Source organism: Candidatus Solirubrobacter pratensis (assembly GCF_000425945.1).
Taxonomy (GTDB): Bacteria; Actinomycetota; Thermoleophilia; order Solirubrobacterales; family Solirubrobacteraceae; genus Solirubrobacter; species Solirubrobacter pratensis.
On sequence record NZ_KE384482.1, the window covers coordinates 1 to 112574 of the forward strand.

Here is a 112574-nt window from a genome sequence, read left to right on the forward strand (position 1 = left end):
GGCTCGTTTCGCAGGGAGAGATCGCCCAGGGGGCGATTCTCCCGCGCAGCTGGCGCCCGTTGCGAATCTCGCCCTGCGGGCTCGTTTCGCAGGGATCGGCGTCAGTTCGGCAGCGACGAGCCGGCGAAGGCGAAGAACCAGATCCCGAACGCGACGATCGCGATCGCGACGGACGCGATCATCACGCGGTCGAGCACCCCGCCGCGGCGCGTGGACCCGCGTTCGGCCCGCATCGAGCGCATCCACGCGGGCGGGCGGCGCGTGTCGTCGGCGCGGCCGGTCAGGCGCGAGTGGGCGCGGTCGAGCATCCCGAGGCACCTTCCGACGATCGCCATCCCGATCGGGAGGCCGACCAGGACGAGCACGTACGGCCCGGCGCTCGGGTTCGAGGAGCCCGCGAGGCGCGAGGCCAGGTAGATCAGGCCGAGCGGGACGCCGATCCACATCACGACCGAGCCGAGCGCCATCAGCAGCACGAGCAGCAGCGCCGCCGGCGACCACGGAGAACGCAGCATCCGCTGCATGTTCCCGGATCCCGCTGCGACAATCGCCGGTATGTACCGCGAGCTCCCGCCGCCGCAGGATCTCGCGCCGCTGCTCGCCTGCGTCTGGACGAGCGTCGCCAGGGGCGGGCGGATCCTGCCCGACGGATGCGCGGACGTCGTCTGGGACGGAACTGAGCTCGTGGTCGCGGGGCCCGCGACGGTCGCGCTCGACTCGCCGCCGCGCGGGACGCCCGTGTTCGGCGTGCGCTTCCGGCTCGGCGCCGCGGGCACCGGGCTCGGGCTGCCGGCGGAGGAGCTCGCCGATCTGCGGGTCCCGGTCGCGGAGATCTGGCGCGACGGCGAGGCGATCGAGGAGGCCGCGGCGACGGATGGGCTGCCGGGGCTGATCGGCGCGATCCGCGCCCGGGCGGCCGGGCCGGCGGACCCGCTGACGCGCGCCGCGGCGGTCGGTCTCGCGGCGCCGGGCGCGCGCGTGGCGGACCTGGGCGCGCAGCTCGGCATCAGCGAGCGCCAGCTGCGCCGGCGCTTCGCCGACGCGGTCGGGTTCGGCCCGAAGACGCTCGCCCGCATCCTGCGCTTCCAGCGGTTCCTGCTGCTCGCGCGGGGAGATGACGACGGCGCGGCCGCAGATCCCGCGCGGGTGGACCCGCCAGGCCATCCCGCGCCGGCGGCGGGTCCCGCGTGGCGCGACGACCTCGCCGGCCTCGCCTTCGCCGCCGGCTACGCCGACCAGGCGCACCTCACGCGCGAGTGCCGGCGGCTCGCCGGCCGGACTCCCGCGGAGCTCGTCACGCTGGGCGTTCAGCCGGCCGGAGAGCGCCTGCCCTGGCGAGGGTGAGCGCGGCGACGCCGGACAGGGCGATCAGCCCCGCGCCGGAGAGCATGAAGCCGGTCCGCACGCCCACGTGGGCGATCAGGAACGCGGCGATCACCGGCGCCAGCGCGACGGCGCCCGCGATCCCGCCCTCCCACAGGCCGAACACCTTCGCCAGGTGCCGGTCCGGAATCCGGCGCTGAACCAGCGCGACGAGCGGGATGTCGGTCAGCGCCGACGAGAACCCCGTCACCGCGAGCAGCGCCCCGGCGGCCGCCGGCGTGGTCGTCAGCCCCAGCGGGAACCGGAAGGCGCCGAGCACGGCCCAGGCCAGCACGGCGGTCAGCGCCAGGTTGCGCAGCCTCAGCCGCGCGACCGCGAAGGCCCCGAAGACTTCGGCGACGCCCGCGATCCCGAGCAAGAGGCCGTACTCGCCGCCCTGCCCGTCGAGCCGTTCGCCCACCAGCGCGACGACGCCGACGGTCAGGAACCCGGAGGCGGCGACGAGCGCGAGCACGAACGTCCCGATCACGACCATCACGTCGGGCGCCTCCCGCAGGACCGCGAAGCCGGCCGCGAGATCCTCGCGCAGCCCGACCCGCTCGGCCGCCACATGCGGCACGCGCATCCGCGCGAGCGTCGCGGCGGAGGCGAGGAACGTCGCCGCGTCGAGCGCCAGCACGACCGGCATCGAGGCGAACGCGAGCAGCGGCGCGAGCAGCAGCGGCCCGACGAAGTACGCCGAGCGGAACGCCACCTGCAGCAGGCCGTTGGCCTCCACGAGCCGCTCGGCCGGCACGATCCGCGGGACGAGGGCGTTGCGGGCGGGCGCGAACGGCGCGCCGACCAGCGACAGCAGGGCGGCGCCCACGGTCAGGACCGTCAGGCTCAACGCGCCCGCGAGCAGCAGCGGCGGCGCGAGCGCCACGAGCGCGAAGCGGCCGAGATCGGTGGCGATCATCAGCCGGCGGCGGTCGTAGCGGTCGGCGTAGGAGGCGCCGACGACCGTGAAGAGGAACGTCGGCAGGTTGGCGGCGACGATCACGAACGCGACCGACCCCGGGTCGTGCGAGAGCGACCACGCGATCCACGAGACCGCGGCCGTGTAGAGGCCGTCGCCGAGCCTGGAGATGCCCTGGCCGGCGAAGAGGAGCAGGAAGTCGCGATTGCGCAGCACGGCCGCGCAGCATGCGCGTCCGGCGGGCCCGGATCAACTGATTTCGCAAAGAGCGAATCAGGCGTCGCGGAGGAACCCGTCAAGGCTCGGCGCGACCGCCTCGAGCTGCTCCTCCACGAGCCGGTAGAGCACGTAATAGCCCTCGCGCCGGCGCTCGAGCAGCCCGGCGTCGGCGAGCGCGCGCAGGTGCTTGGAAAGCGCCGCCTCCGAGACGCCCACGAGCGGCGCGAGCTCCTGCGTCGAGCGCGGCCGCTCGGCGATCAGCCGCAGGGCGCGCAGCCGCGTGTCGTCCGCCAGCGCCCGCAGGACGCCGACCAGCTGCGCCGGCGGGATCCGCGGCCGCGCCTCGCGCGTGATCGAGCTCGCGGGGAACACGAGCCCGAACGGCCACGGGGCGTCGCAGCTGACGCGCACGTGCGGCCAGACGTAGGCGCTCGGCGCGAGCACGAGCGTCTCCCCCGGCCCGACCGTCACCTCGTGGTCGTGGTCGCGCTCGAGCCAGAAGCGCCCGTCGGCGGGATCACTGCGGACCTCCGGGAAGAGCCCGCGCAGCAGCCCGTACACGCCGTTGGCCGCGATCTGGCGCCCGGCCTCGGCGACGCTCGCGGCGAGGTCCGGCTCGATCCGCTCCCATTCCTGCGCGAACGCCTCCTCCCAGTAGGCCTCGAGCAGCGCCAGGAAGCGCGCGTGCAGCGCCGCGGGATCGTCCAGGATCGCCGCCGGCACGCGCAGGGGATCGAGCGGCCCGTCGCCGACGAACGGGATCGCGTACTCCCGCTGCACCAGCGCCGGATCGAGCGGCCGCAGCCGCTCGAGCTCGTCGGCGAACCCGAGCAGCTCGCCCGCGGGCGACGGGAAGAAGACTCGGGGAAGTACGCGCGATAGACGAACGCGAGCGCGTCGATCTCGCGCTTGAGGGCGGCCGGCAGGCGCTGCATCGCCCGCACCCACCCGTGCTGCAGCGGATGGTGCTTGGGCTCGAGGCTGAGCACCGCCTCCAGCGAGGGCGAGTACGAGAACGCGACCCGCTCGGCGGCCGACGCGGGCAGGCGGAACGCGATCGTCACGTCCGATTCATTCAATCGCGCGGGGCGGCCGGGCCGTACGGTCCCGGGTGATGAACGAGACGATCTCCCGCGCGGCCGGCGCGATCTGGTCCAGCGCCCGCGTGCTCGAGCAGCGCCGCTTCGAGCACCGCTACCTCGGCGGCGGCGCCGACGCCGTGCTCGCCGCGCTCGCTCCCTACCGCACGGCGGACGGCGGCTACGGCTACGCGCTCGAGCCCGACGGCCGCGGGCCGGTCAGCCAGCCGCCGCACATCTGGGCCGCGCTGGAGGTGCTGGAGGAGCTCGACGCCGTCGCCCCCGCGCTCTGCGACCACCTCGAGACGCTGACCGCCCCGGACGGCGGGCTCCCGCTGGCGCTCCCTTCGCTCGAGCCGTATCCGCGCGCGCCGTGGTGGGGGATCGAGCCGGGCGGCTCGCTGATCGCGACCGCCCACGTCCTCGCGCGCCTGAACGGTGTGCGGCACCCGTGGGTCGAGCGCGCGACCGCGTTCTGCCGGGCGAAGATCGACGCGATGGACCGGACGCATCCGTACGAGGCCGAGGCGGCGATCGCGTTCCTCGATTCGGTGGGTGACGCCGCCGGCGCCGCGCGCGTCGGCGAGCTGGTCCGCGAGCAGGGCCTGATCGGCCACGCACCCGAGGGCTATGCCGCCGGCGAGGTGCATCACGCCTACGACTTCGCGCCGCGGCCGGACAGCTTCGCCCGCGCGTGGTTCAGCGACGCCGAGATCGACGCCGCGCTCGACCTGCTCGCCGCCGAGCAGGGCGAGGACGGCGGCTGGCATCCGAAGTGGCTGATCTGGACGCCCGCGATCGGCAGCGAGTGGATCGGCGTGCTGACCCTGCGGGCGCTGAAGATCCTCGAGTCGTACGGGCGTCTCGACTGAGCCCGTACCGCGAATTCAGCCCGCGACCCGCTCCATGATCTCGGCATCCACGTCGAAGTTCGCGTGCACCGTGTCGGTGTCGTCGAGCTCCTCGAGCGTGTCGATCAGCTTCATCACCTTCACGGCGCCGTCCTCGTCGAGCGGGACGGTCGTCTTCGGGCGCTGCATGACCGACGCCTCATGGACCTCGATCCCCGCCTCGACCAGCGCGGCGCGCACGGCGGCGAGGTCGGAGGGCTCGGTCAGCACCTCGAAGACGTCGTCGTCGGCCACGATGTCCTCCGCGCCCGCCTCGATCGCCGGCATGAGATCGTCCTCGGAGTACTGCTCGCCGTCGACGACCACGACGCCCTTCTTGTCGAAGAGATAGGCGACGGAGCCGGGCTCGCCGAGGTTGCCGCCGGCCTTGTTGAAGGCGTGGCGGATCTCGGACCCGGTGCGGTTGCGGTTGTCGGTCAGGGCCTCGACGAGGATCGCGACGCCGCCCGGGCCGTAGCCCTCGTACATCACGGCCTCGAGCGCGTCCGCGTCGGCGCCTTCGCCGGTGCCCTTCGCGATCGCGCGCTCGATGTTGTCCTTCGGCATCGAGGCGTCGCGCGCCTTCTGCACGGCCAGTGACAGCGCGGGATTGCCGTCGATGTCGCCCCCGCCCTCCTTGGCGGCGACGGTGATCGCTCGGGCGAGCTTGGTGAACAGCTTGCCGCGGCGCGAATCGACGATCGCCTTCTTGTGCTTGATCCCCGCCCATTTCGAGTGTCCGGCCATGGCCTAGCAGTCTAGGCGTTCGGCTACCGCCCGGAGATAGGCCGTCCGGTGGGCGCTCTCGTCGTGGATGCTGTGCCCCGCGCCGGTGATGCGGCGCACCTCGACCTGCGGGTGGGTGATCGCCAGGCGCTCCTGGTGTGCGGTCGGGAAGCCGGCGCCGAGGGCCTCGTCGGCGGCGATGACGAGGACCGGCGCCTCCACCGGCGCTTCGACATCTGTCAAAGCGAGGGCGGTGCCGTCGACGAGCGGGGAGATCACGCCGGGATCGAGGTGCAGCAGCGCGTAGGCCCGGGCGGCGATCGCGTCCTCGGCCGAGACGTCGGCGGTCGCGCGCGACGGGTCGGGGCCGTAAGGCTGTGCGGCGAGGTGGGCGGTGGCCTCGGCGTGGCCGGTGCCGTCCGCCTGCCAGCCGGCGGCGGTCGCGCGCAGGGCGACGAAGTGCGGCACGGCGGGGTTGCGCGCGTGCTCGTCGGGCTCGCCCATGTAGAGCGGCGGGTCCTCGAGCACGACCGAGGTCACCAGTCCGGGGTGGCGCTGCGCGATCGTCCACGCCACGACGCCGCCGAGCGAGTGCCCGACGACCGGCGCCGGGCCGACCTCCCGCAGCAGGGCGACGACGTCGTCCACGTAGTCGCCCAGCACGTAGGCGCCCGGGGCTCGCGGCGAGCGGCCGTGACCGCGGAGGTCGGGACGGATGACGGCCCGCCCCAGGTCCGGCAGCCAGCCGTAGGTGCGGCTGCTGCCGGCCGCGCCGTGGAGGAAGACGACGGGATCGCCGTCGCCGGAGCGTTCTGCGTGGAGCGTGGGCACGGCGAGAGGTTAGGACGGAGGCGGTCGGGGGGACCCTATCCTGCCCCGCGATGCCCGTGACTGAGCTCTCCAGGATCTTCAAGGCCTACGACGTTCGCGGCCTCTACGGCGACGAGATCGACGGCGACACGGCTGAGGCGATCGGCCGCGGACTCGCGCGCGTGCTGGCGCGCCTGGGCGGCAAGCCGGCGAGCGAGCTGCGGGTCGGCCTGGGCCGCGACATGCGCCTGTCCGCGCCCGAGCTGGCCGCGCGGTACCGCGACGGGCTCGTGGCCGAGGGCGCGCACGTCCTCGACGCGGGGATGGTCGGCACCGAGATGCTCTACTGGCTGGTCGGCTCGCGTGGCCTCGACGGCGGGCTGATGTGCACCGCGTCACACAACCCGAAGGCCTACACGGGCGCCAAGATGGTCGAGCGCGGGGCCGTCGCGCTGTCCGGCGACCGCGGGCTGCAGGACATCCGCAAGCTGATCGAGGACGGCCTGCCCGAGATCGGGTCCCACGCACCCCGCGGCTCCGTCGAAGCGGTCGACCTGTACGCCGACTTCCAGGCGACCGCGCTCGCGATGATCGACCCGGACGCCATCCGCCCGCTCACGGTGGTGCTCGACGGCGGCAACGGCATGGCAGGGCCGATGGTCGGCCCGATCCTCGAGCAGCTCCCGAACCTGACGCTGGTGCCGACCTACTGGCAGCCCGACGGCGAGTTCCCCGATCATGAGCCGAACCCGCTGCTGCCGGAGAACCGCGAGTTCATCATCGCCAAGGTGCGCGAGACCGGCGCCGACCTCGGGATCGCCTGGGACGGCGACGCCGACCGCTGCTTCTTCATCGATGGCGACGGCGAGTTCGTCGCCGGCGACTTCCTCACCGCGCTGCTCGCCGCCTCGGTGCTCGAGAAGGTGCCGGGCGCCGACATCCTCTACGACGTCCGCGCCTCTCGCGCCGTGCCGGACACCGTGGCGCGGCACGGCGGGCGCGCGGTCGTCAACCGCGTCGGCCACGCATTCTTCAAGACGCGCATGCGCGACGAGGGCGGCGAGTTCGGCGGCGAGGTCTCCGGCCACTACTACTTCAAGGCCTTCTACAACGCCGACTCCGGCACGATCCCCGCGCTGCTGATCCTCGAGCTGCTGTCCAAGCAGGAGAGGACGCTCTCTGAGCTGCTCGGCGAGCTGCGCTCGACGTACTTCATCTCGGGCGAGATCAACTCCGAGGTCGCCGACCCGCAGGCCAAGATCGAGGAGATCCGCGCGCGCTACGCCGACGCCGAGATCACCGGGCTCGACGGCATCTCCGTGGACTACGAGGACTGGCACTTCAACGTGCGCCCGTCCAACACCGAGCCGCTGCTGCGCCTGAACCTCGAGAGCCTCGTCTCCCAGGCCGACATGGAACGCCGCCGCGACGAGGTCCTGGACCTGATCCGCTCATGATCCACACCCTCCCGGTCCCGACGCCGTTCGCGGTCGGGCGGGTGAACTGCTACCTGATCGACGACGACCCGCTGACGCTGGTCGACACGGGGCCGAACTCCGGCAAGGCGCTGGTCGAGCTGTCGGACATGCTGCGCGAGCGCGGGCGCCGGATCGAGGACCTCGAGCGGATCGTCATCACGCACCAGCACAGCGACCACCTCGGGCTCGTCGGCGTCCTGGCCGACCGCTCGGGCGCCGAGGTCGCGGTGCTCGACCACCTCGCGCCGCTCGTGGAGCGCTTCGGCGAGCACGCGGACGCCAACGACGAGCTCGCGGTCGCGCTGATGCTGCGCCACGGGATCCCGCGCGACGTCGTGACCGCGCTGGCCGCGGTGTCTCGCGCCTACCGCGGCTGGGGCGGGAGCGCGAACGTCGCGTCGCTGCTGCGCGACGGCGAGGAGCTCGGGTTCGCCGGCCGCACGCTGCAGGTCCTCCACCGCCCAGGGCACTCCCCGTCGGACACGCTGCTGTACGACGCGGCGAGCGGCGAGCTGATCGGCGGCGATCACCTGATCAAGCACATCTCGTCCAACCCGCTGATCTCGCGCCCGCTCGGCGGGCGATCGGGCGAGCCGGGCGACGGGCGACCGCGGGCGCTGGTGATGTACATGGAGTCACTGCGCGAGACGCGCGCGATGCCGGTCTCGCGCGTCCTGCCCGGCCACGGCGAGGCGTTCGGCGACCACGCGGCGCTGATCGACGAGCGCTTCTCGATGCACGAGCGGCGCGCCCGCCGGATCGGCAGGCTGATCGCCGAGCAGCCGCGCACAGCGCACGAGCTCGCGCAGGCGATCTGGGGCAACGTCGCGGTCACCCAGGCCTACCTCACGCTCAGCGAGGTGCTCGGGCACGTGGACCTGCTGCTCGAGCGGGGCGAGGTCGTCGAGGTCGACCGCGGCGGCGTAGTGGTATTGAGTTCAGCCTGACGTCGGACGAAGTCGAGATCATCCTGATCGCGCTGCTCGTCTCGGTTGCGGTGCTCTCAGCCGCCGCACGGACGATCAACGTGCCGTATCCGATCGTGCTGGTGCTCGGCGGCGTGCTGCTCGGGCTCGTCCCCGGGCTGCCGGACGCGCAGCTGGACCCGGACCTGGTCCTGGTCGTCTTCCTCCCGCCGCTGCTGTACCTCGGCGCGTTCTTCGCGAACCTGCGCGACCTGCGCGAGGACCTGCGGGCGATCTCGCTGCTCTCGATCGGGCTCGTGCTGGCGACGATGGTCGTGGTCGCGGCGATCGCGCACGAATTCATCGACGCCCTCTCGTGGCCGGCGTGCTTCGCGCTCGGGGCGATCGTCGGCCCGACCGACCCGGTGGCGGCGACGGCGATCGCCCGCCGGCTCGGCGTGCCGCGGCGGATGGTCTCGGTCCTGGAAGGCGAGTCGCTCGTCAACGACGCCACCGCGCTGGTGGCGTACAGGATCGCCGTCGCGGCGGCCGCCGGCGCCGGGTTCTCGTTGCTCGACGCGGGCTGGGACTTCGTCTGGAAGGCGGCAGGAGGGATCGCCGTCGGCCTCGCGGTCGGCTATGTGATCGCCGAGATCCGGCGGCGGCTGGACGACCCGCTGGTGGAGAACACGATCAGCCTGCTGACCGCGTACGCCGCCTACGTCCCGGCCGAGCACATCGGCGTGTCCGCGGTGCTCGCGGCGGTGACGGTCGGCTGCTACGTCGGCTGGCGGGCGCCGGAGATCGCGTCGCCGGCGACGCGGCTGCAGGGCTTCGGCATGTGGGAGCTGCTGCAGTTCCTGCTCAACGCGTTCCTGTTCGTGCTCGTCGGGCTGCAGCTGCCGAACATCGTGGGCGCGCTCGACGCCTTCGCGGCCGGCACGCTGCTGGCATACGGCGCGGCGGTGAGCGCGGCCGTGATCGTGACGCGGCTCGTGTGGCAGCACACGATCGTGTACGTGATCCGGGCTATCGACCGGCGCGAGAGCGTCCGCGCGCGCCGGTCCACCTGGCAGGCGCGCACGGTCATCGGCTGGGCGGGCATGCGCGGGGCGGTGTCGCTCGCCGCGGCGCTCGCGCTCCCGAGCGGCTTCGAGCAGCGCGACCTGCTGATCTTCCTCACCTTCGCGGTGATCTTCACCACGCTCGTGCTCCAAGGGCTGACGCTGCCGTGGCTGATCGGCGCGCTCGCCGTCCACGACGACGGGCGCGAGGAGCGCGAGGAGCTCAAAGGGCGGCTGATGGCGGCCAAGGCCGCCCTGGCCCGGATCGACGAGCTCGAAGGAGAGACGTGGACCCGCGACGACACGATCGAGCGCATGCGCAACGCGTACCGCTACCGCAAGCGCCGCTTCGCCGCGCGGGCCGGCATGGCCGACGACGACGGCTACGAGGACCGCTCGGCGCAGTACCAGACGCTCGTCCGCGAGGTCCTCGAGGCGCAGCGGCGCGAGATCGTCCGCCTGCGCAACGCCGGCGACATCTCCAACGACGTGATGCACCGGCTCGAGCGCGAGCTCGACCTCGAGGACGAGCGGCTCGAGATCTAGTTCGCCGGAAGACGGCGTGCGCTCGCGTCGCTAGGAGAAGTCGGCCGCGTCGATCAGGTTGTGGCGCAGCGCCGCGATCATCGTGTTCGCCGAGGCGACCATCTGCTCGCGGTCGATCTTCTGCAGGGCACGGTGCATCACGTCGGCGCGGCGGTCGAGCTCGACGTCGAAGCGATCGGCGATGGCGTTCGGAACGGTGGCCTCGCGCCAGGTGTCGCACTCGGCGCAGCGCAGGAGCATCCACCAGCTCTCCTTGCTGACCGGCTCCCACTCGACCGGATACACGAAGTCCCGGTCGCAGTTCGGGCAGTGCTCGAGGTCCGTCTCGGCGTTCGGCCGCCGGCCGGACAGGGCTCGGGAAAGCCAGTTCTGGGGGCGGCGGGCGGGCATGTGAGGAGTATCGACAGCGAAGTCGGGGTACTTCAACGGTGCCAGCCTGTCTGGAGAGGTACGGTCGTCCGTACTCGGACTACGCACTGTCCCGACGTACGGCCGTCGAGACGCCCGGCAAAGCTAGCCCGGAAGCCACTCCAGCAGGGCGCGCGCCGCGTCGCCGCCGAGCCGAACCGCGTAGTTCGTCCCGCGGTCCTCGGGGAAGATCTGCGTCGTGTTCGCCAGCACGAGCCCGCGCACGGGCGTCTTGAGCGCCGGGATCTTGGCGCGGTAGCCGACCGTGACGATCGGCTGCGCCGCGGGCTCGCGATGCAGCCACAGGCGCTTGACCCAGTCGCGCGAGAACGCCGGGTTGACCGCGCGCAGCCCGGGCGTATAGCGCTCCAGGACCTCCTCGGCGTCCAGCCCGAGCAACTCGTGGTCGCGCGGCAGGTAGTTGGCCACGTAGAGGAAGCGCCGCCCGCCGTAGCGCTCGGCGCCCATCAGGTTCGTGTGCTCGATCAGGCCGACGAACGGCAGCGCGTCGTCGCCGATGTTCGTCCAGTAGTACGGCGAGAAGCGGCGGTCGAGCTCGATCAGCAGGCAGAGCGCCGTGAAGTACTCGATCCCGCGCAGCTGCGCGCGGTAGGCGTCCGGCAGCAGGCCGGGCGCCACGAGCCCGTCCATCACGTCGTTCGGGAGCGTGGACAGCACGGCGTCGTAGCGCTCGTCGGGCAGCGTCTCGAACGCGCGGGGATCGAGCCCGGCGCGGAACGATCCCGGAGCCCCCGGCGTGACGACGAACCCCGGCGCCAGCCGCGCGGCAGGGCGATCGATCAGCACGCGGCCGCCGCCGGCCTCGATCCGGCGGGCCAGCTCGGCGAACAGCGGCTCCCACGACCGCTTCGGGTAGCCGAGTTTCTCCTCGGAGGCGTCGTCGCCCCGCCGCAGCCGGAACTTGTTCTGCAGCCACACCATCGCGATCTCGTCCGCGCGCTCGCCGAACTTGCCGCGCAGCAGCGGCCCCCACAGCGCGCGCCAGGCGGCCTTGCCCATCCAGCGCTCGATCCAGGCGCGCGCGGTGACGTTCTCGAACGGCCCCGGGTCGCCGGGGCCGCGCTGGATGCCGAGCACGACCGCGCCGAGGCGGACCCGCGACAGCGGCGGCAGCGGCTTGAAGCGCAGCAGGTCCAGCGGCGTGACGAACGGCCACTGCCGGCCCTGCGCGAAGTACGCGACGCTGGAGGACAGCCACTCCAGCTCGTCCGGCATACCGAGCTCGTCGTAGAGCGCCGCGATGTGGCGGTCGGTCGAGAAGAGGTGGTGGTAGTAGCGCTCGAGCAGGTGGCCCTCGCCGACATCGAGCGTCGCGGCCTGGCCGCCCAGCCCTGGCCAGCGCTCGTAGACGTCGACCGCGTGGCCCGCCTGCGTGAGCCGGTACGCCGCGACCAGGCCGGCCACGCCGGCCCCGAGCACCGCGACCCTCACGACTCGTCGCGCTCGTCGAGGTTGATGCGCCGGCCGACGACGTACAGCGGCCGGTGCTTGACCTCGTCATAGATCCGGCCCACGTACTCGCCGATGATCCCGACCGTGATCAGCTGGATCCCGCCCAGCAGCAGGATGATCAGGATCGTCGACGGGACGCCGCGCTCGTAGATCTGCGTGTAGCGGGCGATGATCGTCAGCGGGATGCCCAGGAAGGCGAGGAACGAGAACGCGAAGCCCAGGAAGGTCGCCCACTGCAGCGGCGCGCTCGAGAACGAGGTGATCGCGTCGAACGAGAACCGCAGCATCTTGCGCAGCGGGTACTTCGTCACGCCGGCGCTGCGCTCCTCGCGCACGAACGGGACGGCGGTCTGCGTGAAGCCGACCCACACCGTCATGCCGCGCAGGAACCGGTTGCGCTCGGGCATCGAGAGGAGCGCGTCGAGGGCGCGCCGGTCCATCAGCCGGAAGTCGCCGGACTCGACCGCCAGGTCCATGCTGGTCAGGCGGCGGAAGGCGCGGTAGAACCAGCGCGCGGTCGTCTTCTTGAAGACCGTCTCGCCGAGCCGCTGCTCGCGCACGGCGTAGACGACGTCGACGCCCTCGCGCCAGCGCTCGAGCATGGTCGGGATCAGCTCCGGCGGATCTTGCAGGTCGCCGTCGAGCATCACCACGGCGTCGCCGCGCGCGTGCTCGAGCCCCGCCGTCAGCGCCGGCTGATGGCCGAAGTTGCGCGACAGCGCGACGACCTTCACGCGCGGGTCCGCGGCGGCCGCGGCGGCCATCGCGGCGGCGGTGCCGTCCTTGGAGCCGTCGTCGACGAGGACCACTTCGAACGGCACGCCCTCCAGCGCTGCGCGGACGCGCGCGAGGAAGGGCTCGACGGTGGCCTCCTCCTCGTACATGGGCGCGACCACGCTCAGCAGACGTTCTTCCCGTGCCATGGATCGCGCAGGCTACCGGTACGGTCGTAGAGTCTTGAACATGGTCGACGGTACGGCGCTGGAGCGCGAGTTGTTCGACGTCGGGAAGCGGCTGGCGGGCGCTCTGCCCACCACGCGCAACCCGCTGAAGGCGATCGACGACAAGGCGATGGACCTGGCCTCGTCGGACGCGGAGCTCAAGGCCGCGCTGTTTCGCTTCGTCGACGTCGTCCCGGCGACGCGCAACCTCGACGACCTGGCCCGCCACCTGACCGGCTTCCTGGGCGAGATCACCGAGCCGCCGCCGTCCGTGGGCGTCGCGATGCGGATGGGGAACTCGAAGGCCGGCCGCCGGGCGCTCGGGCTCGCGGCGGCCGCCGGCGTCAAGCACATGGCGCAGCGCTTCATCGTCGGCGAGTCGCCGAAGGCGGCGCTCGGCGACCTCAAGGACCTGTGGAAGGACGGCGTCGCCTCCTCCGTGGACCTGCTCGGCGAGGCGACCGTGACCCAGGCCGAGGCGCAGCGCTACGCGGAGCGCTGCGTGGACGCGCTGGACACGATCGCCGGCGCGGCGCGCTCGTGGCCGGAGCGCCCGCAGCTCGAGCGCGACAGCGTCGGCCCGCTCCCGCGCGCGAACCTGTCCGTGAAGGTGTCCGCCCTCACGCCGCTCCTGCGCCCCGACGCGCCCGAGCGCGGCAAGCGCGACGCCGCCGACCGGCTGCGCCCGCTCCTGCGGCGCGCGAAGGAGGCCGGCGCCCATCTGCACATCGACATGGAGTCGATGGACTCGCGCGACGCGGTGCTCGAGCTGATCCTCGAGCTGCTGGGCGAGGCCGAGTTCCGCGACGGCCCGTCGGCCGGGCTGGTGCTGCAGGGCTACCTGCGCGACTCGCCGCAGACGCTCGACACGATCCTCGGCTGGCTCGCGACGTCCGGGCGGACGCCGTCGCTGACGATCCGGCTCGTCAAGGGCGCCTACTGGGACCACGAGCTCGTCCAGGCCGCGCAGCACGGCTGGAGCGCGCCGGTGTTCGACGTCAAGGCCGACACCGACGCCAACTTCGAGCTGCTCACGCGCCGGCTGCTCGACGCGCGGCCGGCCGTCCGCGTCGCGATCGCCTCGCACAACCTGCGCTCTGTCTCGCATGCGATCGCCTACAACCGGCTCGCGGGCGGCGATGACTCCGACCTCGAGCTGCAGGTGCTGCGCGGGCTCGGCGACCCGCTGCAGGCCGCGATCGCCGCGCAGGGGCTGCGCGTGCGCACCTACTGCCCGGTCGGCGACCTCGTCGCCGGCATGGCGTACCTCGTGCGGCGGCTGCTGGAGAACACGAGCAACGAGTCGTTCCTGCACGAGCAGGCCCGGGGAGTACCGCTCGAGGTGCTGCTCGCACCGCCGGCAGGCACGGTCCATCACAGGGTGGGTGCCGCATGAAGCCCTTCGCCAACGAGCCCATCCTCGAACTGCGCCGCGCCCCCGTGCGCGCTCAGCTCGCGGGCGCGCTGCGGGAGTTCGACGCCCAGGGCACGCTCCAGGTGCCGGTGTGGGTGGGCGAGGACATGCGGCATGGATCGGAGCTCATCTCGACCGATCCCGGCGCCCCGGACCGCGTCGTCGCCGAGGCGGCGGTCGCGACGGAGGCCGACGTCGACGCCGCGCTGCAGGCCGCGCAGCGCGGGTTCACGACCTGGGGCCGGACCCCAGCCGCCGCGCGCGCCGAGGTCCTCGTCAAGGCCGCCGGGTGGCTGCGGGAGCGGCGCCTGGCGGTCACCGCGCTGGAGGTCCGCGAGGCGGCCAAGCCGTGGCGCGAGGCCGACGGTGACGTCTGCGAGGCGATCGACTTCCTCGAGTACTACGCCCGTGCCGCGATCGCGCTGGACGAGCAGCCCGACCTCGGCTTCGACCTGCTGCAGCCTCCGGGCGAGCGCAACCGGCTGCGCTGGGCGCCGCGCGGCGTGGTCGCCGTCATCTCGCCCTGGAACTTCCCGGCGGCGATCCCGCTGGGCATGGTCAGCGCCGGCCTCGCGACCGGCAACGCCGTAATCCTCAAGCCGGCCGAGCAGACGCCCGCGACGGCGTTCATGGTCGTCAAGGCGCTGCGCGAGTCCGGGCTCCCGGCGGACGCGCTGTCCTTCCTTCCCGGCGAAGGGCCCGTCGGCGCGCGGCTGGTCGAGGACCCGCGCGTCCACACGATCGCGTTCACCGGCTCCAACCAGGTCGGGCTCGAGATCTTCCGGCGCGCCGCCGACACCAAGCCCGGCCAGAGCCACCTCAAGCGCGTCGTCGCCGAGATGGGCGGCAAGAACTGCGTGATCGTCGACTCAGACGCCGACCTCGACGACGTCGTCCCCGCGCTGATCAAGTCGGCCTTCAACTACGCGGGCCAGAAGTGCTCCGCCGCCGCCCGCGTGCTCGCGCACGAGGCGATCCACGACTCGCTGGTGGAGCGCATGGCCGGCGCCGTGGAGGTGCTCGACGTCGGCCAGGCGAGCGACCCGGAGGTCGACCTCGGCCCGGTGATCGAGCGCGAGGCGCAGGAGCGCGTCGGCCGCTACCACGCCGAGGCCGAGCGCCACGGCAGGATCGCGGCGGTCGCGCGCGATGTGCCCAACCGCGGCTGGTTCGCGACGCCGACGCTCGCGACCGAGCTGCCGGAGGACTCCCCCGTCCTGACCGACGAGATCTTCGGCCCGCTGCTCGCGGTCGAGCGCGTGCGCTCGGTCGAGGAGGCGTGCGACCGCGTCGACGCGTCGCCGTTCGCGCTCACCGGCGGCCTGTTCTCGCGCAACCCCGGCACGGTCGAGTACGTCGCCGAGCGCACGCCGGTCGGCAACCTCTACGTCAACCGCGAGATCACGGGTGCGATGGTGGGGCGCCAGCCGTTCGGCGGCAACCGCCTCAGCGGCACCGGGACCAAGGCCGGCGGTCCCGGCTACCTGCTGCAGTTCGTCGAGCCGCGCGTCCTGACGGAGAACACGGTCCGCCACGGGCTCGTGGTCTAGAAGCTCTCCGCCCGCGTCTGCGCTCCGCCGTCGTCGCGGTAGCGCACGTCCACGCGCGCGCCCGCGAAGTCGAGCACGGCGAAGCCGAAGCGGTACCAGACGCCGTCGTGCTCGTCGAAGGTGCCCGTCTCCTCCCAGATGCCAGGCGGCGGGACGGCGCCCGTCCGCGCGGACGCCGGGATCGGGACGCCGCCGTGACCGATGCAGCGCATCACCGGGACGCCCTGCGTGTCGGCGAAGCCCATGCAGCGGTGCTCGTGGCCCCACAGCCACGCGCTGATGCGGCGCGCCTGCAGCAGCGGTGCGAGCTTGGCCGGGAGGACGGTGCCGAGGTCGCCGTGGTCGTAGGCGGAGACGAGCTGGTGATGGCTGAGCAGCATCAGCTTGCGGTCGGACTCGGCAGCCCAGCGCTGCAAGATCGCCGCCTGCGGGTCGTGCAGCTCGCCCGTCTGCCCCAGGCTGAGCACGTCCGGCGCCCACGAGGTGTCGAGCCCGGCGATGTCCCAGTGGCCGGTCTTGAGCCGGAAGAAGCTCGTCCCCTTGCCGTCGGGCGAGCGCTGGCGCGCGAAGCGCTCGTCGTCGCGCAGCATCGTGTCGAAGAAGCCGAATCCGCCCGAGTACATGTCGTGGTTGCCGTTCAGCGCCCACGAGGTCACGCCGGCGCGCGCCTGCTCGACCGTGACCGGCCAGCAGCGGGGAGCCAGCACCCGGTGCTTGTACTCGGCCGGATCGCCGGAGTAGTAGACGTCGCCGAGGTGGACGACGTGCGCCTCGCGGCCGTGGGCGAGCGCATCCGCGACCTCCTCGGCCATCAGGCGCGCCACCTCGAGCGCCCGCGGGAGGCCGGAGCCCCAGTCGCCGACCACGACGACCCGCGCGTCGTCGGCGATCGTGTGCTCGGCGGGAACCGGATTGAACGGGTGGTTGCCCTTGGCGAGGCGGTCGAGCATCGCGGCGCCGACGCCGGTGACCCAGTGGTCGTCATGCGGACCGAAGCGCTCGGGGTGCAGGATCGACTCGATCGTCGCGACGATGTGCGCGAACGGCCCGCCGTGCTTCTTCTCCCCCACCACGCCGGCCTTGCGCGCCTCGTCCTCGAGCGACGTCTGCAGCAGGCTGATCGTGGGGTCATGGCTGACGAACGGGTGCTCGGGCGCCTGCGCGTCGGTCGTCCGCGGCATCGCGTCGAGCACGTCGCGCCCGATCGTCTGCGCCGCCGGGCCCGCGTGCTCGTCCAGCGTCCCGTCGGCCACCTTGCCGCGCAGGGCCGTGAGATAGCGCTGGATCTCGCCCTCGTCGGTGAAGTCGGCGATCATCGGGCTAGAACTCGATCACGCTGCGGATGCCGTCCTGGGCATGCATCAGCGCGAAGCCGCGGTTGACCTCGCCGAGCGTGATGCGGTGCGAGATGAACGGGTCGACGTCGATCTCGCCGTCGAGGTAGCGCTGGACGAGCAGCGGCACCTGGTCGCGCCCCTTGACGCCGCCGAAGCTCGAGCCGCACACGCGCCGGCCGGTGATCAGCAAGCGCGGCACGATCTCGAGCGTCTCGCCCTTGCCGGCGACGCCCGCGATCGTGCACAGGCCCCAGCCCATGCGCGCGGACTCGACGGCCTGGCGCATGACGTGCACGAGCCCGGTCGCCTCGAACGTGTAGTCGGCGCCGAAGCCCCCGGTCTCATCGAGGATCCGCTGCACGACGTCCTCGCCGCCGGTCCAGGTGTCGGTCGCTCCCTGACCGCGCGCGAGGTCGAGCCGGTCCTGGGAGAGATCGACGCAGATGATCCGCTCAGCGCCCTGCAGCCGCGCGCCGGCGACGGCGCCGAGCCCGACCATCCCGGCGCCGAACACGACGCACGTGCTCCCAGGCTCGACCTTGGCGGTGTACATCGCGGCCCCGAGGCCGGTCGAGAGGCCGCAGGCGAAGAGGGCGGCACGGTCCAGCGGCGCCTCCTCGGGCACCTTGGCGAGCGCGATCTCCGGCATCACCGTGTACTCCGCGAACGTGCTGGTGCCCATGAAGTGCCGGATCGGCTCGCCGGCGCGGCTCAGACGCGCGGTCCCGTCGGGCAGGTAGCCGTTGTTCTGCTGCTCGCGGATCGCCATGCAGAGGTTCGTGCGCGGACTCAGGCAGTGCACGCATTCGCGGCACTGCGGCGAGAAGAGCGTCACCACATGATCGCCCGGCTTGACGTCCCTGACGCCTTCGCCGACCTTCTCGACCACGCCCGCGCCCTCGTGCCCCAGCACGGCCGGCGCATAGCCGGACGGGTCGGCGCCTGAGGCGGTGTACATGTCGGTGTGGCACACGCCGCACGCGACGAGGCGCACGAGCACCTCGCCGGCCTTGGGCTCTGCCAGGTCGATCTCCTGGACCGCCAGCGGCGCCCCGAACTCCTCAAGAACGGCAGCCCTCATTCGCATGGGGGCGCAGGCTATCCGGGCGCAGGCCGGTTGGCTCGGGAAGGCGTCAGCCCCCATGCCGCCGCGAGCACCCGCCGCCAGTTGCCGTGCGCGATCCGGGCGAGCTCGGCCTCGCTGTAGCCGTCGCGGCGGAGGGTCTCGATCAGCGCCGGGAGCTGCGCGGCGGTGCGGACGCCGTCGGGCATCGTCGCGCCGTCCCAGTCCGAGCCGAGGGCGACGTGCTCGGTGCCGACGAGCTCGGCGACATGGCGGACGTGCTCGGCGATGCGCGACAGCGGCGTGTCCGCGTCGCGGGCGCTGTCGGGCCGGACCATCGAGACCTCGAAGTTGATCCCGACGAGGCCGCCGGAGGACGCGATCGCGCGGATCTGGGCGTCGGTGAGGTTGCGGCTGGCGGGCACGAGCGCGTGGGCGCAGGAGTGGGAGGCGATCAGCGGGCCGTCGAGCTCGTGGGCGACGTCCCAGAAGCCGCCCTCGGTCAGGTGCGAGAGGTCGACCGCGATGCCCAGCTCGGCGCAGCGGCGCACGAGCCGGCGGCCCGCGGGCGTGAGGCCGGGCCCCGTGTCCGGCGAGGACGGGAACTTGAAGCGGACGCCGGAGCCGAAGCGGTTCGGCCGGCTCCAGACCGGCCCGAGCGAGCGCAGGCCGGCGGCGTACCAGAGCTCGAGCGCCTCGAGGTCCTCCCCGAGCGCCTCGGCGCCCTCCATGTGCAGGATCAGGCCGAGCGGGCCGCCGTCCGCCAGCGCCGCGTCGAGGTCCTCGACGTCGCGCACGAGCCGGGCGCCGCCGGCGCGGACGAGCTCGAACGCCAGCGCGGCGATCGCGGCCGCCGCCGGTGCCGCTCGGGCCCAGGGCAGCTCGGGGATGGGCGGGACCTCCCACGCGCCGTCTCCGCCCCCGACCTCCCAGTCCATGGGGCTGGGCGAGAAGACGGCGAACAGACCGGCCGCGAGATCGCCCGCGCGGGCCGCGGCCACGGTCACCGCCCCGTCGCCGTCCAGCAGCGACTTCAGGCCGCCGTCCTCCCACGCGCGCAGCAGCGCGTCGTTGTGCCCGTCGATGACCCGCACCGCGGCGTATGCTGGCAAACCGTGGCGGACTGGGTCTTCTTCGACCTCAACGGGACGCTGGTGGACCCCGGAGTCCTGATCGAGCCGCGCGAGCTCGCGCTCGACGCCCTCGACCACGCGAACGTGCTCGCGATGATCACCACGCTCGGCGGGCGCGACGCGCCGTTCCGGGACCTGCTCGAGGCGGCGCTGCGGCGGCTGCTGCAGCGCGACGGACGCGACCCCGGCGAGGCGGCCGAGGCGCTCGAGCGGCTGCCGCGGATGCCGGCCTTCCCCGAGGCCCAGGCCGCCCTGCGGGCGCTGCGCGACGCCGGGTTCCGGCTCGCCGTGCTCACCCAGTCCGCGGTGGAGTCCGCCGAGGCGGTGCTCGCCGGGGCCGGGCTGGAGCTCGATCGCGTGCTCTCCGCCAGCCCGTTCAAGCCGGATCCGCGCGCCTACGAGCCGGCGCGCGGCGGCTGGTTCGTCGCCGCGCACTGGTGGGACGTCGCCGGCGCCGCCGGCGCGGGCCTCGAGACGGCGTGGGTGAGCCGCGACGACCGCGTCTACCCGCGCGTGGTCCCGCAGCCGCGGATCAGCGCACCGGACCTGCTCAGCGCCGCCGAAGCGATAGTGAGCGCCGGGCCGGCGGCCGGCGGAAGCCCTCCTGGTTGAGCGCGGCGTTGACGGCGACGAGCCCGAGCTCGGCGCCGAGGTTGACCGTGCTGACCATGTTGACGCCCCGCTTGAGCCGCTTCGAGCGCTCTGTCGCCGACGGGGCGGCGTGGTCGCCGTCGCTCAGCGGCACGGCGCCACCCGGCGCGCTGCGCGCGAACCGCATCCCCAGCGCCGCGGTCACGATCCCCGTCGCCGCGACGATCCCGACCAGCGCGTCCTTGGCCCGCGCGAGCCGCCGCTCGGCGTCCGACAGGCGCGGGTCGCGCGCCTCCTCGGCCCGCGCGCCGGCCCAGCCGCTCGCGACCGCGGCCAGCGAGAGCGTGTTGATCGTGCCGTAGCGGCGCCAGGCGGCGTTGACGACGCGCCCGCGCTCACGTTCGTCGGAGATCTCCGTCACGCTCGGATGCAGCGCGAGCCGGCCGTAGAGGTTGCCGCCGAGCAGCCCTGCCAGGCCGATGTCGTGCGCGGCGCGGCCCACCTTGCTGAGCGGCACGGGAGGAGCGGGAAGCGAGGCCATGCCCCGAGCCTTCCCAGGCGGCGCGATCGGGAAGCTCAGAGGTGCGCCTGGTCGTTCCAGGTGACCAGCGCCCAGCCGTCGAACGGGATGCCCTCGATCCGGTAGTCGCGGCGCCGCTCGAACAGCGTGATGCCCGTGTTGGCGTGCGAGAAGCGGTAGAGCGCCGGCAGGTGGGCGGGCGAGAAGTCCTCGCGGAACATGGCGGCGCCGAGGAAGAAGTGCAGGAAGCCCCAGTGCGAGACGCACAGGACGCGTTCGCGTTCGACGCGCGTCTGGAGGCGCTCCTGCACGCGGGCGACGCGCGCGACGATCGCGCTGAAGGACTCCGCGCCGGCCTCGGCGTGGTCGGGCGCGGCGGCCGGCATCCAGGAGACGTGGCCGGTGCCCTCGTACCGTGGGGACGCGGCGCGATAGGCGTCCGACTGGCGGACCTCGTGCAGATCGGCGTCGGTCTCGTACGGCAGCCCCAGCACCTCGCCGATCGCCTGCGCGGTCTCCTGCGCGCGGCCGAACGGGCTCGCCAGGATCGCCTCGATGCCCTCGCCCTGCAGCCTCCTCCCCACGCCGCGCGCCTGCTCCCAGCCACGCTCCGAGAGCCGGTCGGCGTCCTCCGGCTCGGGCTGCATGCTGCGGTCGGCGACGTTGGCCACGGATTCGCCGTGGCGCGTGAAGTAGACGATCACGCCGTGACGCGGGCGCTGACGTCGCGCAGGAACAGCTCGTGGACGCGATCCTCGCCCGCGATCTCCGGGTGGAAGGAGATCACGAGCATGTTGTCCTGGCGCGCGGCGACGGGATGGCCGTCGACGGCGGCGAGGATCTCGACCGCGTCGCCGTGCTCGGCCAGCCACGGCGCGCGGATGAAGACGGCGCGGACCGGCGGGCCCTCGATCCCCGGGATCTCCAGGTCCTCCTCGAAGGAGCGGATCTGGCGGCCGAACGCGTTGCGCGCGCACAGCGTGTCCATCAGCCCCAGGTGCGCGCGGTCGAGCATGATCATCCCGGCGCAGGTGCCGAGCACCGGGACGCCCGCGCGCACCAGGTCGCGCAGCGGCTCCGCGAGCCCCTCGCGCTCGATCCCCAGCGTCATCGTGGTCGACTCGCCGCCGGGCATCACCAGCCCGTCGAGGCCGGCGAGATCGGCGGGCACGCGAACCTCGCGCACCTCGGCGCCGAGCGCGCGCAGCAGCTTCGCGTGGGCCTCGAAGTCGCCCTGGAGGGCGAGGACGCCGACCCGCAAGCGGCTACCAGCCCCGGTTGGCGAGCAGCTGGCCGTCTTCGAGCTTGCGCGTCTCGAGCGACTGCATCGCGGTGCCGAGGCCCTCGGAGGCGCGGGCGACGCGCTCCGGGTCCTGGTAGTGCGTGGTCGCCTCGACGATCGCGGCGGCGCGCGCGGCCGGATCCTCGGACTTGAAGATGCCCGAGCCGACGAACACGCCCTCGGCGCCCAGCTGCATGACCAGCGAGGCGTCGGCGGGGGTCGCGATGCCGCCGGCGCAGAAGAGCACGACGGGAAGCTTCTGGTCGGCCGCGACGCGGCGCACGAGGTCCAGCGGCGACTGCAGCTCCTTGGCGGCGGTGGCGAGCTCGGAGTCGTCGAGCGTGCCGAGGCGGCGGATCTCCGAGCGGATCGAGCGCAGGTGGCGCACGGCCTCGACGATGTCGCCGGTGCCCGCCTCGCCCTTGGAGCGGATCATCGCCGCGCCCTCGCCGATGCGGCGCAGCGCCTCGCCGAGGTTGGTCGCGCCGCACACGAACGGGACCTTGAAGCCCCACTTGTCGATGTGGTTGGCCTCGTCGGCGGGCGTGAGGACCTCGGACTCGTCGACGTAGTCGATCTCGAGCGCCTCGAGCACCTGGGCCTCGGCGAAGTGGCCGATTCGGGCCTTCGCCATGACCGGGATCGTCACGGCCTCCTGGATGCCCTTGACGAGGATCGGATCCGACATGCGTGCTACGCCGCCGTCGCGCCGGATGTCGGCCGGGACGCGCTCGAGGGCCATCACGGCCGCCGCGCCGGCGTCCTCGGCGATCTTCGCCTGCTCGGCGTTGACCACGTCCATGATCACGCCGCCCTTGAGCATCTCGGCCAGACCGGCCTTCACACGGAACGTCGCCTCGTCTCTCATCGCCCTGGATGTTAGCTGCGCACCGGCTGTACGCTTTGTAACGTGAGCACCGACCGCACTGACCTCATCGGCCCCGACGAGACGGCGTTCACGCTGGATCTCACGCCGGCGCAGCTGAAGATCACGCATGCGGCGCTGAAGGCGTTCCTGAACGACTTCGGACACAACGAGCGCTCGGTCCACGCCGTGCTCCACCAGATCCTCGCGAAACTGCCGGACGAGGCCTCGATCCGCGCGATCGACCTCGAGCTCGGGCGCTAGCCGGAGCGTCCAGAGGCCGATCCTCAGCGCTGCCTCCTGCGCGCCGGCGCGCGCCCCGGCGGCTGCACAGGCTCCGGCCCGGGCACGGGCGGCGTCCAGTGGCGCGTCTGCGGCGCGCCCTCCGCGAGCCGCACGCGCTCGTCGCCGTGGAAGATGTCGACCGGCTCGCCCTCGAGCAGCTCGTAGGTCACCTGCGGGTGGCGGACCTCGACGCGCAGCCGCCGCCCCCGCCACATGAAGCGGAAGCACAGCCGCGCCAGCGCGGCCGGCAGGCGTGGGCGGAACATCATCCCGCGGCGGGAGTCGCGCGCCCCGCCGAAGCCGACGACGGCCGCGATCCACGCCCCCGCCAGCGACGCCATGTGCAGGCCGTCGCGCGTGTTGTGCTCGAGGTCGGCGAGGTCCATCAGCGCCGCCTCGCCGAAGTAGTCGTAGGCGAGCTCGAGGTGCCCGACCTCGGCCGCCACCACCGCCTGCACGCACGCCGACAGCGACGAGTCGCGCACCGTGATCGCCTCGTAGTAGGCGAAGTCGCGCGCCTTCTGGTCCGCGGTGAAGCGGTCCCCGCGCGACATCAGCGCCATCACGAGATCGGGCTGCTTGACGACCTGCTGCTGGTAGAGCTGGAAGTACGGCATGTGCAGCAGCAGCGGGTACTCGAAGGTGCTGAAGTCGGGGACGGCGTGGTTGAGGAAGTCGGCGTCCTGCGGATGCACGCCCAGGCGCTCGTCGTAGGGCACGTGCATCGCGGCGGCGGCGTCGCGCCAGGCGGCGATCTCCTCGTCGTCGACGCCGAGCGCGGCCGCCTCCGCCGCGTGCCGCGACGCCAGCTCGGCCGCGTTGCGCAGGTTCCGCTCGGCCATCAGGTTCGTGTAGACGTTGTCGTCGACGAGCGCCGAGTACTCGTCGGGCCCCGTCACGCCGTCGATGTGGAAGACGCCGGCGGCGTCGTGGTGGCCGAGCGACCGCCACAGCCGCGCGGTCTCGACCAGCAGCTCGAGGCCCGCGCCGCGGCCGAACTCCTCGTCGCCGGTCGCGCGCAGGTAGCGCAGCACGGCGTCGGCGATGTCGGCGTTGATGTGGAACGCCGCCGTGCCCGCCGGCCAGTAGGCCGAGCACTCCTGCCCGCGGATCGTGCGCCACGGGAACGCCGAGCCCTCCAGCCCGAGCTGCTTCCCGCGCTCGCATGCGAGGCGGAGCGTCGAGTGGCGCCAGCGCAGCGCGTCCGCGGCCGCATGCGGCGCGGTGTAGGTGAGCACGGGCAGCACGAAGGACTCGGTGTCCCAGAACACGTGCCCGTCGTAGCCGGGGCCGGTGAGTCCCTTGGCCGGGATCGCCCGCTGCTCGGCGCGAGCGCCGGCCTGCAGCGTATGGAAGAGCCCGAAGCGGACCGCCTGCTGGAGCTCGCCGTCGCCGTCGATCTCGACGTCGGCGCGCTCCCAGAAGTCGTCCAGGTACTCGTGCTGGCGGCTGACGAGCTGGTCCCAGCCCGCGCGGTTGGCGGAGGCCAGCGCGGCGTCGACCTGGTCGCGCACCGACGGCAGCGAGCGCCGGCTCGACCAGCCGTAGGCCAGGTACTTCGTCAGCGTCAGCGAGCCGTCGGGCGGCAGCTCGCAGCTGACGAGCACGCGCGCGAGATCGGGGGCGATGTCGGAGACGGTGACGGTGCGGTCCGGGCCGTCGATCAGGTGGTCCATCCCGGCCGCCATCCGCAGCCCGCTCTGGCGCGTCCGGTGCACGAGCACGGCGCGGGCGTGGTGCAGCTCCTGCTCCTCGGCCATCAACGGCGCGGCGAGCACCTCGGCGGCGCGCGGGTCGGCGCTGCGCGGAGGTCCCGGCTCGTTGGCCGTCAGCGCCGACTGCGCGACCACGCGCAGCGGCGCGCCGTCATGGCCGCGCACCTCGTAGCGGATCGCCGCCACCGAGCGCTGCACGAACGAGACCAGCCGGATCGAGCGCACCTCGACCTCGCGGCCCGACGGCGAGCGCCAGCAGACCTGCCGCGTCAACAGCCCCGTGCGCAGGTCCAGCGTGCGCGTGTGGTGGAGCACCTCGCCGTAGCGGATGTCGAGCGGCTCGTCGTCGACGAGCAACCGGATCAGCTTGCCGTTGGTGACGTTGACGACGGTCTGGCCGTCCTCCGGGTAGCCGTAGCCCGCTTCGGCGTACGGCAGCGGGCGCGTCTCGTAGAACGCGTTCAGGTACGTCCCCGGCAGCCCGCTGGGCTCGCCCTCGTCGAGGTTGCCGCGCAGCCCGATGTGGCCGTTGGAGAGCGCGAACACCGACTCCGACTGCGCCAGCACCTCGAGGTGGACGCCCTCCTCCGTGATCGCCCACGGCTCGACCGAGAACGCCGGGTGCGTGATCACAGCAGCTCCTCCAGGTCCTCGACGACGACGTCGGCGCCGTGATCGCGGAGCTTGTCGCGCTGCCCGACGCGGTCGACGCCGACCACCTGGCCGAAGTCGCCCGCGCGGCCGGCCTCGACGCCGGCGAGGGCGTCCTCGAAGACCGCCGCCTGGGCGCGCGGCACGCCGAGCCGCCGCGCGCCTTCCAGGAACGTGTCCGGGTGCGGCTTGCCTGCGAGGTGCTGTGCGTCGGCGACAAGCCCGTCCACGCGCACCTCGAGCAGGTGGTCGATGCCGGCCGCCTTGAGCACGTCCTCGCAGTTGTGACTGGAGGAGACGACGGCCCGCCGCAGGCCCGCATCGCGCGCCGCCTCGAGGTAGCGGACCGAGCCGGGGTACGCCTCGACGCCGTCGGTCCTGATCAGCTCGAGGACGAGGGCGTTCTTGATGTTCCCGAGCCGCGCGATCTCGTCCTCGGCGGGATGCAGGCCGCGCGACGCGAGGAAGTCGCGGACGCCGGCGTCGCGCGGCTTGCCGTCGACATAGGTGTCGTAGTCGTCGTGCTCGTCGAACGGGCGCTCGTCGCCGTGCTCGCGCAGGTAGGCGTCGAACATCTGCTTCCACGCGCGCGCATGAACGGTGGCCGTCTTGGTCAGCACGCCGTCCAGGTCGAACAAGCAAGCCGTGATGCCGTCGGGGAGTCCGAGCATGGTCTCCTTGTACAGGTGCGCGTGACCGCGCGCACCGCTACTTCAGCTTGAAGGCGCGGATGCGGTCGTCGTATTGGGCCGCGTCGCGCGCGTATAGCCCGTAGGCGAGTGCCTGCAGGATCGAGAGCAGGCCTGTATGCGAGCGCACGAACGCCGGCGAGTTCGACGAGTAGTAGAGCGTGCGCTCCGCGAGCTTGGAGACGTCCGACAGCGTCGCGTCCACGATCGCCAGCGTGCCGGCCTTGCGGTGACGGGCGATCTTCATCGCGCGCACGACGAGCGGATGCGGGCGGCCGGCGGACAGCCCGATCACGAGCGTGCGCTCGTCGATCCGGCCGAGCCGGCTCAGCGCCTCCTGCGACGGCGACGCCGCGATCTCGGCGCGCACGTCGAGCAGCATCAGCAGATGGCGCAGGTAGGACGCGAAGAACGCCATCTGGTCGGTGCCGGCGATCAGGATCCGCTCGGCGACGGCGATCGCCTCGATCGCGCCGTCGACCTCCGAGCGCGAGACCCGCCGGGCCGTGTCCTCGACGTTGACGTGGTCGGCCGCGACGGCCTGCTCGAACGCCGACTGGTCGAGGCTGAACAAGGGCGCCGCGGTGTCGGGCGCCGGCCCGCTCGCGCGGTGGTGGTGGCGGTACTCGTCGCGCGCCGCCTCCTGCAGCTCAGGGAACCCCTCGAAGCCGAGCGCCTGGCTGAAGCGCACCACCGTCGAGGACGACGTGCTCGCGCGGCGAGCCAGCTCCTCGGCCGTGTGGAAGGCGACCTCGTCGAGGTGGTCGACGACGTACTGGGCGACGTCCTTCTGAGAGCGTGAGAACTCGTCGAAGCGTGCGGAGATGTACGCGGAAAGTGTCTGGTGGCCGCGGGCGGCCGGGGGCATGATGGCGGTCCTCGGCATGGCGGACCCGTCTTTCGACGGCCCCTCCCTAACCTCCTCCCCATCTATGCAACGGCTTGAGACGAGACTCGACGGGCTGGTACTGCTGGAGCCCAAGGTGCACGGCGACGCGCGTGGCTTCTTCGTGGAGACGTTTCGCGCGGACGTCGCCGCTCAGTACGGGATCCCTGTCGAATACGTTCAAGACAACCACTCCCGCTCGCGCAGGGGCACGCTGCGCGGGATCCACTTCCAGACGCATCCGGGGCAGGGCAAGCTCGTGCGCGTCGCCCGCGGCGTCGTCTGGGACGTGGTCGTGGACCTGCGGCGCTCCTCGCCGACGTTCGGGCAGTGGGAAGGCGTCCGGCTCGACGACGAGAGCGGGCGCATGCTGTGGATCCCGGTCGGGTTCGGGCACGGCTTCCTCGTGCTCTCCGAGGTCGCCGACTTCGTCTACAAGTGCACCAACTACTACGACCCGGCGACCGAGGCGGGCATCCGCTTCGACGATCCCGACGTGGGGATCGAATGGCCGGCCGACGTCGAGCTCCTGTACTCCGAGCGCGACCGCACCGCGCCCACGCTGTCGGACATGGCGGACTCGCTGCCGTTTTGAGAGGGCGCTTCGCCCCCAGCCCGACCGGCACGCTGCACCTCGGCAACCTGAGGACGGCGGTGCTCGCGTGGCTGTTCGCGCGCTCGGCGGGGTCGGAGTTCCTGATGCGGATCGAGGACCTCGACGCGGGCCGCGTGCGCTCGCGGTTCGTCGGCGCGCAGCTCGAGGACCTCGCGGCGATCGGGCTCGACTGGGATGGCGACGCCATCGCGCAGTCCGAGCGCGGCGCGCTGTACGCGGACGCGCTCGGGCGGCTCGACACCTACGAGTGCTTCTGCACGCGGGCCGAGATCCGCGAGGCCGCGTCGGCGGCGCACGGGCCGGTGGGGATGTACCCCGGGACCTGTCGCTCGCTCACCGTCGCGCAGCGCGCGCAGCTGCGGGCGGCGGGCCGCGTCCCGGCGCTGCGCGTGCGGACGGACGGCGAGGTGGTCGGCTTCGAGGATCGCGTCGCCGGCTTCTTCGAGGGCGCCGTCGACGACTTCGTCGTGCGTCGCAACGACGGGGCGCACGCCTACAACCTCGCGGTCGTGGTCGACGACGCGGCGCAGGGCGTCGAGGAGGTGGTGCGCGGCGCGGACCTGCTCGACTCGACCCCGCGCCAGCTCTGGCTGGCCCGCGCGCTCGGCGTGCCGGATCCGTCCTACGCGCACGTCCCGCTCGTGCTCGGCCCCGACGGCCGCCGGCTGGCCAAGCGCCATGGCGACGTCACGCTGCGCGAGGTCGCGCCGGCGGACGCGGTGGCGTGGATGGCGCGCTCGCTCGGGCTGCCGCCGGCGACGACGGCGCGCGAGCTGCTGCCCGCGTTCGATCCGCAGGCGCTGCCGCGCGAGCCGGCCGTGTACGTGGACTCCGCGGCGTGAGCGCGCTGGTTGGCCGCGAGGATGAGCGGTCAGGGGATGCGGGTCTTCCTCGCCGCGGCTGACGGGGCTGCGCTCGAGCATCTCGGCGAGATCCCGCGTGTGCACCCCGAGGCGCTGCGCGGCGCGCTCGCCGGCTCGACGTGATCGGCCGCGCGGTCACGCTGCGCGACCGCGAGCCGGCCGAGGCCGCGCGCATCGTCTCGCTCGGCGAGGGCGAGCTGGAGTCCCGCCACCCGCTCCTGCGCTCCGCCGCCGACCACGTCCGCGCCGGCCGGCGCGAGGAGGCCGGGGCGCTGGTACGCGAGCTCGCCGACGCGGCCGGCGCGACCGGCTCCGGCTGGGCGCGCGCGGCCGTCGCGCCGCGCGTCCGTGGGCGCAGCGCGCGCGGGCCGAGCTGCGCGCGACCGGCGAATACCACCTTGGCCAGATCTACCGGAAGCTGGACGTCCGCGGGCGGGCGCAGCTCGCGCGGCTGGTGGCGATGGAGCTGTCCGAGGGAGAGCGCGATCCGGCGGTGCCGGCCGACGCGCTCTCCTGGCAGGACTGCCCTGCTTGACGTACAAATAGGACCGCGCGATGCGAGATGTGCTCTACCTCGAACGGGTCGACCAGGCGGACGCGCTCTTCAAGCCGCGCCGCATCGAGGTGCTGCGGCGGCTCGTCGAGCCGAACACCTGCACCCAGATCGGGAAGGACCTCGGCGACTCCCCGCAGAAGGTCTATTACCACGTCAAGCGGCTTCAGTCCGCGGGGCTGGTGGAGCTCGTGGACGAGCGGCGCATCCGCGGGATCACCGAAGGCATCTACCAGGCGGCCGCGCACTCCTACTGGGTCTCGCCCGCGCTCGTCGGCCGGATCGGGCCGCCGCGCTCGGACAACCAGTACGGGCTCGGGTACCTGCTCAACCTGACCGAAGGTCTGCAGGCGGACCTCGCCGGACTCGCCGCACAGGAGGGCTCGCCGCCGACGCTCGGGATCTCGGGCGAGGTCCGGCTGCGCGGCGACCAGGGCGCCGCGTTCGTCGCCGATCTGCAGGCGGCGTTCGAGGGCGTGCTCGACCGCTACGGCGGCGACGAGGGCACCCGGTTCCGGCTCGCGCTGGCCTGCTACCCCAACGCGAACGGGGCCTGAGCTCAGTCGAGCCGCTCGCCGAGGCGCGCGACCTCGTCGCGCGTCGCGTCGACGGCCTCGCGCGCCTCGCCCAGCACCTTCTGCATCGCCTCGGCCTCCACACGGGCGTCCTCGGCCTCGGCGAGCGCGGCCTGGAGCCGGTGCTCCGCGCGGCGGACGTCCTTCTCCGCCGCCGCCAGCGCGCGCTCGCGCACCTTCAACGCGCCGCGCGCCTCGCGAAGCTCGCGCTCCAGCGCCTCGCGCTCGCGCTTGGCCGCCTCGTGCTCGGCCCGCTCGCGCTCCTTCGCCTCCGCGGCCTCGCGCTCGGCCGCCTCGTCGCGCGGCTTCGCCTTGCGCGTGGCGCGCACGGGCTCGCGGCCTTCGGCGCGCTTCGCCGGCCTGGCGGCCGCCTTGGCCTTCGCCCGGCGCGGCGCGGCGGCGACGTCGGCCTGGTCCGGCGGCGGCCAGGCGCCGCCCGCCTCCGCCTCCAGCGCCAGGCGGCCCTCGGCGAGGGCGTCGCTGAGCTCCTCGTTGCCGGCGGCCGCGAGCAGCGTCGTGCGCAGGCGGTCGCTCATCGCGCGCGAGAGCTTGCGGCCGGCGGGCTGCAGCGGCTGGGCGGCGGCCATGAACGCCTCGACCGCGGCCCGCTGGGCGCGCGTCGCCTCGCGCAGGCTCGAGGCGTCGCCGGCCAGCGCCGCCTCCTGCGCCTCGCGCAGCGCCGTGCCGGAGGCGAGGAAGGCGTCGAGGATCTCCGGCTCGGTCCGGGCGACCTGGTTGGCCGCCCACGCCGCGGGCGTCGGCTTCGGGAGCTTGGCGAGAGCGTCGGCGGTGTCGCGGTCGCCGGCGCGGCGGAGCGCCTTGGCGGCGGCGTCGCGCTCGGAGACGAAGTCCTCGAGCGGGAGGCCGTACAGCCGGTCGGCCTCGTCAGCCATCGCGGCCGACCGCGGTCAGGGTGGGCCCGTGCCCGAGCCTCCACGCGCGCGGCATCGCGGGCGTCGTGAACGGCGCGGCGACGTCGTCCGCGCAGACGGCGATCAGGCCCCCGGTGCCGGGGCGCAGCGCCAGCCCGGCGAGCGCGACCTCGCACGCCTCGGCGAGCGGCAGGCCGGCGTGGCGCATCAGCGCGTCGACCTCGTGCGCGAGCGCCGTGCGGATGATCGCCTCGCCGTCGCCGGTGCAGGACACCGCCGCGGTGGCGTCGTCGGCCCAGGTCCCCGCGGCCACCAGCGGCGAATCCCCGACACGCCCGGGATGCTTGCGCGCGCTGCCGCCCGTGGAGGTGGCGGCGGCGAGGCCGCCGCGGGCGTCGCGGGCGACGGCGCCGACCGTCCCGCCGCGCGAGGAGTCGCCGTTCTCGAACGCGCGCCGGCGCGCCTCGGTGCGGAACCACGACTCGGGCGCGGTCTCGAGCCCGGCGGTGCGCGCGAACAGGCTCGCCGACTCGCCCACGAGCATCAGGTGCCGGCCGTCCTCCATCACGGCGCGCGCGGCGCGGACCGGATTCCGGATGCCGCGCAGGGCGGCGACCGAGCCTGCCGCGCGGTCGGCGCCGCGCATCAGCGAGGCGTCGAGCAGGACGCCGCCGCGCTCGTCGAGCGCCGCGCCGCGGCCGGCGTTGAAGATCGGATCGTCCTCCAGCACGACGACCGCGGCCTCGACGGCCGCGAGCGCGTCCCCGCCGGCCGCCAGGATCGCGTGCCCCGCCTCCACCGCGGCCTCCATCCCGGCGCGCGCGGCGTCGTGCGCGTCCGCCGGCCACTCGCCCGCGCCGCCGTGCACCACGATCGCGACGTCCGTCATCCCGAGCACCCTAGTGACACGACCTGCCAGTGGAAGTCCTGCGCGAGCACGCGGTGGCCGTGGGCGAGCGCGGGCTCGAGCGCATTGCCGTAGAACGAGCGGGCGCGGATGACGACGCCCGGGCTCGACGGGCGCGCACCGAGGTCGCGCATGGGGACGTCGAGCTCCCACGCCACGAACGAGCGCGCGCCGACGCCCGAGCGCAGGGCGCCGCAGCGGACGATCGCCTCGCGGCCGCCCGCCGCCGCGACCACGTCGTGGAACGAGGCCGCCGCCTTCGGGCGGTCCGTGAGCTGATCGGCCTGGCCGCGCAGCGTCCCGAGCGAGGCGGCGACGACGGCGGCGAGCAGCACGGCGGCGCCGAGCGGGGCGCCGCCGGGCGCCGTCCGGCGCGCGAGCGACACCGCGCCGACGCCCGCCAGCGCGCAGGCGATCGCCGCCGCCGCGACGAGGTAGCGCGGGTTGCCGGCGTAGCCGGCCTGCGTCATGAGGGCCACGATCGCGACCCAGCCGGCGGCGCCGGCGGCGAGGAAGCGGATGGTGCGGCCGGCGGTGCGTGCGTCGCCGCCGCGACCGGTCGCCGCGCGCGGCCCCAGGATCGTCGCGAGCGCGGCCGCCACGAGCGCGGGCCAGGTGACCATGTCGACCGTGTCGCGCAGCAGCGCCAGCGCGGGCACCGACTCGAGCCCCGCGCTGCCCGGGCTCGGCGTGCCGCGCGCGGCCTTCGAGGCGCCGAGCGCGCCGCCGGCGCCGATCGCGTCGGGGCCGAACCAGAGCAGCGGCACCAGCACGCCGCAGCCGAGCAGGACCGGGCGGGCGGCGGGGTCGCGGAACCACAGCCACAGGCCGTAGAGGCCGAGGAACGGCCACACCTCCGGTCGCAGCAGCCCGGCCGCCGTGCCGAGGACGACCGCGGTGCGCGTGCGGCCCTCCAGGTGCGCGACGAGCGCCCAGACGACCGACGCGGCGAGCAGCCCCTCGGAGTTCCCGAGCGCGGTGTTGAACAGCCACCACGGCGAGAGCGCCATCGTCGCGGCGGCGGCGAAGCCGGCCCAGCGACCCGCGAGCCGCTCGGCGAGCGCCCACGCGCCGGCCAGCGCGAGCAGCCCCCCGGCCCGCGCGACGATCATCCACAGCGCCGGTGCGGCGCCGGGGAGCAGCGCGAACGGGGTCGTGAGCACGACCGGCAGCGGCTTCCACGACGGCCCGGGGCTCGTGTCGAGCGCGAGCCGCAGCGTGTCGCGCCCCCAGACCAGCCACGCCGACGGGTCGAACGCCAGCGCCCAAGGAAGCAGCAGCGAGAGCGCCGCCAGCGCCAGCGCCGCGAGAACGAGCAGCGGCGCGGTGCGGGGCGTCGAGACCGGTGGCGAGCTCGAGGGCGCCGCGATCGTCACGCGAGTGCCGAGAGCAGGAGCACGAGCGCGATCCCGAGAACGGCGACGAGCAGCGCGGCGCCGATCCGCACGGCCCAGAGGCCGAACGGGCTCGGCGGGACCGGCGGGACCCGGCGGCTGGACGCGACCCGGGCGGCGTCGACGCGGCGCCGCGTGCCCTCGGGCGTGCGGACGGCGCGATCGAGCGGCTCCTCCATCGTCGCGATCCCGTTCGCCACGGCGGCGGACTCGGAGCGACGGCGGCGCGCCGTCTCGGACCGCAGCTCCTCGATCTCGCGGCGCAGTTCGCGCGTCGTGCTGCGCTCACGCTCCAGGTCGCGGCCGATGCGCTCGAGCATCCGGCGCCTCGCCTCGTCCTCCTCGCCGTCGCGCGAGATCAGCTCCTCGCGCAGGCGCGCCACCTCGGCGCGCTCGGCGGCCAGCAATCGCTCGGCGTCCTCGCGCGTGGTCTCGAGCTCGGCGCGCAGGCGCTCGGTCTCCTCCGCCTCCGCGACCATCGTCTTCTGCGCCTCCTCGCGCGCGGTCGCCAGGCGCGAGTGGACCTCGGTCGTCGTCGCGCGCTCCGCGTCCAGGCGCTGCTCGGCGTCGGCGCGCGCCTCGGCGAGCGAGGTCTCGGCGGCGGAGAGGCGCTCCTTCAACGCGGCGATCTCGCGCCGCGCCTGCGTCAGCTCGTCCATCAGCTGGCGGCGCGCGGAGTCCGACTGCGAGGCGCGATCCTGCAGCTCGCGGATGACCTCCCCGAGGTCGGCCTTGGCGCGCTCCTCGTCGGCGCCCCGGGCGCGCAGCTGCTCCAGCTCGCCGGCGAGGCGGTCGCGCTCGTCGCGGACGCCGCGCAGCCCCTCCAGCTCGTCCTCGAGCCGCTCATGCGACGCGCGCAGGCTTCCGTGGGCCAGACGCAGGCCGGCGAGCTCGCTGTCGTCGCCGGACCGCTCGCGCAGCGCGGCGGCGTCGGCCTGCGCGGCGGCCAGCTCCGCTCGCAGGGTCTCGATCTCGTCGGCGTCGGACGGCGACTCGCGCAGCGCGGCGAGCTCGGCGCGCGCGCTCTCCGCGTCCGCCCGCGCGGCGGCGAGCTCGGCGCGGAGCGCTTCGGCCTCCGACGGCGTCACGCGCAGCGCGTTGAGCTCCACGGTGGCCGAGGCGGCCTCGCGCAGCTCGGTCAGCTCGGCGCGCATGGCGTCGACCTCGTCGGGATCTGGTGCGGCGGCCAGCTCGGCCCGAGCCGCCGCCAGCGCCGCGGCGTCCGGCGAGGCGTCGCGCAGCGCCGACAGCTCCGCGCGCGCGGCGGCCAGCTCGGTCCGGGCCGACTCGGCCTCGGCGCGCGCGACCGCGAGGTCGCGAGCGGCGGCGACGGTCGGGGTCTCGCTCGTCCCCGGCCGCCGGCGCCGGCGCCGCGGCGGGGGCAGGTCGACGACGAGGCTGCGGCCGATCTCGAGCTCCGCGCCCTTCACGGCCGCGGGATCTCCGTCGTAGGCGAACTCCGCACGCCAGGGCTCGTCCGCGGCCGGCGGCGAGCCGCCGGCGAGCGCCGGAAGGCGCCGGCCCGCGACCCTCAGCACCACGCGGCCGACGCGGCGCCCGCGCAGGCCGCTCCAGCGGCCGATCACCTCGAGCCGGCCGTCCTCGACCCAGCCGAAGCGCTCCAGGTCGAACGAGACCTCGCGCACGGGCGCCATCACGACCCCGACGGCGTCTCAGGCGGACGCAGCAGCGAGTCGCTCGAGCGCGGGACCGGCGCGCCGGCCTCCGTCGGCGGACCCTGGTGATCGACGGGCGCGACGCGCACGCGGCGGTCGCGGCCCTCGACGGCCACCGCGAACGAGACCCTCCCGAGGCTCAGGATCGTCCCGGCCACCATCGCGACCGCGGACGCCAGCGCCAGCCACGCCCCGGTACCGAGCGACTCGCCCCCGGCACCCGGCGGCGGGTCCAGCAGCTCGGCGGCGACCAGCACGAGCGCGGCGCCGGCGATCCAGGGGACGACGCGTTTCTCCAGGTACTCCAGCTCGGGCGCCAGCAATCCCACCGCGCCCACGAGCGCGGCAACCGCCAAGGCGGCGAGCACGATGTCCGTCAGCTCGAAGGCGTTCCATGCCGTGAGTGGGCCGTACCAGTCCAGGAACAGCGCCACCAGCAGCAGTACCGCTCCAATCGCCAGCAGGATCGGCCCGATGTCGAATCTGCGTGTCAACCGGGTCTCCTCTCGTGTCTGACAGGCCTGACCCAGGCCTGCAAATGGGGGAATCCCAGACACAGGATGCCAAGCCCACCCGAGGGAACGCGCTGAGTCCGTGCGCGAACCATCGCGCCGGGAGCGCGTTCCGGCGCTGACCATTGCGTTTTTCGCTCCCGGAACGCGGGCAGACGAAGAAGTGAGCGTCCATTCAGGCGCTCTCCTCTCCTCCCTCCCCCCGCCGGGCGGGCGTGCCATTCCCTCAACACCCGGAGCACGCCCGCCCGGCGTCCCACCTACCCGGCCGCGACGAGCGCGGCGGCCGACTCGCGCAGGTGCTCGCGCAGGACCGCAGGCCCTTCGCTCTCGAGTCCCGCGACCAGCGCGGCGTGGCCGGCGGCCATCCGCTCCCGTGACCACAGCGGCTCGAGCTGGTTCAGGAACAGCCGCAGCTCGCCGCTGAGCGCCATGTGCGCGGCCTCGATGCGCGGACTCTCGGCCGCCGCCACGATCGCGTGATGGAGCGCCGCGTGCGCTTCGTTCACCGGTCCCCACGCGAACGGCTCCGCCGCGCACGCGGCCTGGAGCGTCGCGAGCGCCGCGTGCACCGGCGGCGGCATCCGGCCATGGCGCTCGAGCGACAGCCTCGCGGCTTCGGTCTCCAGCGCGGTCCGTAGCTCGTACAGGGCGGTGATCTCCTCCGGCGACAGCTTGGCCACCCGCGCGCCGCGGTTCGGCTCCACGCGGATCAGCCCCTCGGCCGCCAGCGCGCGCAGCGCGGCGCGCAGCGAGTGCCGCGCGACGCCGTAGTACGCGCACAGCTCCTGCTCGACCAGCCGGGCGCCGGCCGCACGGCGGCCGTCGAGGATCTCCTGGCGGAGCGCGTCGGTGAGGGAGTCGACTACTGCCATGCGGGAGCGGGACGGCGCGCAGGCGCTGCCAGCGCCAGCATGCCGGCGAGCACGAGCCCCGCGCCGCAGGCGGCCGGGAGCGTGAGCCGCTCGCTCAGCACCACCACGCCGAGCAGTACCGCGGTCAGGGGCTCGGCGAGCGTGAGCGTCGCGGTCTCGGCGGCGGTCAGCCGCCTGAGGCCGTGGGCGAACAGCAGGTAGGCGAGCGCGGTGGGCACGATCCCGAGGAAGACTGCCAGGCCGATCCCGTCGGCCCGCGTGAGCCAGCCCGCCCCGGTGACGGCGAGGACGGGCGCCAGCGCGACGGCGCCGAGCCCGAAGGCGACCGCCATCACGGTCTCGGGCGCGTTGCCGGCGCCGAGCATCCGCTTGGCGGCGAGCGTGTACGCCGCGTAGGCGGCGCCGGCGACGAGCGCGAGCGCGACGCCGAGCGGCGAGATCGACGCGTCTGCACCGCCGGCGAGCGCGAGCATCGCGACGCCGGCGGACGCCAGCGCGGTCGCGAGCGCCCACGCGCGCGAGGGGACGCGGCGCTCCAGCGCCCACTCGAACGCGCCCGCCAGCGTGGGCGCGGAGCCGAGCGCGACGATCGTCCCCACCGCGACGCCGGTGTCGCGCACGGCCGCGAAGAACGCCAGCTGGTACACGGCGACGCCGGCCGCCGCGACGAGCGCGGGCCGGCCCTGGACGCGCGTCAGCGCGCGGACGCCGTGCAGCAGGATCGCGACGAGCACGAGCAGCGCGCCGCCGACGAGGATGCGGGCGGCACCGACACCGGCTGGAGCAAGTCCGTCCGGCCCGAGCGCCTGGGCGGTCCCGGTGGTGCCGAAGCAGACGGCGGCGAGCAGGACCTGGACGCGCGACATGGCCGCGATTGTTACACAATCTCAGTGATTGTTCAACAATCGCCGGACCCCGGCGGCGAGCACCGCGTCGAGCGCGCGATCCGGCAGCACGCGCGCCAGTGCCGCCTGGACCCGCGCCTCGCGGCCGATGACGTACCGCGCGCGCGGGCGGCGCGCATGCAGCGCCCGGACGATCAGCGCGGCCGCCGTCTCGGCCGGCACGCCTTCGGTCCCGAGCTTCCGGGCCTGGGCGCGCATGCCCGTGACGAGCGCGCCATAGCGCGCGTGCGCGTCGGGCGGCATCCCAGCCCAGAGCGAGTCCGCGGTGGCGATCCCGCGGTCCCAGATCGGGGTCGCGATCGCGCCCGGCTCGATCAGGATCACCTTGACCTCGCGCTGCTCGCGCCGCAGCGAGTCGCTGAGGGCCTCCAGCGCGTACTTCGACGCCGCATACGGGCCGTAGAGCGGGAGCGCCATCCGGCCGCCGATCGAGGACACGTTCACGACGCGCCCGCGAGCGGCGCGCAGCTGCGCGAACACGGCCTGGGTGATCGCGAGCTGGCCGATCACGTTCACCTCGAGCTGGCGCCGCAGCTCGTCCAGCGGCAGGTGCTCGAGCGGGCTCGTGACCGCTATCCCGGCGTTGTTGACGAGCGCGTCGAGCCGCGGGAGCGCGCGCAGCGCGGCGACCTGCTCCCGGTTCGTGACGTCGAGCTGCACGGGCGTCGTCCCCGGCGGCGCGTCCTCGAGCCGGCGGACCCCGGCGAGCACGGTGTGGGTGGGCGCGAGCGCGAGCGCGGTCGCCCGGCCGATGCCGGTCGAGGCGCCCGTGACCAGCACGGTCGGCATGGGCGCGAGCCTATCCGCCCGCTTGAATGTGCGGATGCTGTTCGCCGAGCTCGCCGCCGCCACGGAGGACGTCCGCGCCGAGCCCGGGCGCAAGGCGAAGGTCGAGCGCCTTGCGCTCGCGCTGCGCGGGCTCGCGCCGGAGGAGCGGCGGGCGGGCGCCGGCTACCTGGCGGGCGCGCCGCGCCAGCGGGTCCTCGGCGTCGGGTGGGCGGCGCTGCAAGAGCCGCCGCCACCCGCACCGGCGGCGTCGCTCACGGTCGCCGACGTCGACGCGGCGCTGGACCGCCTCGCGGCGATCTCCGGCGCGGGCTCGCAGGCGGCGCGGCGGGCGGAGCTGGCCGGGCTGCTCTCGCGCGCGACGGCGAGCGAGCAGGCGTTCCTCACCGCCGTCGTGCTCGGCGACCTGCGCCAGGGCGCGCTGGCGGGCGTCCTGGGCGATGCGGTCGCGCGCGCGGCCGAGGTCCCGCTCAAGGACGTGCGGCGGGCGCTGATGCTGCGCGGCGACCTCGGCGTGGTCGCCGAGACGGCGCTGCGCGAGGGCGCCGCCGGGCTCGCCGGGTTCCGGCTCGAGGTCGGCCGCCCGCTGCAGCCGATGCTCGCCTCCACCGCCCAGGACGTCGCGGCCGCGCTCGAGAAGACCGGGCCGGCGGCGGTCGAGTGGAAGCTCGACGGCGCGCGCATCCAGGTCCACCGCGACGGCGGCGACGTCGCGATCTTCACGCGGACGCTGGACGAGGTCACGCCGCGGCTGCCGGAGGTGGTCGAGGCGGCGCTGGCGCTGCCGGTGCGCTCGATCGTGCTCGACGGCGAGGCGATCGCGCTGCGCGAGGACGGCCGGCCGCATCCGTTCCAGGTCACCGGCAGCCGGTTCGGCACCCGCGCGCCCAACCACGCGATCCCGCTGACGCCGATGTTCTTCGACGTCCTGCACCTCGACGGCGAGGACCTGCTCGACCGCCCGGCGTCGGAGCGTTCCGACGCGCTGGCGGTTGTCCCGCAGCGGGTGCCGCGCGGCTCCGACGGCGAGGCCGTGCTGGCCGCCGCGCTGGCCATGGGCCACGAGGGCGTGGTGGTCAAGGCGCTCGGCGCGCCCTACGAGGCGGGCCGGCGCGGCTCCGCCTGGGTGAAGGTCAAGCCCGTGCACACGCTCGACCTCGTCGTGCTCGCCGCGGAGTGGGGCCACGGGCGCCGGCAGGGCCGGCTCTCGAACCTCCACCTCGGCGCCCGCGGGCCGGACGGCTGGGTGATGCTCGGCAAGACGTTCAAGGGCCTGACCGACGCGATGCTCGCGTGGCAGACGGAGAAGCTGCTGGAGCTGGAGGAGCGGCGCGAGCGCCACGTCGTGTACGTGCGGCCCGAGTTGGTCGTCGAGATCGCGTTCGACGGGGTCCAGACCAGCCCGCGCTACCCGGGCGGCGTGGCGCTGCGGTTCGCGCGCGTGCTGCGCCACCGGCCGGACAAGCCGGCGGCGCAGGCCGACACGCTCGAGGCGGTATTGGCTACGAGGAGCTGACCGCGGCGACGACGACGATCAGGCCGATCGCCAGCACGATGCCGGCGATGCCGCAGATCACGCCGGCCTTCGCCTGCCCGGTGTTCGTGTAGCCGAGCTTGCGGGCATCGGTGCGGGCCATCGTGCCGATCACGATCGCGAGCACGCCGAGCGTGATCGCGACGGGCCAGAAGAAGAACGTCGGGATGCTGATGATGCCGAGCACGAGCGAGGCCACCGCGCGCCCGGTCCGCCGCTCGGTGTCGGCGACGGGCGAGGTGTGACGATCGATCGGTGAGGCGGTGGCCGGCGTCTCGCGCACGGGTGCTTCGGGCTGGGCGGCCATGGTGGTCCCTTCCGTTGGGTTGGGTGGGTCAGGCGGTCTGAGGCGCCCGCTCGCGCGCGAACGGCGTGAGCAGGAGCAGGACGGCCGCGACGGCGCCGAGGACGCCGAGCGGCACCTGCCAGCTCCCTCCGAGCAGGACGCCGGCCGCGATCGCGTTGTTGATCGCGTGCAGGCAGATGCTCGGCAGCAGCGAGCCGGTGAACCAGAACAACAGGCACGCGCCGAAGCCGAAGAACGTCAGCGCGGGCAGGAACACGACTGGGTACACGAGGAAGTGCGCGGCCCCGAACAGCAGGCCGGTGAGGATCGCGCCGGTCCACGGGCCTCGCCAGCGCGTGAGCGCCGGGAAGAGGTAGCCGCGGAAGGCGATCTCCTCGCCGATCGGGGCGGCGACCGCGATCGCGAAGAAGATCGCGAGGGCGGTGGCGGTCGACGGGGCGCCGGGGGAGCCGGCGTCGTGGCGGCTGACGCCACCGTCCGCTCCGAGCGCGGCGAGCAGCAGCGCCCACAGGCCCTCGAGCGCGACGACGCCGAAGTAGATCGCGAGCATCCACCCGAGCGCGGGTCCGAAGCGCGTCCGGCGGATGCCGAGCGTGGCCGCGGAGAGCCGCTCGGCGCCGCGGCGGGCGAAGACGAGCACGATGCCGATCATCACCGCATCGGCCAGCACGAGCGAGATCGCGGTGACGCCGTCGACCGTGCCGCCCTCGCCTCCGGCGACGAGCTGGAAGACGAAGACGACGGCCTGGCTGACGACGAGCGCGATCACGACCGCGACGAGCGCCGCCTTTGGGCGCCAGCTCGCATAGCGGCGGCGCGTTCGATGTGGTGGCGCGGCGATCGGAGCAGTCCGGCTTGCCGGAGCGGTCATGGAGCGTGGGTACCCGATGAGCGTGCGGCGGATGCCGCTTTCCGCGCGATCAGAGCAAAAGCTGGAGGATCACGACCAGGACGACCACCAGGACGACGATCCAGACGAGCCCGATGATGCGCGCGGACCAGACGCGGTCGTGCTGCGGCGGGACGGCGCGCGAGGGGAGCACGGCGCCGGGGACCGGGCGCGGCGCTGACGCGAGCTCCTGGCGCGCGGCGTCCGCCTTGCGCTCCGCGGTGGCCGCGCGGTCGCCGGCCACGATGGCCTCCTGCTCCGCGGTGGCGGCGCGATCGCGGGCGGAGGCGAGCGCGACCTCGGCGGCGTCCGCGCGGCGGCGGATATCGCCGAGCGCGGCGTCGCGCGCGGCCTCGGCGGCCTCTGCGCGGCGGCGGAGGTCCGCGATCTCCTCGCGCGCGGCGGCGAGCTCGCGCTCCGTCGCTGAGGCGCGCTCGCGGGTCTCGGCGAGCTCGCGCTCGGGCGCCTCGGCGCGGCGGCGGAGATCCGCGTTCTCCTCGCGGGCGGCGGCGAGGTCGCCCTCGACGCGCACGAGCTCGTTGACGCGCTCGACGGCCGAGTCGTGGTGCTCGGCCAGCCCGGCGATGCGGGACTCGGCGTCGGCCAGCGCGGCGGCGAGGCGCTCGCGCTCGGCGCGCTCCTCGGCCAGCGCGGCCGCGATGCGCTCGCGCTCGGCGAACGCCGGGGCGGGCTCGCGCGGAGGCTCGGGGACGGGCGGCGGCGCGCGCCGCACGGGCGGCGGCGCGGGCGGCGGAGGGGCGGGCGAGCGCTCGGCGGGCGGCGCGGGCGAGGGCTCGGCCGCGGCCGGCCCGGGCGAAGGCTCGGCCGCGGGCGGCGCCGGCGAAGGCTCGGCCGTGGGCGGCGCGGATGAAGGCTCGGCCGCGGGCGGCGCGGGCGAGGGCTCGGCCGCGGCCGGCGCCGGCGAAGGCTCGGCCGTGGGCGGCGCCGACGTGGGCTCGGCGGCAGGCGGCGCGGGCGAAGGCTCGGCCGCGGGCGGCGGCGCCTCTGCCCGCCGCGCCGCCCGCTTGCGCGCGCGCGGGTGCAGGATCGCTCCCGCGGCATCCTCTCCCGGCGCCGGCAGGTCGAGCACGATGTCCGGCGCGACCTCGAGGCGGACGGCGGTGATCTGGTCGCGCTCGCCGCGCCACGCGAACGCCGCGGTCCATGCGCCCTCGCCGTCCGCCGGCCACGGCTTGTGGTCGAGCACCGCGACCAGGCGCTTCCGCCGGCCCTCGACGCGCAGATTCATGACCGGGCGTACGAAGCGCCGCCCGCGCACGCCGAACCAGCGGCCGCTGACCTCCAGCCGATCGTCCGGGGTCCACCCGAAGCGCTCGAGCTCGAATCCGAGCTCGCTCGAAACGTCCGTCGTCCGCGTCATCCGCAGGACCAGGATGGTAGGGCCGCTGCTTTAGTCATCGCCGCGATGGCGCGGGTCACGGTCGATCTCGGGCTCCTGAGGGAGAACCGCAGCCTGCGCCTGCTGATCCTCGGCGAGCTCTTCTCCGGGCTCGGCGCGCAGGCTGCGCTGGTCGCGATCCCGTTCCAGGTCTACCTGCTCACGCACTCGGCTGCGCTCGTCGGCCTGCTCGGCGTCGTCGAGCTGATCCCGATCGTCGTCGGCTCGCTGCTCGGCGGAGCGGTCGCCGACCGCGTCGACGACCGCCGCCGCCTGATGCTCACCGGCCAGGCGGTCGTGATGCTCTCCGCCGTCGCGCTCGCGGCCGGAGCGATCCACGGCAAGCCCCCGGTCTGGCTGATCTTCATCCTCGCCGCAACGGTCGCGACCGGCTCGACGATCGACAACATCACGCGCTCGGCCGTCCTCCCCGCGCTCGCCGGCAACCGCTTCCGCGCCGCGCTCTCGCTCAGCTACGGGCTGCACCAGACGGCAGCCGTCGTCGGGCCGGGCCTCGGCGGGCTGGTGATCGCCTGGCAGGGCGTCTCCGCCGCCTTCGTCGCGGATGCGATCGGCTTCATCCTGATGATCGTCGTCACGCTCGCGCTGCCGAAGCTGCCGCCCGCGCCCGTCGACGAGGAGCATCCGCCGATCCTGCGCTCGATCGGCGAAGGGCTGCGGTTCGTCCGGGGCAACCAGGCACTGATGGGCTCCTTCGCGATCGACCTCGTCGCGATGACGTTCGGCATGCCGCGCGCGCTGTTCGCCGTGTTGGCCCTGACCGTCTACGACGCGGGAGCGAGCGGCACCGGCCTGCTCTATGCCGCGGTGTCGGCGGGGGCGACCGTCGCCGCGCTCACGACGGGGTGGGTCGAGCACGCCCGCTGGCTCGGCCGGATCGTGATCGGGTGCGTGCTCGCCTGGGGCGCGGCGATCACGGCGGCCGGCCTGATGCCCACGCTGTGGCTCGCGGCGATCTGCCTCGCGATCGCCGGCGGCGCCGACAGCGTCAGCGCCGTGTGCCGCTCGATCATCAACCAGACCATCACGCCGGAGGCGCTGCGCGGCCGCATGTCGGCGACCTTCACGCTCGTGGTCACCAGCGGCCCGCGGCTGGGCGACCTCGAATCCGGCATCGCCGCCTCCCTCACCACCGCCGGCGTGGCGGTGGTGAGCGGCGGGCTCGCCTGCATCGCAGGCGTGTTCGTCGTGATGGCCGCGTTCCCGGCGCTCGCCGCGTTCGACGGGCGCCGGGAGCCGGTCGCGGCCGCTACGGGCTCGTCGTCGACAGCGTGAACGTCAGCGTCGCCGAGTAGCTGCCGGTGCGCAGCCCCTCGGTGGCGCCGATGTGCTGCTTGAAGCCGACGGTCACCGGATCGTTGGTCACCGGCGCGGTCCACGAGGACTTCGACAGCGCCACCTGCAGCGGCGACGCGAGCGAGAACGCGCCGTTGCGCAGGTGGTCGTCGCCGGAGACGCTCAGCGTCGCGTCGGCCGCCGTCGAGATCACGTTCGCCGTGGTCTGCGCCGTGTAGTCCCCGTCCACGCCCGGCTTGAACGCGCCGAACGACGCCGCCGGGCCGAGCGTGAGCGCGAGCGTGGCCGGAACCGTCCCGCCCGCGCCGCCGTCGGCCGACGTCGACGTCAGCGCCACCGCGGCGAGCTTCGCGATCGCGCCCTGCACGTCGCCGGTGTACAGCAGGTGCTCGGCATCGGCCGTCAGCGCCGACGCCGCCGCCGTGATGCCGTCGCGCAGCATCGCCGCCTGGGCGAGGTCACGCGCGACCGACACGACGAGGTCGTTGGCCTCGAAGCCGGCGGCGCCCGCAGAGCGCAGCCGCGCGAGCACGTCCGCGCCGTGCTTGACGGAGCCGCCGGCGTTCCAGTCGTCCGCCGCCAGCACGCCGTCGAGCCCGGTGGCGCCGAGCGACTGCGCCTTCACCAGCCGGGCGCGGGCCGAGTCGGTCCGCAGGCCCCAGCCGTACGGGAACTGCGGGTCATACGACGCGTCGCCGACGTTGATCGGCAGCTGCGCCATCGTCTTGGCCCAGGTCAGGGGCAGCCGGCCCGTGAACGGCTTGTCGCCGAACAGCGTGTCCGCCACGCCTTCGCCCTCCGAGCCCGGCAGCCACGAGGCGACCAGGGCGTTGCCCGCGAGCAGCTTGGCGTCGACCATCGGCCGGCCGGAGACGACCAGCACGGCGCACTTCATCGCGCCGCACACGCGGTCGATCGCCGTCCGGTCCGCCGCCGACAGCGACAGGTCCGCGCGGCCGTTGCCGATGTCGCCCACGCCCTCCGCGTACGGCGTCTCGCCGACGACCACGACGCCCACGTCGTAGCCGCTCGTCGGCGCCGACGCGATCTTGGAGTACGTGATCGACGCGCCGGGCGCGACCTGCTTCATGCCGGCCAGGATCGACGTGGCGCCCTGGACGACGTTGCCCGAGCCGCCCTGCCACGAGATCGTCCAGCCGCCGGACTGGTTGCCCGTGTCGTCGGCGTTGGAGCCGGCGACGTAGACCTTCGCGGTCTTGGACAGCGGCAGTACGCCGTCGTTGGAGAGCAGCACCTGCGACTCCGACGCCGCCTGCCGCGCCGGGGCGCGGTGCGCGTCGGTCCCGAAGTTCGCCCGGTCGGCCGAGTCGGGGAACGGATGCTCGAACAGGCCGAGCCTGAACTTCTCGCGCAGGATCCGCGTCACGGCGTCGTCGATGCGCGACATCGGCACCGAGCTCGAGTTGACCGCGTTGGTCAGCGAGGTCTCGAACTGCTGGTACTCGTACGGGACCATGACCATGTCCATGCCGGCGTTGATGGACGTCGTGACGTCCGAGTCGTAGCCGCCGGGGATCTGGTCGATCGCCTGCCAGTCGGAGATCAGGAAGCCGTCGAAGCCCTGCTGATCCTTCAGCCAGTCGGTCATGAGCGACTTGTTCGCGCTCATCTTGACCGGGTTGCCGAGCCCGTCGTCGGTGTAGTCGACGCTCGAGTACGACGGCATGATCGAGCCGATGTGATGGTCCTTCACGGCCGGGACGTACGGCGCCAGCGCGAGCCGCTGGAAGTCGGCCTGCGAGACCTGGTCGACGCCCTGGTCGAGCTTGTAGGAGCCGGTCGCCGACGAGCCGTAGGCCGTCAGGCCGTCGCCCGCGAAGTGCTTCGCGGTCGCCAGCGTGCCGTTGTCCTGGAAGCCGTCGATGACGTCCTCGTTGGCGGCCACGAGCGCCGGGTCCTCGCCGAAGCTCTCATACGTCCGCCCCCAGCGCTCGTCGCGCCCGACGCAGATGCACGGCGCGAACGCCCACTGGACGCCCGTCGCCTTCATCTCCGCCGCCGAGACGGCGCCCTCCTGACGGCCGAGCGCCGGGTCGTGCGCGGCCCCCATGCCGATGTTGTGGGGGAAGATGGTCGCGCCCAGCACGTTGTTGTGCCCGTGCACCACGTCGGCGCCGTAGATCAGCGGGATCTGCAGGCGCGTCGTCATCGCCGTCGTCTGGAAGCCGTTGATCATGTCCTGCCAGCCGGCGGGCGTGTTCGGCGTCGGCGTCGAGCCGCCGCCGCTCAGGATCGAGCCGAGGTTGTACGTCGCGATGTCGCCCGGCGCGTCGAGCGCCAGCCGCTCCGCCTGCGTCATCTGGCCGACCTTCTCGGCCGTCGTCATGCGCCCGAGCAGGTCCTTGACGCGGTCCTCCACGCTGCGCGAGCTGTCCAGGTACGGCAGCCCGTGCGCGTCGATGACGATCACGGACGGCGTGTCTGCGCCTGCGAGCGTCAGCTTGATGCGCTTGGCCTCCGAGGCGCCGTCCGGGCTCAGCAGCGTGACGGGGAACGTCTTCGTCGTTCCTGACGCGGTGCCCGCCGGGAACGACAGCGTGCCGGACGCCGCCGTGTAGTCGGTGCCGGCCTTGGCCGTGTCGTCGCCGGTCGCGTAGGCGAGGAGCTGGGCATCCGCCAGCGGCTTGCCGTCGACGGTCTTCATCGTCACGCCGACGTTGACGGTGTCGCCCGGCTTGGCCAGGTAGGCCGCCTTGTCGGTGGCGAACGACATGTCCGGCACGCCGGAGTTGACGCCGTAGACCTGCACGTCGTCCCAGTCGAAGGAGCCGTGGTCGGCGGCGGGCGGCGTGACCGCGTAGCCCCACATCTTGTTGAGGTCGAGCACGTGGTTGATGCCGCCGACCGGCTGGTAGTCGGTCCGGTAGGTGAACTTCGAGAACGGGATCGAGACGAGCTTCCAGCCCTGCGAGTCGTCCAGGAACGACGTCGTCCACAGCTCCGACGCGCCCGGCCCGCTGCCGCCGTCCTTGATCTCGAAGCTGATCGTCGCCGGCGACGCCGACGTGCGGCGGCCGTAGAACCAGAACCGGATCCCCTTGAAGGCGCTCCAGTCCTGCGCGTCGGAGAGGTCCTGCTGGAAGCCGCCGTACTGCCCGGACGGTGTGTCGTAGTCGACCTTCAGCGCGTGGTTGTCGGTCACGCCGTCACGCGCCAGCGGCTCGATCGCGAGCGTCGGCGGCGTGTTGTTGCCGTTGAAGACGCCGAAGCCGCGGTCCGCCACCGACGCCGCACCCTCGAGCGTCTCGACGTTGCGGACCTGCTGGTAGACCTGCACGTCGTCGATCAGGTACGAGTTCGTCCCCGTCGTCAGGTTCATCGCGAAGCCCCACATCTTCGTGAGGTCGAGCTTGCCGTCGGTGGGCGCGCCGCCGGGCTGGAAGTCGGTCCGCTTGGCGAACGACGAGAACGGGACGTGGACGAACTTCCACGCCGTCGAGTCGTCGAGCACGTGCGAGTTGAACAGCTCGGCGTGCTCGCCGTCGGCGCCGCCGTCCTTGATCTCGAACTCGAGGTTGTGGCCCGTGCCGGTGCCCTTGAACCAGAACGAGAAGCCGTCGTAGCCGCTCCAGTCCTGCGCCGCCGGCAGGTTGTCGGAGAAGCCGCCGTAGCCGCCCGAGGCGATCGTCGAGACGACCTGCATCGCCTGCGTGCCGGAGCTGCCGGGCCGCGGGCTCGAGCTCGCGGTCAGCTTGGGCGTGTCCGCCGCCTTGTCGGAGAACGTGAAGAGGCCGCTGTTGTTCGGCGCCTGCGGCGCGGCGAGGACGTGCAGCGTCCCCTCGAAGCCGTCGACGGTCGACGTCGCGCCGTCGAACTGCGCCTCGTCGTCGTCGAGGATCGTCACCGTCGCCTTCGTCCGCGGGCCGATCGTGACGTTGGAGTCCGAGAAGCCCACGTCGAAGGTCTCGTTGGGCTCGTCGAGCCCGTCGTCGGTCGATTTGACGGTGATCGTCTTCTCCGTCTCGCCCGGCGCGAACGTGAGCGTGCCCGAGGCCGCCTCATAGTCCTTGCCGGCCGTCGCCGTGCCGTCGGCGGTCGCGTACTTGACCGTCACCGGATCGGTCGCGGCGCGGTTGAGCCGCACCGGGATCGAGACCGTGCCGTCCTTCTCGAGCATCGAGTAGCTCGAGGCGGCGGGCGACACGGCCGTGGCGAGGAACTCGCCGTTGACGGCGATCTCGTAGAGCGAGTAGCCGTACTGCAGGGCGCGCGCGGTACCGGTCAGCTTGACGTAGCGGCCGGTGGCGCTCAGGCCCGGATAGTCGTCCGTGCCGCCGTCGGAGCTGCTCGTCGCGGCCACCTGGGTCCAGGTCGAGCGATCGTCGGAGACCTCGATCTTGTACGCCTTGCCGTAGGAGGCCTCCCACAGCAGCGAGATGTCGCTGATCGACGCGCGCGCGCCGAGGTCCAACTCGAGCGTCTGCGGGTCCGAGAACGCGCTCGACCAGCGCGTCGTCGCATCGCCGTCGATGGCGTTGGAGCCGGGATACTGCGCGCTCTCGGAGGAGCTGGCGGTCGCCACGGCGCCGCGCGCCAGGTTCGTCGGCGGCGCTTGGGCACGCGACAGCGAGGGCACCGCGATCGCGAGCGCGATCGCGGCCGGCACGAACAACTTCCTTGTCATTGGATCACCACGGGCGAGATGGACACGGGCTGGTGCTGCGTGTAGTCGAGCTGCGCCGCATCGCCGATCACGTCCACGGCCTTCGGGACCGTGCCGGGATCGACGGTGCAATGCGCGTCGGCGCTCGGCGCCGGGCAGACGCCGAACTGATAGTCCTGCGGGGTCGGCTGGAAGCCGCGGGCCTGGTCGGAGCTGAACCCGTCCTGGCCCGCCAGCACGACCGCGAACCCCCACCCGGGACCGGGGGTCCCGAGGCTGGCCTTGGTCACGCTGAACGTGATGTAGCGGGAGATGTCGTTGGCGCCGATCGTCACCTGCCCGAGCGTGGCGCCGGAGGCGTCGACGTACTGCTGGCCGAAGCCCTGGACCTCGATGCGCTTGGTCCATGGCGTGGCCAGGACGTAGTTGCGCGTCGGGAACGCCGCGGCCGTCGAGGCCGGCGACGCTCCGGGGGCGCTGACGTAGACGTCGACCAGCTGTGCCCCCAGCGGGCTGCCGAAGGTCGGCGACAGGTCGCGCGTGCGGACGCGGAAGATGATCCGGTCGCCCGCGTCGTAGACCTCGAAGCGCTGCAGGTCATACGCGCCGGCGTGGAAGTCGCCGGCCCTCGGGTACGCGTAGTTGCCGGGACCGTGGTCGTCGCCGTCGGGATCGTCGGCGGCGAACACGAGGGTGCCGGGCGCGAGGTCATAGACGACCGTGCGCACGGCGCGGGCCGTCGCGCCGCCCGGCGCGGTGGCGACGACGTTGAGCACGGTCGTCCCGCCGGTCAGCGGCACGTCGACGCTGAAGCTCCCGGACGTCGCCTTCACGCGGCGCGTGATCGCGGTGTGGTCGTCCTGGTTGACGGCGCCGACGACGACCGTGTTGCCGGGCGCCGTGGTGCCGGTCACGGTCGTGCCGCCGCTCGCCGGCGAGCGGTCGGCGGGCGCGGTGACGGTCAGCGCCGTCTGCTTCTGGCTGTGCTTGACGTAGCGGTCGGTCGTGTAGTCCGGCCGGTCGAGGACCTTGCCGGCCGAGACGTCGAGCATCAGCCGCACGAACTGGCCGGCCGACCACGTCAGCGCGGCCGCCGAGCCGGCGGGCTTGCCGTTCTCGAAGCCGATCGAGGCGGTCGTCGGGTCGGTGCCGAACAGCGAGCGCGCGATGTCGGGGGCGTCCCACGCCTGCTCGGGGATCAGGCCCACACCCGAGGCCATCGCGCGCATCGCCTGCAGCCGCTTCACGGCGGCGGCGGTGTCGCCGTTGTCGAGCTCCCACTGGCCGCGCTCGCCCGCCAGCACCGGCCAGACGTGGCCCGTGCCTTGGTTGGACGGCGCCCACGGGTGGCCGTCGGCGCTGCCGTCGCCGTAGCCGTCGCCGTTGTAGCGCAGGAAGCCGTCGCCGCTGTCGGTCGTCTTCTTGATCGTCGCGTCCACGACCGCGAGCGAGCGGACGATGTCGGCGTCGTCCTTCGGCAGCAGCCCGAGCCGCGCGAACTCCAGGAAGCCCTGGTCGATGACCTCGCGCTGGTCGAGCGTCGGGCCGCCGTTGCCGACGTTGTAGGTGATCGCGGCGTTCGGGTCGCCGGTCTTGGAGAGGCGGATGAAGTACGGGTCCGGGCTCTTGGGGCCGTTCGTCGTGAGCGTCCAGGCCTTCAGGTTGCGCTGGAACTCGTCGGCGACGCCGCGCCAGAGCGCCGCGGAGTCGGCATCGCCGTTGATGTCGGCGATCCGCGCGGCCGCCAGCAGGCCCGCGATCTCGGCCGAGATCGTCGACGGCGAGTAGCCGCTCTGCTCCTCCCAGCGCTCCGGCCCGAACGCCGGGCCGTGCGTGGCGACGAAGTTCGCCGCGGGCTTGATGTGGTCGGCGTAGTAGCTCTTGGACGTCAGCCCGACGGCGAGCGCCATCACGAGCGGGTAGGCGCACTCGTCGAGCTGCGTGTTGAAGGAGTCCGGCGCCGGCTTGCCGTTGGTGAGGCTGTTGCGCGGCATCGAGCCGTCCGGCAGTTGCTGGCGCTCGAACAGGAATCGCGTCATGTCACGCGCGGTCGCGCGGTCGCCCGCGTAGAAGGCGGCGGTCCACGCCTCATAGAGGTCGCGCGCGAACACCTCGCGGTAGGAGCCGAAGTACGTGTTGGCGGGGTCGCCGGCGGAGATCGCCTGGCCCCACGGCGACGCCCACGCGGCGGCGGTCGCGCCAGGGAAGGTCTTGTCCTCGGCGCCCTTGACGTAGTCGGCGCTGAGGTAGTACTCGTCGAGCAGCGCGTCCCAGTCGCGCGGCGAGATCCCGTGCGGGCGATCGGGCCGCTGAAGGCGCGCGTTGTACGCGTGCCAGCCGCGGTCGTAGCCGGCCTGCGTGAGCCACTGCGGCTCACGCAGCGAGCCGCGCGTGGCGCTCAGCGCGGCGTCCTGGGTCGAGCCGAAGCCGAGCGCGACGGTGAACGCGCCGTCGCGGCCGAGGTCGACCTGCCCGGTCTGCACGAGATTGCCCTTGCTCGCGTCGGCGTAGGTGCTCGTGAGCGCGTGCGACGCTTTGAGCTGGGTGAGCCCGTCGCTGGGCGAGCCGGCGAAGCCGTTGGAGACCTGGGTGAAGCCGGCGTCGAGCGCCGAGAAGACCGGCTGGGCGTAGTCGCGATTGGCCGCGTTGGTGGCGGTGACCGTGTCCGAGCCGACGAGCACGTGGCCGGCGACGGTGCCGCTGTCGGCGCCCCCATTGCCGTCGCCGCCGCCCCCGTTGCCGTTCAGCGTCGGGTCGAAGCGGACGTAGAGCTTGTAGTCGCGCGTCGTGCCGCGCAGCGCCTCGAACTTCGAGCGCAGCAGCACCGTCGGACGGTCGGGATCGGTCAGGTAGTCGGTGACGATCCGGTAGCGGCCGCTCTTGGCGGTCGCGGTGACGCGACAGGACAGCGAGCGGTCGTCGGGCTGGGAGACCGTGTAGGTCATGTCCCGCGTCTGCAGGTCGGTGAACGACGTGCCGTCGGTCACGACGTACTGCAGCGTCTCGTTGTTCGTCGTGTCGTTGGTCGGGTAGTAGACGTCGCTGAGGACGCCGTCGGCGACCGTGAACCAGACCTTGGAGCGCGTGTTCTGCGCCGTCCCGACGCAGTCCTTGCGGGCCAGGTCGAAGTGCGAGAGCGCTCCGGGACCGCCCGGCGCGGTCTGCGCGAGCGCGCTCGGGACCCAACACGTGAGCGCGGCTGCCGCGATCGCGGCGCCCGCAAGCAGACGACCCTTCATCCCTCTCTCCTCTCCCCCTTGCTACTGGCGACGCGACGCTACCAGGACGGGAGAAAGTACGCCAGTTTGTGAGTGCGTTTTGACGAAGCTCGTTCGTTATGAGGAGACGCGAAGGGCGATGATGCGATCGTCGCCGGGACGCGGCGAGCCGCGGCCGTCCCGATTCGAGGTCGCCACCCAGAGCGTTCCGTCAGGCGCCGCGACCACGGTGCGGATGCGTCCGTAGCGCCCCGCGAGCAGCTTCGTGGGCTTCCCGACGCCCGTGCCGTGCAGTGGGATCCGCCAGACGCACTGGCCTTGGAGCGCCCCGACGTAGAGCGTCGAGCCGACGATCGCGGCACCGCTCGGGGAGGCCTGCGACGTCGGCCAGGTGACGAGCGGGTTGGTGAACGTGGCGCCCTGCGTGCTCCCCTTGCCCTCGACGACGGGCCAGCCGTAGTTGCGGCCCTTGCGGATCAGGTTGACCTCGTCGAACGTGTTCTGGCCGAACTCGCTCGCCCACAGCCGTCCCGAGCGGTCCCAGGCGAGGCCCTGGACGTTGCGGTGGCCCCAGCTCCAGACGAGCGAGCCGGGGAACGGGTTGCCGGGCGGGACGCTGCCGTCCGGGTTCATGCGCAGGATCTTGCCGTTCAGAGCGCCGCGGTCCTGGGCGAGCGCGCTGTCGCCGGTCTCCCCCACGCCCGCGTAGAGCTTGCCGTCGGGCCCGAAGGCGATCCTGCCCCCGTTGTGGATCGCGCCGAACTTCAGGCCCGTGAGGATCGGGTCCAGGCTGCCGCCGAGCTTGAAGCGGGCGATCCGGTTGTCCGAGCTTGTCGTGAAGTACGCGTAGACGAGCTTGTCGGTCGCGTAGGCGGGCGAGACGGCGAGGCCGAGCAGGCCGCCCTCGCCGGCGTTGACGTTCACGCCCGGGACGCGCATCGCGAGCCGCGGCTTGCCGCCGCCCTTGGGGATCCGCAGGATCTTCCCGGTCGTGCGCTCGGCCACGAGGGCGTCCCCATCCGGCAGGAACGCGATGCCCCACGGCACGTGCAGGCCGGTGGCGATCGTGCGCCGCGCGGGGGCGCGCGCGGACGTCGCCGCCGGGGTCGCGTCGGCGCTCGCGTGCGGCGATGGCGTGGCCGTCGCCGCCGGAGAGCTCGACCCGCCGCACGCGGCCAGCACCACGGCGAGCGTGAGCAGGAGGCTTCGGCGCATCACCCCAGGATGACCGGAACGGTCTCGCTCGTCACCAGTCCCCGCCGCCGTGTCAGTTCGCTCACGATCGCAAACGACCGCTCAACATGCTCGGGCGTGTCGACGATCACCGTCACGGCCGGCACGCCGCGCCGCAGCTGCAGGATGCGGTCGCCGTGCGGCTCGTGGTCGCCGTGGAAGCCGAACGCGCCGCGCAGCGTCGTCGCGCCGGCGGTCTGCGCGCCGCGCAGGCGCCGCACGAGCTCGTCGTGGGCGGCATGGTCGGAGCTGTGCAGCATCAGCTTGTGCCACTCGCCCGCGCGCGGCTCGGGCTCGGCGAGCGCGACGCCGTCGCGCCGGCACACGCGGATCCGCTCGAGCGTGATCGGCGCGTCCGGGAGCGACTCCAGCGCGCGCGCCACCGCGGCGCCCGCGCCGACCGCGATCACCATCACCGGCACGCCGCCGTTGGGGCCGAAGAAGCCCGCGCGACGGCGCTCGCCGTCCACCGTGCCGTCGACGCCGAGGAGCGCCGTGGCGCCGTCCAGCCCGCAGTCGCGCAGCCGCACGCACAGCTCGCGGTAGCCCTCGCCGCGGCCCAGGTAGACGGTCAGCTTGGCCGGCTCCCGCGGCCGCGCCAGCGCCCGCTCCAGCGTGACCAGGCCGCTCTGCTGCAGCGCGCGCACCTCGGTGGCCAGCGCGTCGATGCGCTCCGGCGCGTCGATCGCGACGGAGACGAGCGGGAGGTCCTCCGACGGCGTCAGCAGGTCGGCGCTGCGCAGCCGGTGGCGCGCGCCGAAGCCCGCGGAGCCGCGCAGCAGCACGCTCGCCTTCACGCCGTGGCGCCCGTACAGGTCCAGCAGCGCGTCCGAGAGCAGGCGCCCGCCGGCGCGCTCGCGCTCGCCGAAGTAGGTCGTCAGCTTCATCACAGCGCGCCGCCGATCGCCCGCCCGAGCGCGGCGGTGGCGAGGCCGAGCGCGGCGCTGAGGACGAGGTTGAGGATTGCGGCGCGCGAGCGCCCCTCCTCAGCCGCGCGCTGGGACTCGAACATCCACGTCGAGAACGTCGTGTACGCGCCGAGCGCCGCCGTGCCGGCGAGCAGGTAGGCGTCGCCGGTGACGTCGGCGCCGGCGAGCAGCCCGAGCAGGAACGCGCCCGAGAGGTTCACGGCGAGCGTGCCGTTCGGGAACGCGCCCGACGCGATCGCGCCGTCGAGCAGGAAGCGCGCGCAGGCGCCGGCACCGCCGAGCAGCGCGACCCCGATCCAGACGATCATCGCCGGACCAGCCCCGTGGCCACCTGCACGCCGAGGTAGCCGAACAGCACCGACACGCCGAGGTAGGCGGCCGCGGCGCCGTAGCGATCGGCGTCGAGCAGGTCCAGCAGCTCCAGTTGCAGCGTCGAGAACGTCGTCAGCGCGCCGCAGAAGCCGGTCCCGAGCAACGGGCGGCGATAGGGCGAGGGCGGCAGCCGCTCCTGCAGGCGCGTGGCGAAGACGCCGAGCGCGAACGCCCCGGCGACGTTGATCAGCAGCGTCGTCCACGGCCACGCGCCGGGATCCGCTCCGAACGCCCGCTCGAGGCCGGCGCGCGCGAGCGCTCCGACGCAGCCGCCGGCGAAGATCGCCGCCAGCTCCCGCGGGTCGGGCCTCGGCATCAGCCGCCGGGCGGCGCGATGTGCCCCGGGAGCTTGACGACGGTGACGAAGAACTCGTCGATCTGGCGCACGACCTCGATGAAGCGGCTGAAGTCCACCGGCTTGGTCACGTAGGCGTTCGCGTGCAGGTCGTAGCTGCGCAGGATGTCCTCCTCCGCCTTGGACGTCGTCAGCACGACCACGGGGATCGACCGCAGCGCGGTGTCTGACTTGACCTCTGCGAGCACCTCCCGGCCGTCCTTGCGGGGCAGGTTGAGGTCGAGCAGGATCAGGTCCGGGCGCACCTGGGAGGTGCGCAGGAAGTCCATCGCCTCGACGCCGTCGCCGACCACGTGCAGCGTGTTGCGGACCTTGTTGTGCTCGAACGCCTCCTGGATGAGCACCACGTCTCCCGGGTCGTCCTCGACGAGCAGGACGGTGATCGGCTGTGTGTCTGGCGACGTCATGGGTCCTCCGGTCGGGCGCGCAGAGTGAAGCAGAACGCGGAGCCGGACCGGTGCTCGGCGTCCAGCCACATGCGCCCGCCGTGGTACTCGACGATCTTCCGGCACATCGCGAGTCCGATGCCGGTGCCCTCGTAGGTCGCGCGCGAGTGCAGCCGCTGGAAGATCACGAAGATGCGGTCGGCGTACTCGGGATCGATGCCGATCCCGTTGTCCTCGCAGCGGAACGCCCACCATTCGCCGTCGCGCGTCGCGCCGACGCGCACCTCGGGCGGCGCCTCGCCGCGGAACTTGATCGCGTTGCCGATGAGGTTCTGGAACACGATCCGCAGCAGGCCGGCATCGCCGTGCACGGTCGGCAGCGGACCCGCCTCGATCGTCGCGCCGCTCTCCTCGATCGCCGTGGCGAGGTCGGCCCGCACGCGCTCGACCAGCTCCTTGCAGTCGACGTCGCCGTGCGGCTGCTCGAGCCGCCCGACGCGCGAGAACGCCAGCAGGTCGTTGATCAGCGTCTGCATCCGCCGCGCGCCGTCCACGGCGAAGGCGATGTACTGGTCCGCCCGCTCGTCCAGGCGGCCGCCGTAGCGCTGCTGCAGCAGCTGCGAGAAGCTCGCGACCTTGCGCAGCGGCTCCTGGAGGTCGTGCGAGGCGACGTAGGCGAACTGCTCGAGCTCCTGGTTGGAGCGCTGCAGGTCCTGCTCGACGACGCGCAGCGCGTCCAGCTCCGCGACGATCCGCCCGCGCATGGCGTCGACGTCCTGGCCGAGCTCGACGACCTCGCGCGCTCCGGAGCCGGCGACCGGCTCGGAGAAGCTGCCGGAGGCGACGCCGCGCACGCGCGCGGCGAGCCGCAGCAGCGGCTGGACCAGCACGTTGCGCAGGATCAGCGCGGCGGCGATCACGGTCAGCAGGATCACGATGCCGGTGCCGATCACCCAGCGCTGGACCGTCGCCGCGCTGTCGTCGAGCCGCGCGCGCGCCGCCAGCCGCGCGGAGTCGAGCGGTGTGGTGAAGGCCGTGAACGCGACGCGGAAGGCGTCGAAGCGGCGCTTGCCCGCCGCGATCGACTCGGGCCGGCGCGCGAGCACCGCCCCGGCGGCGAGCTGCCGCTTGGCCGGCTCCGCGTACCGCGTCTGCCAGTCGCGGGCGCGCGCGAGGACCTCCTCGAGCCGCCCGCGCAGCGGGCGCAGCGCCTCGCTTCCGGCCAGCGCCCGCAGCCGCCGCGCCGCGTCCGCCGCCTCGGCGCGGCCGCGGTCGTACGGAGCGAGGAACTGCGGCTGCGCGGCGAGCGCGTAGCCGCGGATGCCCGTCTCCTGATCGACCACCGCGCCCTTGAGGTCGGCCGCCGCGATCGCGCCCGGGTCCAGCCTGTCGGCGAGCTGGACGCGCGCGTTCGCGAGCCGCCCGAGCGCCACCACGCTCGCGATCGTGCCGACCACGGCGACAATCACCAGCAGGCCCACGCTGAGCGCGAACCACTGGCCTGCCCTCACCGGCGCTGCACCACGAACGCGGCGACGTCGTCCAGCAGCGGGCCGCCGTTGAGCTCCTCGGCGCCCTCGACGAGCGCCGCCGCGAGCGCCGCCGGATCCTCCGCGCCTGTCTCCAGCGCGCCGCGCACCATGGCACTCAGCCCCTCGTCGCCGAGCCGTTCCGGACCGACGCCGGTGCGGCCCTCGATCAGCCCGTCGGTGTAGAGCAGGAGCGACCAGCGCTCGGGCAGTGGATGCTCGCGCACGCGCCACGTGGAGTCCTCGACGACGCCGAGCGGCGGGTCGGCGGGCGTCCCGTCGAGGGAGCGGACCCCGTCCTCGCAGACGAGCAGGGGTGCCGGGTGGCCTGCGAGCCGGACCGAAAGCTTCGAGCGGTCCGGCGCGACGGTCGCCATGCAGAGCGTCGTGAAGACCCACGGCGAGTGGCGCTCGTAGTCGTGGACGACCTGCAGCGTCTCCAGCAGGTCGGCCGGGTCGCGCCCGCCGAGCACGAGCGTGCGCCAGGCGATGCGCAGGCAGACGCCGAGCGCCGCCTCGTCCGGGCCGTGGCCGGACACGTCGCCGATCACCGCGTGCACGGCGCCCGAGGAGTCCTGCACGGCGTCGTAGAAGTCGCCGCCCAGCAGCGCCCGCCGGCGGCCGGGACGGTAGAGCGCCGACAGCAGCAGCTGCGGGTCGGTGACCAGCGGCGCCGGCAGCAGCCCGCGCTCCAGGCGCGCGTTCTCGTCCGCCTGCACGCGCGCGACCTCGAGCTGCTGGCGCGCCTCGTCGGCGCGCCGGCGCTCGACGGCGTAGCGCACCGCCCGCAGCAGCCCGGAGCCGTCGACCTGGCCCTTGACGAGGTAGTCCTGCGCGCCGGCGCCCACCGCCTCGGTCCCGCGCAGCTCGTCGTCGAGCCCGGTCAGGACGAGCACGGCGACGTCGGGTGACGCCTGCTTGAGGCGGTGCAGCGCGGTCAGGCCCTGCGCGTCGGGCAAATCGAGGTCCAGCAGCACGCAGTCGACGTTCTCGAGCACCGCGCCGAGCGCGCCCGCCAGCGTCTCGGCGCGCACGATGTCCACCCAGGCGCCGGTGATCGCAAGGAGCTCCTGGACGAGCAGCGCGTCCCCGTCGTCGTCCTCGACCAGGATGATCCGCAACGGCGACGACGAGGCTCCGGCGGCGAGGGGAGCGGTGTTGGCGGTGTCAGGCGTACTCAAGGGTCGGGCAACCCTACCCCCGCGCCTCCGGGCGCAATCCGCGGTTTAGCCGCCGCCCCGGTGGGTAGGGTGCAGGACGCCGGCAGGGGCAGATTGCCGCATGCCTCCCATCCCTCCATTCACGATCGACCGAGTCGGCCAGCCCGGCGGACCGATCATGCTCGTCCTGTCAGGCGACCTCGACGTCCTGAGCGCCCCGATCCTGCGGGCGCGATTGCTGGATCTGCTGGCGCTGCGGCTCCCGCTCACGCTCGAGCTGCGCGGGCTGGACTTCATGGACTCCAGCGGGCTCGCGGCGCTGCTGGAGCTGCGCTCGCGCGCCCGCCAGGTCGGCTGGAGCGTGACGATCCGCGGCGCCCGTGGCCGCGTGCGCGAGCTGCTGGAGCGGACCGGGACGCTCGCGCTCGTCGAGGCGCCGGGCGGCGACCTCGATCACGCGAGCTAGCGCGCCGGTACGCCGCCGCGCAGCAGCGCGATCGTGCTCGCGGCGTCCATCGGGCGCGCGAAGAAGAAGCCCTGGCCGAGGTCGCAGCCGAGCTCGCGCAGGCGCTCCCACTGGCCCGCGTGCTCGACGCCCTCGGCGACGACGGTCAGGTCGAGCGTCGAGCCGAGCGCGACGACGGCGGTCGCGAGCCCGGAGGCCTGCGGCGACGCGCCGGCGCGCAGGAACGAGCGGTCCATCTTGAGGATGTCGACCGGCAGCCGGCTCAGGTAGCTCAGCGACGAGTAGCCGGTGCCGAAGTCGTCCATCGCGAGCCGCAGCCCGAGCGCCTTGAGCTCGTAGAGGCGCTCCACGACCATGTCGGGGTCGGTCATCATCACCGACTCGGTGATCTCGAGCGTCAGGCGCGCCGGATCGAGGCCCGAGTCCTTCAGCGCCGCCTGCACGTCCTGCACGATCCCCGCATCCTGCAGCTGCTTGACGGAGAGGTTGATCGCCATCGTCAGCGGCGCGCCGGCCTCGGCCTGGATCTGGACCGCACGGCGGCAGCCCTCGCGCAGCACCCAGCGGCCGATCTCGACGATCAGCCCCATCTCCTCGGCGAGCGGGATGAAGAGGTCCGGGCCGACCATGCCGCGGCGCGGGTGGTTCCAGCGCAGCAGCGCCTCGAGCCCTGAGACCTCGCCGTCGGCCAGCCGCACGACCGGCTGGTAGTAGAGCTCGAGCTGCTCGGCGGCGACGGCCTGCTGGAGGTCCGAGCGCAGCTCCAGGCGCGCGAGCACGCCCTCGTGCATGTCGGGCTCGAACAGCCGGTAGCCGCCGCGGCCGTCGCGCTTGGCGATGTGCATCGCGGCGTCGGCATCGCGCAGCAGCTCGTCGGCGTCGCCGCCCTCGGCGACGGAGATGCCCAGGCTCGCGCGCACCAGGATCTCCTTGCCGTCGATCGCCAGCGGCTCGGCGAGCGCGGCCAGCAGGCGCTCGGCGCCGTCGGCGGCCTCCTGCGCACCTGCCACGTCCTCCAGCAGGACCGCGAACTCGTCGCCGCCGAAGCGCGCCGCGGTGTCGCTCGCGCGGACGGTCGTGGCGAGCCGCTTGGCGACCTCGGTCAGCACGGCGTCACCGGCCGCATGGCCGAGGCCGTCGTTGATGGTCTTGAAGTCGTCGAGGTCGATCGAGAGCACCGCCAGCGCGCCGTGCTCGCGTCGCGCGCGGGCGACGGCGTGGCGCACCCGCTCGCCGAACAGCGCGCGGTTGGCGAGCCCGGTGAGCGGATCGTGGAACGCCTGGTGCTCGAGCTGGCGCTCGAACGCGCGCCGCTCGGACACGTCGCGGCCGTTGAGCACGACGCCGCGGACGCGCTCGTCCTCGAGCAGGTTGGTGAGCTGGACCTCGAACTCGTGCGGCGTGCCGTCGCGGTGGGTGAGCACGGTCTCGACGATCGCGGTCTCACCGGGGCGGGCGCTGTCGAGCAGCCGCGTCCCCGCGGGCAGGAGCCGCTCGACCGTCGTCTCGGCCGGCGCGTATCCCAGCACTCGCTCGATCGAGGGGCTCTGGTAGATGACGTCGCCGTCCGCGCCGAGCACCGCGATCAGGTCGCTGGAGTGCTGGACCAGCGCGCTCAGACGGCCCTCGCCGGCCCGCCGGTGGATCTCCTCGGTCAGCGCCGCGCTCTCCAGCGCAAGGCCGATCTGAGCCCCCAGGCCGTGCAGCGCGCGCCGCACCGGCGGCTGCTCGACCGCCGTGCCGGCGACGATCAGGAACGACTCGAGCTCGTCGCGCATGCCGAGCGAGCGCACGAGCGCGCGCCGGCGCCCCTCGGGCAGGCGCAGCGCCAGGCAGGTCGCCTCGCCGAGCGCGACGGCGTCCTGCTGCGCCGCCGCGCGCAACTCCGCGAGCACCGCGGCCGCGAGCGACCAGCGCGTTCCGGCGTTGTAGGCCACGCCGCCGCCGGCGCCGCCGCGGGCGAGCAGCGTGCTCGCGTCCTCGCCGGCGAGACGGCGCGCCGCCTCCTCCCCGGCCATGCCGATCTCCTGCCGCGTGGTGGCGGCCACCAGCGCCGAGCCGGCGCCGCCGAGCGTGCGCTCGCGGTCGGCCGAGCGCTGCTGCTGCAGCACCAGGCCGCTCATGCGGGCGACGACGAAGCCGAACAGCACGACCGACGCGAAGATCACGACGACGAGGTCGGGGTTGCCGCCGCCGAGCTCATAGCCGAGCTCGAGCACCGGCGCGATCAGCGTCGCCGCGGTCAGCAGCGCCAGCCTGAGCGAGGTGAGGCGCGACTCGTGCCCCGTCACCGGCTCCTGCAGCCCGCGCATCGAGGGATGCAGCGCCGCCGCGCCGAACAGCAGGTAGAAGGCGACCCAGCCGACGTCGTAGACGGGCTGGTGGTCGTAGGTGCCGTGGAGGATCGCGATGCCGTAGAGGAAGTCGGTGACCAGCAGCGCGACGATGCTCGCCGCGAGCAGGTAGAAGGCGGCCTGGCGGCGCCCGGCGTCGACGGCGAGGCGGATCGCGGCGGCCAGCAGCAGCACGTCGCCGAACGGATAGGCGACCGACGTCGCCTTCGCGACGAGCCCGAGCGAATCGTCGCGCAGGTAGGGGGCGATCAGCGCGACCCACGACAGCAGCGACAGGCCGAGCGTCATGATCACCGAGTCGATCACGCCGGCGCGGTCGGACTCCGGGTTGCGGCGTCGGACGAGCGCCACCAGGCCGGCCATCAGGACCGGGTAGACGCCGATGTAGGCGGCGTCGCCGAGCGACGGGAACGGGACCTCGCGGCCGAGCAGCTTCGGGTAGCTGTACGTGTAGAGATCCCCGAGCCAGAACAGCGCCATGCCGGCGGCGAAGCACCACCACGGCGCGCGGGTGGCCGGCCGGTGGATGCGGACGCCGGCGAGGATCGCGACCACCGGGGCCAGCCCGAGCAGGTTGAACAGCGGGCCGCTCCCCGCGAGCCCCGGCGCCCAGACGTACGCGGCGGTGAGGATCGCGCCGACCAGCAGGAAGGAGGACCAAGGGGCCGGGCGACGCATTAGCCGGGAGGATCGTCCCGGCGGGCGCGATCTTTAGGGAAGCTCGACCGCTGGGAGTCCGTCGATCGAGCGCAGGTTGTGCTCAGTCTGGTACTCGACGAAGGCCCCCGGACCGTGCGCGCGCAGCCGCTTGCCGCTCGAGAGGTCCGAATGCGGGCGCTCGCCCTCGTAGCGCAGCAGCGGCACGCCGTACCCGCACGAGTCGGCCACGCGCGTGACGTCGACGCGGATGATCGCCCGCTCGGACTCGGGGTGCTCGGGCCGGTGGAAGCCGTCCAGCAGTCCCGCGAAGCGCGTGTCGGCGGGGTAGACGATCTCGCCGCGGCCGTGCAGGCGGACGATCCGCGGCGGCCCGTCGAACGCGCACAGCATCACGACGATGCGGCCGTTCTCGCGCAGGTGCGCGATCGTCTCGGCGCCTGAGCCGACGATGTCCAGATAGGCGACGGTGTGCTCGTCGAGCACCCGCAGCGAGCGCATCGGACCCTTCGGGGAGACGTTGACGTGACCTCCGTCGCCGGACGGGGCGGTCCCGACGAAGAACATCGACTGAGCGGCGATCCAGCTCGCCAGGCGCTCGTCGATGCCGTCGTAGATCCGCCCCATCGGTGTTCCAGGCTACAGCGCGTGGTTCGCGTGGATCACGTTGCCGGGGTCGACGCGCGCCTTGACCGCCTGCAGCCGGCGGTACGTGAACGCGCCGTAGGAGGCCGAGGTGTCGACCGCGTGCTCGGCGAAGTTCAGATACTGGCCGGCGCCGCTCCACGGCTCCAGCGCGTCCTTCAGCCGCGCGGCGTGCCCGAGGATTGCGGCCTCGACGTCGGCGTCGATCGCCAGGCCGCCCATGAACAGGACGAACTGCGCGTCGAGCTTGGCCAGCGCTCCGTGGCCGGGCGTCACACGCCCGAGTGCGCCACCCACCTGACGCAGCTCGACCATCAGCAGCGGCGAGTCGGACCCGGGTCCGGCGAGCTCGACCAGCGCCTCGATCGCCGCCGGCGGGAGCTCCTCGACGAGCGCGCTGTCGCTCGTGAACGGCATCGGCTCCTCGGGGTCCTGGTGCAGCCGGACGAGCGACGGCGCGGGGACCATGGCGAACGTGTCGAGCTCGGGCTCCAGCGCGCGCAGCGGCGCGAGGATCGCCTCGGCCTCGTCGCCCTGGACGGCGCCGTCGATCATCACCAGCCGGCGGCCGCGGATGATCTCCGGGAGCTCGGGCAGCGGCGGCAGCTGCATGATCCGGAACGAGGTCGTGACCTCGTCGGGCGCGTCGACGGCCCACCGCGACCACGCCGTCAGCACGCGCTCGGCCTCGGTCCAGTCCCACATCATGAAGCCGGCGTAGATCTCGGCGATCGGGAAGAGCTTGAACTCGACCGCCGTGACGATGCCGAAGTTGCCTCCGCCGCCGCGCAGCGCCCAGAACAGCTCCGGGTCGTTCTCGCGGTCGGTGCGGACGAGCGTGGCGTCGGCCGTCACGAGCTCGATCGCGGTCAGGTTGTTCGTCTGGAAGCCGTGCGAGCGCGCCAGCCAGCCCATCCCGCCGCCGAGCGAGTAACCGACGACGCCGACGTCGGGCGCGGAGCCGTGCAGGGCCAGCAGTCCGTGCGGCGCCGCCGCATCGACGACGTCCTCCCACAGGACGCCGGCCTCGGCGCGGGCGATCCGGCGCTCGGGGTCGATCGTCACGCCGTGCATGCCCGAGGTCTTGAGCAGGATCGTGTGCTCCAGCCCGCCCAGCGGGCCGGCGTTGTGGCCGGTCGCCTGGGGGGCGACCCGGAGGCCACGCTCGCGGGCGAAGCGGACGACCGCGGCGACCTCCTGCGCGTTACAGGGGTAGGCGACCGCGGCCGGACGCTGGTCGACGGCGAGGTTGAACGCCTGCCGCGCCGCGTCGTAGCCGTCGTCGGAGGGGAGCGCGACGGCGCCGCCGCAGAGCGCGCGCAGGTCGCCGAGGTCGCGTGCCGGATCGATGATCGTCATGCCGATCACCGTCCCCCACCGGCATTGCCGAGTCCTTGCCGAACCCTTGCCGCCCGGAAGTCTTGCCCCCTGGGCGAGCACTTCCAGCGAAACGAGCCCGCAGGGCGAGGCTTCGCCGGTCAGCCGTTGTCCAGCGCGAGCGCGAGCTCCCGCCGGGAGCTCGCGCCGAGCTTGCGCAGCACGCTTCCGAGCTTGATCTCGATCGCCTTCGGCGTCACGAACAGCTCCTGCGCGATGTCGCGCTCGGCCCGGCCGGCGGCGGCGAGCGCGGCGACGCGCCGCTCGGTCTCCGTGAGCGCCCCCACGCCGCGCGGCGTGGCGGCGGACGGCTCGACGCCGACGATCGGCATCTCGGCGCGGATCTCGCGCAGCAGCCGCTCGGCGCCGCACACCTCCGCCAGCGCGTGCGCGCGTGTGAGCGGCTCCCGGGCGTAGTCGGGACGGCCCGCCTTGCGGCGCGCGACGGCGAGCGCGTGCAAGGACTTGGCCAGCTCCAGCCGCGCGGGCGCCCGCGAGACCAGCTCGACGGCCTCCTCGAGGCGCTCGATCCCCTCGACGCCCTCGAGCGTGCCGAGCACGCGCAGCGAGCGCGCGACGGTGCTCGGCGCACCCCAGTCGCGCGCACGGTCGAGCTCCTCCGCCGCCAGCTCGTGCGCCTTGCGGCGGACGCCCTGCGCATGCAGCGCGATCGCCTGCTGGGAGGCCCAGCGCGCCGCCGCCGGATTGCGGTGATGGGCGAAACGGCGCGCGTACTCGCCGGCCACCTCGACCGCCTGCTCCCAGCGCTGTTCGGCGATCAACAGCTCCAGCCGCGTGTTGCACCAGTAGCGCGCGCCGTCGGACAGGTCGCCCTGCTCGGGCCCGCGCGCCAGCGCCTCGCGCGCTCCGGCGAGATCGCCGCGCTCGATCAGCGTGGCGCCGAGGATCGCGGCGTTCCACTGCAGCGTGTCGGCGCCATAGCCCCAGCGCTCGGCCTGGTCGAACGCGGTCCGGGTGAGCTCCTCCGCGTCGATCAGGTCGCCGCGCCAGGAGAGCGTGAAGCCGCGCCAGAGGTAGACGCCGGTGACCTGGTAGAGCGAGCCGCGGCGGTGCGCGTCGGCCATCGCCGCGTCGAAGATCGCCAGCGCCTCGTCGCGGTCGCCGACGATCAGCGGATGCGCCGCGGCGAGCGTGAGCAGGTTGGCGTCGTCCTCCAGCAGCTCGCCGCCCGCGAGCGCCTGCATGCCGAGCCGCACGCACTCGTCGACGTGGCCCCCGCCGTAGGCCCAGAAGATCGCGGCCATCGCGCCCATCTTCCGCTGGCCCGGGGTGCGCAGGGGCATGTGCCGGTAGGGCACCGTGCGCTCGGCCTCGTCCCAGCCGAGCGCGCCGAACAGCACGCCGGTGAGTGCGAACGCCTCCAGGCCGAGGCGGTCGTCCTCGCGCTCGGGCGGAAGCGCCGCGGCGGCCTCGCGCGCGACGGCGGCGCCCTCCTTCGGCGAGGACGTGAACAGCAGCGCGCGGCCGAGCGAGTTCGCCGCGGAGACGCGCAGGTCCAGGTCGTCGCCCAGCGCGTCGTAGGCCTGGCGCAGGTGCTGCGCCGCCTCGGGGCCGCGCGTGAGCGTCTCCACGCGGCCGAGGTCGAGCAGCAGGCGCGGGCGCGCGTCGGGCAGGGGCGGCTCCTCCAGCGCGCGCTGCAGGTAGGCGCGCGCGCTGTCGACCGCGCCGCGCAGCATCGCGTCGTTGCCGGCCTCGCACAGCAGGCGCGCGACCTCGGGATCGCCGCGGCGCGGCGTCTGCAGCAGCTGCTGGGCGATCTGATCCTGCGAGGCGCCGGCGTCGCGCAGCACGGCCGCCGCCCTGGCGTGCAGCAGCTCGCGCTCGCCCGGCGGCAGCTCGTGGTAGATCGCGTCGCGCACCAGCGGGTGGACGAAGCCCGGGGGCGGCTCCCGGCGCAGGATCTCGATCCGCGCGAGCGCCGCCATCGCCTCCGCGACGTGCTGCTCCTCGAGCTTGGCCAGAGCCGCCACCAGCGGCAGCTCGGCGCCCTCCCCGAGCACCGCGATCGCCCGCGCCACCGCCGCGGCCTCCGTGGGCAGCCGCGCCAGGCGCAGCAGCACCGAGCTCGAGACCGCGCGCGAGCCGATCGCCCGCACCACGTCGGCGTGTGCGCCGTCGGGACGCACGCCGTCGGCCTCCAGCGCGCTCAGCAGCTGGCGCACGAGCAGCGGGTTGCCGCCTGTCGTGCCGTGGCAGGCCTCGACGAACGCGGCGTCGGGCTCGGCGCCGAGGCGCAGCTTCACCAGCTCGCCCACGGCGTCCGCGCTGAGCGGACCCGGGCGCACGTGCACGATCGCCGGATCGTTGACGATCTCGGCCAGGAGCGCCGGCGCCGTGGCCGGCTCGCCGGTGCGGACGGTCGCCGAGAAGAGGATCGGCTGACCCTCGAGCCGGCGGACGAGGTAGGCGAGGAAGCGCAGCGACGGCGGATCGCACCAGTGCAGGTCGTCGACCTCGATCGCCAGCACGCGCTCGGACGCCAGGTTCAGGGCGACCCAGTAGAGCCCGTGCATGGCGGCGAACGACGCGTCGCCGCCAGGCGGTCCCTCGCCGGGGGCGGCGAAGACGACCTGCGCGGAGGCGGCCGCGCCGCTCAGCGCCGAGGGGTCGCCGATCGCCGACTCGAAGAGCTGCCGCACGACGCCGTAGGGGAACTCCCGCTCCAGCTCGCCCGCGCGCGCGTTGAGCACGAGCGCGCCGGCGGCCAGCGCGTGCCGGCGCGCCTCGGCCAGCAGGCGCGTCTTGCCGATGCCCGGCGGCCCCTCGATCAGGACGGCGCGGCCCTCCCCCGCCTCCGCGTCGGCCAGCAGGGCGGCGAGCACCGCGACCTCTCGCTCGCGCTCGACGAACGACGGCGGCGGCGTGCCCGCGCGCGCCGGCACCGCCGCGGAGGCCGGAGCCGCCGTCGCGGGGTCGTCGCGCAGCAGCTGCTCGTGGAGGGTGGCCAGGGCCGCGCTCGGCGAGCTGCCGAGCTCCTCGCGCAGCAGCACGCGCACGTCCTCGTACACGCGCAGCGCTTCGGCGACGTTGCCGCGCGCCCGCAGCACCTCCATCAGGACGACGCGGGAGGACTCCCGGAACGGCTCGGCTTCGACGGCGGCGCGGGCGGCCGACTCGGCCTCCGGCCAGGCGGCGCCGCCGAGCCTCGCGCCGGCGGCCGCCAGCGCCTCCAGCGCCTCGACGCGCAGGTCCGCCAGCTCGCCGCGGCGCGCGTCGATCCACGGCGCCTCGAGGCCCGGCAGCAGGCCGCGGTCGGCGATCTCGATCGCTGCGCGCGCGGCGCCCCAGGCCGCCTGGACGTCTCCCGCCTCGAGCGCTCGGCGTGCCCCCGGGACGTTCTGGCGCACCTGCTCCCAGTCGATCTCGGCGCCCTCCGGCAGGTTGAGCGCCAGCTCGCTGCGGCCGTCCAGCACGCCAGGACCGAGCGCCTTGCGCAGGCGCGAGAGCGGCGGCGCGAGCAGCGACTCGTACGCCGGCGGCGTGCCGCGGCCCGACCACAGCGCCTCGGCGAGCTCGTCGCGGCGGACCGGGCGATCGCGGTTGAGCAGCAGAAACGCGAACAGCAGGCGCCCCTGACGCCCGCGCAGCTGATCCTCGAGCCTCCGTCCCTGGAGCTCCACCGTCAGTCGACCGCACACCTGGATGCGCGTCGCATCCCCCACGACCACGGCGGACACCCTACTTCTCGCTGCAACGTCGCGGCAAGGCCAGGGCAAGGCGACTCGACGACAGTCGGGAAATAGCGAGCCCCGCCTGCCCGTCCTCTGTGGGACTGAGGCGAACTTCCCCCGAAAGGACTTCCGAATGACAACCGTCCAGCGATGGACCTTGGCGGTCGTCTGCGCCGCGACCGCGATCCTGATGCTCGACATCGCGGTCGTCAACACGGCGCTGTCGAACATCGCCTCCGACCTCGACACCGGCCTGCACGGCCTCCAATGGGTCGTCGACGCCTACACGCTGGCGCTCGCGACGATCGTGCTCACGGCCGGCTCGCTCGCCGATCGCTACGGCCGCCGGCGCGTCTTCGGCATCGGCCTCGTCGTGTTCACGTCGATGTCCGCGGTCTGCGCGGCCGCGACCTCGATCGCGATGCTCGACGCCGCCCGCGCCGTGCAGGGGCTCGGCGCCGCCGCGATGTTCGCCACCTCGCTCGCCCTGCTCGCCGACGCGTTCCCCGACGCGCGGGCCCGCGCCGGCGCCCTCGCCGCCTACGGCGCCACCATCGGCGGCTCGTTCGCGATCGGCCCCGCGGTCGGCGGCGCGCTGACCTCGGGCCTCGGCTGGCGCTGGGTCTTCCTCGTGAACATCCCGATCGGCGTGCTCTGCCTGTACGCGACGATCGCCCGCGTGCGCGAGTCGCGCGAGTCGCACGCGCGCCCGGTCGACAAGGCCGGCCTGGTGACGCTGACCGGCGGCCTGTTCCTGCTCGTCCTCGGCCTGCTGCGCGGCAACGAGCTGGGCTGGGGCAGCGCGACGATCGTCGCCGAGCTGGCCGGCGCCGCCGTGCTGCTGACCGCGTTCGTGGCGATCCAGGCGCGCGGGCGCATGCCGATGCTGCCGCTGTCGCTGTTTCGCTCGGGCGCGTTCACGGGCGCGCAGGCGACCGCGTTCGCGATCTCGGCGTCGTACTTCGCGATCTTCCTCTACGCGACGATCTACCTGCAGCAGGTGCTCGGGCTCTCCGCGGTCGAGGCTGGACTGGTGTACCTGCCGAGCACCCTGATCATGCTCGTCGTCTCCGGCGCCACGGCGCAGCTGACCGAGAAGGGCGTCCACCCCGGCATGCTGATATCGGGCGGGCTGCTGCTGGTCGCGATCGGCATGGCGCTGCTGACGATGCTCGACGCCGACTCGTCCTGGACCGCCGTGCTGCCGGGCACGATCGTCGCGATGATCGGCACCGGCCTCTTCAACCCGGCCGTGACCGCCGTCGCGCTGGGCTCGGTCCCGCCGGAGCAGAGCGGGCTGGCGGCCGGCGTCAACGACACGTTCCGGCAGGCGGGCATCGCCGTCGGCGTGGCGGCGCTCGGCGCGATGATCCCGCAGGACGTGCTGTCCGGCGGCTCGGTCACGGCGTACGTGGACGGGCTCCGGACGGCGATGCTCGCCGGCGCGGCGCTCGCCGCGGCCGGCGCGATCGCCGGGGCACTGCTGATCCGGCGCGACGCGGTGGCGGCCGCGCACGAGCCGGCGGCCGAAGCGGCCTGACGGCCGGTCGCCTGCGCGGGGGGTGCCTCACGAACCTTCGAACTATTCGAAGTTTCGTAGGACACCCCCTTCCGCAACGATCACCGCGAGCGGCGGCCGGCGAGAACGACGCCCGCTCAGGCCGTCACACGCACGTCCTCCAGCACGGCCATCGCCGCGTTGCGCCCGTTGAGCGCGATCACGCTGCCGCCGGGGTGGGTGGCGGCGCCGCACAGGTAGACGCCCGGGATCGGCGTGCGCGGCGTGAGCCGGTCCTCCCACATCTGGTCCGGCGTGACCTCGCCCTGGAAGATGTTGCCGCCCGTGAGGCCGATGCGGGACTCGATGTCCGGCGGGCCGAGGACCTCGTAGGCCTCGAGGCGGTCCTCGAAGCCGGGCGCGAAGCGGTCGATCAGGTCGATGAACTGGCGCGCGACCTCGTCGCGGCGGGTGTCCCAGGTCCCGTCGGCGAGCTCGTAGGGCGCGTACTGGCCGAAGACGCTGAGCAGGTGGCGCCCCGCGGGTGCCGGGCTCGGGTCGTAGCCGGTCTGGATGTAGATCTCGCCAAAGCCGACGGCGGGCTCGCCGCGCTCGCACGCCTCGAAGGCGCGCTGGGCGTCCTCGAGGCCGCCCGTGACGTCGATCGTCGCGCGCGCCGGCCAGCCGGCGCCGGGCGCGGCGGTGAACTCGGGCAGCGCGTTGAGCGCGGCGTTGAACTTCACGACCGGGCTGCGGACCTTCCAGGCCCTGAGGCGCTCGCGGTAGGCCTCCGGCATCTCGGTCACGAGCCGGAGCGCGACCTTCGGGTCGGCGTTGCAGATCACGGTGCGGGCCCTGATGAAGGTGCCGTCCTCGAGCCGCACGCCCTGCTCGGGGACGATCTCGGCGACGGGCGTGCCGGTCGCGAGCTGGGCGCCGGCCTCGCGCGCGGCGTCGGCGATCGCGAAGCTGATCATCCCCATGCCGCCCTTGACGTAGCCCCACACCGGCCCCTGGCCTTCCAGGTCGCCCTGGTAGTGCATGAGCTTGATCGACGCGGTCCCGGGGTCCTTCGGGCCGCCGTAGGCGGCGATCACGCCCTGGCCGAAGAGCGCGTCCTTGAGGCGCTGGTCGCGCATGTACTCGTCGAGCACGTCGGCGATCGAGGCGGAGAAGACCACGTCGATCATCGTCCGCTCGCCGTGCAGGAGCTCCTCGATCTCGGCGCGGGTGGGCGTGCCGCCGAGCCACGCGTCGCGCTCGCCGGTGCGCAGGCGGCGGCGGATCTCGTCGAAGAGGTGCTCGTAGGCCCAGTAGCCCTCGATGTCCCGCTTGGCGACGTGCAGCGCCTCGAGGCCTTCCTGCGTCTTGCGGTCGTCGAGCCACTGGCCGAATGCGGTGCCGTCCTCGAACGGGACCCACAGGTTGGGATCGGCGACGTAGCACTCGAAGCCGCGCCGCCTGAGGTCCAGCTCGGAGATCACGAGCTCGTCGAGCAGGCCGACGACGTATGCGCACGGGCTGACCACGTAGCGGTCGTCCGCGAACGGGCGCTCGAGCGTGCAGGCGCCGCCGAGGCGCTCCCTGCGCTCGAGCACGAGCACCGACCGGCCGGCGCGGGCGAGGTAGGCCGCCGCGGTGAGGCCGTTGTGCCCGCCGCCGACCACGACGGCGTCCCAGTGCGTGCTCGCGAGCTCGCCGATGGGCGCCGGGAGCCCGACCTCGCCGAGCTTGGCCGCGATTTCGTTCATGCCTTCTCCCGAGTAGCGTTCAGCCTGTGGAGCAGTCGCGAGCGGCGGCGCGAGCGAGCGCACGGGCGCGCATCCTGGACGCCGCCGTGAAGCTGATCGCGCGCGAGGGCATCAACGACGTGCGGATCGCGCGCATCGCCATGGAGGCCGGCGTCTCCCCCTCGCTGCTGCACTACCACTTCGCCTCCCGCGACGCCCTGCTCGCGGAGGCGCTCGAGCACTCCTATGAGCTGGCGGCCAGCATCCGCATGGGCCCCGACGAGCCGGTCGCGAGCCGGCTGCGGGACATGATCGACCAGTGCCTGCCGCTCAACGGCGCGCTGAGGGACGACTGGCTGCTGTGGGTCGAGCTGTGGCTGCACACGGCCCGGCGGCCGGAGCTGCGCGAGACCGCCGCGCGCCTGTACGCGCGCATGCACGCGTGGTTCATGGAGGCGATCGCCGAGGGGATGGCGAGCGGCGAGCTCAGGGTCGCCGAGCCGGACCGCGTGACCGACCGGCTGCTCGCGCTGATCGACGGCTACGGCATCCGCGCGCTGTCCGAGGACCCGGCGATGCCGGTGCAGCGGGCGCGCGAGGAGATCTGGGCCGCGCTGGCGCGCGACCTCGGCGTCGGCTGAGCCGCGGCTCATGACACGAGCGCCGCCTCGAGGTAGCGGTCGGCGACCATCACGTCGAAGGCGTGCACGTCGGTCTCCTGCGTCGTGTAGCGGCCGGGCGTGAAGGCGCGCGAGCTCATGCCGGCCTGCGTGAGCTCGCACACGTGCCAGTCCTCGCGGTTGACCTGGTCCCAGAAGCCGACCGCGTCGCTCGGGTCGAAGTCCGCCGCCGCCATCGTCGGCGCCTCGAAGAACCACTCGCACACCACCTGCGTGCGATCCGGCGCGACCGGCCACAGCGTGTGCAGCATCACGTAGTCCGGGTGCAGCGAGACGAGCGCGTTCGGGAACAGCAGGAAGTAGAGGATCGAGCGCGGGTCGACGCCCTCGATCGCCGGGCGGTTGTGCGGCGTGCCCTCGACGGCCATCGTCTCGACGCCCTCGGCGAGCGTCATCGAGCCGCCGCACCACGCGCCGGCGCCCTCGTAGGTCACGCCCGAGAGGTAGTGCGACAGCCGGTTGAGCTCCGGATGCACGCCGGGGCAGTGCAGGCACTCGCTGTAGTTCTCGGCGATCGCCTTCCAGTTGGCGCCGACGTCGTAGACGATGCGCCGGGCGCGGCGCAGGTCCGCCGTGCGGTAGGCGGCGAGGTGGGTCGCGAGATCGCCGATGTGGTCCTGCGGCGGCGGCGCCTCGCCGGAGAGATCGAGCAGGATCAGGCCCTCGACGACCGCCAGCCGGACGGCGTGCAGGCCGAAGCAGCCCGGATCGAAGTCCTCCAGCCCGTCGGTGAACGGCGCGCTGCGCAGCGAGCCGTCGAGCCCGTAGGTCCACGCGTGATACGGGCACTGCAGCCTGCGCAACGTGCCCTCGGGCATGAACACGAGCCGCGCGCCGCGGTGGCGGCAGGTGTTCAGGAAGGCGCGCGGGAGGCCGTCGTCGTCGGCCACCACCAGCACGCTCTCGCCCGCGACGTCGAGCATCAGGTACTGCCCGCGCTCGCGCACCTGGTCCACGTGGCCCGCGCAGATCCAGCCGCCGCGGAACAGGTTGGCACGCTCCCAGTCGAGCACGCCGGGGTCGGTGAACGCCGCCCCGGGCAGCATCGTGGCCCGCTCGAGCGGGGCGCGGGTGCGCTCGATTTCGGCCGCTGAAAGCGGCAGCGGGACCGTCATGGGCATCAGCTCCTCAGCGACTGCTCGGAAATCAGGCTAGCATGGACTTTGTGCGACTGGCTACATGATCAGTCTCGCTGCGATCGAGACGCACCCGCCGCAGTGACCGGCGTAGGCTCACCTGCGCGATGCGGGTCGCGATCCTCGACGACTACCAGGGCGTCGCCCTCCAGTTCGCCGACTGGAGCGGGCTCGAGCTGACGGCGTTCACCGACCACGTGGCGTCCGACGATGCGCTCGCCGAGCGGCTGGCGGCCTATGAGGCGGTCGTCGCCATGCGCGAGCGGACGCCGTTCACCGCGGCGCGCCTCGCGCGGCTGCCGCAGCTGCGGCTGCTCGTGACGACCGGGATGGCGAACGCGTCGATCGACCTCGACGCGGCGCGCCGGCACGGCGTCACGGTCTGCGGCACCGGCGGGCTCGCCTCCCCCACCGCGGAGCTGACCTGGGGGCTGATCCTGGCGCTCGCCCGCCGGATCCCCGCCGAGGACGCCGCCGTGCGCGCCGGCGGCTGGCAGCACACGATCGGGCCCGAGCTGGCGGGCCGGACGCTCGGCGTGATCGGGCACGGGCGGCTCGGGAGCCGCGTCGCGGCGATCGGGCGGGCCTTCGAGATGCGGATCCTCACCTGGAGCCAGAACCTGCGCGAGGCGGAGGGCGCGACGGTGGTCTCCAAGGACGAGCTGCTCGAGCGCTCGGACGTGGTGAGCATCCACCTGAGGCTGTCCGAGCGCTCGCGCGGGCTGATCGGCGCGCCCGAGCTCGCGCGGATGAAGCCGACCGCGCTGCTGATCAACACCTCGCGCGGGCCGATCGTCGACGAGGCGGCGCTGTTGCAGGCGCTGCGCGCCGGGACGATCGGCGGCGCGGGGCTGGACGTCTACGACACCGAGCCCCTGCCCGCCGGCCATCCCCTGCGCAGTGCGCCGAACACGGTGCTGACGCCGCACATCGGCTACGTCAGCACCGGGACGTACGAGCGGTTCTACGCCGACGCCGCGGAGGACGTGCGGGCCTTCGCCGCCGGCGCCCCGGTGCGGGTCCTGAGCTAGGGCCGCGCCCCCATGAGATGGCCGCGACGGCTCACCACGAGGCCGGCTTCCCCGGCGAGCGTCGTGTTGTTGCACGGGTACCACGTGCCGGCGCCCTGCGGCGCTTCAGGTCCTGCGCGAGGTCAGGGCGTGACGACGGTCCACGGCTCGACGCGCCAGCGCTCCACGAGGCCCTGGCCCACGTACGGGTCCTCGCCGGCGAACGCCTCCGCCGCCTCCGCCGTGCTGTAGACGAGCAGGCCGCCCTGCGGCGGGTCGCCGTAGGCCCCCGCCATCACGAGCCGGCCGTCGGCGTGGTAGGCCTCGATCAGCTCGAGGTGCGCGGAGCGCAGCGGCGCGCGCCGCGCGATCACGTCGTCGCCGTATTCGTAGAACAGCACGTAGAGCGTCTGTGGCACCGGACGGAGGTTAGTCGGCGCGCGCGCGACGGGTACCAGAAAGGGGACCCCAGAGGAGGATCACCATGTCCGCACTGAAGAGCGGCGACGAGGGTCTACGCCGCAGCCAGGTCAAGCGCGCGCTCGTCGCGTCCACCGTCGGCACGTCGATCGAGTGGTACGACTTCTTCCTGTACGGGACGGCGGCGGCGCTCGTCTTCCCGCACCTGTTCTTCCCGGGCGCGAGCAACTACGCGGGGGTACTCGCGTCGTTCGCGACCTATGCGGTCGGGTTCGCCGCACGGCCCGTCGGCGCAGCGCTGTTCGGCCACTGGGGCGACCGCGTCGGCCGCAAGGCCACGCTGATCTCCACGTTGCTGGTGATGGGGCTCGCGAGCTTCGCGATCGGCGTCATGCCGACCTATGACACCATCGGCGTGTGGGCGCCGACGCTGCTGGTGCTGCTGCGGATCCTGCAGGGCATCGGCGTCGGCGGCGAATGGGGCGGCTCGATCACGCTGTCGATGGAGTGGGGCGACCAGCGCCGCCGCGGCCTGATCGCGAGCTGGCCGCAGGTCGGCGTGCCGATCGGCCTGCTGCTCTCGACGGGCGCCGTCTCGCTGTTCACCCACCTGACGGGCGACGGCTTCGACAGCTGGGGCTGGCGGATCCCGTTCCTGCTCAGCATCCTGCTCGTCGGCCTCGGCCTGTGGATCCGGCTCGGCGTGCTCGACTCGCCGATGTTCCAGCGCGAGGTCGAGAACGCCACCGTCGAGCGCCAGCCGGTGCTCGAGGTGATCAAGCGCAACCCGAAGGAGATCCTGCTGTCCGCGATGCTGCGGATGTCCGAGCAGATGCCGTTCTACATCTTCACGGTGTTCGTGCTCGAGTACGGCAAGGACGAGCTCGGCTTCGGCAAGACGTTCCTGACCAACTCGGTCGCGGGCGCGGCGGCGCTGGCGCTCTTCTTCGTCCCGTTCTTCGGCCACCTGTCGGACCGGATCGGGCGCAAGCGGATGTACATGATCGGCGCCGCGTGCACGTTCGCGTGGGCGATCCCGTACTTCCTGCTGCTCGACCACGGAACGGCGGCGCTCGTGTCGCTGACGATCGTCGTCTCGCTGATCCCGCACAACATGCAGTACGGGCCGCAGGCGGCGCTGATCGCCGAGACGTTCCCGACGCGGCTGCGCTACAGCGGCGCGGGCATCGGCTACCAGCTCGCGTCGGTGGTCGCCGGCGGGCCGGCGCCGCTGGTGGCGGCATGGCTGCTGCACACGTTCAACAGCTCGCTGCCGATCGCGCTCTACATCATGGCCGGCGCGGTCGTGACGCTGATCGCCACGGCGCTGCTGCCGCAGCCGGTGCCGGAGCTCGAGCGGGCCCCGACCGGCCGCTTCGCGCGGCCGGCCGAGGACCGGGAGCCGATCGCTACGGAGTCGTCGTCGAGAGCGTGAACGTCAGCGTCCTGGAGTAGCTGCCGGTGCGCAGCGCGTCGTTGGCGCCGATGTGCTGCTTGAACGCGATGTCCACATTGGCGTTCGAGACCGGCAGCGTCCAGGACGCCGGCGCGATCTCGACCTGCAGCGCCTCGGGCAGCGAGAACGCCCCGTTGGCCAGGTGGCCGGGATCGGAGACGGTCAGCGCGGCTTCGCCCGCGGTGCTGGTCACCTTGGCGGTGGTCGACACGCTGTAGGGCTTGTCCACCCCAGGCAGGAACGCGCCGAACGAGGCCGGAGCGCCGAGCGTGAGCGCAAGCGTCGCCGGCACCGTGCCGCCGACCGACCCGTCGGCCGCCGTCAACGAGACCGGAGTGTCGCCGGCGATCGCGACGGTCCTGCTCGAGCCGCCGACCTGGATCGTGCAGGTGACGTGCGGGAAGCGCAGGTCCGGCAGCGCGCCGGCGGCGTCGGTCGTGCCCATCCTGCGCACGCCGTCGCCGCAGTCCGCCTGGACGGGCGTGTTGGGCTTGTTGGACCTGATGTCGACGCGGTTCATCGCGTTGTGGGCGAGCGCGCCGCCGATCACGTCGAGCGTCGTCTGCAGCCGCTCAGGGCTGATGTTGTTCATGCCGTCGGCCGGCCGGTGGTACTCCGGCTCGGTCGTGTACTGGCCCTGACCGATGCTCACGCACGTCGCCGGGGCGACGGGCTTGTGGTAATCGAGCCAGATGAACAGCGCCGACGGGATGCCGACGTCGAAGAACGCCTGGTGATCCGACTGGCCGAGCTTGCAGTTGTCCAGGCCGGTGAAGCCGAAGCGCCCGGACGCCTTGTAGGCCTCGTCGACGACGAAGTTCGAGCGCCCGTCAGGCGTCAGCGCCCACAGCTTGGCCGGGGCGTACGGCGTGCCGACCATGTCCATCTGCCACTCGCCGACGAAGCGCGCGCGCTCCGCGGCAGGCAGCGTCGCGACGTACGCGCGCGAGCCGGTCAGGCCGTCCTCCTCGCCGCCGAAGCCGCCGATGCGGATCTCCTTGTCGAGCGGCAGCTTGGAGACGACGCGCGCGATCTCCATCGAGACGCCGTTGCCCGACGCGTCGTCGTGCGCGCCCGGCGCGCCGAGGACGGAGTCGATGTGCGCGCCGACCATGACGATCGGGGCCTTCGAGCCGTCCGGATCGCCGATCGCGAAGCGACGGCCGACGACGACCGCGCGCGTCGGGTTGACGTAGTTCATCGTCGTGAACGTCAGCGTCAGCGGGCCGTTCGCGAGGATCGCCTTCATCCAGTCCAGGTGCGAGCGGCCGGCGCCCATGATCGGGATGTCCGGGTAGCTCGGCGTGACGGTGACCGTCGGCGGCGCGGCAGCCACGCCGGCGGCGCTCAGGCTCGTGGCGGCGACGATCACGGCCTTGGCGCCCGCGGCGACCGCGTTCGCGACCTGCGTGTTGCGGGCCGCCGCGTTGGCGCCCTGGTCCATCAGGACGATCTTGCCGGCGCTGCCCGCCGGGAAGTCCGCGGCGGTCGCGCCGGCTCCGCCGTACACGACGTCACCCGTGACGGGGTTGTCGGTGCCGGTCATCTTGCCGCTCGTCGACGCGCTGAACTGCCAGTGCGGGCCGTTGGTCAGCGTCGCATTGGGGGACGAGACCTGGGCGACGGCGCGGTTTCCGGTGATCGGGAACGCGTAGATCTGCGTCTTGAACCCGTAGCCGTCGAGGATCCCCGCCAGGTACTGGGCGCCCTCGAGCTCCTGCGGCGTGCCGCTGCGGCGCGGTCCGATGTCGACCGCCAGATGGCGGATCGTCTCGACCGAGCTCGCCGAGTTGAACTGGGCGATCGTCTCCTGGTCGTAGTCCGGCGGCGGCGCGGCGCCCGCGGGACCCGCGAGCACGCCGGCGGCAGCGACGAGCGCCGCGGCTGCGGCCGCGCGCAATGCGTTGTGCATACACCCTCCTGTGACAACCCCTCCGGCGAGCGCCGGCCCTCAGCCGAGGCTAGAGCCGCACCGGAAGCCTGTCAACTACGCAGCGTGGGAGTTCCTCAACACCTGTTCACGCGGCCAGGCGGTAGCCGGCGCCGCGCACGGTCAGCAGGCGCTCCGGCCGCGCCGCGTCGCGCTCGATCTTCCGGCGCAGGTTGCGCACGTGGAAGTCGCACGAGCGCGTCGGCGGCACGGTCTCGCTGCGCCACAGGTGCTGCGTGATCTGGTCGCGCGTGAACGTCTCCCCCGGCCGGCTGGAGAGCAGCGCGAGCAGGTTGAACTCCGCGCGCGTGAGCTCCACCGCGCGCCCGTCGACCACGACCTCGTGACGGGCCAGGTCCAGCGTCACGGCGCCGACTCTCCGGACCTCGCCGCCGTTCGGCCGCGCCTGGCGGTCGATCGCGCGCCGGCGCAGGATCGCGCGAACGCGAGTGACGAGGATGGCGAGCGAGAACGGCTTGGTCACGTAGTCGTCGGCGCCGAGCTCGAGCGCCCGCACGACGTCGGACTCCTCCGTACGGCTCGTGAGCATCAGGATCGGGACGTCGGAGCGCTGGCGCAGCGCGCGGCAGACGTCGAGCCCCGTCATGCCGGGCAGCATCCAGTCGAGCGTGACCAGATCGAACCCTCCGCCGAGCGCGGACGCGAGCGCCGCGCGGCCGTCGGTGACGCTCGTGACCTCGAAGCCCTCGCCCTCGAGCGCCGAGACCACCATCGCGGCGGTGACGGGCTCATCCTCGGCGATCAGGACCCTTCCGGCCGTAATGACCTCCCTCTCTCCGGTGATCTCTTGTCGAATACGGTAGTTCCCTGGATCAGTCGCGTGGTGGCGGCCGACGTCATCTACAGGACGTGGAGGCACCGCCCCTATCCTTGGATCAATGGCCGCCACGCGGGATCCCGAGCTGCGGGCCCGCCTCGCGGGCCTGACACTGCGCGACGAGGAGCGGCTCGCCCGGCGAGCCCGCCACGGCGGCGATCCCGCGCGGCTGGAGGCCGAGATCGCGCGTGCCGAGCAGCGGATCGCACGCCGGCGCGCGGCCGTCCCCGCGATCACCTACCCGCCGCAGCTGCCGGTGTCCGAGCGCAAGGACGAGATCCTGGCCGCGATCCGCGACCACCAGGTCGTCGTCGTGGCCGGCGAGACCGGCTCGGGCAAGACGACGCAGCTCCCCAAGATCGCGCTGGAGCTGGGGCGCGGGGTGCGCGGCGGCATCGCGCACACGCAGCCGCGGCGGCTGGCGGCGCGCACGGTCGCCGAGCGGATCGCCGACGAGCTGGACGTGCCGCTCGGCGAGGCGGTCGGATACGCCGTCCGCTTCAACGACCGCTCCTCCGAGAACACGCTCGTGCGGCTGATGACCGACGGCCTGCTGCTCGCCGAGATCCAGCGCGACCGCCTGCTGCGCCGCTACGACACGATCATCGTCGACGAGGCGCACGAGCGCAGCCTGAACATCGACTTCCTGCTCGGCTGCATCAAGCGCATGCTCCCCCAGCGGCCGGAGCTCAAGCTGATCGTCACGTCGGCGACGATCGACCCGCAGCGCTTCAGCGAGTACTTCGGCGCCGCCCCGATCGTCGAGGTCTCGGGCCGCACGTATCCCGTGGACGTGCGCTACCGCGAGCCGGCCGGCGAGGACGACGACCAGGCCGACGCGATCGCCCACGCGGTCGAGGAGCTCCAGCGCGAAGGCCCGGGCGACGTGCTCGTGTTCCTCTCCGGCGAGCGCGAGATCCGTGACACGGCCGACGTCCTGCGGGGGCGGCTGCGGCCGGGCGTGGAGCTTCTGCCGCTGTACGCGCGGCTGGCGTCGGGCGAGCAGCAGCGCGTCTTCCAGCAGAGGGGACCCCACCCACCCCGCCGCGTCGTGCTCGCGACCAACGTCGCGGAGACGTCGCTGACGGTGCCGGGCATCCGCTACGTGGTGGATCCCGGGACCGCCCGGATCTCGCGCTATTCCGCGCGTTTGAAGGTACAAAGGCTTCCTATCGAGCCGATCTCGCAGGCGTCGGCGGACCAGCGCAAGGGCCGCTGCGGCCGCCTGTCTGACGGCATCTGCATCCGCCTCTACTCCGAGGAGGACTTCGCCGAGCGCCCGCGCTACACCGATCCCGAGATCCTGCGCACGAGCCTGGCGAGCGTGATCCTGCAGATGGCGGCGCTCGGGCTCGGGGACATCGAGCGCTTCCCGTTCCTCGATCCGCCCGACCGGCGCCAGGTCCGCGACGGCATCGCGTTGCTGCAGGAGCTGCGGGCACTCGACGCCGACCAGAAGCTCACGCGCCTCGGCCGCGACCTGGCGCAGCTCCCCGTCGACCCGCGCCTCGGCCGGATGGTGATCGAGGCCGGCGAGCTCGACTGCGCCAACGAGGTGGTCGTGATCGCCGCCGGCCTCTCGATCCAGGACCCGCGCGAGCGGCCGGCCGAGCAGCAGGCGCACGCCGACCAGCTGCACGCGCGCTTCGCCGACCCGGACAGCGACTTCCTGTCGCTGATGGCCGTGTATCGCTACGCCCGCGAGCTGCAACGCGACCTGTCGAGCAACCAGTTCCGCAAGCGGCTCAAGAGCGAGTACCTCCATCACCTGCGCATGCGCGAGTGGCAGGACCTGGTGGGCCAGCTGCGCCAGGCGGCCAAGCAGATCGGCATCAAGCTCAACCACGAGCCGGCCGAGAGCGAGACGATCCACCGGGCGCTGCTGAGCGGGCTGCTCTCGCACATCGGGCTGCGCGACGCCGCGCGGCGCGAGTACGCCGGCGCGCGCGGGGCGAGGTTCGCGATCTTCCCCGGCTCCGTGCTCGCCAAGCGCCAGCCGAGCTGGACGATGGTCGCCGAGCTGGTCGAGACGTCGCGGTTGTGGGGCCGGACCGCGGCCAAGATCGATCCGCGCTGGGTCGAGCCGCTGGCCGGGCACCTCGTCAAGCGCACCTACGAGGAGCCGCGCTGGGACCGCAAGCGCGCGTCGGTCGTCGCGACCGAGCGCGTGACGCTCTACGGCCTGCCCATCGTGGCCGGGCGCACGGTCGCCTATGGACGGATCGACGCCGAGGTCTCGCGCGACGTGTTCATCCGCCGCGGCCTGGTCGAGGGCGAGTGGGACACGCGCCACCGCTTCTTCGCCGCCAACCGCGAGCAGCTCGAGCAGGTCGAGGCGCTGGAGCACCGCGCGCGACGGCGCGACATCCTCGTCGACGACCAGGTCCTGTACGACTTCTACGCGGCGCGGATCCCCGAGACCGTCGTCTCGGGCGCGCACTTCGACCGCTGGTGGAAGGACGCGCGGCGCGCACAGCCCGACCTGCTCGACTTCACGCCCGAGCTGCTCGTGCGCGGCGACGCCGAGGAGGCGCTCTCCGGGCGTCCGGTGACGTGGAAGCAGGGCGAGCTGGAGCTGCCGCTGACCTACCACTTCGAGCCGGGCGCCTCGCACGACGGCGTGACGGTCCACGTGCCGCTTCACGTGCTCCCGCAGCTGCGGCCGGAGGGGTTCGACTGGCTCGTGCCCGCGTTCCGGCTGGAGCTCGTCACGACGCTGATCCGCTCGCTGCCCAAGGACGTGCGCCGGAGGCTCGTGCCGGTGCCCGAGACCGCCGAGCGCGTCGTCGCCGGGCTGCGGCCGCGGCGCGGGCGGCTGCTCGACGCGGTCGCGGCGGCGGTCGGCGCCCCGCCGGCGGACTTCGACGTCTCGCGGCTGCCGGCGCACCTGCAGATGCGCTTCGCGGTCGAGGACGCCGACGGGACCGAGCTGGCCGCCGGCCACGACCTGGCGGCGTTGAAGGCGAAGCTGACCCCACGGCTGCGCGAGGCGTTGTCGAGCTCGACGCGCGGGTTGGAGCGGAGCGGGCTGCGCGCGTGGACGATCGGAGAGCTGCCGCACGAGGTCACGCTGCCGGAGACCGGCGACACGGTGCGTGCGTACCCGGCGCTGGTCGACGAGGGCGACACCGTGGCGGTGCGGATGCTCGAGTCGCCGGGGGCGCAGCGCGCCGCCATGGCGGCCGGAACGCGGCGCCTGCTGCTGCTCACGCTCCCCTCCCCCGTGCCGTCCGTCGCCGGCAAGCTCTCCAGCGACGCCAAGCTCGCCTTGTACGGCGCGTCGCTCGGCGGCGTGCAGGCGGTGTTCGACGACTGCGCGGCCGCGGCGGTCGACGCGCTCGTCGCCGAAGCGGGCGGCCCGGCGTGGGACGAGGCCGGCTTCGCGAAGCTGCGCGCCCACGTCGCCGGGCGGCTGAACGCCGAGACGCTCGAGGTCGTCACCGCGGCCGTGCGGATCCTCGACGCCGAGCGTGAGGTCCGCCGCCGCGCCGACGCCATCACGGCGATCCCGCTCCAGGAGTCGCGCGCCGACGCGCTCGCCCAGGTCGGCCGGCTGGTGCGGCCCGGGTTCGTGGCCGCCACCGGCGTCGCCCGGCTCGCCGACGTCGAGCGCTACGTGCGCGCCGCCGCCCTCCGGCTCGAGCGGCTTCCCGCGGCCCCCGCCGTCGACCGTGACCGGATGAAGGCGGTCGGCGAGCTCGAGCGCGCGTACCGGCTGCGCCTGCAGGACTGGCCGCGCGGGCGGCCGGTGCCCGACGGGCTGCGCGAGGTTCCGTGGATGCTCGAGGAGCTGCGCGTCAGCCACTTCGCCCAGGGGCTGGGGACGCGCGGCGCGGTGTCGAGCAAGCGCATCCGCCAGGCGCTGGCGGGTTAGCCGGCGACCGGCTCGGTCGCGGCGAGCGCGACCGCGCCCGCGATCAGCCAGAGCGCCTCGAGGCGCCGCGGCTCCGGCGCCGAGAGGAGGGCCTCGGCGGCGGTGAGCACGCCGTCGATCCGCTCCAGCGCCGGTCCCGCGGGCCCGGGATCGGGATCGCGGCAGACGCTGCGTGCGAGCGCGAGCCGCGGCAGGGCGAGCGTGACGTCGCCGTTCATACCGCCGATCAGCCCGGCGGCGATGCCCATCATGAGATAGCTCGCGACGCGGGCGAGCGTCCCGTCGACGGGGCGGATGCGCGCGAGCCGGGGCGCCTGCGGCGCGGGCAGCTGCCGGCCATCCAGCGCCGCGGCCATGGTGCCCCCCGTCACGAGCGCCCGCTCCTCCATCGAGAGCCCGGCGAGCGCCGCCACGCGCAGCGTCTGGTACAGGCCGACCGTGGGCCGGCCGTACGGCACGTCGGAGGCGAAGACGACCCGCTCCGCGGGCACGCGCGCGAACAGCTCCATCACGTCGTACGGCGACAGGCACGCGGTGTCGTAGAGCACGCGGGGATGCCCGGCCAGGCGGGTCGCGAACATCCCCTGGTCGGCGAGGGCGGTGTGCGCGAGCACGAGCGTCACGTCCGGGAAGCGCAGCGCGAGATCGGCCAGCGCGTCCATCCGCGGCATCCCGCGCCCGGCGTGCACGAGCACCGGCACGCCGGCGTCGCGCGCCACGGCGAAGATCTCGCCGGCCACGGCCGTGTCGAACCCGAACGACTGTGCGCGCGGATGCAGCTTGATGCCTCGAGCCCCGCGGCGAGGCACCGCTGCGCCTCCGGGATCGGGCCGTCGGCCGGATCGAGCCGGCAATAGGGGACGATCCGGCCGCCGGCCTCCCGCGCCCACGCGAGCACGCGGTCGTTGGGCACGCGGTAGCCGGGCACGCGCTCGGGGTCGTGGAACGGGAACGCGACGGCGCGCGCTCCGGGGCCGACCTCGTCGAGGGCGCCGAGCAACGCGTCCGGCGTGAGCGACATCCCGTCCTCATCGGCGCCAAGGTGGACGTGGGCGTCGAGCACGGCGCCGGCCGGCGGGCTCAGCCGCGCGAGCTCGTCGAGAAACGGCGCGAACGCGCTCGGGGAGCCGTCGTGGACCATGCCCCGGAACCTAGTCGATGCGGCGACGCGCGCTACTCGACCAGAGCCGCGAGCCGCGCGAGTGCCTCCCGCCAGCCGAGCTCGTTGTCGGCGGGCGAGACGCCCTCGGGCAGGCCGTCGTGCACGGCGTCGAGCGCGGTTCCGCCCAGCACGTCCGAGAGCCCGATCGTGATCAGCATCTCGCCCCGCAACGCCGGGTCGTCGGTCTCGAACTCGTCGGCCTCCACGACCAGCTCGTTCGGGACCAGCCGGACGAACCGCCCGTGGTACGTGTCCGTACGGCCGTGCGTCTTGCCGGCGCGATCCGGTGCGTCATACGTCAGCGAGATCCTGATCGCCCCGCCCTCGGAGGCGTCGAACTCGTGCACCTCGCAGCGCATGCCGGCCGGGACCTTCCAGCGCACAACCGCCTCCGGGTCGAGCAGCGCGTCGTAGACGCGCTCCCGGGGCGCGGCGATGAACGCGCTCATCCGCATCGAGGCCACGCGCTGCACGCTACCGGAGCTCGCGGCGCTCCGGGCGCGTCGAGGATCAGGCGCCGGATGTGCGCATCGCGCAGCTCGACATCGCGCCGATACCCGAGCTTCCGAGCGAGCCCGTCGAGGCTGCACGGTGGCGCTCCAGGCCGGGTTTCGTGCGCTTGTTCGCCGACGTCTACGACGACCCATTCGACGTCGCCCCGATCACCGCGTTAGTCGTCGAGGACTCGGCGATGCGCACCCGCGCGCCCGCGCCGACGCGCCGACCGAGCCTCGCGGGCGCCATCGCGGCCTTCGCCGACACACCGTCGAGGCCGTCCCGTGCCGGCTGCTTGATCGCGCGCACCCCGCTGTCGAGCAGGCCATGACGATCGACCACGGCCGCATGCTCGAGAACCACCCGCTGCTCGAGCTCATGCACCATCTGCACGCCGGCCGTCACCTCCATCGCGGCTGGCACGTGCTCCCACAACTCCTCGGCGATCCGGAGCCCGTGCAGGACGACCCTCGCTCCGACGGCGCCTATCGCGAACGACCCGCCCTGCGCGACGAGAAGGCATGGACGTGCTGCTCCAGCTCGACGACTCCTTCGCCTCATACGGCGACGGCGGCGGCTTCTACGTAGTGATCCCGAAAGGCGATCTCGCGCCGGGACGCTACGACCGCGGCGTCGCCCTCAGTCAATGCCACTGACACGGGCGGAGTAAGACCTCACCGACCGCGTCGTGGCAGCGGTCATACCACGCCCGAAAGCCGAACGTCACTGATCCGTGCTCGTCTGGTGTCGCGCTAGACGAACCGCGGCGCGACCTCGGTGAGCGCTTGGTCGAGCATCTCCAGCCCCAGCCGCAGTTGTCGGTCAGTGGTCGTGAGCGCCGGCGCGATCCGGAACGTCCCGCCCATCTCGCGCAGCTGGACGATGTTCATGTGCAGGCCGAGCTCGAGGCAGCGGGCGGTCACCGCTGCGCCCAGCTCCGGCGAGCCCTCCTTGGTCCTGCGGTCGAGCACGAGCTCGAGGCCCTGCATGAGCCCGCGTCCGCGCACGTCGCCGATGACCGCATGGCGTTCCTGCAGTTGGCGCAGGCCGGCGTGCAGGAGCTCTCCCTTGGCGGCGACCGTGGCGCCGACGCCGTCCTCGAGCACGTCGAGCACGGCGTTGCCGACCGACGCGACGAGCGGGTCGCTGACGTGGGTGGTGTAGAAGAGGTAGCCGCGCTCGTGGGCGCGCGCCTCGATCTCGTCGCTGGTGACCAGTGCGGCCAGCGGGAGGCCGGCGCCGAGGGTCTTGGACATCGTGATGATGTCGGGGACAACGCCGTCGCGTTCGAATCCGTAGCGGTCGCCGGTGCGGTAGAGCGCGGTCTGCGCCTCGTCGAAGATGACCAGCATCCCGCGGGCGTGGCAGTGGTCGCGCAGCGCGGCGAGATAGCCGGGCGGCGGGACGACGACGCCGGCGCTGGAGAGGACGGGCTCGACGATGCAGGCCGCGAGGGCGCCGGTGGACTGCGCGTCGATCAGAGTGAAGCCCAGTTCGAGCTGGCGGCGCCAGTCGAGGTCACCGGCGGCGTCGGTCACGTCCGGCCGGTAGGGGTCAGGCGTGGGGAGCGCGAAGTTGCCCGGCGCTGCCGGCCCGTAGCCCTTGCGCCCGGCGCTGTACGTCGCGTTGGCGGCGCCGAGCGTCATGCCGTGCCACGATCGGCTGAACGCGACGATCTCGTGTCCGCCGCTGATGAGCTTGGCCATCCTCAGCGCCGCCTCGTTGGATTCCGCGGTCGTCAGCAGCAGCGTCTTGCTCAGCGGTTCCGGGAGCGACTCGGCGAGCCGGCGCGACAGCTCCACCACGGGCCGCGACAGCATGCCGCTGAAGAGGTGGTCGAGGGTTCCCGCTGCCTCGCGCAGCGCGGCGGTGATCGCCGGGTGCGAGTGGCCCAGGATCGAGCTCATCTGGCCCGACGTGAAGTCCAGCAGCTGCCGCCCATCGCTCGTGTGCAGCACGCTGCCCTCGGCCCGCTCGACGATCGCGGGCACCCAGGACGGGCTATAGCGGACGACATGACGGTCGACGTCGGCCCAGAACGCCGCGTCAAGCCCGGTCTCAGCCACAACGCTCATGGCGGCGACGGTACAAGCGCCCATCGTGAAGGTCCAGCCCGCGCATGCCGTACGGTCTCACTTCGACATCGCCGGGCTGGTGTGGCGTGCCGAAGTTCGGCCGCAGCGCCCATTGGCCTCTCCGGCGACGTCGCTCAAACGAATGACGACGTTCGACGCCCCCGCGTCGAAACGCGTCGAAAAGTGGAGATGAAGACGTTCAACCTCTACGGCGACGAGTGGGACGAACGCCGTGACCGGGACGGACGGCAGAGTTTGCCCGAACCACGCTGATCGCGTCGCGCGCGACGATGCTCGGCTTCAGGCCGACGGAACGCCCCGCCGCCTCAGCCGCGGCGGCGGGGCGCGAACCGCCTTACGGCTTCGTCGTCGACAGCGTGAAGGTCAGCGCCTTGCTGTAGCTGCCGGTACGGAGCGCGTCGTTGGCGCCGATCGACTGCTTGAAGCCGATCGCGACGGCGTCGTTGGAGACCGGGGCGCTCCAGGACCACAGCGTGGTCGGAGCCGAGGCGCCGCCGACCGGCGCGAACGCACCGGTGTTGGCCTGAGCCTGCACCGCTTGCGGCAGCGAGAACGTGCCGTTGACCAGGTGGCCCGGGGTGACCGCGGACGGATCGGCGACGGAGAGCGTCGCGTCACCCGCGGTGGAGATGACGTTCGCGGTCGTGGACGCCACGTAATCGTCCGCGACACCCGGCTTGAACGAGCCGAGCGAGGCGGCCGAGCCGACGGTCAGCGCCAACGTCGCCGGCACCGTGCCGCCGACGTCCGACGGGATCGCCGGGCACGAGTAGCGGCGCTGGGCCGTGGTGATCAGCGGCAGCGGCGCGTCCGCGTCGAGGATCGGGGCGATGAGCCCGCGCAGCGGCTGCTTCAGCCGCACCAGCACGCCACCCACCTGCGGCTCGACCTTGATGCCATGATCGGCGAGACGCTCGGCGACCGTGCCGAAGTCGTTGCGCGGGCCGATGCGCGGCGCCTCGTAGTCCGCCTGCGAGATGAAGTAGCCGCACGGCGTCGGATCGAGCAGGTTCTGCGGCTGCAGGGCGTCGACGTCCGGCTGGTCGTTCGGGTTGTCGCCGACGCTCGGCGTGAGCGGCCACGGGTAGGCGCCGCGCAGGACCGTGGACGTCGGGGCATCGGAGCTCTGGTAGGCCGCCGATGCCTTGTTGAGCGCCACGATCGTGTCCATGCGCGCGTAGAAGTAGCGCATGCCCTCCCAGTTCTCCCACATGTGCGCGTAGACCTTGCGGTTCTCGTTCGCACGCGCGTTGGCGGCGCCGGACTCGGCGGGCCGCGTGACGCCGCCCGATGCCCGCGACTCACCCAGCATCGAGATGCTGTTCTTGAGACCGCCGGTGTTGCGCAGGATGCCCTCGTGCGAATCGCCGCCCGTGCTGTACGGGCCCATCCACCAGCCGGACTGCGAGGCGTCGCCGTACATCCAGTCGATCACCATCGACTTGCCCTCCTGGAAGAGCGGCTCGTAGATGTTGAGGTGACGCGGGGCGAGGATCGGCAGGTCCTCGCTGTCGCCCTCGTGGTTGTCGATCGAGACGTCCGGCGTGTAGTCGCGCAGCGCCCGGGCGAGGCCCTTGGTCTCGTTCTGCTCGAGCGCGGCGTGATCGCGGTTGAGGTCCTGCCCTGTCGTGTTGCCGCGCGTGTTGTGGGCGCGGCCATCCGGATTCGTCGTCGGTACGATCAGCACCGTCATCTTGCTCAGCATCGCGAGGATCTGCGGGTCCTCGGTCGTCGCGAGCACGCGCGCGATCGTCATGCACGACTCACGACCCGAAGCCTCGTTGCCGTGGACGTTGCAGTTGAGCATGTAGGTCGGCATCGCCGAGATCTCGGCGGCCGTGTCGGGCGGCTTCGGGTAGCCGATGATGAACATGTTCATCGGCCGGTTCTCGAGCGTGCGCGCGAGCTCCACCACCCGCACGCGGTCGCTCGCGGCGTCGAGGCGGGCCGTGAAGTCGGCCTCCTCGGCATCGCTCGTGTACGTGCTGTTGCCGGTCGTCGCCGTGGCGCGCTGCTCCCAGGCGGTGAGCAGGTTGCTCGGGCCCGGGATCGGCAGCGTAGTGCCGCTCACCGGATCCGAATACGCCTGCGGGTTCGCCGTGCCCAGCCGCGCCCGTACGCGCCATTGATAGCGGCCGCCGAGCTGGTAACCCGACTCCGCGAACGCCGGCTTGTCCGGCGTGACCGTGCGCTGCGGCTGCCAGACGCCCACGATCGTCGCCGTGCCCGTCGGCTGACCGTTCGCGTCGAGCGGCGTGCGCTCGATCTGATAGTCCGTCGCGCCCGGAACCGGATCCCACTTGAGCGTGGTGAACCCGACATCCTGGGTCGCCGTAACGCCAGTGACCTGCTGCGCGGACGCAGCCGCCGGCCAGATCATCGCCGCACTGATCGCTGCGGCGACAAGCCCCTTCCCCGTCATAAGACCCCTCCCTGTTTAGGAGGATCGGACGTTACCGTCCATTTCACGGCCACTGACGAGGTGAACGTGGAGATCAGTCAACAGCCAGATAATGGTGCGGGCGCGACTTGCATGAGCGGCCGTCGGGGCGAGAGAATGAGCCCCGGCGAGCTCAGCGAGAAAAGAGAGGCCGACATGGCGGGCATACACGCACTGGATTTCGACTCTCCCGACGAGACGCGGACCCCGGAGAAGACGCGCGTCGACGTCGTGCGGTACGGCGACACGACCGTCGCGCGCATGACCTTCGAGCCCGGCTGGAAGTGGTCCGAGTGCGTGAAGCCGGTAGCCGGCACCGACAGCTGCCAGCTTCGCCACGTCGGGGTTGTCGGGTCCGGGCGCCTCGCCGTCACGCACGAGGACGGCACGGAGATGAAGTTCAGCGCCGGGGAGGCATACATCATCGAGCCCGGCCACGATGCGTGGGTGGACGGCGACGAGCCATTCGTGGGCTACGAGTTCGAGTCGCGCTCCGCCGACAGTTACGCGCACGATTGACAGCGATCAAGGACCGCAGCGTGCAGTTCTGGACCGACGCCGCCGGGACCGGTCGGCCATACCTCCTGGTCCCGGCGGCCTGCGCCGATGCCGCTACGGCGTCGTCGTCGACAACGTGAACGTGAGCGTCTTGCCGTAGGTGCCCGTGCGGAGCGCTTCGCCGGCATCCACGTGCTGGCGGAACTCGAGCCCGACGGCGTCGCCGCTGACCGGGCCCGTGTAGGACAGCAGCGACAACGGCGTCGCACCGACGGTGGCGAACGGCAGATCGGAGCCGCCCCGCGTCGCCCGGGCCTGCAGCGCATTCGCCAGCGCGAACGAGCCGTTGGACAGATGCCCGGCCGCGGACCCGCTGACATCGGTGACCGACAACGACGCGTCGCCCGCGGTCGACGTCACCGAGGCGGTCGTCGCCGCGGTGTAATCGCCAGACCTCCCCGGCGTCAGCGCGCCGAAGCTCGCCGGCTCGCCGATCGTCAGCGAGAGCGTCGCCGGGACCGTCGCGCCGGCGGTCACGGGCGCGGTGACCTCGCCGGGGAACAGGCGGGTGAGCATCCACTGGCCGCCGAGGTCGTAGACGTCGACGAGGTCGCGGAAGCGCATGTACATCTCGTGCTGCTCGTTCGGCACCACGTGCGTCTGGAGCTCCAGTTGCGGCTTTTGCGCCTTGATCGCGGTCACGACCTCGACGTTGTCGCTGAAGTCGACGTTGCGGTCGTCGTCGCCCTGCTCGAGCAGCGTCGGCGCCGTCCAGGAGGCGAGGTTGGCGACCGCCGCGCTCCCGGAGTTGCCGGCCATCTCCCACCCGACGTGGAAGACGTCGGAGTTGCGGGAGACGCCGAGGGTCGTCAGATAGCCGCCGTAGGAAAGGCCGTAGATGCCGACCTTGGCGGGATCGACCTGCGGCTGGGAGCGCAGGAACGCGGCGCCGCCCTGGATGTCCTGGTACTCGGCCGCGCTGGTGCCGCCACGGCCGGGGAACGTACGCCACGCGTTGCCGTACATGATGCCGCCGCGGTAGTCGACCGAGAGCACGACGCAGCCATGGCTCGCGAAGTACTGGTTCATCTCGTACAGGACGGTGTACGTGTCGTAGTAGTGGTAGCCCAGCAGCATCTGCCGCGACGGACCGCCGTGCGGGAAGATCAGCCCGCAGCCCGTCGGGTGCGCGGGGACGAAGAGCTGCCCGTGGACCGTCATGTGGTCGGTCGACGACGGGAACGTGACCGCCTGCGGCTCGACGAGCTTGTCCACCGGGTAGGTGTCGGGGAGGTCGGGTCCGCCCTTGGACAGCGAGCCCGCGGAATCGCGGATGTAGACCGTCGGCGGGACGTTGTAGCTGCCCTCGACGTACGCGAGCTCGCCGTCCGCGAGCGGCATCGGAGCCCACTGGCTCGGATGGCCGCCGGCGATCTGCAGCGGCGCGCCGCCGTGGAAGCCGACCGAATACAGATGCCGGCGGGCGATGTCGCCGATGTTGGTCGCGTAGACGATCGACTTGTGGTCGCGCGTGACCTGAGCCGTCTCGACCTCGCCGTCGCCCGGCGTCAGCAGCGTCGCCGTGCCGCCGGCGGCCGGGACCGAGTACAGGTGACGCCAGCCGTCGACCTCCCAGACGAACGCGAGCGTGCCGTCGTCGGACCAGAAGAGCTGGTCGCCCGGCGTGCTCTCGAACGTCGGGTTCTCGTCGAGCGAGTAGTAGCTCGAGCCGAGCCCCGTCGAAGCCTGCCACGCCTTGCGCGGCGTCAGCGTCGCCGCGTCGGCGACCCAGATCGCCCACGGCTGCCCCGACACGCTGCGCCGGAACGCGATCTGCGTGCCATCGGGGGACCACACGGGGTTCGCGTCGCTCGCGCCGGTGTGGTTGACCGCCGCCGTCGTGTGCGCGGTCATGTCGAACACCTCGACGCCGCTCGATCGCGAATACAGCAGCTTGGAGCCGTCCGGTGAGAAGCGCAGGTTCGACGGCGTGCCGCCGGCCACCGTGAACAACGGCGCCGGGGTGCCGGCACCGGTGAGGTGGCCCTCGTCGTCCCACGACAGCGTCACGCTCATCACGCTCGCGCCATTCACCCAGACGAGCATCTTGTCGTCGGGCGTGAACGCCGGCGAGAGCCCGTCGCCGAGCAGTCGCGGCACGCTGGAGCGCGAGGCGACGACGTAGACCAGACGATGCGGCGTGTCGACGTCCGAGGCCGGGTTGAGGATCTCCCCGTCGCTGTTCGGCGAGCTGTCGCGTACGTACGCGATCGCGCCGCCGGCACGCGAGACCGCGAGCTGCGAGAGCTCCCGGCCGTCGTCGTCCGGGTAGTTGACGACGCGACGCGACGGCGTGCCGGACCGCATGAAGTAGATCCCGCGGTCGTAGGCCTCGCGCGTGATGTACGCGATCGAGCGGCCGTCGCCGGAGGCCTCGGGCCCGTAGGAGATCGGCGCCTGCAGGATGTCCGCGACCGTGAACACGTCGTTGGTGCGCACCGGCGGCGGGCTCCACTTGCCGAACGACGGCACGGGCGCGGTCACGGGCTGGTCCGCCGAGCCCCGGTAGCTGCGCACGAACGAGATCTGCGTCCCGTCGGGCGACCACACCGGCCCCTTGTCGCTCCCGAACGACGGGTCGACGTAGCCGATCTTGTTCGCCGGCAGGTCGTAGACCGCGATGAACCCGTGGTCGCCGCGCGGGTTCTCGAACGCGAGCTGCTTGCCGTCGGGCGAGAACACGAGCTTGCCGACGGTGCCGCGGATCGACAGCAACCGCTCCGCATCGCGCCACTCCGCCGACGCGCTCGCGCGCGTCTCGTTCCACACGCTCTTGGCGTCGTCAGACGCCCACGCCGCCCGCTTGCCATCGGGCGACAGCACCGCCCCGGCCGGCGGCGGCGCGGCCGCACGTGCAGCCCCGGCGGCCGCGCCGAACGCCACCCCCGACATCAGCGCGATCGCGCACCACGATCGCGCACCCATCAGACCATTTCGCAAGGGCCCCTCCCTCTTCCGCCCGGCATCCCAAGCCGGGTTCCGCGGCGATGCTAAGAGTGCGGGCGCGCGCGCAGATCAGTGATGCCCGATCGGGGGATGTCGTCTACTGACATTCCACCCCGGGCGTCGAGGAGCCGGCTTGCTGCGCGTCACGCGGCCTGACGCGACGAATGGAGCTGCGCCAGCTCATAGGCGGCCGCTTCCTCGAGGTTCAGAGCCGTGCGGTAGTTGCGGTACGCGGCGCAGCGCGCTCCGGGCGTGGCGCGCGCCCACGCGTGCAGCGCTTCCCTGCAGCTGCTCTGCGCCAGGAACCACGCGGTGTAGGCGTCATCGAAGGAGAGACGTCGCGGGCACGTCGGCGAGTCGTCCACGGCATCACCGGTGCACATGGCGCTCCTGTAGCGAAGGTAGTCGCATCGTTGTGACACGATCGCGCGCGTCGCAGCACCCGTCGTTCAGGCGAGCCGCCATTTCGCATGTGGGCCACCGGGACCTCTGCACCCCTGCCAGCCGGAATGCGGTATCAGTCGCGCGACAGCATCCGCGCCACCTTCGCCGGCCCGCGCACCGGGAGCGCGCGGCCCTCGGCGGTGTGGCAACGGGGACGCGTGATCGGACGCGTATATTCCGGGCGGCCCTGATGGAGTTTGCGATCCTCGGTCCCCTGCGGGTTGTCGGCGCGGACGGCCCGATCGAACTCAAGGCCCCCAAGCAGCGGGCGCTGCTCGCGATGCTGCTGCTCACTCATGGCGAGGATGCCGTCTCCTCGGACCGCCTGATCGACGTCCTGTGGGGCGAGCGCCCGCCCGCCACGGCCGGCAAGGCGCTGCAGGTCTACATCTCGCAACTGCGGCGCGCGCTCGGCCCCGGCAACCCCATCGTGACGCACGGCAGCGGCTACGCCGTCGAGCTCGAGCCCGGCCAGCTCGACCTCGACCGCTTCGAGGCGCTCGTCGCCGGCGCGCGCCGGCAGCCGCCCGAGGAGGCGGCGAGGACGCTGCGCGAGGCGCTGGCGCTGTTCCGCGGCCCGGCGCTGGCCGACGCGCCGCTCGAGGGACCCGCCGCGACCGAGGCCGACCGGATCGACGGCCTGCGGCTCGCCGCGCTCGAGCAGCGGATCGAGCACGACCTCGCGCTCGGCCGCCACGCCGAGGTGATCGCCGAGCTGGAGGCGCTCGTCGCCGCCAACCCGTACCGCGAGCGGCTGCACGCGCAGCTGATGCTCGCGCTCTACCGCTCCGGCCGCCAGGCCGACGCGCTCGACGCGTTCCGGCGCGCGCGGCACACGCTGGTCGAGGACCTGGGACTCGACCCGGGCCGCGACCTCCAGCGCCTGGAGGCGGCGATCCTCTCGCAGGATCCCGAGCTCGAGCTCGATCGCGCCCCCGCGCCCATCCCGCTGCCGACCGCCTCCCGCCCGGCGCCGCCGCCGGTCGGGCTGCCGGTCCCGCCGAACCCGCTGCTCGGCCGCGACGAGGACCTCGACACGGCGGCGGATCTGCTCGCCGAGCCGCACGTGCGCCTCCTCACCCTCACGGGACCCGGCGGGATCGGCAAGACGCGGCTCGCGCTCGAGCTCGCGCAGCTCGCCGAGCCGCGCTTCGCCGACGGCGCGCGGTTCGTCGCGCTCGGCGCGGTCGAGGATCCGGAGCGCGTCGTCCCGGCGATCGCGCAGGCGCTCGGCGCCGCCGAGAGCGACGAGCCCGAGGCGCTGCTGGTGGGCCGCGAGCTGCTGCTCGTGCTCGACAACTTCGAGCAGGTGCTCGCCGCCGCGCCCGACCTCGGCCGCGTCCTCGCGTCCGCGCCCGCCTCCAAGCTGCTGGTCACGAGCCGCGCGGCGCTGCGCATCGCCGGCGAGCACGAGCTGGCGGTGCCCCCGCTCGGCGCCTCGCCCGGTGCCGACCTGTTCGTCGGCCGCGCCCGCGCGCTCAACCCCCGCCTCACGCTCGGCGACGGCGACATGGAGCGGATCGAGCGCATCTGCGAGCGGCTCGACGGCCTGCCGCTGGCGATCGAGCTCGCCGCCGCGCGCACCAAGGTCCTCTCCCCCGCCGCGATCCTGGACCGGCTGGAGGATCGGCTCGACCTGCTGAGCACGGGCCCGCGCGACGCGCCCGCGCGCCAGCAGACGCTGCGCGCGGCGATCGGCTGGAGCTACGACCTGCTCGAGCCCGGAGACCGCGAGCTGTTCGCGTCGCTGGGCGTGTTCATGGGCGGCTGGTCGCTGGAGCTGGCGGAGGCGGTGTGCGGGGTCACCGCGCTCGACGGCATCGCCAACCTGCTCGACCAGAGCCTGATCGCACGCGCCGGCTCGCGCTTCTGGATGCTCGAGAACGTGCGCGGGTACGCGCTTGAGCGGCTCGAGGCGTCAGGCCGCACGGAGGAGCTGCGGCGCGCCCACGCGCGCGCCTTCGCCGACGCGGTCTCGGGTGCCGAGCACGGGCTGCTGAGCGCCGAGGCGGTGGTCTGGCTGCGGCATCTCGACGCCGACCGCGAGAACATCCGCGCGGCCACGGCGTACGCGCTCTCCAACGGCGAGCCCGAGGTCGCGCTGCGGATCTGCGCCGGCGTCGGCCGCTACTGGCTCACGCGCGGCAACCTGACCGAGGGCCGCGCGTTCACGACCGCCGCGCTGGCGGCCGCCGAGGGCGACCCCGACGTCCGCATGGGCGCGCTCGCGGGCGACGGCGTGATGGCGGGCGAGCAGGGCGACTTCGCGGCCGCTCGCGACCGCTTCGAGGAACTGCACGCGCTGGCGCGCGAGACCGGCGCGCTGGACCGCGAGGCGCGCGCGGACAACAACCTGGCGGTGCTCGCGATCTACGAGGGCGATTCGGCCGAGGCGATCCGCCGCTACGAGCAGTCGGCGTCGATCCTGCGCGACCTGGGCGACGATCGCTGGCTCAGCCTCGTGCTGCAGAACCTCGGTCTCGCCTACGCCGGCGCCGGCGAGCGCGAGCGGGCGATCGGGTACCTCCGCGAGAGCGTCGAGATCGCCCGCCGCGCCGGCGATCCTGCGCACCTCGGCTCCGCGCTGCGCTCGCTCGGCCGGCTCCAGGTCGGCGACCCCGACGGGCTCGAGCTGCTGCGCGAGGGTCTCACGCTCGCGCGCGACCTCGGCGAGCACGCCGGCATCGTGGAGATCCTCGAGACGTTCTCGGCGGCCGCCGATCCCGAGACCGGCGCGATGCTTGTCGGCGCCGCCGGCGCGCTGCGCGCGCAGGCGGGGACGATCCGCCAGCCCGACGACGACGCCTGGTTCGCTCCGGTCGGCGCCGCGCTGCGCGAGTCGCTCGGCGACGACGCGTTCGCCGCCGCCGTCGACGCCGGCGCTGCGATGGGCACGGCGGCGGCGATCGAGCGCGCGCTCGCCGTCGGGCGATGATGGGCGCCGGCGACAGCCCGGACGTCGACTTCATCACGACGCCGCACAAGCCTCAGCGCGAGCCCCAGGGCCGGCGCTGGCAGGGTCACGCCCACCGTCTCGGGCGCCAGCCGCTCGCCGGTCGGCGCCCGCCTTCGCGGCGGGCGCGGCCGGCGTGCATTTGGCCAAGTCTTTGCCTGGATTTCGCGCGCCGTTGCAGCAGTGCCGGGGATGCTGATGCCATGAAGCTCATCACCAAGCTCGCCGTCAGCACCCTCGCCGCGCTCGCGGTCACCGCGCCGGCCGCCTCGGCGGCGACGCGTCAATACGAGGGCACCGTCGTCTCCGTCGACCGCGGCGACCGCAGCTTCCGCCTGCGCGACAGCGAGCGCGGGACCGTCCGCGTGCAGGTCGTCGCGAGTACGCGCTTCGAGCGCATCGCCGGCTTCGCCGGCCTGCGCGCGGGCCGGCGCAACGTCGAGGTGACCGTCAAGCGCGCCGACGGCCGCTGGGTCGCCGTCGCGGTCGAGCGCTCAGGCGGCGGCGGTCACCACGGCGGGCACGACGACTGAGCCGCCGGCCGGGGGCAGCGACGGCGCGTCGAGGGATCCTCAGGTGCCCACCGCCACGTTGCCCTCGGGGCCGCGCCGCCTCGCGCCGAGCTTGCCCAGCACGCCCGCGAGCTTGACGGACAGGACGCCGAGCAGCGCGCCGCACACGAGCGAGACGAACACGCTGATCGCGACCCAGATCCACGACATGGAGAGCAGGCCGCCGAACGCGCCCGTGCCCGCGGCCAGCGGCTTGTTGGTGATCGCCGCGACGATCGCCTCGGCCGTATGCGGCCCCTTGCCGCCGGGGACGAACCGGTCCAGCCCGGTGGCGATCCACCAGAAGAACACCGACGCGTAGCAGCAGAAGGCGGGTGCGGGCGCGAAGCGATCGTCCTCGACGACGGTCGAGAGCACGACGAGGCCCAGCGCGGTGATCCCGATCCACAGGGCGAGCCCCCAGAAGTGCGGGGACTCGGCGAACAGCGGGCCGAAGAACATCGCGATGCCGGCGAAGACCGCGCCGGTGAGGGCGGCGATCACCGTCTTGCCGAGCGCGGCGTTGTCGGCGCCGAGCATGAAGTAGAGCCCCCAGGCGACGAATAGCGCGGGCAGCACGAGGTGGATTCCCTCCGGCAGCCCGTACTTCCCGAACACACCGTCCTGGACCGTCACCCAGTGGAAGGTGAAGTTCAGCGCGATCTCCGAGGCGACGAACGCCAGCACGCCGATCGAGATGGTCAGCGGCGCGATCGCCCTCAGCCGAGTGGCCATGCGTCCCTCCTGGTCGCCGGCCCTCCGTGCGGGTCGGGCCGCGAACTCATCCCACGCGCGTCGCGAACGCACAAGAAGTTCCCGGATCCTGGGATTTCGGCAGTGTCTGAATCCGGCGGCGCGCGTTGCGGCACCGTGACCGTCAGGGCGCCGCGCGAGGAAGACCCGCATCCCTTACCCGCGCAGTTCGCCGGACGGCGCAGACGACGGCGCGCGTGACGTCCACCGCGGCGGACGCGACGCTGTCGGTGAGCGAGCCGGGCCACCTGGCCAACGGCGCGTACTCGCTCCCGCAGCCGCTGCGGGTCAGCGGCGCGCCGCGGCGCCCCGTCCCGCTCGTGGTGTCTGCGGCGGAGCCGGCGGGGGCGGAACGCGAACTGGCGGGTGTTCTTTGTCAGGATCGGGCGCCATGACCATGACGCGCATCGGACTCGCCGGCTACGGCTTCGGCGGGCGCATCTTCCACGCCCCGCTGATCGCGTCCGCCGCCGGCGCCGAGCTGGCCGGGGTGGTCACCCGCTCGCCGGAGCGACGCGCCGAGCTGGCCGCCGACCATCCCGGCGTGCCCGCCTTCGACAGCCTCGCCGGCCTCGCCGCCGCGGGCGCCGACGCGGTCGCGATCTCCACCCCGGCCGACACGCACATCCCGCTCGTGCTCGAGGCGATCGAGCTCGGCCTGGCGGTCGTGTGCGACAAGCCCTTCGCCCTCGACGCCGCGCAGGCGCGCGAGGCGGTCGAGGCCGCCGGGCGGGCCGGCATCGTCCTCAGCGTCTACCAGAACCGCCGCTGGGACTCTGACCTGCTGACCGTGCGGCGCCTGCTCGACGAAGGCGAGCTGGGCGACGTGACCGTTTTCGAGTCGGCCTTCGAGCGCTACTCGCTCGATCCGGTGCCCGCGTCCGGCGCCGGGATCCTGCGCGACTTCGGCAGCCACCTGGTCGATCAGGCGCTGCTGCTCTGGGGACCGGTCGCCTCGGTCTACGGCGAGGTCGGGGCGCACGACGAGCGCCTCTTCGCGGTCCTCAATCACGCGGGCGGGATGACGACGCACCTCAGCGGCGACTGGGTCCAGGGCTCCCCCGCGCCGCGCTTTCGCGTGCGCGGCAGCAAGGGCGCTTATGTCGTGTACGGGATGGACATCCAGGAGCCGGCGCTGATCGCGGGCCGCACGCCGGCGGCCGAGGGCGACGCCTGGGGCACGGAGCCCGAGGAGCGCTGGGGCCGCCTGCAGCGCGGCGACGACAGCGAGCCGGTGCGCAGTGAGCGCGGGCGCTGGGACACCTACTACCCGGCATTCGCGGCCGCCGTGCGCGGCGAGGGGCCAGTGCCCGTGGACCCGCGCGACGCGATCGCGGCCCTGACGGTGATCGACGCGATCCGCCGCAGCGCGAAGGAGGGGCGCTCCATCGAGCTCGCGGTCGCGGCGCCCGCGTAGGCGCGGGCGCTCATACGCCGGTCGTACGGAAGCGGTCGCGGTAGTCGGCGGGCGTCGTGACCGCCTCGCGCCGGAACGCGCGCCGCATCGTCTCCTCGGAGCCGAATCCCACGGCGCGCGCGACGGCGGCCAGCGACTCGTCGCCCTGCTGCAGCCGGGCCTTCGCCGCCTCGACGCGCACCCGCTCGACATAGCGGCCGGGCGTGAGGCCGACCTCGCGCCGGAACACCCGCGTGAGGTGGCGCACGCTGAAGCCCGCGCGCTCGCTCAGCGCCGGGAGCGAATGGTCGCCGGCGGGCTGCGCGGCGACGCCGTCGAGCACGCGCCGCAGCGTCGGGTTCGCCGTCAGGGGCGCCGCGAGCCGCGCCGAGAACTGGGCCTGCCCGCCGGGGCGCTGCATGAAGACGACGAGGTGGCGCGCCACCTCACGCGCCAGCTCCGCGCCGTGGTCGGCCTCGACGAGCGCGAGGCAGAGGTCGATGCCCGCCGTGATGCCCGCCGACGTGTACACGCCGCCGTCGGCGACGAAGATCGCGTCGGCGTCGACTTCGACGGCCGGGAACTCGCGCGCGAGGTCATCCGCCAGCTCCCAGTGCGTCGCCGCGCGGCGGCCGTCGAGCAGCCCGGCGGCGGCGAGCAGGAAGGCGCCCGCGCACACCGAGGCGACGCGCCGGCTGCGGCGCGCGGCGCCGGCGACCGCCTGCACGAGCGCGCGGTCGGCGATCACGTCGCGCCAGGCGGGCGCCCCCGGGACGATCAGCGTGTCCAGCCGCGCGGGGAGCCGGGAGAGCGACCCGTCGGCGCCGACCCGCGTGCGGCCCGCGCGCACGTCGCGGCCGCCGGGCGAGGCCAGGAGCAGCCGGTAGTCGCCGCCGCGCTCGGTGGCCGCGTCGAACACCTCGATCGGGCCGGCGAGGTCGAGCAGTTGCACCCCGTCGTAGGCGAGCAGGGCCACGGTGCGCATGCCGCGAGCGTAGTCGTCCGGATCCGAGGCCTACACGTCCTTGCGAGCCGCTCGGCCTGATCGGACACTCGGAGCATGTCCACACGCACCACGATCGCCGGCATCGCCATCCCCGACAGCGCCCTCGCGGGCGAGGTCACGCAGCTCGTCCGCGAGATCGAGCCCGATCTCCTCTTCGACCACTCCCTGCGCGTATTCGCGTTCGGCACGCTGCAGGGTGAGCGGCTCGGCCTGCGCTATGACCCCGAGCTGCTCTACATCGCCGCGATGTTCCACGACGTCGGCCTCGTCGAGGGCCATCGCAGCGCGCACGACCGCTTCGAAGTCGACGGCGCCAACGCCGCGCGCGAGTTCCTGCGCCGGCACGGCGTGCCGGAGGAGCCGATCCGCATCGTCTGGGACGCGATCGCACTGCACACGACCCCTGGCATCCCGCAGCACAAGGAGCCGGAGGTCGCGCTCGTCACCGCCGGCGTCGAGCTCGACGTGCTCGGCATCGGCTACGACGACATCCCCGGCGCGCAGCGCGAGGAGATCGTCGCCGCGCTGCCGCGCGTCGACTTCAAGCACCGCATCATCGAGGCCTTCGGCGCCGGTCTCGCGGACAAGCCGGAGACCGCGTTCGGCAACGTCAAGGCCGACGTGCTCGAGCGCACGCTGCCGGGCTACGTGCGCCCGAACTTCTGCGACATGATCCTCGGCTCGAAGTTCGCCGAGTGACGGACCCGCGCAGAACTACACCTTTCGGGGAGGCGCGCCGGGCCGCGGCGGGCTCACAATCGCCCTACGCCCGTACGCCGGCACTGCCATCCCCCCGGTATTCCCGCTCGGAGCCGGCGTACGGGCGCGACCGGCGCTCGGCCGCGCGACGCCGCCGGTGCCAGAGTGTGAGCGTGAGCTACCTGGTCAATCCGCTGCGCGATCCGGCGTGGCGGCCCGAGTCCGGCCTCGAGGCGCAGGCGCGCGAGCTGCACGAGTCGCTGCCGGGCTACGCGCCGACGCCGCTGCACGACCTCCCCTCGCTCGCGGCGGAGCTGGGCCTCGGGCGCGTCCTGCTCAAGGACGAGAGCTCGCGCTTCGGGTTGCCGGCGTTCAAGGCGCTCGGTGCGTTCTGGGCGGCGCACTGGGCGCTCGCGGGACGGGATCCCGCGACGCTCACGCTCGCCGCCGCGACCGAGGGCAACCACGGCCGCGCGGTCGCGCGTGCGGCCAAGCTCCTGGGCGCCCGCGCGCACATCGTCATCCCGGCCCACACCTCGCCCGCCCGCGCTGCCGCGATCGCGCAGGAGGGCGCCCACGTCGAGCGGATCGACGGCGGCTACGAGGACGCGGTCGCGCACGCGGCGAGGCTGGCGGCCGGCGACGTGCTCGTGATCTCCGACACGTCGTGGCCCGGCTACGAGGAGATCCCCGCGCGCGTCGTCGAGGGCTACGCGACGATGTTCGCCGAGATCGACGTCCCGGTCGACCTCGTCGTCGTGCCGATCGGCGTCGGCTCGCTGGCGGCGGCCGCCGCACGCCACTTCCGCGCCGGCCCCGGCGACGGGCCGTTCCTGCTCGGGCTCGAGCCGGCCGACGCGGCGTGCGCGCTCGAGTCCGCGCGGTCCGGCCGGCTGACGACGGTGCCGGGCCCGATGCGCTCGACGATGGCCGGACTCAACTGCGCCGAGCCCTCCCCCGCGGCCTGGCCGCTGCTCGCCGCCGCCTACGACGCGTTCTGCGCGATCGACGACGCGCACGTCGACTGGGGCATGCGGCGGCTGGCCTCCGAAGGCCTCGACCGCGGCGCCACCTCAGGTGGCGTGGTCGGCGGCCTGCGCGCGCATCGCGCGTCGCTTCCACTGCCCGAGGACGCGACCGCCCTGCTGATCCTGACCGAGGGCGTCACCGACCCCGCGGTCTTCCAAGCCGCCGTCGGGCGGCCTCACCGCACCGTGTAGGGCCCGGTCGGCTCCGCGTGGTAGCCCTTGGCGCCGACGGTCAGCGCCAGCTCGCTGCGCCACTCCTCGCCGGCGGCCAGCCGCTCGAGCGCGTAGCCGAAGTCGTAGCGCGGCGTCCACCCGAGCTCGAGCCGCGCGCGCTCGTTGACGTACACGCGCTCGATCGCGCCGAACATGCGCCACCCGCGCGCGGCGTAGACGTCCTCGAACGCCGGGACGCGGCGCCGCACCACGGCAGGGGCGTCGACGTGCAGCTCGGCGAGGTCAGCGCGCGTGAAGGGCGTCGTCGCGCTGACGATGTAGCGGCCGAACCCGAGGGCGGGCGCGCGCTCCAGCGCGAGCAGGTGCGCGCCGACCACGTCCTCGAGGTCGGCGCGGCGGTACAGCAGCTCGTTGACCTTCAGGTTCGCGTCCTCGTATGCCGCGCGCACGTCGTCGCGGTCGTCGGCCTCGGGGAAGAAGCGCGACGTCCGCAGGATTACGATCGGGAGGCCGTGGTCGTTGTGGAACAGCTCGCACAGCTGCTCCGCCGCCGTCTTGGTGACGCCGTAGATGTTGCGCGGGACGGGCGCGACGTGCTCGGTGATCCATGCGGCCGGCGCGCCCGGCGGCGGCGTCAGCGCGCGGCCGAACGCGCTCGTCGTGCTGGTGAACACGAAGCGCGACACGCCCGCCTCGACGGCGCCCTCGAGCAGCGCCAGCGTCCCGGTCACGTTGGTGTCGACGAACGCCTGGCGCGAGTGGCTGCCGACGTGCGGCTTGTGCAGCGTCGCCGCGTGGATCACGGCGTCGGCGCCCTCGAGCGCGCGGGCGACGACCGCGCGATCGGCGACCGACCCGACGACGTCCGTGTACGGCGACGGCAGCACGTCCAGGCCGACGGCATCGGGCAGCACGCGCCGCAGGGCCTCGCCGAGATGGCCCGAGCTTCCGGTCACGAGGATCCGCATGGCCGCAGACCTTAGACTCGCCGCGTGCCGGGTCCGAGCTCGCCGGAGACATGGGACGCGTTCTTCAGCGACTTCTACCTGCGCGCGTACGCCGACGACGAGCGCCGCGAGGAGGCCGAGGCGCAGGCGCTCGCGGCGGTGCGGCTGACCGGCGTCGACGAGACCGGCGACCTGCTCGACGTCCCGTGCGGCTTCGGGCGCCACTGCGTCCCGCTCGCCAAGGCCGGCTACCGCGTCACCGGGGTCGATCGCTCGGGGGTGCTGCTTGACGAGGCGCGCCGCCGCGCCGGCGCCGGGCGCTGGCCGAAGTTCACCAAGGCCGACTACCGCGAGCTGCCGTTCCGCGACGAGAGCTTCGACGGCGCCGTGAACCTCTTCACGTCGCTGGGTTACCTGGGCGACGAGCAGGACACCCGCGTGCTCGCCGAGATCCGCCGCGTCCTGCGCCCTGGAGGCCGGCTCGTGATCGAGACCCACCACCGCGATCTGCTGGTGCTGCGCTTCTCCGACAGCGACTGGCGGCTGATGGGCGAGGGCCGTCTGCTGCTCGAGCAGCGCACGTTCGACGCCGCCGCGGGCGTCTCGCAGACGACGCAGACGCTGATCGACGGCGCCGGCCGGCGCGAGTCGCGCACGTGGTCGGTGCGCGTCTATAGCGCGACCGAGCTGCTCGCGATGCTCGAGCGCGCCGGCTTCGCCGAGGCCAAGGCCTACGGCGGGTTCGACGCCCGTCCGTTCGAGCCCACCTCGCGGCTGGTCATCGCGGCGCGGCGCTGACCGACTCCGAGGCGATGCGCTGCGCGAAGTAGACCGGCAGGATCGAGAGCAGGATCACGACGACGCCGACGACGTTGACGACCGGCAGCTGGTTCGGGCGCGAGAGGTTGGTGAGGATCCAGATCGGCAGCGTCTCGCGGTCGCCGGCGGTGAACGTCGTCACGATCACCTCGTCGAAGCTGAGCGCGAACGCGAGCAGCGCGCCGGCGATCAGCGCCGAGCGCAGCTGCGGGAAGGTCACGAGCCGGAACGTCTGGGCCGGCCGCGCGCCGAGGTCGGCCGACGCCTCCTCCAGCGACGCGCCGAGCCGCCGCAGGCGCGCGATCACGTTGTTGTAGACGACGACGACGCAGAACGTCGCGTGCCCGACGACGATCGTGAACAGCGTCAGGTCAACGCCGAGCACCTGCGTGAAGGTCGAGTTGAGCGCCATGCCCGTGACGATGCCGGGCAGCGCGATCGGCAGCACGACGAGGAACGAGACGCTCTCGCGCCCGAAGAAGCGGTAGCGGGCGACGGCGAACGCCGCCAGCGTGCCGAGCACGAGCGCGATCGCGGTGGCGCCGAGGCCGGCCTGGATCGAGGTCCACAGCGCGTGCCGCACGCCGTCGTTGTGGAACGCGCGGTCCCACCAGGTCAGCGTGAAGCCGGGCGGCGGCCAGGTCGCGGTCCGGCGCGCGTTGAACGCGTACACCAGGATCACGAGCAGCGGCGCATAGAGGAACGCGAGCGTGAGCCCGGTGGCGACGCGCAGCGCCGAGCGCATCACAGCTCCTCGAACGCGCCGAGCCGCCGCGCGGCCAGGAGATAGAGCAGCATCACGACGACCGGCACGGTCGCGAACGCGGCGGCCAGCGGCAGGTTGTTGGCGACGCCGACGTTGGCATAGACGACGTTGCCGATGAACTGCTTGGAGCTCACGAGCTGCGGCGTGATGTAGTCGCCGAGCGTGAGCGAGAACGTGAAGATCGAGCCGGCGACGAGGGCCGGCAACGCGAGCGGGAGCACGACGCGCCGGAACGTCATGCCCGGCTTGCCGCCCAGGTCCTCGGACGCGTCCAGCAGCGATGCCGGGATCCGCTCCAGCCCGGCATAGAGCGGCAAGATCATGTACGGCAGCCAGAGGTAGCTGAACACGAGCCAGGTCGCGACCAGCCCGTAGCCCGGCCCGTGGATCCCGAGCGGCGCCAGCGCCCAGTTGAGGATCCCGTCCTCGTTGAGGATCGTCCGCCACGCGTACACCTTCACGAGATAGCTGGCCCACAGGGGCATCAGCACGGCCACCGCGAGCAGCGCGCGCGTGCGCGGCGTCGCGAACTTGGCCATGAAGAACGCGATCGGGAACGCGAGGATCGCGTCGGTCACCGTCACCGCCGCGGCCACGCCGACCGTGCGCAGCACGATCTCGCGGTAGACGCGGCCCTCGAAGATCGTGCGGAAGTTGTCGAGCCCGTAGGTGTGGACGACCTGGCCGCTGAAGTCGTCCAGCGACCAGAACGCCGCGATGAAGAGGACCGCGAGCGAGCCGAGGTAGGCGACGACGAGCCACGCCAGCGGGCCGGCGAGCAAGAGGCTCGCCTGCAGCCCGCGGTGGCGCGCGATCAGCCCTTGATCTCCGTCCAAGCCTGGACCCAGTCCGAGTAGTCCTTGCAGACCGCCCCGCGGTCGTCACCGCACGCCTTGCGCGGCGTCGTCCAGAACGAGACCTTGTCGAAGTAGGCCTGGTCGTCGGCGTGGAAGATCTTGCAGTGGTCCTTGTTCTGGGTCTCGGCGCAGGCCTTCGCGTTCGACGGCGCCTCGCCGAACCATTCCGCCACCTGGGCGTTGGCCTTCGGGGAGATGATCCAGTCCATCCACATGTACATGCAGTTCGGGTGCTTGGCCTTCGAGGAGATCATCCAGGTGTCCGACCACCCGGTCGCGCCCTCCTTGGGCAGCGTCGTCTTGACCGGCACCTTGTCGCCGTCGAGCAGGTTCGCGATTACCTGCCAGGTCGTGCCGACGGTCGAGTCGCCGTTGGCGAACGCCTGCTGCTCCTTCGTGTAGTCCGACCAGTACTCGCCGATGTTCGCGCGCTGCTGCTTGAGCAGCTGCACGGAGGCGTCGAACTGCTTCTGGTCGAGCTCGTACGGGTTGTCGATCTTGAGCTCCGGCCGGGTCGCCTTCAGGTACAGCGCGGCGTCCGCGATGTAGATCGGGCTGTCGTAGGCGGTCACCTTGCCCTTGTAGGGCAAGGCCTTGTCGAACACCGCGCTCCACGAGTCCAGCGGCGTCCTGACCTTGTCGGAGCGCCACATCAGGATGTTCGCGCCGCGGCCGTGCGGGATGCCGTACATCTGCCCGTCGACGGAGTTGAACGGCTGGTTCTTCAGGCCGGGATAGACGTCCTTGTAGTTCGGGACGAGCGCGGTGTTGACCGGCGCGACGTCGCCGCCGGCGATCAGCCGCAGCGTCGCGTCGCCCGAGGCCGAGACGCCGTCGTAGCGGCCGGTCCGCATCAGCGTGACCATCTCGTCGCTGGTGTTGCCGATCTTGACGTCGACCTGGCAGCCCGTCTTCTGCTCGAACGGGGTGACCCAGTCGACCTTCGGGTCGGTCGAGCCGTCCTCGGCGTAGCCCGCCCAGGCGATGATGTTCAGCTTCCCCTCGCCGGGGCCGAGCTTGGCGAGCGGCTTGATCTTGCTCGGTGGCTTCACCTGCCCCCCGCCGCCGGACGACTCGCCGCCGCCACCGCATCCGACGACCACCGCCGCGCTCACCACGAGCAGCGCCCAGATGAACCTCATGACACTTCCTCCTTCCCGGCGATCGCGGAGGTGTGCTCCGGCCGCCATGCCACGCTGACTTCGCGCCCCCGGTCCTCGAGCGCCTCGGCCGAGGTCGTCTCGAGGTTCTGCGCCACGACCTGCAGCTCGCCGCCCGCGTCGAGCGCCACGACGTAGCGCGTGAGCGGGCCGGCGTAGCTGACGTCCTTGACCCGGCCGCGCTCCACGTGGAGCCCGTCCGCCGGCTCGCCGGCCAGGATGCGGATCTTCTCCGGGCGCACCGTGAAGCGGCGGCCGTCGCGCTCCAGCAGGTTCGACGTGCCGACGAAGCCGGCGACGAACGCGGTCGCCGGGTGCTCGTAGACCTCCGCGGGAGCCCCGACCTGCACGACCGCGCCCTGGTCGAACACGGCCAGGCGGTCGCTCATCGTCAGCGCCTCCTCCTGATCGTGCGTGACATAGACGAACGTGATCCCGACCTCGGTCTGGATGCGCTTGAGCTCGGACTGCATCTCGAGCCGCAGCTTGAGGTCGAGCGCGCCGAGCGGCTCGTCGAGCAGCAGCACGCGCGGGCGATTGACGATCGCGCGGGCGAGCGCGACGCGCTGGCGCTGGCCGCCCGAGAGCTGGGACGGCCTGCGCGCGCCGGCGCCGGGCAGCCGGACCATCTCGAGCGCCTCCTGGGCCCGCGCGCGCCGCTCGCCTTTCGCCACGCCCTTGATCCGCAGCCCGTACTCGACGTTCTGCTGGACCGTCATGTGCGGGAAGAGGGCGTAGTCCTGAAACACCGTGTTGACGTCGCGCGTGTACGCGGGCGCGCGGCTGACGTCGCGGCCGGCGAGCTCGACGCAGCCCGCGTCGGGCAGCTCGAAGCCGGCGATCAGGCGCAGCGTCGTCGTCTTGCCGGAGCCGCTCGGCCCCAGCAGCGTGAAGAACTCGCCCTGCGCGATCTCGAGGCTGACGCCGTCGACGGCGCGCACCTCGCCGTAGTGCTTCGCCAGGTCGATGAGCCGGATGTCATTCGGGGCGTCCACCTCGCGGGAACCTTTCATGCCGCGATTCGACGGTCTGGCACATCTTCCTACCTTTTCGTGGCCAGGTCGTTATGCGCAGCGATACCCGACCGATCAGGCCGCGCGGGTGCCGCGAGGTACAGCCCGCACCATACGGGCTGGGCGCTTACGAGAGCCGATCGTGCCAGCGCTGCTGCCTGGCCAGCCAGTCCGCGGCGTAGCGCTCCGCGGCGCGCCCGCCGCCGTTCCAGCGCCGCGCGCCCTCGTGCTTGCCGTAGCGGCGGATCAGGCCCTTGGCCTGCGCGAAGCCGACGCGCATGTTCAAGCGCGGCTTGTGGCAGCCGCCCATGTCGTCGGCCATGTCCTGCAGCGCGTACCAGGTGAGCTGGCACGGCCCCACGCCCTGCATGCCGCGGCCGAGCTTGCGGTTGCGCTTGTACTCGGCGTAGCGCGCGGGCGTCACCAAGCCGCCCTTGATCGGGTTCGGCACGGGGTCCGAGCCGAACTGGTTGAGCCCGAAGGCCGCACCGGCGGAGTCTCGTCCCGAGCTCTCCTTCTCGAGGAAGGCGAGCGCGTAGGACAGCGGAAGCCCGACGCGGCGCGCCTCCTCGACCGTCGTGCGGGGGTACTTCAGGCCCATGCGCCCGAGCCGGTCGATCAGCTCCTCGTCGCGCGGGCGGGTGATGGCGGCCATGGAGGGCTCTCCTACTCGTCGATGTCGTCCAGCGGTCCGGACGCGAGCTCGTCGGCGACGTCGGCCTCCGTGAGGCCCGTCCGGTTCACCTCGCCGTACGTGGAGAGCTCGTCGACCTCCGCATCGCCGAACGCGGTCACGGCCGCGGGAAGCGCGATCGTGGCGGTGCCGCCGTGGTCCCCGTTGGCGGTCGTCGCAGCCCAGTCGGGCAGCTCGAGAGCGGGCGTGGCGGTCGCGAGCTCGCTGCGCACGGCCGCGACCTCCGCGCTCGTCGGCGGATCGGGCACGTCGTCGCCCTCGTCGCCCTCGCCGGTCAACTCGGCCGGCGCGCTGCTGGGGACGAAGTACGCCGCGAGCAGCGCGGCGCCGACGTTGATCGCCTGCTCGGCCTCGGAGTCGATCGGGATCGCCAGCTTGGTCGCGGCGTAGGTGACGGCGCCGACGATCACGCCGGCGAGCACCTTGTTGTCGATGTCGAAGGCGGCGCGCTTCATGGCGTGGTCCTCGCTCGGTCGTAGGGCGGTCGCGCGTAGCCGCGGGCCGGGAATCCCGGCGCGTGCGGGTCGCGCCGGCGGTGGAAGCATCCCCCGCCGTTGCTCTGGCTCCCGGACGTGCCGGACGACGTGTTGCCCTCGTAGGTGACGAGCACCCCGCCGCTCATGCCCTCGACGAGGCCGACATGCTGGGCATTGCCGCTGCCGTAGAGCACGAGGTCGCCGGGCCTCGGCTCGCTGTGCCACGACCAGCCGCCGAAGCCCTTCTTGGCGTTGGACTCGATGTCCGGGCAGTACTTCAGCCACGGCTGGGCCGGGAACCCGGCCGCCATCAGGAACGCGTTGCACGCCGTCCCGCACCAGTACGCGGCCGGCCCCGGCGGCACGCCGCAGAGCCGGTTCCACTGGTCGATCGCCGGCCCGCGGTTGGAGCCGGGCGGGCTCTCGGTCATGCCCGCGTGCTTGCGCGCGTAGGCGATCGCGGCGGCGGATCCGTGGCCCTCGTGCAGGCGGCGCAGTCGCCTGCGCCAGTCCGCGCGGCCCGCGGCGCGCTTGAGCTCGGTCCGCGAGCGGCGCTGAGGGTTGCGGATCTTCAGCCGCAGCGCCGGCGTGACGCCGTGCTCGAGCTCGGCCTGCGCGATCCCGAGCCCGAACATGACCTCGCGCACCGCGTCGCGCGTGTGAGGGCCGTACTCGCCGTCGACGGTGACGCGGCGATCGACCTCCCACTGCTGGAAGCGGTGATTGAGCAACCGCTGGAAGCTCGCGATCCGCCCGCTGCGCATGTTCGGCGAGACCAGCCGGAACGTCGGGAAATCCGTCATGGTGGCGGTAAGAGCCGCAACCACCCCGTCTTGATACGCGAGTGGTACACATCGCCGATGTCAGTCAGCGTCCGCTACATCCTCGACGACGTCGACAGCGCGATCGCCTTCTACCGCGACCAGCTCGGCTTCGAGGTCGTGATGCGCCCGGCACCGCCGTTCGCCATGCTCGCGCGCGGCGATCTGCGGCTGCTTCTGAGCGCTCCCAATCCGCAGGGGGGCCGCGGGCAGACGCTGCCCGACGGGCGCGTGCCGGAGCCGGGCGGGTGGAGTCGCTTCCAGCTGGAGGTCGAGGACCTCGACGCCGAGGTCGACCGCCTGAGCGCCGCCGGCGTGACGCTGCGCAGCGACATCGTCCGCGGGCGCGGCGGCGACCAGGTGATCGCGGACGACCCGTCAGGCAACCCGGTCGAGCTGTTCCAGCCGCACTAGCTGCCAGGGCCGCGCGGGAGCCCGATCGCCGCGCGCGCCAGCCGGTTCGCCCGCTCGCGGATGCCCGGCCGCCGGTCGGCGCGGACGGCCGTGCTGACCATGGTCCAGACCAGGCGGACGTCGTCGGGCTCGAGGTCGGGCGCGACGAGACCCGCCTCCTGCGCGCGTCGCAGCGGCCCGGCGATGACGGCGTTGGATCGCTCGACCAGCGGCTCGCCCCCCGCTGGGATGTCGCCGGCCGAGCGCAGGAGGTCCACCAGCGAGGCGCGCTCGGCGAGCAGCGCGAGCGCGCCGTCGACCAGGGTCACGAAGGCATCGGGCTCGTCGGGAAGCCCGGCGGCGAGCTCCTCCAGCGCCTCGATCAGCTGCTCGAGCACCGCCAGCCGCAGCGCGTCACGGGTCGGAAAGCGGCGGGCGAGCGTCGTACGGCCGACGCCGGCGGCCTTGGCGATGTCGGCGAACGGCACGTCGGGCCCGTGTTCGGCGTACAGCCGGGCGGCGGCCGCGACGATCGCGTCGCGGTTCGCACGGGCGTCGGCGCGCAGGCGCGGGTGGCGGACTTCGACGGACATCGTCGCGCCAGCGTAGAGCACTCGCCGGCCGTAAATGGACGCCGATGTCCAGTCACCCGTGGACGGCAGGACGGTGTCAGGCGCCTGCCGTCCGCAGGCCGACGGATGCCGGGAACCGGTACACGTGGTCCGGCTTCGCTGGGTACACCCCTTCAGAGCAGGAGCAACAGCCGGACTTGTCGTGCCTCGCCATGCGCATCTGAGCAAGCGCTCGCTCGTGAGCGTGGTGGTCGCGGCGCTCGCCGTGATCGCGCTGGCGCTGGCGGCAGTCGTCGCGTACGGCGCCTCAGGCCGCGATCGCATCGCCGAGGACACGAGCGCGGCAGGTGCCGACCTGGGCGGCATGACCGCGGCTGAGGCACGCGCCGCGCTGCTGCGACGTCTCGGCCCCGCGCTGCAGCGACCGGTGCGGGTGCACTATGGACGCCGGACGTTCCTCCTCACTCCGCAGGTAAGCCGCGTGCGGGTCGACGTCGATGCAATGGTCGCCGGCGCGCTCGAGCGCAGCCGCCGCGGCGACGCGTTCACGCGCGGCATCCGGAAGCTGCTCGGCGGGCTCGCGCCGATCCACGAGCCGATGCGCGTCGCCTACTCGCCCGCGGCGGTCGCGACTTTTGCACGGCACATCGCGCACCGGATCGACCACCCCGCTCGGCAGGCCGACGTGGCCTTCACACGCCGCGGGCTACGGCGGACGCCCGCCCGCGACGGCGTCGCCGTACGCCAACAGGCACTGACACGGGCGATCGCGATCAAGCTCGGCTCCGCCGGTCCGCGCACCGCCGTCGAGGTCCCCACCATGATCACGCGCCGGCCGCGCGTGACCCTGCGCGACCTTCGTCACCGCTACGCATGGCTCGTCGGGGTCAACCGGCCGCGCAAGCAGCTTCGCCTGTACCGGCATCTGCACCTGGTCAAGACCTACCGGATCGCCGTGGGGCGAATCGGACTCGAGACCGCGGCGGGGCGCTACGAGATCCAGACCAAGGCCATCGACCCGCCATGGAACGTCCCGCGCGAGCCATGGGCCGGATCGCTCGCGGGTCGCATCATCCCTTCCGGCTCACCGGACAACCCGCTCAAGGCTCGCTGGATGGGCTTCCACGACGGCGAGGGCATCCACGGGACCGACGACGTCCAATCCCTGGGGACGGCCGCGTCGCACGGCTGCATCCGCATGTCGGTCGCCGACGTCAAGCAGCTCTATCGCCGCGTGCCGCTCCATGCGCCGGTCTTCATCGTCTGACCCGATGCGCGCGCGGCGCGGCTCCCGCGTGAAGCTCGGCGCGGCGAACCGTGGAGCGGCGCGACCTCGCGTGGATCGGCGCCGCCCCTCGACTCTTGCCTGCTATCGCGATCAGGCGTCGCCCAGCCCGCCGCCCGGCGCGTAACGGTGATGCAGGTCGAGCGCGTTGCCCGCGGGGTCGAGGAAGATCGCTTGGTGGCAGACGCCGCTGTCGAACGTCTCGGATACGAACTTCACGCCCTGCTCCTCCAGGCGCTCGCGCACAGCGGCGACGTCGTCGACGCGGAACGCCACGGGCAGCGCCAGCGGCCGGAACTCTTGGCCGAACGCGGTCGGCTCCATGATCGCGAGCGTGAGGTTGCCCGCCTGGTACTCGGTCGCCGGCATGTCCCCGTAGTTCTTGACGAACGGCAAGCCGAGGATGGTGCCGTAAAAGCGCCGTGACGCCTCGATGTCCTTCGCCGGCAGCGCGACGAAGTCGACGCCAGTGATCCCGGGAGCGGCGGTGGATGAACTCATGCCGGTAAGACTGCACGACCAGCGCGTTCTCATCGGAGCCGCTCAGGTCGCGACGACTGCGGGAGCCGCAGCGACCTCCCGCTTGGTCAGGTACGGCTCGAACTCACCCACCGCCGCCGCCAGCTCAGGCATACGGGCAGCCTCCATCGTCATGCGGCCCTCCATTCGACTTCGCTCAGTGCTTCGCGCGCGAGGATGCGCGCAGGCAGAGCTGCCGCCCACGACGGGCGAGGTCGAGGGGCGCGCGGTGCGTGACTCCTTCGCTGTGGCTCCCGGCCTGCTCAGTGACTCCCGTGCGACTCTCAGCCCGACCAACCCTGACGAAGAGCGGCGAATCGTGGCGATCCGCGACCGCACGCCATGCAGCGGAAAGCGCGGAGCGGCGCGGCCTGCCGGAGATCGGCGGCGCCGCTCATATCGATGGGCCGGGCAGGATTCGAACCTGCGCGCGACGGATTATGAGTCCGCTGCTCTAACCACTGAGCTACCGGCCCTAGATGAGAGCTACAGCATGGAATCTACGGCGTAGCGCCCGATCTTGGGGTCATGCGGGGACGCTCGACGACCGCGACGAACCGCCGTCAACGGCGTGGTCGACGGGGCGGACGACGGTAAGCACCGCCACCACGTCCTCGTCCTCACCAGCCGGCCCGGCCGGCTGCGCGCGCCACGTAGTCGTTGAGGCGATCGGCGCTCCTCGGGCTGCGGCAGCAGCTTGACGTAGCGCTCGGTCGCGGCGAGCGAGGAATGGCCGAGGTACTCCATGACCTCGCGCAGCGTATAGCCCGCCGCCATCAGGTACGACGCGTACGTGTGGCGGCACTCGTGCAGCGTGACCCGCTGACGCGACCGATCGTGCGCTGCCCAAGCGGTCGGCCCGCTCGGCCGGCCGCGAGCTGAGGATCCCAACGCGACCCCTCGCTCTTGGATGCCCGCACATGGATCAGCGGGCCCTCGAAGTCGATGGGCATAGGCGAGCGCATCGTCGAGATCGAGGGCGGCGCTCAGCTGCGCGGCCTCCGCGGGGTCGGCAATCCGCAACCGCCGCGTCTCGTCGCCCGGGGGGAGCTCGACGTCGCGGGCCGGGTTCCGGGACACCAGCCGCCATGTGGGACATGCAGCGCACCTGTAGATCGCATTGACCACGGCGAGATGGTTGTTGAGGTCGAGCGCTTCAGCCCGCGGGGAACTCGTCCGAGCGCCCGGGCAGCAGGGTGTAGTCGAGGGAATGGCCGTAGCGCCGCAGCTTGGCGCTCCTGTGCGGCTTCGATCGCCTTCTGGCCGCCCTCCAGCCAGCGGGATCAGCGACAAGCGAGCCGGAGCGTCGACCTGATCCCTGCATGAGCCGATGATGGCCGGAGTATCGTCAGCGCATGTACGCCCGGCTGCCGGTGCACGCACCGCCCGCGGCTGTTCTGGCCGCACTACGCGATGTGTTGCGCGAGCGCCGGATCACCGAATACGCCGTCGTCGACCACGGGCATGACATGGCGGCCGCCGGGCAACCCGCCTCCCGGCCTGGACGCTGATCTTCGGCAACCCGGCGGCGGGCGCCCGCCTGCTGGCCCGCGACCTGGCCGCGGCGGTCGACATCCCGCTGCGGCTTGCCGTGATCGGCCGCGGCGAAGCCGGCGAGATCGTCCTGCGCGACATGCGGACGCTGATCGACGCCGACATCGCCGACGACTTCACCGACGTCCTGCGTGGGATCGCCGCGGCGGCCCGCGAGCGCATCTAGCAGCGCGCTGACGAGCCGGGACGACGCAGCCGCGCTGCTCCTTCGAGGCACACGGATGGGTGGACCGCGCGTCGGCGGCTGCCGTTCTCAACCGGCGGAAGGCGAAGCAGCGCGGCCGGCACGTCGACGTGCGCGGTCGCGCAAGCGCATGAGGAGCCGCTTAGTGGGTGGGTGGAGGACGCGCCAGACCGAGACATCAGCAATATGAGCACGCCGCCCAGCCTGCGTAGGGACGCACGTAGGCGCGCAGGTGCAGGGGTGGGCTCCACGGCTCAGCCACGCCCGAGACGGTTCCCGCAACCGGCGCGGGCGATCGCCTGTTCTCCCGCGGTCCGCGCACTAACCGGAGCGCGCTGCCGCTGCGGGCGCCGCCCCGTGGGATGTGGGGTCGCCGGCAAACACCGTCGCCCAGTCGCGCTTGATGCTCGTCACGGTCCAGCCATGCGCCGCGGCCTGTTCGAGCGCCTGCTCGGCGCCGTCGGTGTAGGCGAACTCGCGGTCGTCGTCATCGTGCAGCACGAGCAGTCGCAGCGCGGGCCGAGACGGTCCCCCGGCGTAGCGCAGCATCGGGACGTCGCCGTTGGAGTTGCCGGCGGCGAGGATCGGGCGCCGTCCGATGCGGCTCCAGATCCGCGCCGGCTTGACCGGTCCGTCGTCGAAGACGTCGGGCGACGCCTGCTAGCGCACCGTCCCGCCGTCGTCGTCGTCGCTCCAGCGCAGGGCGTTCGAGCTGCCGATCACCCGCTCGCTGGGGATGCCGTAGACCTCGTCGGTGACCGGGCGCATGAAGTCTCGGTCGCCCCCGAGGCGATGTAGCTCGTGAACCCGTTGGACTGCAGGTAGGCGAGGAGGTCGATCATCGGCACGTACGCGCACTGCAGCAGCGCGCGCCCGGTCGTCGGATGCGCACCGGGTGCGTGGCGAATTCCGGAGATTCAGGATCCTCGGGGCTCTGATCGGACGCGACGCCAAAGCGCTCCGGTCCCCACGCCGAGCGCGATCACGGCCATCGGCACCGGAAGCGCGATCAACACAAAGGGCGTCTGAGGAATCGCCTCGTAATCCTCCGAGCGGTTGAAGGGCTCCCAGTCGATCTGCCACAGGACGTCCGCCGCGAAGGCGCTCGCCACGAGAATCGCGGCCCACGAGACCGCATACAAACGCCGCTCGACGATGCCGACGATCAAGAGCATCGCGACCGTCGCGACGAAGCCGGCCATTGCCAGGGCAGCAACGTCGGAGAAAGCGAGAACCCCGGCGACGAACAGCACACTGGCCCGTGCGCGCCGCGAAGAGAGCTCCACGCCGGGGTCCTACCCGACTCGCACTCCTTTCTGCACGCGCGGGTAGCGCTCAGCGCGAGCGTGGTGCTTTGCCAGAGGACACACTGAACTTTCGACGCGTTGGTCCGCGGTCTGACACTGGTTAGAGTCGCGCCAGCCCGGGCGAGCGCCGGGGGCCGCGAACGGAGGCGTCGCTGT

Annotated in this window: 102 protein-coding genes, 1 tRNA gene and 1 pseudogene (1 of these 104 running past the window's edge); 34 read left to right on the forward strand and 70 right to left on the reverse strand. The window is 73.2% G+C overall.

Translation table 11 applies throughout. The features are described 5' to 3' along the window. Positions 1–101: 101 nt before the first annotated feature. Positions 102–515: a hypothetical protein gene (locus H958_RS0132925; protein WP_156028470.1), complete on the reverse strand. Its 414-nt coding sequence runs from the start codon at positions 513–515 to the stop codon at positions 102–104. Positions 516–555: 40 nt separating this feature from the next. Here H958_RS0132925 and H958_RS42200 point away from each other — a divergent pair, with 40 nt between their 5' ends. Next, positions 556–1344 carry a helix-turn-helix domain-containing protein gene (locus tag H958_RS42200; protein WP_051325160.1) on the forward strand — a complete coding sequence of 263 codons (789 nt, stop codon included), beginning with the start codon at positions 556–558 and terminating at the stop codon, positions 1342–1344. On the opposite strand, the gene H958_RS42205 is transcribed toward H958_RS42200, so the two are convergent. Both H958_RS42205 and H958_RS42210 read right to left on the reverse strand, forming a co-directional pair. After that, positions 1295–2497, reverse strand: a complete 1203-nt coding sequence (locus tag H958_RS42205; RefSeq protein ID WP_037412665.1) for an MFS transporter — start codon at positions 2495–2497, stop codon at positions 1295–1297. The genes H958_RS42200 and H958_RS42205 overlap by 50 nt on opposite strands. A 57-nt stretch (positions 2498–2554) precedes the next feature. Continuing rightward, the gene (locus H958_RS42210) at positions 2555–3280 is read right to left on the reverse strand and encodes an ArsR/SmtB family transcription factor (protein ID WP_196807688.1); all 726 of its coding nucleotides are present in this window, start codon (positions 3278–3280) and stop codon (positions 2555–2557) included. Positions 3281–3614: 334 nt separating this feature from the next. On the opposite strand from H958_RS42210, the gene H958_RS0132945 reads away from it, so the two are divergent. Beyond that, positions 3615–4451, forward strand: a complete 837-nt coding sequence (locus H958_RS0132945; RefSeq protein ID WP_028061767.1) for a hypothetical protein — start codon at positions 3615–3617, stop codon at positions 4449–4451. A gap of 15 nt (positions 4452–4466) precedes the next feature. On the opposite strand, the gene H958_RS0132950 is transcribed toward H958_RS0132945, so the two are convergent. Together H958_RS0132950 and H958_RS44595 are read right to left on the reverse strand one after the other, a co-directional pair. Next, on the reverse strand, positions 4467–5216 hold the full coding sequence (locus H958_RS0132950; RefSeq protein ID WP_028061768.1) for a YebC/PmpR family DNA-binding transcriptional regulator: 750 nt from the start codon (positions 5214–5216) through the stop codon (positions 4467–4469). 3 nt (positions 5217–5219) lie between these two features. Further along, on the reverse strand, positions 5220–6026 hold the full coding sequence (locus tag H958_RS44595; RefSeq protein ID WP_028061769.1) for an alpha/beta fold hydrolase: 807 nt from the start codon (positions 6024–6026) through the stop codon (positions 5220–5222). Positions 6027–6076: 50 nt separating this feature from the next. On the opposite strand from H958_RS44595, the gene H958_RS0132960 reads away from it, so the two are divergent. The 3 genes from H958_RS0132960 to H958_RS0132970 are packed head-to-tail and all read left to right on the forward strand — an operon-like array spanning position 6077 to position 9998. Next, positions 6077–7462, forward strand: a complete 1386-nt coding sequence (locus tag H958_RS0132960; protein ID WP_028061770.1) for a phosphomannomutase/phosphoglucomutase — start codon at positions 6077–6079, stop codon at positions 7460–7462. Further along, on the forward strand, positions 7459–8430 hold the full coding sequence (locus H958_RS0132965; protein ID WP_028061771.1) for an MBL fold metallo-hydrolase: 972 nt from the start codon (positions 7459–7461) through the stop codon (positions 8428–8430). The genes H958_RS0132960 and H958_RS0132965 overlap by 4 nt, the downstream gene beginning before the upstream one ends. Positions 8431–8456: 26 nt before the next feature. Continuing rightward, positions 8457–9998, forward strand: a complete 1542-nt coding sequence (locus H958_RS0132970; RefSeq protein WP_255325487.1) for a Na+/H+ antiporter — start codon at positions 8457–8459, stop codon at positions 9996–9998. A 30-nt stretch (positions 9999–10028) separates the two neighbouring features. Here H958_RS0132970 and H958_RS0132975 read toward each other — a convergent pair whose 3' ends face one another. The 3 genes from H958_RS0132975 to H958_RS0132985 form a co-directional block, all read right to left on the reverse strand. Further along, positions 10029–10388: a hypothetical protein gene (locus H958_RS0132975; protein WP_028061773.1), complete on the reverse strand. Its 360-nt coding sequence runs from the start codon at positions 10386–10388 to the stop codon at positions 10029–10031. A 123-nt stretch (positions 10389–10511) separates the two neighbouring features. Next, positions 10512–11858, reverse strand: coding sequence for an NAD(P)/FAD-dependent oxidoreductase (locus tag H958_RS42220; protein WP_051325161.1), 1347 nt, complete (start codon positions 11856–11858; stop codon positions 10512–10514). Further along, the gene (locus H958_RS0132985; protein ID WP_028061774.1) at positions 11855–12802 is read right to left on the reverse strand and encodes a glycosyltransferase family 2 protein; all 948 of its coding nucleotides are present in this window, start codon (positions 12800–12802) and stop codon (positions 11855–11857) included. The genes H958_RS42220 and H958_RS0132985 overlap by 4 nt, the downstream gene beginning before the upstream one ends. Before the next feature lie 40 nt (positions 12803–12842). On the opposite strand from H958_RS0132985, the gene H958_RS44600 reads away from it, so the two are divergent. Further along, entirely contained in the window at positions 12843–14216 is a 1374-nt protein-coding gene (locus H958_RS44600) for a proline dehydrogenase family protein (RefSeq protein WP_051325162.1), read from the forward strand. Beyond that, positions 14213–15784 (forward strand): aldehyde dehydrogenase family protein, encoded by a 1572-nt coding sequence (locus H958_RS44605; protein WP_051325163.1) that lies wholly within the window; start codon positions 14213–14215, stop codon positions 15782–15784. The genes H958_RS44600 and H958_RS44605 overlap by 4 nt, the downstream gene beginning before the upstream one ends. On the opposite strand, the gene H958_RS0132995 is transcribed toward H958_RS44605, so the two are convergent. The 3 genes from H958_RS0132995 to H958_RS0133005 are packed head-to-tail and all read right to left on the reverse strand — an operon-like array spanning position 15781 to position 19278. Continuing rightward, positions 15781–17100, reverse strand: coding sequence for a metallophosphoesterase family protein (locus H958_RS0132995; RefSeq protein ID WP_028061775.1), 1320 nt, complete (start codon positions 17098–17100; stop codon positions 15781–15783). The two genes, H958_RS44605 and H958_RS0132995, sit on opposite strands and share 4 nt — an antisense overlap. Before the next feature lie 4 nt (positions 17101–17104). After that, positions 17105–18208, reverse strand: a complete 1104-nt coding sequence (locus H958_RS0133000) for an alcohol dehydrogenase catalytic domain-containing protein (RefSeq protein ID WP_028061776.1) — start codon at positions 18206–18208, stop codon at positions 17105–17107. An 11-nt stretch (positions 18209–18219) separates the two neighbouring features. Next, positions 18220–19278 carry a dipeptidase gene (locus H958_RS0133005; RefSeq protein ID WP_037412670.1) on the reverse strand — a complete coding sequence of 353 codons (1059 nt, stop codon included), beginning with the start codon at positions 19276–19278 and terminating at the stop codon, positions 18220–18222. Positions 19279–19299: 21 nt separating this feature from the next. Between H958_RS0133005 and H958_RS44610 the strand changes: the two genes are divergently transcribed. Continuing rightward, complete coding sequence (locus tag H958_RS44610) at positions 19300–19929, forward strand: HAD family hydrolase (RefSeq protein WP_051325164.1); 630 nt, start codon at positions 19300–19302, stop codon at positions 19927–19929. On the opposite strand, the gene H958_RS44615 is transcribed toward H958_RS44610, so the two are convergent. The 4 genes from H958_RS44615 to pdxS are packed head-to-tail and all read right to left on the reverse strand — an operon-like array spanning position 19868 to position 22578. Beyond that, positions 19868–20449 (reverse strand): hypothetical protein, encoded by a 582-nt coding sequence (locus H958_RS44615; protein WP_051325165.1) that lies wholly within the window; start codon positions 20447–20449, stop codon positions 19868–19870. The genes H958_RS44610 and H958_RS44615 overlap by 62 nt on opposite strands. Before the next feature lie 35 nt (positions 20450–20484). Then, complete coding sequence (locus H958_RS0133020; protein WP_028061778.1) at positions 20485–21132, reverse strand: histidine phosphatase family protein; 648 nt, start codon at positions 21130–21132, stop codon at positions 20485–20487. Continuing rightward, complete coding sequence (pdxT, locus tag H958_RS0133025) at positions 21129–21689, reverse strand: pyridoxal 5'-phosphate synthase glutaminase subunit PdxT (RefSeq protein WP_028061779.1); 561 nt, start codon at positions 21687–21689, stop codon at positions 21129–21131. Before pdxT ends, H958_RS0133020 begins: the two co-directional genes overlap by 4 nt. 4 nt (positions 21690–21693) lie before the next feature. Beyond that, complete coding sequence (gene pdxS / locus H958_RS0133030; RefSeq protein WP_028061780.1) at positions 21694–22578, reverse strand: pyridoxal 5'-phosphate synthase lyase subunit PdxS; 885 nt, start codon at positions 22576–22578, stop codon at positions 21694–21696. 42 nt (positions 22579–22620) lie between these two features. Here pdxS and H958_RS0133035 point away from each other — a divergent pair, with 42 nt between their 5' ends. Then, the gene (locus H958_RS0133035; RefSeq protein ID WP_028061781.1) at positions 22621–22839 is read left to right on the forward strand and encodes a hypothetical protein; all 219 of its coding nucleotides are present in this window, start codon (positions 22621–22623) and stop codon (positions 22837–22839) included. Between the two features lie 23 nt (positions 22840–22862). On the opposite strand, the gene H958_RS0133040 is transcribed toward H958_RS0133035, so the two are convergent. Genes H958_RS0133040 through H958_RS0133050 form a run of 3 tightly spaced genes read right to left on the reverse strand, consistent with a single transcriptional unit; the run spans position 22863 to position 26801 of the window. Further along, entirely contained in the window at positions 22863–25208 is a 2346-nt protein-coding gene (locus tag H958_RS0133040) for a glycoside hydrolase family 65 protein (protein WP_028061782.1), read from the reverse strand. Then, positions 25205–25897: a beta-phosphoglucomutase family hydrolase gene (locus H958_RS0133045; RefSeq protein ID WP_028061783.1), complete on the reverse strand. Its 693-nt coding sequence runs from the start codon at positions 25895–25897 to the stop codon at positions 25205–25207. The genes H958_RS0133040 and H958_RS0133045 overlap by 4 nt, the downstream gene beginning before the upstream one ends. Positions 25898–25934: 37 nt before the next feature. After that, positions 25935–26801, reverse strand: coding sequence for a MurR/RpiR family transcriptional regulator (locus tag H958_RS0133050; RefSeq protein WP_028061784.1), 867 nt, complete (start codon positions 26799–26801; stop codon positions 25935–25937). A gap of 46 nt (positions 26802–26847) precedes the next feature. Here H958_RS0133050 and rfbC point away from each other — a divergent pair, with 46 nt between their 5' ends. The 3 genes from rfbC to H958_RS0133070 all read left to right on the forward strand — a co-directional run bounded on the left by rfbC (position 26848) and on the right by H958_RS0133070 (position 29390). Then, positions 26848–27396 carry a dTDP-4-dehydrorhamnose 3,5-epimerase gene (gene rfbC, locus H958_RS0133055; protein ID WP_028061785.1) on the forward strand — a complete coding sequence of 183 codons (549 nt, stop codon included), beginning with the start codon at positions 26848–26850 and terminating at the stop codon, positions 27394–27396. Continuing rightward, positions 27393–28259, forward strand: a complete 867-nt coding sequence (gene gluQRS, locus H958_RS0133060; RefSeq protein WP_028061786.1) for a tRNA glutamyl-Q(34) synthetase GluQRS — start codon at positions 27393–27395, stop codon at positions 28257–28259. Before rfbC ends, gluQRS begins: the two co-directional genes overlap by 4 nt. A 576-nt stretch (positions 28260–28835) precedes the next feature. After that, on the forward strand, positions 28836–29390 hold the full coding sequence (locus H958_RS0133070) for a winged helix-turn-helix domain-containing protein (RefSeq protein WP_028061787.1): 555 nt from the start codon (positions 28836–28838) through the stop codon (positions 29388–29390). A gap of 2 nt (positions 29391–29392) precedes the next feature. Here the strand turns inward: H958_RS0133070 and H958_RS0133075 are convergent, their stop codons facing one another. The 8 genes from H958_RS0133075 to H958_RS0133110 form a co-directional block, all read right to left on the reverse strand. Next, positions 29393–30301: a hypothetical protein gene (locus H958_RS0133075; protein ID WP_028061788.1), complete on the reverse strand. Its 909-nt coding sequence runs from the start codon at positions 30299–30301 to the stop codon at positions 29393–29395. Then, positions 30294–31169, reverse strand: a complete 876-nt coding sequence (locus H958_RS0133080; RefSeq protein WP_028061789.1) for an isoaspartyl peptidase/L-asparaginase family protein — start codon at positions 31167–31169, stop codon at positions 30294–30296. Before H958_RS0133080 ends, H958_RS0133075 begins: the two co-directional genes overlap by 8 nt. Then, positions 31166–32563 carry a hypothetical protein gene (locus H958_RS0133085; protein WP_028061790.1) on the reverse strand — a complete coding sequence of 466 codons (1398 nt, stop codon included), beginning with the start codon at positions 32561–32563 and terminating at the stop codon, positions 31166–31168. The genes H958_RS0133080 and H958_RS0133085 overlap by 4 nt, the downstream gene beginning before the upstream one ends. After that, positions 32560–34236 (reverse strand): coiled-coil domain-containing protein, encoded by a 1677-nt coding sequence (locus tag H958_RS0133090; protein ID WP_028061791.1) that lies wholly within the window; start codon positions 34234–34236, stop codon positions 32560–32562. Before H958_RS0133090 ends, H958_RS0133085 begins: the two co-directional genes overlap by 4 nt. Further along, positions 34236–34751 (reverse strand): hypothetical protein, encoded by a 516-nt coding sequence (locus H958_RS0133095; protein ID WP_028061792.1) that lies wholly within the window; start codon positions 34749–34751, stop codon positions 34236–34238. Before H958_RS0133095 ends, H958_RS0133090 begins: the two co-directional genes overlap by 1 nt. 278 nt (positions 34752–35029) lie before the next feature. Beyond that, positions 35030–35644, reverse strand: a complete 615-nt coding sequence (locus H958_RS0133100) for a GntR family transcriptional regulator (protein ID WP_028061793.1) — start codon at positions 35642–35644, stop codon at positions 35030–35032. Further along, positions 35635–36510, reverse strand: coding sequence for a DMT family transporter (locus H958_RS42240; RefSeq protein ID WP_037412673.1), 876 nt, complete (start codon positions 36508–36510; stop codon positions 35635–35637). The genes H958_RS0133100 and H958_RS42240 overlap by 10 nt, the downstream gene beginning before the upstream one ends. Positions 36511–36531: 21 nt before the next feature. Beyond that, positions 36532–37338, reverse strand: a complete 807-nt coding sequence (locus tag H958_RS0133110) for an SDR family NAD(P)-dependent oxidoreductase (RefSeq protein ID WP_028061794.1) — start codon at positions 37336–37338, stop codon at positions 36532–36534. A gap of 34 nt (positions 37339–37372) precedes the next feature. Between H958_RS0133110 and H958_RS0133115 the strand changes: the two genes are divergently transcribed. Further along, positions 37373–38851, forward strand: coding sequence for an ATP-dependent DNA ligase (locus H958_RS0133115; protein WP_028061795.1), 1479 nt, complete (start codon positions 37373–37375; stop codon positions 38849–38851). Here H958_RS0133115 and H958_RS42245 read toward each other — a convergent pair. From H958_RS42245 to H958_RS42250, 3 genes are read right to left on the reverse strand one after another with little or no spacing between them, the layout of a single operon-like run. Next, on the reverse strand, positions 38838–39176 hold the full coding sequence (locus tag H958_RS42245; protein WP_081686538.1) for a DUF4190 domain-containing protein: 339 nt from the start codon (positions 39174–39176) through the stop codon (positions 38838–38840). The genes H958_RS0133115 and H958_RS42245 overlap by 14 nt on opposite strands. 28 nt (positions 39177–39204) lie before the next feature. Continuing rightward, positions 39205–40047 carry a CPBP family intramembrane glutamic endopeptidase gene (locus H958_RS0133125; RefSeq protein WP_081686539.1) on the reverse strand — a complete coding sequence of 281 codons (843 nt, stop codon included), beginning with the start codon at positions 40045–40047 and terminating at the stop codon, positions 39205–39207. A gap of 49 nt (positions 40048–40096) precedes the next feature. Next, on the reverse strand, positions 40097–41446 hold the full coding sequence (locus tag H958_RS42250) for a hypothetical protein (protein WP_037412676.1): 1350 nt from the start codon (positions 41444–41446) through the stop codon (positions 40097–40099). 45 nt (positions 41447–41491) lie between these two features. Between H958_RS42250 and H958_RS42255 the strand changes: the two genes are divergently transcribed. Further along, positions 41492–42760, forward strand: coding sequence for an MFS transporter (locus tag H958_RS42255; protein WP_037412679.1), 1269 nt, complete (start codon positions 41492–41494; stop codon positions 42758–42760). Here the strand turns inward: H958_RS42255 and H958_RS42260 are convergent. The 9 genes from H958_RS42260 to H958_RS42275 all read right to left on the reverse strand — a co-directional run bounded on the left by H958_RS42260 (position 42735) and on the right by H958_RS42275 (position 56608). Beyond that, positions 42735–47426 (reverse strand): carbohydrate binding domain-containing protein, encoded by a 4692-nt coding sequence (locus H958_RS42260; RefSeq protein WP_081686540.1) that lies wholly within the window; start codon positions 47424–47426, stop codon positions 42735–42737. The two genes, H958_RS42255 and H958_RS42260, sit on opposite strands and share 26 nt — an antisense overlap. Then, positions 47423–50644: a glucodextranase DOMON-like domain-containing protein gene (locus tag H958_RS0133145; RefSeq protein WP_028061798.1), complete on the reverse strand. Its 3222-nt coding sequence runs from the start codon at positions 50642–50644 to the stop codon at positions 47423–47425. The genes H958_RS42260 and H958_RS0133145 overlap by 4 nt, the downstream gene beginning before the upstream one ends. A gap of 96 nt (positions 50645–50740) precedes the next feature. Continuing rightward, the gene (locus H958_RS0133150; RefSeq protein WP_037412682.1) at positions 50741–51838 is read right to left on the reverse strand and encodes a PQQ-dependent sugar dehydrogenase; all 1098 of its coding nucleotides are present in this window, start codon (positions 51836–51838) and stop codon (positions 50741–50743) included. Further along, on the reverse strand, positions 51838–52743 hold the full coding sequence (locus tag H958_RS42265; protein WP_051325167.1) for a DUF190 domain-containing protein: 906 nt from the start codon (positions 52741–52743) through the stop codon (positions 51838–51840). The genes H958_RS0133150 and H958_RS42265 overlap by 1 nt, the downstream gene beginning before the upstream one ends. Continuing rightward, positions 52743–53093, reverse strand: a complete 351-nt coding sequence (gene crcB / locus H958_RS0133160) for a fluoride efflux transporter CrcB (protein WP_028061800.1) — start codon at positions 53091–53093, stop codon at positions 52743–52745. Before crcB (H958_RS0133160) ends, H958_RS42265 begins: the two co-directional genes overlap by 1 nt. Further along, positions 53090–53473 (reverse strand): fluoride efflux transporter CrcB, encoded by a 384-nt coding sequence (crcB, locus tag H958_RS0133165; protein WP_028061801.1) that lies wholly within the window; start codon positions 53471–53473, stop codon positions 53090–53092. Before crcB (H958_RS0133165) ends, crcB (H958_RS0133160) begins: the two co-directional genes overlap by 4 nt. Continuing rightward, positions 53473–53919 carry a response regulator gene (locus H958_RS0133170; protein WP_028061802.1) on the reverse strand — a complete coding sequence of 149 codons (447 nt, stop codon included), beginning with the start codon at positions 53917–53919 and terminating at the stop codon, positions 53473–53475. The genes crcB (H958_RS0133165) and H958_RS0133170 overlap by 1 nt, the downstream gene beginning before the upstream one ends. Further along, positions 53916–55409, reverse strand: a complete 1494-nt coding sequence (locus H958_RS42270) for a HAMP domain-containing histidine kinase (RefSeq protein ID WP_037412684.1) — start codon at positions 55407–55409, stop codon at positions 53916–53918. Before H958_RS42270 ends, H958_RS0133170 begins: the two co-directional genes overlap by 4 nt. Then, a complete protein-coding gene (locus H958_RS42275) occupies positions 55406–56608 on the reverse strand; it encodes a PP2C family protein-serine/threonine phosphatase (RefSeq protein ID WP_196807690.1) in 1203 nt (400 codons plus the stop codon). Before H958_RS42275 ends, H958_RS42270 begins: the two co-directional genes overlap by 4 nt. Before the next feature lie 100 nt (positions 56609–56708). Between H958_RS42275 and H958_RS42280 the strand changes: the two genes are divergently transcribed. Continuing rightward, positions 56709–57053, forward strand: coding sequence for an STAS domain-containing protein (locus H958_RS42280; protein WP_081686541.1), 345 nt, complete (start codon positions 56709–56711; stop codon positions 57051–57053). Here the strand turns inward: H958_RS42280 and H958_RS42285 are convergent. From H958_RS42285 to H958_RS0133205, 4 genes are all read right to left on the reverse strand, one after another. Then, positions 57050–60085, reverse strand: a complete 3036-nt coding sequence (locus H958_RS42285; RefSeq protein ID WP_051325170.1) for a putative bifunctional diguanylate cyclase/phosphodiesterase — start codon at positions 60083–60085, stop codon at positions 57050–57052. The two genes, H958_RS42280 and H958_RS42285, sit on opposite strands and share 4 nt — an antisense overlap. Positions 60086–60118: 33 nt before the next feature. Continuing rightward, the gene (locus H958_RS0133195; protein ID WP_028061803.1) at positions 60119–60691 is read right to left on the reverse strand and encodes a pyridoxamine 5'-phosphate oxidase family protein; all 573 of its coding nucleotides are present in this window, start codon (positions 60689–60691) and stop codon (positions 60119–60121) included. A gap of 12 nt (positions 60692–60703) precedes the next feature. Next, positions 60704–62068 (reverse strand): FAD-binding oxidoreductase, encoded by a 1365-nt coding sequence (locus tag H958_RS0133200; RefSeq protein WP_037412736.1) that lies wholly within the window; start codon positions 62066–62068, stop codon positions 60704–60706. 119 nt (positions 62069–62187) lie between these two features. Continuing rightward, positions 62188–65775: a helix-turn-helix transcriptional regulator gene (locus tag H958_RS0133205; protein ID WP_196807691.1), complete on the reverse strand. Its 3588-nt coding sequence runs from the start codon at positions 65773–65775 to the stop codon at positions 62188–62190. Positions 65776–65911: 136 nt separating this feature from the next. Between H958_RS0133205 and H958_RS42290 the strand changes: the two genes are divergently transcribed. Beyond that, on the forward strand, positions 65912–67318 hold the full coding sequence (locus H958_RS42290; protein ID WP_037412688.1) for an MFS transporter: 1407 nt from the start codon (positions 65912–65914) through the stop codon (positions 67316–67318). A 116-nt stretch (positions 67319–67434) separates the two neighbouring features. Here the strand turns inward: H958_RS42290 and H958_RS48830 are convergent, their stop codons facing one another. Further along, the gene (locus tag H958_RS48830) at positions 67435–69027 is read right to left on the reverse strand and encodes a phytoene desaturase family protein (RefSeq protein WP_037412690.1); all 1593 of its coding nucleotides are present in this window, start codon (positions 69025–69027) and stop codon (positions 67435–67437) included. A 26-nt stretch (positions 69028–69053) separates the two neighbouring features. On the opposite strand from H958_RS48830, the gene H958_RS42295 reads away from it, so the two are divergent. Further along, positions 69054–69647, forward strand: coding sequence for a TetR/AcrR family transcriptional regulator (locus H958_RS42295; protein WP_051325171.1), 594 nt, complete (start codon positions 69054–69056; stop codon positions 69645–69647). 8 nt (positions 69648–69655) lie between these two features. Here H958_RS42295 and H958_RS0133225 read toward each other — a convergent pair whose 3' ends face one another. Further along, the gene (locus H958_RS0133225; protein ID WP_051325172.1) at positions 69656–70801 is read right to left on the reverse strand and encodes an aromatic ring-hydroxylating oxygenase subunit alpha; all 1146 of its coding nucleotides are present in this window, start codon (positions 70799–70801) and stop codon (positions 69656–69658) included. 128 nt (positions 70802–70929) lie between these two features. On the opposite strand from H958_RS0133225, the gene H958_RS0133230 reads away from it, so the two are divergent. Continuing rightward, complete coding sequence (locus H958_RS0133230) at positions 70930–71853, forward strand: D-2-hydroxyacid dehydrogenase family protein (RefSeq protein ID WP_028061808.1); 924 nt, start codon at positions 70930–70932, stop codon at positions 71851–71853. A 122-nt stretch (positions 71854–71975) separates the two neighbouring features. On the opposite strand, the gene H958_RS0133235 is transcribed toward H958_RS0133230, so the two are convergent. Continuing rightward, positions 71976–72251 carry a YciI family protein gene (locus H958_RS0133235; protein ID WP_037412693.1) on the reverse strand — a complete coding sequence of 92 codons (276 nt, stop codon included), beginning with the start codon at positions 72249–72251 and terminating at the stop codon, positions 71976–71978. 65 nt (positions 72252–72316) lie between these two features. Here H958_RS0133235 and H958_RS42300 point away from each other — a divergent pair, with 65 nt between their 5' ends. Next, entirely contained in the window at positions 72317–73687 is a 1371-nt protein-coding gene (locus tag H958_RS42300) for an MFS transporter (protein ID WP_081686543.1), read from the forward strand. Here the strand turns inward: H958_RS42300 and H958_RS0133245 are convergent. Continuing rightward, positions 73662–75608: a M28 family peptidase gene (locus tag H958_RS0133245; RefSeq protein ID WP_231379425.1), complete on the reverse strand. Its 1947-nt coding sequence runs from the start codon at positions 75606–75608 to the stop codon at positions 73662–73664. The genes H958_RS42300 and H958_RS0133245 overlap by 26 nt on opposite strands. Before the next feature lie 118 nt (positions 75609–75726). Further along, entirely contained in the window at positions 75727–76455 is a 729-nt protein-coding gene (locus tag H958_RS0133250) for a response regulator (protein ID WP_407641172.1), read from the reverse strand. Positions 76456–76537: 82 nt separating this feature from the next. Here H958_RS0133250 and hrpA point away from each other — a divergent pair, with 82 nt between their 5' ends. Beyond that, on the forward strand, positions 76538–80350 hold the full coding sequence (gene hrpA / locus H958_RS0133255) for an ATP-dependent RNA helicase HrpA (protein ID WP_028061812.1): 3813 nt from the start codon (positions 76538–76540) through the stop codon (positions 80348–80350). Here the strand turns inward: hrpA and H958_RS0133260 are convergent. The 3 genes from H958_RS0133260 to H958_RS0133275 all read right to left on the reverse strand — a co-directional run bounded on the left by H958_RS0133260 (position 80347) and on the right by H958_RS0133275 (position 82418). Then, complete coding sequence (locus tag H958_RS0133260) at positions 80347–81240, reverse strand: amidohydrolase family protein (protein ID WP_081686544.1); 894 nt, start codon at positions 81238–81240, stop codon at positions 80347–80349. The genes hrpA and H958_RS0133260 overlap by 4 nt on opposite strands. Before the next feature lie 283 nt (positions 81241–81523). Beyond that, entirely contained in the window at positions 81524–81967 is a 444-nt protein-coding gene (locus H958_RS0133270; protein WP_037412741.1) for an SRPBCC family protein, read from the reverse strand. Between the two features lie 178 nt (positions 81968–82145). After that, complete coding sequence (locus tag H958_RS0133275) at positions 82146–82418, reverse strand: hypothetical protein (RefSeq protein WP_028061816.1); 273 nt, start codon at positions 82416–82418, stop codon at positions 82146–82148. A 110-nt stretch (positions 82419–82528) separates the two neighbouring features. On the opposite strand from H958_RS0133275, the gene H958_RS48835 reads away from it, so the two are divergent. Then, entirely contained in the window at positions 82529–82663 is a 135-nt protein-coding gene (locus tag H958_RS48835; protein ID WP_255325483.1) for a hypothetical protein, read from the forward strand. Between the two features lie 96 nt (positions 82664–82759). Here the strand turns inward: H958_RS48835 and H958_RS0133285 are convergent, their stop codons facing one another. Both H958_RS0133285 and H958_RS42305 read right to left on the reverse strand, forming a co-directional pair. Further along, positions 82760–84082: an aspartate aminotransferase family protein gene (locus H958_RS0133285; protein ID WP_028061817.1), complete on the reverse strand. Its 1323-nt coding sequence runs from the start codon at positions 84080–84082 to the stop codon at positions 82760–82762. 355 nt (positions 84083–84437) lie between these two features. Continuing rightward, complete coding sequence (locus H958_RS42305) at positions 84438–86483, reverse strand: M14 family zinc carboxypeptidase (RefSeq protein WP_051325174.1); 2046 nt, start codon at positions 86481–86483, stop codon at positions 84438–84440. 102 nt (positions 86484–86585) lie between these two features. Between H958_RS42305 and H958_RS0133295 the strand changes: the two genes are divergently transcribed. Then, positions 86586–87062 carry a cupin domain-containing protein gene (locus tag H958_RS0133295; RefSeq protein ID WP_196807694.1) on the forward strand — a complete coding sequence of 159 codons (477 nt, stop codon included), beginning with the start codon at positions 86586–86588 and terminating at the stop codon, positions 87060–87062. Positions 87063–87155: 93 nt separating this feature from the next. Here H958_RS0133295 and H958_RS0133300 read toward each other — a convergent pair whose 3' ends face one another. Both H958_RS0133300 and H958_RS0133305 read right to left on the reverse strand, forming a co-directional pair. Beyond that, complete coding sequence (locus H958_RS0133300) at positions 87156–90026, reverse strand: S9 family peptidase (protein ID WP_028061819.1); 2871 nt, start codon at positions 90024–90026, stop codon at positions 87156–87158. A 164-nt stretch (positions 90027–90190) separates the two neighbouring features. After that, the gene (locus H958_RS0133305; protein WP_156028473.1) at positions 90191–90430 is read right to left on the reverse strand and encodes a hypothetical protein; all 240 of its coding nucleotides are present in this window, start codon (positions 90428–90430) and stop codon (positions 90191–90193) included. Between the two features lie 251 nt (positions 90431–90681). Between H958_RS0133305 and H958_RS42310 the strand changes: the two genes are divergently transcribed. Both H958_RS42310 and H958_RS0133315 read left to right on the forward strand, forming a co-directional pair. Continuing rightward, complete coding sequence (locus H958_RS42310) at positions 90682–93426, forward strand: BTAD domain-containing putative transcriptional regulator (protein ID WP_051325175.1); 2745 nt, start codon at positions 90682–90684, stop codon at positions 93424–93426. A gap of 221 nt (positions 93427–93647) precedes the next feature. Continuing rightward, positions 93648–93977, forward strand: a complete 330-nt coding sequence (locus H958_RS0133315) for a hypothetical protein (RefSeq protein ID WP_028061821.1) — start codon at positions 93648–93650, stop codon at positions 93975–93977. A gap of 39 nt (positions 93978–94016) precedes the next feature. On the opposite strand, the gene H958_RS0133320 is transcribed toward H958_RS0133315, so the two are convergent. Continuing rightward, a complete protein-coding gene (locus tag H958_RS0133320) occupies positions 94017–94730 on the reverse strand; it encodes a DUF1097 family protein (RefSeq protein WP_028061822.1) in 714 nt (237 codons plus the stop codon). Between the two features lie 215 nt (positions 94731–94945). Here H958_RS0133320 and H958_RS0133325 point away from each other — a divergent pair, with 215 nt between their 5' ends. Both H958_RS0133325 and H958_RS0133330 read left to right on the forward strand, forming a co-directional pair. Further along, positions 94946–95143, forward strand: coding sequence for a hypothetical protein (locus H958_RS0133325; RefSeq protein WP_028061823.1), 198 nt, complete (start codon positions 94946–94948; stop codon positions 95141–95143). Then, on the forward strand, positions 95140–96165 hold the full coding sequence (locus H958_RS0133330) for a Gfo/Idh/MocA family oxidoreductase (RefSeq protein WP_028061824.1): 1026 nt from the start codon (positions 95140–95142) through the stop codon (positions 96163–96165). Before H958_RS0133325 ends, H958_RS0133330 begins: the two co-directional genes overlap by 4 nt. Positions 96166–96175: 10 nt before the next feature. On the opposite strand, the gene H958_RS0133335 is transcribed toward H958_RS0133330, so the two are convergent. Further along, entirely contained in the window at positions 96176–97129 is a 954-nt protein-coding gene (locus tag H958_RS0133335) for a GlxA family transcriptional regulator (protein ID WP_196807695.1), read from the reverse strand. Positions 97130–97204: 75 nt separating this feature from the next. On the opposite strand from H958_RS0133335, the gene H958_RS0133340 reads away from it, so the two are divergent. Together H958_RS0133340 and H958_RS42315 are read left to right on the forward strand one after the other, a co-directional pair. Continuing rightward, positions 97205–97849, forward strand: a complete 645-nt coding sequence (locus H958_RS0133340; protein ID WP_028061826.1) for an HD domain-containing protein — start codon at positions 97205–97207, stop codon at positions 97847–97849. A 173-nt stretch (positions 97850–98022) separates the two neighbouring features. Further along, entirely contained in the window at positions 98023–99069 is a 1047-nt protein-coding gene (locus H958_RS42315; RefSeq protein WP_196807696.1) for a pyridoxal-phosphate dependent enzyme, read from the forward strand. Here H958_RS42315 and H958_RS0133350 read toward each other — a convergent pair. Continuing rightward, positions 99054–100019 carry an NAD-dependent epimerase/dehydratase family protein gene (locus H958_RS0133350; protein ID WP_028061827.1) on the reverse strand — a complete coding sequence of 322 codons (966 nt, stop codon included), beginning with the start codon at positions 100017–100019 and terminating at the stop codon, positions 99054–99056. The genes H958_RS42315 and H958_RS0133350 overlap by 16 nt on opposite strands. Before the next feature lie 24 nt (positions 100020–100043). Between H958_RS0133350 and H958_RS0133355 the strand changes: the two genes are divergently transcribed. Continuing rightward, positions 100044–100796, forward strand: a complete 753-nt coding sequence (locus H958_RS0133355; protein WP_028061828.1) for a class I SAM-dependent methyltransferase — start codon at positions 100044–100046, stop codon at positions 100794–100796. On the opposite strand, the gene H958_RS0133360 is transcribed toward H958_RS0133355, so the two are convergent. The 7 genes from H958_RS0133360 to H958_RS44620 all read right to left on the reverse strand — a co-directional run bounded on the left by H958_RS0133360 (position 100777) and on the right by H958_RS44620 (position 106586). Further along, the gene (locus tag H958_RS0133360; protein WP_028061829.1) at positions 100777–101562 is read right to left on the reverse strand and encodes an ABC transporter permease; all 786 of its coding nucleotides are present in this window, start codon (positions 101560–101562) and stop codon (positions 100777–100779) included. The genes H958_RS0133355 and H958_RS0133360 overlap by 20 nt on opposite strands. After that, entirely contained in the window at positions 101562–102419 is an 858-nt protein-coding gene (locus H958_RS0133365; RefSeq protein ID WP_051325176.1) for an ABC transporter permease, read from the reverse strand. The genes H958_RS0133360 and H958_RS0133365 overlap by 1 nt, the downstream gene beginning before the upstream one ends. Further along, positions 102398–103582: an ABC transporter substrate-binding protein gene (locus H958_RS0133370; protein WP_037412698.1), complete on the reverse strand. Its 1185-nt coding sequence runs from the start codon at positions 103580–103582 to the stop codon at positions 102398–102400. Before H958_RS0133370 ends, H958_RS0133365 begins: the two co-directional genes overlap by 22 nt. Beyond that, positions 103579–104613 (reverse strand): ABC transporter ATP-binding protein, encoded by a 1035-nt coding sequence (locus H958_RS42320; protein ID WP_037412701.1) that lies wholly within the window; start codon positions 104611–104613, stop codon positions 103579–103581. The genes H958_RS0133370 and H958_RS42320 overlap by 4 nt, the downstream gene beginning before the upstream one ends. Before the next feature lie 127 nt (positions 104614–104740). Next, entirely contained in the window at positions 104741–105268 is a 528-nt protein-coding gene (locus tag H958_RS0133380; protein ID WP_028061832.1) for a hypothetical protein, read from the reverse strand. 11 nt (positions 105269–105279) lie between these two features. Continuing rightward, positions 105280–105762, reverse strand: coding sequence for a hypothetical protein (locus H958_RS0133385; protein ID WP_028061833.1), 483 nt, complete (start codon positions 105760–105762; stop codon positions 105280–105282). Continuing rightward, complete coding sequence (locus tag H958_RS44620; RefSeq protein WP_028061834.1) at positions 105759–106586, reverse strand: CHAP domain-containing protein; 828 nt, start codon at positions 106584–106586, stop codon at positions 105759–105761. Before H958_RS44620 ends, H958_RS0133385 begins: the two co-directional genes overlap by 4 nt. 57 nt (positions 106587–106643) lie before the next feature. Between H958_RS44620 and H958_RS0133395 the strand changes: the two genes are divergently transcribed. Beyond that, positions 106644–107018 carry a VOC family protein gene (locus H958_RS0133395; RefSeq protein ID WP_028061835.1) on the forward strand — a complete coding sequence of 125 codons (375 nt, stop codon included), beginning with the start codon at positions 106644–106646 and terminating at the stop codon, positions 107016–107018. Here H958_RS0133395 and H958_RS48020 read toward each other — a convergent pair. Continuing rightward, positions 107015–107590, reverse strand: a complete 576-nt coding sequence (locus H958_RS48020) for a TetR/AcrR family transcriptional regulator (RefSeq protein WP_196807697.1) — start codon at positions 107588–107590, stop codon at positions 107015–107017. The genes H958_RS0133395 and H958_RS48020 overlap by 4 nt on opposite strands. A 217-nt stretch (positions 107591–107807) precedes the next feature. Between H958_RS48020 and H958_RS44625 the strand changes: the two genes are divergently transcribed. Continuing rightward, complete coding sequence (locus tag H958_RS44625) at positions 107808–108836, forward strand: L,D-transpeptidase family protein (protein ID WP_051325178.1); 1029 nt, start codon at positions 107808–107810, stop codon at positions 108834–108836. A gap of 111 nt (positions 108837–108947) precedes the next feature. Here the strand turns inward: H958_RS44625 and H958_RS0133410 are convergent, their stop codons facing one another. The 3 genes from H958_RS0133410 to H958_RS49300 form a co-directional block, all read right to left on the reverse strand. Continuing rightward, entirely contained in the window at positions 108948–109355 is a 408-nt protein-coding gene (locus tag H958_RS0133410; protein ID WP_037412704.1) for a VOC family protein, read from the reverse strand. A 421-nt stretch (positions 109356–109776) separates the two neighbouring features. Then, a tRNA-Ile gene (locus H958_RS0133420) sits at positions 109777–109849 on the reverse strand. A 10-nt stretch (positions 109850–109859) separates the two neighbouring features. Beyond that, entirely contained in the window at positions 109860–110780 is a 921-nt protein-coding gene (locus H958_RS49300) for a site-specific integrase (protein ID WP_081686548.1), read from the reverse strand. Between H958_RS49300 and H958_RS48030 the strand changes: the two genes are divergently transcribed. Then, positions 110729–110884: a hypothetical protein gene (locus H958_RS48030; RefSeq protein WP_196807700.1), complete on the forward strand. Its 156-nt coding sequence runs from the start codon at positions 110729–110731 to the stop codon at positions 110882–110884. The two genes, H958_RS49300 and H958_RS48030, sit on opposite strands and share 52 nt — an antisense overlap. Positions 110885–110964: 80 nt before the next feature. Further along, positions 110965–111093: a hypothetical protein gene (locus tag H958_RS48840; RefSeq protein WP_255325484.1), complete on the forward strand. Its 129-nt coding sequence runs from the start codon at positions 110965–110967 to the stop codon at positions 111091–111093. A 339-nt stretch (positions 111094–111432) separates the two neighbouring features. Here the strand turns inward: H958_RS48840 and H958_RS49305 are convergent. Both H958_RS49305 and H958_RS0133450 read right to left on the reverse strand, forming a co-directional pair. Beyond that, a pseudogene (locus tag H958_RS49305) lies at positions 111433–112001 on the reverse strand (haloacid dehalogenase-like hydrolase); the annotation flags it as partial. A gap of 27 nt (positions 112002–112028) precedes the next feature. Further along, complete coding sequence (locus tag H958_RS0133450) at positions 112029–112397, reverse strand: hypothetical protein (RefSeq protein WP_156028475.1); 369 nt, start codon at positions 112395–112397, stop codon at positions 112029–112031. Positions 112398–112572: 175 nt separating this feature from the next. Between H958_RS0133450 and H958_RS48035 the strand changes: the two genes are divergently transcribed. Then, positions 112573–112574, forward strand: part of the annotated coding region (locus H958_RS48035; RefSeq protein ID WP_231379426.1) for a hypothetical protein (this coding region is incomplete at its 3' end). Its footprint extends 912 nt past the window's final position; 2 of its 914 annotated nt are in view.

Excerpts from the sequence above, each read along its gene's own strand:
- H958_RS0132925 (WP_156028470.1), bottom strand. The coding sequence starts at position 515 with ATGCTGCGTTCTCCGTGGTCGCCGGCGGCGCTGCTGCTCGTGCTGCTG.
- H958_RS42200 (WP_051325160.1), top strand. The coding sequence starts at position 556 with ATGTACCGCGAGCTCCCGCCGCCGCAGGATCTCGCGCCGCTGCTCGCC.
- H958_RS0132945 (WP_028061767.1), top strand. The coding sequence starts at position 3,615 with ATGAACGAGACGATCTCCCGCGCGGCCGGCGCGATCTGGTCCAGCGCC.
- H958_RS0132950 (WP_028061768.1), bottom strand. The coding sequence starts at position 5,216 with ATGGCCGGACACTCGAAATGGGCGGGGATCAAGCACAAGAAGGCGATC.
- H958_RS0132960 (WP_028061770.1), top strand. The coding sequence starts at position 6,077 with ATGCCCGTGACTGAGCTCTCCAGGATCTTCAAGGCCTACGACGTTCGC.
- H958_RS0132965 (WP_028061771.1), top strand. The coding sequence starts at position 7,459 with ATGATCCACACCCTCCCGGTCCCGACGCCGTTCGCGGTCGGGCGGGTG.
- H958_RS0132975 (WP_028061773.1), bottom strand. The coding sequence starts at position 10,388 with ATGCCCGCCCGCCGCCCCCAGAACTGGCTTTCCCGAGCCCTGTCCGGC.
- H958_RS0132985 (WP_028061774.1), bottom strand. The coding sequence starts at position 12,802 with ATGGCACGGGAAGAACGTCTGCTGAGCGTGGTCGCGCCCATGTACGAG.
- H958_RS44600 (WP_051325162.1), top strand. The coding sequence starts at position 12,843 with ATGGTCGACGGTACGGCGCTGGAGCGCGAGTTGTTCGACGTCGGGAAG.
- H958_RS44605 (WP_051325163.1), top strand. The coding sequence starts at position 14,213 with ATGAAGCCCTTCGCCAACGAGCCCATCCTCGAACTGCGCCGCGCCCCC.
- H958_RS0132995 (WP_028061775.1), bottom strand. The coding sequence starts at position 17,100 with ATGATCGCCGACTTCACCGACGAGGGCGAGATCCAGCGCTATCTCACG.
- H958_RS0133000 (WP_028061776.1), bottom strand. The coding sequence starts at position 18,208 with ATGCGAATGAGGGCTGCCGTTCTTGAGGAGTTCGGGGCGCCGCTGGCG.
- H958_RS44615 (WP_051325165.1), bottom strand. The coding sequence starts at position 20,449 with ATGGCCTCGCTTCCCGCTCCTCCCGTGCCGCTCAGCAAGGTGGGCCGC.
- pdxS (WP_028061780.1), bottom strand. The coding sequence starts at position 22,578 with ATGAGAGACGAGGCGACGTTCCGTGTGAAGGCCGGTCTGGCCGAGATG.
- H958_RS0133045 (WP_028061783.1), bottom strand. The coding sequence starts at position 25,897 with ATGCTCGGACTCCCCGACGGCATCACGGCTTGCTTGTTCGACCTGGAC.
- H958_RS0133050 (WP_028061784.1), bottom strand. The coding sequence starts at position 26,801 with ATGCCGAGGACCGCCATCATGCCCCCGGCCGCCCGCGGCCACCAGACA.
- rfbC (WP_028061785.1), top strand. The coding sequence starts at position 26,848 with ATGCAACGGCTTGAGACGAGACTCGACGGGCTGGTACTGCTGGAGCCC.
- H958_RS0133070 (WP_028061787.1), top strand. The coding sequence starts at position 28,836 with ATGCGAGATGTGCTCTACCTCGAACGGGTCGACCAGGCGGACGCGCTC.
- H958_RS0133075 (WP_028061788.1), bottom strand. The coding sequence starts at position 30,301 with ATGGCTGACGAGGCCGACCGGCTGTACGGCCTCCCGCTCGAGGACTTC.
- H958_RS0133080 (WP_028061789.1), bottom strand. The coding sequence starts at position 31,169 with ATGACGGACGTCGCGATCGTGGTGCACGGCGGCGCGGGCGAGTGGCCG.
- H958_RS0133090 (WP_028061791.1), bottom strand. The coding sequence starts at position 34,236 with ATGGCGCCCGTGCGCGAGGTCTCGTTCGACCTGGAGCGCTTCGGCTGG.
- H958_RS0133100 (WP_028061793.1), bottom strand. The coding sequence starts at position 35,644 with ATGGCAGTAGTCGACTCCCTCACCGACGCGCTCCGCCAGGAGATCCTC.
- H958_RS42240 (WP_037412673.1), bottom strand. The coding sequence starts at position 36,510 with ATGTCGCGCGTCCAGGTCCTGCTCGCCGCCGTCTGCTTCGGCACCACC.
- H958_RS0133110 (WP_028061794.1), bottom strand. The coding sequence starts at position 37,338 with ATGCCGACCGTGCTGGTCACGGGCGCCTCGACCGGCATCGGCCGGGCG.
- H958_RS0133115 (WP_028061795.1), top strand. The coding sequence starts at position 37,373 with ATGCTGTTCGCCGAGCTCGCCGCCGCCACGGAGGACGTCCGCGCCGAG.
- H958_RS42245 (WP_081686538.1), bottom strand. The coding sequence starts at position 39,176 with ATGGCCGCCCAGCCCGAAGCACCCGTGCGCGAGACGCCGGCCACCGCC.
- H958_RS0133125 (WP_081686539.1), bottom strand. The coding sequence starts at position 40,047 with ATGACCGCTCCGGCAAGCCGGACTGCTCCGATCGCCGCGCCACCACAT.
- H958_RS42250 (WP_037412676.1), bottom strand. The coding sequence starts at position 41,446 with ATGACGCGGACGACGGACGTTTCGAGCGAGCTCGGATTCGAGCTCGAG.
- H958_RS42255 (WP_037412679.1), top strand. The coding sequence starts at position 41,492 with ATGGCGCGGGTCACGGTCGATCTCGGGCTCCTGAGGGAGAACCGCAGC.
- H958_RS42260 (WP_081686540.1), bottom strand. The coding sequence starts at position 47,426 with ATGACAAGGAAGTTGTTCGTGCCGGCCGCGATCGCGCTCGCGATCGCG.
- H958_RS0133145 (WP_028061798.1), bottom strand. The coding sequence starts at position 50,644 with ATGAAGGGTCGTCTGCTTGCGGGCGCCGCGATCGCGGCAGCCGCGCTC.
- H958_RS0133150 (WP_037412682.1), bottom strand. The coding sequence starts at position 51,838 with ATGCGCCGAAGCCTCCTGCTCACGCTCGCCGTGGTGCTGGCCGCGTGC.
- H958_RS42265 (WP_051325167.1), bottom strand. The coding sequence starts at position 52,743 with ATGAAGCTGACGACCTACTTCGGCGAGCGCGAGCGCGCCGGCGGGCGC.
- crcB (WP_028061800.1), bottom strand. The coding sequence starts at position 53,093 with ATGATCGTCTGGATCGGGGTCGCGCTGCTCGGCGGTGCCGGCGCCTGC.
- crcB (WP_028061801.1), bottom strand. The coding sequence starts at position 53,473 with ATGCCGAGGCCCGACCCGCGGGAGCTGGCGGCGATCTTCGCCGGCGGC.
- H958_RS0133170 (WP_028061802.1), bottom strand. The coding sequence starts at position 53,919 with ATGACGTCGCCAGACACACAGCCGATCACCGTCCTGCTCGTCGAGGAC.
- H958_RS42280 (WP_081686541.1), top strand. The coding sequence starts at position 56,709 with ATGCCTCCCATCCCTCCATTCACGATCGACCGAGTCGGCCAGCCCGGC.
- H958_RS42285 (WP_051325170.1), bottom strand. The coding sequence starts at position 60,085 with ATGCGTCGCCCGGCCCCTTGGTCCTCCTTCCTGCTGGTCGGCGCGATC.
- H958_RS0133195 (WP_028061803.1), bottom strand. The coding sequence starts at position 60,691 with ATGGGGCGGATCTACGACGGCATCGACGAGCGCCTGGCGAGCTGGATC.
- H958_RS0133200 (WP_037412736.1), bottom strand. The coding sequence starts at position 62,068 with ATGACGATCATCGATCCGGCACGCGACCTCGGCGACCTGCGCGCGCTC.
- H958_RS42290 (WP_037412688.1), top strand. The coding sequence starts at position 65,912 with ATGACAACCGTCCAGCGATGGACCTTGGCGGTCGTCTGCGCCGCGACC.
- H958_RS48830 (WP_037412690.1), bottom strand. The coding sequence starts at position 69,027 with ATGAACGAAATCGCGGCCAAGCTCGGCGAGGTCGGGCTCCCGGCGCCC.
- H958_RS0133225 (WP_051325172.1), bottom strand. The coding sequence starts at position 70,801 with ATGACGGTCCCGCTGCCGCTTTCAGCGGCCGAAATCGAGCGCACCCGC.
- H958_RS0133230 (WP_028061808.1), top strand. The coding sequence starts at position 70,930 with ATGCGGGTCGCGATCCTCGACGACTACCAGGGCGTCGCCCTCCAGTTC.
- H958_RS42300 (WP_081686543.1), top strand. The coding sequence starts at position 72,317 with ATGTCCGCACTGAAGAGCGGCGACGAGGGTCTACGCCGCAGCCAGGTC.
- hrpA (WP_028061812.1), top strand. The coding sequence starts at position 76,538 with ATGGCCGCCACGCGGGATCCCGAGCTGCGGGCCCGCCTCGCGGGCCTG.
- H958_RS0133270 (WP_037412741.1), bottom strand. The coding sequence starts at position 81,967 with ATGCGGATGAGCGCGTTCATCGCCGCGCCCCGGGAGCGCGTCTACGAC.
- H958_RS0133275 (WP_028061816.1), bottom strand. The coding sequence starts at position 82,418 with ATGGAGGTGACGGCCGGCGTGCAGATGGTGCATGAGCTCGAGCAGCGG.
- H958_RS48835 (WP_255325483.1), top strand. The coding sequence starts at position 82,529 with ATGGACGTGCTGCTCCAGCTCGACGACTCCTTCGCCTCATACGGCGAC.
- H958_RS0133285 (WP_028061817.1), bottom strand. The coding sequence starts at position 84,082 with ATGAGCGTTGTGGCTGAGACCGGGCTTGACGCGGCGTTCTGGGCCGAC.
- H958_RS42305 (WP_051325174.1), bottom strand. The coding sequence starts at position 86,483 with ATGATCTGGCCGGCGGCTGCGTCCGCGCAGCAGGTCACTGGCGTTACG.
- H958_RS0133300 (WP_028061819.1), bottom strand. The coding sequence starts at position 90,026 with ATGGGTGCGCGATCGTGGTGCGCGATCGCGCTGATGTCGGGGGTGGCG.
- H958_RS0133305 (WP_156028473.1), bottom strand. The coding sequence starts at position 90,430 with ATGTGCACCGGTGATGCCGTGGACGACTCGCCGACGTGCCCGCGACGT.
- H958_RS42310 (WP_051325175.1), top strand. The coding sequence starts at position 90,682 with ATGGAGTTTGCGATCCTCGGTCCCCTGCGGGTTGTCGGCGCGGACGGC.
- H958_RS0133315 (WP_028061821.1), top strand. The coding sequence starts at position 93,648 with ATGAAGCTCATCACCAAGCTCGCCGTCAGCACCCTCGCCGCGCTCGCG.
- H958_RS0133320 (WP_028061822.1), bottom strand. The coding sequence starts at position 94,730 with ATGGCCACTCGGCTGAGGGCGATCGCGCCGCTGACCATCTCGATCGGC.
- H958_RS0133330 (WP_028061824.1), top strand. The coding sequence starts at position 95,140 with ATGACCATGACGCGCATCGGACTCGCCGGCTACGGCTTCGGCGGGCGC.
- H958_RS0133335 (WP_196807695.1), bottom strand. The coding sequence starts at position 97,129 with ATGCGCACCGTGGCCCTGCTCGCCTACGACGGGGTGCAACTGCTCGAC.
- H958_RS0133340 (WP_028061826.1), top strand. The coding sequence starts at position 97,205 with ATGTCCACACGCACCACGATCGCCGGCATCGCCATCCCCGACAGCGCC.
- H958_RS0133350 (WP_028061827.1), bottom strand. The coding sequence starts at position 100,019 with ATGCGGATCCTCGTGACCGGAAGCTCGGGCCATCTCGGCGAGGCCCTG.
- H958_RS0133360 (WP_028061829.1), bottom strand. The coding sequence starts at position 101,562 with ATGCGCTCGGCGCTGCGCGTCGCCACCGGGCTCACGCTCGCGTTCCTC.
- H958_RS0133370 (WP_037412698.1), bottom strand. The coding sequence starts at position 103,582 with ATGAGGTTCATCTGGGCGCTGCTCGTGGTGAGCGCGGCGGTGGTCGTC.
- H958_RS42320 (WP_037412701.1), bottom strand. The coding sequence starts at position 104,613 with ATGAAAGGTTCCCGCGAGGTGGACGCCCCGAATGACATCCGGCTCATC.
- H958_RS0133380 (WP_028061832.1), bottom strand. The coding sequence starts at position 105,268 with ATGGCCGCCATCACCCGCCCGCGCGACGAGGAGCTGATCGACCGGCTC.
- H958_RS0133385 (WP_028061833.1), bottom strand. The coding sequence starts at position 105,762 with ATGAAGCGCGCCGCCTTCGACATCGACAACAAGGTGCTCGCCGGCGTG.
- H958_RS44620 (WP_028061834.1), bottom strand. The coding sequence starts at position 106,586 with ATGACGGATTTCCCGACGTTCCGGCTGGTCTCGCCGAACATGCGCAGC.
- H958_RS0133395 (WP_028061835.1), top strand. The coding sequence starts at position 106,644 with ATGTCAGTCAGCGTCCGCTACATCCTCGACGACGTCGACAGCGCGATC.
- H958_RS48020 (WP_196807697.1), bottom strand. The coding sequence starts at position 107,590 with ATGTCCGTCGAAGTCCGCCACCCGCGCCTGCGCGCCGACGCCCGTGCG.
- H958_RS0133410 (WP_037412704.1), bottom strand. The coding sequence starts at position 109,355 with ATGAGTTCATCCACCGCCGCTCCCGGGATCACTGGCGTCGACTTCGTC.
- H958_RS48030 (WP_196807700.1), top strand. The coding sequence starts at position 110,729 with ATGTACGCCCGGCTGCCGGTGCACGCACCGCCCGCGGCTGTTCTGGCC.